This window comes from Burkholderia sp. 567 (assembly GCF_040545115.1).
GTDB classification, from domain to species: Bacteria; Pseudomonadota; Gammaproteobacteria; order Burkholderiales; family Burkholderiaceae; genus Burkholderia; species Burkholderia ambifaria.
In genome coordinates, this window is the sequence record NZ_JBEPLG010000005.1 from 114286 (window position 1) to 228355 (window position 114070).

Here is a 114070-nt window from a genome sequence, read left to right on the forward strand (position 1 = left end):
GCGAACAACGACGGACCGTTCGTCATCGACGACGTCGACGCCACGCGCTTCGCCGTTCTTGCGGGCGCGGGCGTCGCCGCGCTGCCGCTGCACTGCGTGATCGACGACATTCGACAAGGCGCGCTCGTGCGGCTGTTCCCCGAACATCGCCTGGAGCGCACGCCCGTGTTCGTTCTTTACGCGTCGCGGCGTCACGTCGACGCGAAGATCCGAACGTTCGTCGATTTCATGGCGGCGCGCCTGATTGACGTGCTTCAGGCGGCGTCGTGCCCCGCAGCCGCAGATGTGTCGGACCCCGCCGCTTGCCTGGACCATCCCGCGCGCGTGGGCTGACCTGCGCGCGGGGCGGAAAGCGGGAAGACACCTTCGCGACCTCCCGAAGGCGTCCGCCCGATCAGGCAAAACCGCCGTTGGCATAGAGAATCTGACCGTTGATCCACTGGCCGTCCGCGCCGACGAGAAACGCTACCGTTCCCGCGATATCGTCCGGCTGGCCAAGCCGCTCCAGCGGTGCGAGGTGCGCAAGCCGTTCGATCTGCTCGTCCGTCTTTCCTTTCAGGAACAACTCCGTCGCGACCGGCCCGGGTGCGACCGCGTTGACCGTAATCCGCCGCCCCCGCATCTCGTTGGCCAGCACTCTCACCAGCCCGTCGCCGCCGGCCTTCGACGCGATGTAGGCGCCGTAGCCGGGGAACGACTTGGCGACGACACTGCTGGAGCAGACGACGATACGGCCGCCGTCGCGCAGATGCGACGCCGCATGCGCCATGACGAGGTAGCTGCCACGCAGATTGACCTGAATCGTCCTGTCGAATACGTCCAGACCGTCCGGGCCGACAGGTGCGAGCGGCATGATGCCCGCGCAATGGACGACCACATCGAGCCGGCCGAATGCATCCAGCGCACGGTCATAGAGCGCGGCGACATCGTCCGCCGCGCTGATATCGCCCTTGACCGCGATTGCCCGCCCGCCTCGGGCGGTGATGTCCGACACGAGGGCGTCCATCCCGGCGCCGTTTCCGGCGTAGTGGCCCACGATCGCAAATCCGTCCGTCGCGAGTCGCAGCGCGACCGCCTTGCCGATGCCGCCCGACGCGCCGGTGACGAGCGCAACTTTCACCCTATCCGACATATTGGCTCCTTGCAGTTGATGTGACGCACCGGCACAGTCCGATGCTCGCGTCACTATGCAGTGGCCGCCGATGCGGTTTTTTTCGATTCGCACGTTTGTTGAGCCGGAGCAGGCGCCAAGCAGGTGAAATACGAGAAGGTTCGCGACGCGCGGTCAGCCACGTCGTATCGTGCCGACATGCCGAATGCCTTGTTCGCAGGACATTATGGTTTTGTATAATCGCCGCACTTTTCCCGAGACGCCTTCGTCCACGACATACAGCGATGCTCGACCTCACTTCGCACGTATTCGAACTCGCCCCATGAACGGACCCAACGGCAAGTCGCCGAGCTTATCGACACGGAAACCGTCAGGCCCGGCGGGGGAATCCGCGGCGGAAGCGCGCGTCGAAACCGACTCGGTGTTTCGCGACGCGCCCATACCGATTCTCATAGAGGACTGGTCCGGCATCAAGGCGTGGGTCGACTCGCTCAAGGCTTGTGGCGTGACGGATCTGGATGCCTACATCGACGACCATCCGCACGTGATCGACGAGCTGCGCGAGCGCCATGCGTTCATCGACGCAAACGGCGCCGCGCTCGCCCTGTTCGACGCAGAATCGAAGGCGCTGTTTTTCGAACAGTCGCGCAGGTTGCTTCCGGCGAATCGCATCAGCAACTCGCAGGTATTGCGCGCGATGTTCGACGGGCACGCGTTCTGCCAGGGCGAGCGCCTGCTGTCGACCCTCACCGGCAGGAAAGTACCCATCGTGTGGCGGTGCTCGCTGCCGACCGATCCGGCGCAATATCGTCGTCTGCACTTCTATGCGTTCGACGTGACCGAGCACAAGGAAAACAGCGAGCGCCTGGAGGCGTTGCGCGCGCAGATGGCACGAACGGCCCGAGTATCGATGGTCGGGCAACTTGTCGCGTCGATTACTCACGAAATTGGCCAGCCGCTCGGTGCGGTCCGTACCGCGCTCGACGCAGCCGCCCGCTGGATGGACCGCGCCGAGCCGAATATCGGCGAAGCATTGGCCGCGTTCCGGTACGCGGCACGCTGGACCGACGATATTGCGGCCATCTGCCAGCGTTTGCGCGGGTTCCTCGTCGGCGCGCCGGTCGAGGCGGTCGAAGTCGACTGTGCCGAAATCGTGCAATCCGCGATGCTGCTGGTCGCGTCGGAGGCGAATGCGCATGCAATCGCCGTCTCGATGAATATCGAGCCGGGCATACGCGCGCATGCCGACCGCATTCAGCTTCAGCAGGTGTTGACCAACCTGCTGATCAACGGTATTCACGCGATCTCCGCCGTCGAGCTCAAGGATCGCACGCCGCAACTGACCGTGAGCGTGCGCCGCCACGACACCATGCAGGTACTTTTCGAAGTCTGCGATTCGGGATGCGGGATCCTGGCTGCCCAACCGGACTCGGTCTTTCAACCCCTTTCCAGCACGAAGAGCGACGGCATGGGAATGGGTCTGCCGATCTCGAAGTCGATCGTCGAAGCGCACGGCGGTGCGATATGGATCGAGCAAACCGGCCCACGAGGAACGACTTTCTGCTTCACCGTCCCGAGCTTTCCCGATGCATTCGGCACCGGTAAGCCGCAAGCATCCGCACCTCGAGGCGACCAGGCCGCATGAGACGATCCCGGAACGATGCCGACGCAGCGTCTGCACACAGGCTCACGGCGGGCACCCTCGCCACGATTGTGCTTGCCAACGCTGTCGAGTTCTTCGACTACTTCTGCTATACGGTCTTCGCCGCGTTCATCGCCCATGCTTTTTTCCCGCACGCATCGGCCGCATACGGCCGGATGTTGTCGCTTGGCACTTTTGCAGCCGGATTCCTGTCCCGCCCGATCGGCGCGCTTGCGATCGGCCTCCATGCGGACACCGCCGGACGCAAGCCGGCGTTACTGCTCAGCGCGGCGCTCGTCACCGCAGGTTCGGTCGGTGTCGCGGTGACGCCGGACTACGCGACGCTGGGCATCGGCGCACCGATAGCCGTGCTCATCTGCCGGATCCTGCAGGGCTTGGCAGTCGGCGGAGAAATGGGATCGTCGGGCGCGTTGTTGATCGAGCGTTGTCCGCCCGCGCGCAAGAGCTTTTATGCGGGATGGCTGATGGCGGGCCAGGGACTCGCGCTGGTCGCCGCCGGTAGTTGCGGTATTGCAATTTTCAATCTGCTGACGACCACGCAAATTCAGCACTGGGGCTGGCGCATACCGTTCGCGCTAGCGGGCATGCTCATACCCGTGCAGCTCTATTTGCGCCGCAAGATCGATGAGACGTGGCGGGTGCCGCGCGACGGACACGCGGTGCGCAACATGCTCGTCGGGTATCGGTCGCAGTGGCTGCTCGCGATCGCATTGATCTTCGGCGGAACCGTACCGACGTATGTCGCGACCTACGCGACCACGGCCGGCGTCGCCGGTCCGCCACCCACTGCCTACGCGGCCTTTGTGACGACGGTGGCGGTCGGTGCGGTCACGCTGGCGCTGTCGTTGGCAGGCGGCTGGCTCGCGGATCGAATCGGCCGACTGCGGACCATCGGCCTGTCGCGCGCCCTCACCATGCTGGCCGTGCTACCGGCGTTCCATTACGCGGCGACGCATCCGCAACCCGTCGTATTGCTCTGCGTGGTCGCGCTGTTCGCCGGCTTGTCCGCCATCGCCGGCGCACCGAGCATCGTCGTCATTCTCGAGATGTTCCCGATGCGGGGCCGCGCCGTCGCGATGTCGGTCGTGTATGCCACCGGTGTCGCGCTGTTTGGCGGTACCGCCCCGTTCGTGGTGGCGTCGGTCGATGCATGGACGGGCATGCACAGCGCCGCCGGCTGGTATGTCTGCGTGTCCGCCGCGATTACGCTGATCGCGGTTCTCCAGGTTCGTACCGTGCGCAGCGCGAACGCATAACGTCCAGCCGCCGGTCCGCACACCTGTGCAGCCGTCGGCACACGTGCATGATATCGATGCCGTGCAAATCGGAAACGGCGCTGCCTTTCCTGACAGCGCCCGTTCGCCTGGCGCGCCACACTCCTTTCCGTCATCCAGCGCGATGCATCGCGGCCGGTGTCCACGACACCGCGCCGCCGCCATCCTCATTGATCTTACGGAAAGGATCGAACCATGTCGCACCATCTCGACTCCCCGCTCGCCCGGCAGGACATCCGTCTCGACATCACCGACCTGTACTGCTTTCGAGGCGAGACCGGCACCGTATTCGTCATCAACGTTTGCCATTCGATTGCCGGCGACGTGCCGACCCCCGGCTACCACCCCGAGGGGTTCTATGAATTCAAGATCGACCTCGATCAGGACGCAGTCGAGGATGTGACCTATCGCATCACGTTCGACGCGCGGGATGCCGGCGGCAAGCAGCATTTCGTCGTGCGCCGCATCGTCGGCGCCGCGGCTACGGATCCGCATGCAGCCGGCGACGTCGTTGCGCAAGGCGACACCGACGAGACGATTACGACGCCGTCCGGCCTCCGCGTGTGGGCAGGACGCGCAGGAGATCCGTTCTGGATCGAGCCTGACGTCCTTCACGCAGTGGGGCACGCGTTCCAGGACGGACAGCCGCTCGATCTCGGTACGTGGCAGCCCGGCGACGCGCGCAATCTGTTCGCCGGTCACACCGTGTATTCGATCGTTCTGGAAGTGCCTGACGCCGAATTGCTCGCCACGGCGAACGGCAACCGGAGAATCGGCGTGTGGGCGGTCGCGACCCTCGCGACCGACAGCGGCGGCTGGCGATCGATCAATCGTGTCGGACTCCCGATGATTCATCCGCTCTTCACCCAGTACAACGAGGACCTCGGCGACCGGCTGAACGGTGGCCGCCCCGCCGACGACTTCGACACCTACGGCGCAACGCTCATCCAGTCGATCGCCGGCGCGGTGCGAGCCAACGGAACGGCCGACGACCCTGACGGCTATGCAGCAGCTGTCGCACACCGACTGCTTCCAAACGTTCTGCCGTACACGGTCGGGACGCCGGCCGTATTCGGCTTCGCGCAATGGAACGGGCGATCCATGACCGACAACGCACCGGATGTGATGTTCTCGATCGCCGCAAATACGCCGATCAGTCTCGGGATCGGCAAAGAATCGGTCACGTCGAAGCCGACGTCGACGTTCCCGTACGTGCCCAGGGCCTGAAGCGAGTCGGCGGCGCGCGGCGCCGCCGACTTTCCCTGCGGCAGATGACGGCGCTGCGTCGGCCGACCCGTTTCTCCCGATCTTTTTTGGCGAGGCTTCCATGTCTGCAAGCCATGACATTCGTCGTTTTTCCCATCACCGGACGGCAACCGTTTCACTGGCCGCAGTCGCCATGTTCATCGTCGTTCTGCACGTCGTCGGCTGGGGTACGTTGCTTGCGTTCATCGTTCCGCACCATCTCGGTGTCGGCTCCCGCGCCTTCGGCATCGGCGCCGGCGTGACGGCGTACTCGCTGGGCATGCGGCACGCGTTTGACGCCGACCACATCGCGGCGATTGACAACACCACGCGCAAACTGCTCGGCGAAGGCCAGCGGGCGTCGAGCGTGGGATTCTGGTTTTCGTTCGGTCATTCGAGCGTCGTGTTCGGCCTCGCCATGTTCATCGCGCTCGGCATGCATTCCCTGTCGGCGCATGTACTCGACGCCGGATCGCCGCTGCGCATGCTGACAAGCACCGTTGGCGCGATCGTCTCCAGCGTGTTCCTTTATTCGATAGCGATACTGAACATCGCCGCGTTTTACGATCTTTGCACGGCATTTCGGCGCATGCGAAGCGGCCGGCTCGACGAAGCGCAGCTCGAACGATGCCTCCAATCGCGCGGCCTGATCAGCCGTTTTCTCGCGCCGCTGATGCGTATCGTGCGCACGCCCGGCCAGATGTACTTCGTCGGCGTGCTGTTCGGACTCGGCTTCGATACTGCAACGGAAATCGCACTGCTCGTGCTGACCGGCGCAGGAGCCGCGTCGGGCCTGCCGTGGTACGCGATTCTCTGTCTTCCCGTGCTGTTCGCCGCCGGCATGCTGCTGTTCGACACGATCGACGGCTCGTTCATGACGCTTGCGTACGGATGGGCACTCGCACAACCCATCCGCAAGATCTACTACAACCTCGTCGTCACCGGTCTCTCCATCGGCTTCGCGCTCGTCATCGGAACGATCGAGATGCTCGGCCTGCTCGGCAATGCATTCCAAGCGCACCGCGCGTCAGGTACGTGGCTGCCGCCGCTCGCCCTCAACCACATGGGGTTCGCGATCGTCGGCCTGTTCGTCGCGACATGGGCGGTGTCCGCCGCGATATGGAAGTTCGGACGAATCGAACAACGCTGGGCACGCGGCGGAGACGCATGATTCTTCACCGGTTTGACGTTCACTCACCACCAAGGAAACCCATCATGAGCAAGGTCATACTCATCACCGGCGCGTCGAGCGGCTTCGGCAGGCTCACGGCAGAAGCACTCGCACGTGCCGGTCACATCGTCTACGCATCAATGCGCGATACGGCCGGGCGTAACGCAGCGGTAACGGAGCAAATGAGCGCACTCGCGCGCGAGGCAAGCATCGACCTGCGCGCGCTCGAACTCGACGTGCAGTCGGACGCGTCGGTCGCACGCGCGGTCACCACGGTTCTGGAGCAGGCCGGCGGCATCGACGTGCTGATCCACAATGCCGGGCACATGGCATTCGGCCCGGCCGAAGCGTTTACGCCCGAGCAGTATGCGCAGCTGTACGACATCAACGTAGTGAGTACCCAACGGGTGAACCGGGCGGTCCTCCCTCACTTCCGTGAACGGCAGCAAGGATTGCTGGTGTGGGTGTCGAGCAGCAGCGCTGCGGGCGGCACACCGCCGTATCTCGCGCCGTACTTTGGTGCGAAGGCGGCGATGGATGCGATTGCCGTGTTGTACGCGCGCGAGTTGTCGCGCTGGGGAATCGAGACGTCGATCATCGTCCCGGGCGCGTTCACGCAGGGCACCAATCATTTCGCTCATGCAGGGCTCCCGGCTGACACCGCCCGCGCCGCCGAATACGACGCCGGCCCTTACGCGAACTTCGGCCGCGAAGTCCAGGAGGCATTCGCCGCAATCGTCCCGCCCGACGCGCGCGCGGATCTCGTCGCCGACGCGATCGTGGACGTAGTCGCGAAGCCGGCTGGCAAACGCCCGTTCCGCGTGCATGTCGATCCGACCGAAGACGGCGCGAACGTCGGCTTCGCCGTGCTCGACCGGCTGCGCGCCGAGATGCTGCATCGCGTCGGACTGTCCGACCTTCTTGCGCCGCGCCTCCGCCCGTGATCGTGAGCCGGCACACCTGATCGATTTGACGGCGCAGCCGTAACGGCGTACCGACGCGTCGTTTCGATACCGATATCTTTCACCACCGTCCGGGCACGCCGTACGACGAACATTCGTTCGCGGCTGCCCGGCACACCGCAGGAGCATGACATGAATCAAACGTCCGAAAAGGTAGCCCTCGTTACCGGTTCCTCGCGCGGCATCGGCGCCGATATCGCGGTTCGCCTCGCGCGCGATGGCTTCAAGGTCGTCGTGAACTATGCCAGCAACGCGACGCCGGCCGAGGAAGTCGCCGCAACGATTCGCGAGAACGGCGGCGACGCGTTGCTCGTCAAGGCCGACATCGCCGATCCGGCCGCGACCATTGCGATGTTCGACGCGACGGAGAAGGCCTATGGCGGCGTCGACGTCGTCGTCAACAGCGCAGGCGTCATGAACCAGGCAAAGATTGTGGATTTCGACGATGCAACGTTCGATCGCACGGTCGCCATCAACTTCAAGGGCGCGTTCAACGTGTCGCGCGAAGCCGCGCGCCGCGTTCGCGACGGCGGCCGGATCATGAACCTGACGACGAGCGTGACCGGCGTGCGCTTGCCGACGTATGCCGTCTATATCGCGACGAAGTGCGCGGTCGAGGGACTGACGCAGGTGCTCGCCCAGGAGCTGCGCGGACGCGGCATCAGCGTCAACGCCGTGGCGCCGGGCCCGGTTGCCACCGAGCTGTTCCTCGCCGGCAAGAGCGCCGAGCTCATCGACCGGATGGCGAAGATGAATCCGCTCGAACGGTTGGGGCAGCCGTCGGACATTTCAGCCGTCGTCGCGTTTCTCGCCAGCCCCGAAGGCGCGTGGATCAACGGCCAGATCGTACGTGCGAACGGCGGCATGTGCTGAATCGCGCGGCCGGAACCGCATCCGTCGCGGACCCCGTACGGATGCCGTTCCGGGTCGCGCATTGCAACGGGCGCTTTCTTCCGAAAGCGCCCGCACCCGGCCGGCTCGTTCCGATGGACGACCACCGAGGCTCGGGCGGAACGGCCGAGGCGGGTCGGCCATTCCGCTCCGTCATGCACTCAGCGCACCCATCCCTCGGTCTTCATGATTGCAGCTCCGCGATCGCTGTTCAGGAAATTGAGGAACTGCGTTGCCTCCGGATCGGCATCCGGAGCGAGCGCAACATTGACGTCTCTCCAGATCGCTCTGTTCGCGGGCAGGCTGACGTAATCGGCTTTGTCGGCATGCGTGATCGGCCAGTCGGGCCATGTGATCCAGGCATCCGCGTCCTTGTCGACGAACATCCTGAAGCTGGGCCCGCTGCCCTTGCCGAATCCGACGATGTTCTTCCGGAACCGCCTGACGTCGTCAAGACGCCCCATGCGGCCGGCGATGTCTTCCCATGTGCCCGTGCCCGACGTATTCGCCACGCCCGCGCCTTCCGTGACGACGATACGCACGCCATCCGCGAGCAGATCGTCGAAGCCGCGGATGTGTTTCGGATTGCCTTTCTTCACGGCGATGACGGCCGGCCGGATATAAATCGGCGTCACGTCGCTCCATCGAAACACCTGGTAGGTTTCGAGGAGGCCGGCCATATCTTCTTCCGACGTTCCCCACAGAATATCGGCATCGGCTTGCGCCTTTCGGCTCCACGTCGGCTCCGGTCCGCCGGTCACCTCCACCTTGATGCCCGTTTCGTCGGTGAAGACCTTCGCGACTTTCGCGAATGCGGTATCCGGGCCGCCTGCGCCGTACAAACGCACGATGCCGTCTCGCGCATCGCGCCGTATCGTCGGATCGGGCGTTTCATGCGCGAACGCGCCGCACGAAAACGTGAGGATTGCCAATGACAGGACTGTCTTCTTTCTCAAGGTGCTGAACACGATGGGGCCTTTTACGTGAGTTGCTTCGGGAATGGATCGGTTTCGATCCGCTTCGGATCGTCCTACGGCGCAAGAATCGCTCGCACGGCCTGCATTTCGTCCATCAGTTCCGCAACCGATGCATCGATGCGGGCGCGCGCGAACGCGTCGATCTCCAGATCCGGCACGACACGATAGCGGCCTTCGCTGCAGATCGTCGGCATCCCGAACATCAGGCCGCGCGGAATGCCGTACTCGCCGTCCGACACGATGCTCATCGACACCCACCGGCCATCGCTTCCGCGAATCCAGTCGCGCATCTGGTCGATCGCCGCATTGGCCGCCGACGCCGCGGACGATGCGCCGCGCGCTTCGATAATCGCAGTGCCGCGGCGTGCGACTTCCGGAATGAACGTGTCGACATACCAGCGCTCGTCGCCGACCCGCATTGGCGCTGGCTGCTCGTCGATCAGCGCATGACGATAGTCGGGAAACATGGTCGGCGAATGATTACCCCACACCACCATGCGGGTGACGGCATCCACGGCTACGCCGCATCGGGCGGCCAGCTTCGACACGGCGCGATTGTGGTCGAGACGGATCATCGCGGTAATGGCATCCGCCGGCAGGTCGGGCGCGTAGTAGCGTGCCACCCACGCGTTGGTGTTGGCCGGGTTGCCGACGACGAGCACCTTGACCTGCCTGCTCGCCACTTCGTTGAGCGCATAGCCCTGGGAACGAAAGATGGCGGCGTTCGCAGCCAGCAGATCGCGCCGCTCCATGCCTTTGCCGCGCGGGCGGGAGCCGACGAGCATCGCGTAATCGGCGTCGCGAAACGCCACGCGCGGATCGTCGCTGATTTCGATCGACTGCAGCAGCGGGAATGCGCAGTCTTCCAGTTCCATCACCACGCCACGCAGCGCTGGCAACGCGTGCGGCAGTTCCAGGAGCTGAAGGATGACGGGCTGATCGTCGCCGAGCAAATCGCCGCGGGCGATTCGGAACAGCAACGAATAGGCAATTTGACCGGCCGCCCCGGTCACGGCCACACGGCGGGCGGGTTTGGACATGCTGGATCTCCTTCGAAGGTTCGATGACGTACATGGACATCGCTCCACTCCGACCGACCGCGTGGTGCACGTGCGGCCGGCCGGAGCGGGTTCGACGATTCGTTCAGCCGAGTGCGGGTCGTGCCCGGCCGACGAGGCAGGGGGCGTGGAACAGTTCGCCTCGGGCGAGGCCGCGCAGCGTTCGCGACAGCACGACCAACCACAGTCCACCGAGCAGCGCCGCCAGCGCCATTCCCAGTGCGGCAAACGCGATAAAGCCCGTGGTCCGATAGAGACTGAGCGTCACGACGGTGTAGACGCCGAGCGGAAACGTGAATCCCCACCATCCCAGATTGAACGGCAGCCCGTCGCGGGAATACCGCAGCGTGAACAGCATCGCCATGGCCAGCCACCACAAGCCCACACCCCAAAGCAGCAAGCCGCCGATCAAGCCGATGTCGCGCGCGACGATCGCAGTCGCCTCGAACGACGTGCCGGCAAACGCATCCGGTGCAGCGTGGCCGAGCGCAAGCAATCCCAGCGCGCCGGTGCCGATCGGCCCCAGCGTCAACCAGCTGGACGGGCCGAGATCACGATGCGGCAGCTTGTGGATCACCAGCCGGAAGAACACGACCGTGAGCACGGTAAAGGCGAGCGGCACCGACACGGCCCACAGCACGTAACCGGCGGCCACCAGAAAGCGCGCGGTCTGTGCGTCGACATGCGGCGCGAGTACGGCGGCGCTCGACGCGGCCACTTCAGGCGCGACGATGGGCAGCAGCAACACGGCCGAGATGCGCTCGAGCGCGTGGTCCTGCGCGGTGAACATCATGTAGGGCACACCGACGGCGACGGCGAGTGCCAGTACTGCATCGACGCACCACAAGCCGTAAGCCAGCTGGCTCGCTGCCTCGCTCGCATGCGGGCCGGCGAATATCACCAGGCCGTTGATGACGGGTGCGAGCCCCATCGGCACCGCGCCGAGAAACATCGACTGCAGCGGGTGATGCAACATCGGGCGGATCGTTTCCGGATAGAAGATCCAGCGCGCCAGCAACATGCCGGCGAACACGACGTAAAGCACGCTATCGGCCACCCACAGCGTGTGGGCCAGCGTCATCTGCGCTGCAAAGTGCCATGGCAATGCGGCAATGACGAGAAACACGATTCCGTTGCCCATCGTCATCGCGAACCAGTTCGGCGTGAATTGCCGAATCGTCTCGGCGAGCTTTTGTCGGCCATGGGCCACCGTCGTGCCAGGCGTTGTCGTTTTCATCGCTGTTCCCTCGGAACGGGTTGAATATCGACAATGTAGGCAGGTGCGAACCATACGAAAAATACATACTTCGCATACGTCACATACCTTCGACTTATGGCTCGGTCGCTTAGGACGCTTCCGCGCAAGCGCTTGCGCCGGCAAGCACGATCGCCGGCGCGGTGATTCGAAGGCCGGCCCCGCGCACGAACCCGGCTCGGCACTATCGGCCGCCGGCCATGCTCTCGAAGACGCCGTCGCGCCGGATCCATGCGTGCAAGAGCGCGGCAGCGAGATGGCCGACGATCAACAGGAAAAATGCATAAGCGAGCAGCCCGTGCAAGCGGCGCAGCTGACCGTAGACGACGATGTCGTGCGGCAAGATCGGAAACAGCTCGACACCTTTCCACATCGAGATCGGATAGCCGCCGGCGGACTGCATCGCCCAACCGATCAGCGGCATGGCAATCATCAAGCCGTAAAGCAGGTAATGCGATAGCTTCGCCACAGTGACCTGCAACGGCGGAATGCCCGACGGCAAAGGCGGCGGCCGGTGCGTCACACGCACGCCAAGCCGGATCAGCGCCAGCAGCAGGATCGCGATGCCGAGCGGCCGATGCAGCGCCAGCAATTGCGGATATCGCGCGCTGACTGTCGATACCATGCCTGCTCCGACGAACAGCATGGCAATGATCAGCACGGCCATCAGCCAGTGCAGGACACGGGCCGGCACGGAAAAGCTCGGGTTCTGGCTCGTCATTTCGCAGCTCCATGGTCGTGTTCGAGCGTAATGGCATCCGGGCGCGGACCTTCCGCCGCACGTCGATTGAACGATACCGAGTAGGCCGCGGAGCGCGCGGGCAATAGCGGATCGTCGGATGGTGCGATGCCTTTCGGCAATATCAGCGGATCGTAATTGAAGTCCCGGCAATGTCCGTCCGCTTCCGTCGCGATTGCATCGAACACGAGCGTGCCGGCGTCGATACGTCGATGCGGGCCGCTCCACGCAATCGTTGCGTTGTCGGTGCGATCCGAGGGATTGGCCTCCACGAGCACGAGATGCCACTTCACCGGCCCCTCGTGAATGCGCTCGAGCAGATCGTCGAACAGGAAGTTTGTGGGCAGCGTGCCTGCCGTGTGCTTGTCCAGTGCAGCGAACGGCTGCTCCGGCTCGAATTGCCAGCGCACAAACCGTGCGACGCCATGCGCGTCGATGAATCGAAATGCGTTGATGCTGTAATACGTGCCGTTTGCAAAGCCGGAGGGCATCGGCGTCTTCTCCAGATAATCGAAGAAGCGTTGCGTCTCCGGATGCGTGGAAAGAAAAGCCTTCATCCGGCCGGGATCGGGCTGTCCGGTAGCGCGGTCAGGCGTCGACGCGACCTGTAGCGCCACGAAATCGGCCGGATTCGATACGACGAAAATGGGCGTTTGATCGAGCGCCATGCGCCATTCTTCACCGTCGGCCAGCGCGAATCGCATGCCGAGCCCACGAAATATCTGATCGCTGTCCGCGCCGGTTGGCACGCTTCCTCCGGTATTGAAGCGACCGGTTACCGGCACTGAACCGGTGCGGAACAGCGCCGCCGTGGACAGCGCGCTACCCGCGCCGTTCGAATCGAAGTGGCCTGCGACACAAATGCCCTTCGTATGGGCGCGTCGAAACCCGGGGAACACCTTGCCCGTATTGGACTGGAGTGAATCGATCAGCACGGCGCCGCTCAGCCGGGCGGGCACGAGCCAGCCGCCTGTCCATGCGAATGCCGATCCGAACGATAGAACGATGAGCACAATGGCCGCTATCGCGAGAAACGGGCGGCGGGAAGGGCCGGGAGACACCATTGAATATGCTCCTGAGACGATCGATTAGATGGCCGCGACGCGCAACTGCGCCTCGACACCGCTACTGCAAAGGTTGCGCAGCAGGCGGAGCGACTATGTCAGGAAATATCCGAAATCCGTTTGGTGTTCGCACGGCCGATTGCAGATCGACACGCGCAGTTCGCCCATGCGTGCGTGGCGTAGCGGAACGCTTGCATCTGGACCACATGAGCGTGCGTTTCCGAAGCACCGCGCTCCATTGCGCAAAGTCGTGCAGTGAATTCGAGGCAAGCTTCGTCAACCGTGCTCATGCGCCGTACGTAGCGGCTCAACCGAGTTCAATCCAGTTTCGGCGTCTATCTGCGCATACCAAACATGGAGCGAGTCCGATGAAATCGATGAACGCGATCCAGATTCGCGTAGCCTGCGTGGCTGCCCTGCTCGCGTGCGCGACTGGCTTCGGCCATGCGGCACAGTCTCCGCGCTTTTTCGATGCGATGACCGAGGTTGAAACGGATCTGGTCACGCCATTGGAACGGATTTCGACCGATGGTCGACTCGCGTGCACGATCGCAGGCAATGCCGATTCGAAGCACCGGAGGACCGTTATGTCGGGATCGAACCTCTCACACGTTGCTTCGTCACGAAAGCCGGAACGCGTCGTCACTCCCCGACCGGAACCATTCCGCCATTTTCCCGGCTACCGGACGAGCGTTCACGACGCAAAGGACTGGACGTAAGGACTGGCCGGCTCCTGTGTTTAGTACGGTGACGGTGTAGAGTCCGTTGCAGAGAGCAACTTCAGTTCGTCGGCCTTCAAGATGTTCGGCGTGGAAGAGCCGCTTTTCCCCCATCCGGTCCCGACGGATAATGAAGCCATGCACGCGTTGCCGTCGCGGTACAGGCACCCCACGCCACGCCGGCAAGCGACGCAGCATCGACGCAAGGAGGCTTCCCCGCATGACGCATCCATTCAAACTGGGCGACCACGTCCGCTGGAATTCCGAAGCCGGTTACGTGACGGGCACGATCATTGCGATCCACACGCAGGATTTCGACTACAAAGAGCATCGCCATCGCGCGTCGCCCGACGATCCGCAATACGAGATCAAGAGCGACCGGACCGACCACATCGCCGCGCATCGCGGCCGCGTGCTCGAACGCATAGCAGGCAAGGACGACGCATGACGCTCCCGTTCTACACGATCGGACATTCGAACCGCACGCTCGACGAGTTCGTCGAGATGCTCGACGCGGTCGATATCGCGCTGCTTGCCGATATCCGGAAGATGACGCGCTCGCGCACGAATCCGCAGTTCAACGAAGCGACGCTGCCCGACGCGTTGGCCGCCGTCGATATTGCGTACGAGCACATCGCCGAACTCGGCGGCCTGCGCGGCAAGTCGCGCGGTGTGCCCGAGGAGGTCAACGACTTCTGGACCAATCGCAGCTTCCATCGCTATGCCGACTACGCGCTGTCGCCCGAGTTTCGAGCCGGCCTCGACCGCTTGATCGAGCAAGGGCACCGGCAACGCTGCGCGATCATGTGTTCGGAAGCCGTTTGGTGGCGTTGTCATCGGCGCATCGTGTCCGACTATCTGATCGCGCGCGGCGAAACGGTGCTGCACATCATGGGCAAAAACCGCGTCGAGCCCGCGCGTCTCACGGCCGGCGCGGTGATCCGGGACGACGGCACGATCGTCTATCCGGACGTCGACAGCGATGCGGCTGACGACGGCAGCGCCGGGCAGCCGAACGAGTAACGCGGCGCGAGTCGTGCTCGTGCGCATGGCCGCGATGGCCTGACGCGCGGTGCAACGACAACGCTTCCCATCGGCCGGCCGCCGCCCCCTGCGCACCCGCCACACCACTCGCTCGCCGCGGTTTGCGCCGCCGCGATCCTGCATTACCATCGGGCGATCATCGCGCGCGGCTGCTGCCGGACCGCGCACCCCGCCACCTCCGCGCTCCATCACCGATGCTCGCTCTCATCATCATCGCCGGCCTGTGGGCCGGCCTGCAGAATGCCCTCGCGGGCGGCGGCTCGTTCGTCACGCTGCCCGCGCTGATCCTGTCGGGCATGTCGCCGCTCGCGGCGAACATCACGTCGACGGTCGCGCTATTCCCCGGTCAGGTCACGACGGGCTGGGCGAGCCGAAACATGGTGCGCGGCGCCGGCAAGCTGCCGTTTCGCGCGCTGTTCGCGATCAGCGTGGCCGGCGGCGCACTCGGCGGGCTGCTGCTGCTGAAAACTCCGTCATCGATCTTCTCGCACCTCGTGCCGTGGCTCGTGCTATTCGCGACGGTCGTGTTCGCGTGGGGCAGCTTCTTCCGCAAGCCGGGCGTGGACACGCAGCACCTCGGCCCCATCACGGCCGCGATCGCGCAGTTCCTGATCGCGATCTACGGCGGCTACTTCGGCGGCGGCATCGGCTTCCTGATGATGGCCGCGCTGACGATGGCCGGCCTGTCGCCGCGTCACGCGATGTCGACCAAGAACGCGCTCGCGGGCGTGATGAATGCATCGGCGGTCGTGCTGTTCCTGACGTCGCCACACCTGCACTGGCAGGCGGCGATCGCGCTCGGCGGCGGCGCGATCGTCGGCGGCCTGCTCGGCGCGTGGGCGCTGCACCGCGTGAACGAGCGCGTGCTGCGGATCGCGATCGTGTGCATCGGCGTCGCGCTGACCGTCGGGCTGTTCGTCAAGCCGATCTGACGCGCGCGTGCCGATCGCACGCTCGGGCGGGCATCCGTACGTTGAGGGAAGGCGGGTAGCAGGGAATGTGCGCACCGCGATGTCGCGGGCGCCCCGCTCGTCAATCGTTGCAGGCGGGCAGTTTCAACCGAACGGCCGCACGCCGATCAGCGGCCCGTGCAGGAACAGCGCGAACACGGCCCATACGACGAGCCCGGCCGCGATCGTCACGCCATCGCCCGACAGCCTGCCGGCCGGATAGCGGACGCCGTCGCGGCGGTCGCGCGCGCGCCACACGACGAAATCGACCAGCGACCACACGAAAAATGCGCCGAACAGCACGACCGCATGCAGCGTGCCGTTCGCGAGCAGGTGCGCGACCGCCCACACCATCACGCCGGCCACCATCGGATGACCGACGAGGGTCTTGATGCGGTTGCGCGGCACGTAGGCCGCGGCGATCAGCACGAATGCGATCGCGGTCAGCATCCCGGTGAGGTGGCGCACGCCGACGGGTGACACCCACAGCAGCGTCCCGTTCTGGCGTGCGATCCCGTAACCCCAGACGATCAGCACGAAGCCGACGATCGACGCGATCGCATAGGGGCCCTTCCAGCGTTTCTCGCCGATCCGCTCGATGGTTGCGGAGCGCCAGCCGTCCGCGACGATCCGGATCGAATGCACACCGAGGAAGATCACTAAACCGAGAATCAGGACGAGCATCGGCTATCTCCGTCTGGAACGATGAGTGGGGGAAACGTTCGCGCGGCTTTCGATGCGCCGTTCGCGAGGCCGGCGGCGACACCGGCTCGGGTTGCGCCGGGCACGGACGCAATCGCGCCGATCATAAACGCCGGGGCCGCCGTTGTGAAGCCGGCGAACCATGCGGTGCGTCAAGCCCGGCGCTTGCGCGCACCCGCCGTGGTTCGAAAAAAGGAAGGAAAAAGCGCCGTCTTATGGCCGACGCTGCGTGCGCTTGCGCGCCGCCTCCGGCTTCGGTTTCGGCGCCGGCTTCGACTTCGGCCGTGCGTTGCGCTTCGGCGCCCCCGCCAGCAGCGCCGCGCGATATGCGCCGCGACACCAGTCGAACAGCGCGCCCGCGTCCTCGAGCACGTCGGCCGGCGTTTCGTAATAGCCCTCGAGCGCAACGGTGCGTGTGGGCCGCTCGTACGAGAACGGCCCCATCCCCGCCGCCACGAACGCCGGACGGTTCACGTCGTCGACGCGCAGGAACAGCGACCCGCGCGACATGAAGCCGAACATCACGCCGTCGAGCCGCATCGCCGCGCCGCTGAAGAACCGCACGACCTGCACCTTGCCGAGCGGCGCAAGCTGGTAGGCGATCTCCTCGCCGTGCGCCTTCTCCGCCTGCCAGCTCATGCGAGCTCCGTGCAGCGCTGCGTCCACCCGTCGAGTTCCGCGTCGTCGAAGCCGACGGCCGCCGCGCTCTCGCGGATCTGCCGCCACGTCGCACGATCGACCGGAATGCCGTCCGCGCCGCGCGCCACGCGGCTCGCCTCCTCCGGCTCGCCGGGCATCCGCACCGGCGCATCGCCCGCCTGCGGCGACGCCTTCGCCCACGCGACGAACGCATCGGCTTCACGTTCCGCGTCGGCCGCATCGAACGCGTTCGGATCGATCAGCACCGACAGCATCCCGTTGACGATCGCGCTCGTCTTTTGCAGCGTGTCGCCGTAGGTCGTATGCCCGCCGACCAGCGCGCCGCCGAAGATCTCGCACATCGCGGCCAGCGCATAGCCTTTGTGCAGCCCGAACGGCAGCAACGCGCCGAACGGCTGCTCGTGCATGACGGCCGGATCGTCGGTCGGCTGGCCGCGATGATCGATCAGCGACCCGGCCGGCACGCGCTTGCCTTGGTTGTACGCCACCCGCGTCTTGCCGTACGCGATCGCGCTCGTCGCGAAATCGAGCAGCAGCGGCGGGCGGCCCGCGCGCGGATACGCGGCGCAGAATGGATTCGTGCCGAAGCGCGGATCGGTGCCGTTGAGCGGCGCGACGAGCAAGTCGCCCGGCACGTTGACGAAATGGAACGACACGAGGCCCGAGCGCGCGCACTGCTCGGCCCAATGCCCGATGCGGCCGAGGTGATGGACGTCGCGCAGCCCGATCGCGCAGATGCCCATGCGCCGGGTCCGCTCGATCCCTTCGACCATCGCCTCGAACGCGATCACCTGGCCGAAGCCGCGCCCGCCGTCGATCGTCAGCACCGCGCCGCCGTCGCGGACGATCGACGCGTGCCCGTTCAGTTGCAGTTGCCCTTCCCGCCACGATGCGACGTAGTTCGGGATCATCCCGACCCCGTGCGAATCGTGCCCGGCCAGATTCGCGCCGACCAGATGATCGGCGACGAGCCGCGCCTCGCGCTCGCTGCTGCCGGCCCGCTCCCAGAGTGCCGCGACGAATGCGTGCAGCGGTTCGGCGCGCATGCGCAGCGGGTCGGTGGCGGGTGTCGGCAGCGCGGTCATCGGCAAGGCTCCATCAGGTCAGGCGGGATCCGGTCGGGTCGAATCGGGACAGGCAGCGCGAACGCTCAGCGCGCGGTCGCGATCACGTCCGCGACCGCCGCGGTCAGCTTCTTCGCATACGGCACGTGCAGGAACTCGTTCGGCCCGTGCGCGTTCGACTTCGGCCCGAGCACGCCGCACACCATGAACTGCGCGGACGGGAACCCTTCCTGCAGCACGTTCATCAGCGGGATCGTGCCGCCGAGGCCCATGTACGCGCAGTCCGCGCCGAAGTGGCGGCGCGACGCGGCGTCGAGCGACGACGCGAGCCACGGCGCGAGATCCGGCGCGCTCCAGCCGGTCGCGGCGCCTGCGTCGGGCTTGAACGTGACCTTCGCGTTGTACGGCGGATCGAGTTCGAGCAGTTCCTTCAGCTGCTGCACGGCCTGCGCGGCGTCGACGAGCGGCGGCAGGCGCAGCGACAGCTTGAACGCGGTGCGCGGACGCAGCACGTTGCCTGCGTCGGAAAGCGCCGGCAGGCCGGCCGCGCCCGTCACCGACAGCGACGGACGCCACGTCGAATTCAGCAGCGCCTCGCGCGGATCGGTCGTGGTCGGCAGCACCGGTTTGCCGTCCATCCCGCACGCCCACGGCAGCCCCTTCCACACGGTGTCGCCGAGAATCGCGGCGGCCGCGTCGGCTTCGCGCACGCGGCTGTCGGGAATCTCGCAATGGAACACGCCCGGCAGCAGGTTGCCGTTCTTCGCATCTTCGAGGCGTTCGAACAGCTGACGCATCACGCGGAAGCTCGACGGCGCGATGCCGCCGAAGACGCCCGAGTGAACGCCTTCCTCGAGCACCTCGACCTGCAGGTCGCCGGACACCAGCCCGCGCAGCGACGTCGTGAGCCACATCTGGTCGTAGTTGCCGGCGCCCGAATCGAGGCACACGACGAGCGACACCTGGCCGAGCCGGTCGCGCAGCGCGTCGACGTACGGCAGCAGGTCGTAGCTGCCCGACTCCTCGCAGGTTTCGATCAGGCCGACGCAGCGCGGCCGTTCGACGCCCTGCTCGTCGAGCGCGCCGAGCGCCGCGAGGCTCGCGTAGATCGCGTAGCCGTCGTCCGCGCCGCCGCGGCCGTACAGCTTGCCGTTCTCGAACTTCGGCGTCCACGGGCCGAGGTCCGCGCGCCAGCCGTCGAATTCGGGCTGCTTGTCGAGGTGGCCGTACAGCAGGATCGTGTCGGTGCTGCCCGCGCGCGTCGCGGGGGTTTCGAAGAAGATCACTGGCGTGCGGCCGGGCAGGCGCACGATTTCGAGCTTCAGGCCTTTCACCGGCTGGCGTTCGGCCCACTGCGCGGCATCGGTGACGACGCGTTCGAGATACCCGCGCTGCGCCCAGTCGGGGTCGAATGCGGGACTTTTCGCGGGGATCGCGATGTAGTCGGTCAGTGCGTGGAGGATTTCATCGTTCCACTTGCGCTCGACGAAGGTAACGAGCTTGTCATGGTCGAGGACGGGGGTAGTGTCGACGGAGGTCATGATGGGTGCCTGGATCGGGCTGATGAAAAAACGGATGATACGCCGATGGGCCCGCCCCGGGGCCTTTCTGCGGCCGGCTTCCGCGTCCGTTTCGGGCCCGTTTCCGCTGCCGCTCGAACGCGCGCCGCGCCGCGGATTCACCGGCCCTTCCGATACAAGAACAAGAAGTGCATTAGCCGGCGGCACGCCTTTTAATGCGCTCGACAATAATCAATCGACTCGATCAGGATTCGACGACTCATTTACGTCACAAAATGATTTAACCGATTCGTCAAGAATCGATTATTCGCCGGCGGCCGATCCAGCCGACTTGCGACTTCCCGCCTCCACTGCCGCTCCGCCCGTCCTGTCGCATCACCCCAAACGATTCGGCATCGCAATTCCAGCCAACGCATTTCACTGACATCGATCAACATTTAACCCATTAAATGTCGGCGTTTACCATTAAAAAATCGATGAGCGATATACCATGACGTCGTTTAATAAAACGGCGATCCATTCCGGAATCGTCGACTGGCGCCGGGCCGCGCCACCTCAACCGCATCACGTCCATTCAAGGAGCCCCGCATGTCCGATGCCAGCTCGTCCTCCTCCCGCTCCGCCGCCACACCGGCCGCGATATCCGCGCCGAAAATCGGCGTCGTCCCCGCCACGCTGATGGTTGCGGGCAACATGATGGGCTCCGGCGTCTTCATGCTGCCCGCGAACCTCGCCGCCACCGGCGGCATCGCGATCTTCGGCTGGCTGATCACCGTGGTCGGCGCCGTGTCGCTCGCGCTGGTGTTCGCGAAGCTCGCGGCGATCGACCCGGCCGCCGGCGGCCCGTATGCGTATGCGCGCAAATCGTTCGGCCCGTACATCGGCTACCAGACCAACCTGATCTACTGGCTCGCTAACGTGCTCGGCAACGTCGGCCTCGCGGTCGCCGGCCTCGGTTACCTGACGCACTTCTTCCCCGTGCTGCGCGACCCGCTCGTGTTCGCGCTCGCGCAGATCTTCGTGATCTGGCTGTTCACCTACGCGAACATCCTCGGGCCGAACGTCATCGGCCGCGTGCAGTCGGTCACGACGATCTTCGCGCTCGTGCCGATCCTCGGGATGGCCGTGTTCGGCTGGTTCTGGTTCAGCAAGGACGTGTATTTCGCCGGCTGGAACGTGTCGGGCGCGAGCAGCTTCAGCGCGATCGGCGCGACGTTGAACTTCACGCTGTGGGCATTCATCGGCGTCGAGAGCGCGTCGGTGTCGGCCGGCGTCGTCGAGAACCCGTCGCGCAACGTGCCGATCGCGACCGTCGGCGGCGTCGTGCTCGCGGCCGTGTGCTACGTGCTCAGCTCGACCGTGATCATGGGGATGATCCCGAACAAGGCGCTGCTCGCATCGAGCGCGCCGTTCGCCGATGCCGCGCGCCTCGCGCTCGGCGACACCGCCGCGAACGCGGTCGCGATCTGCGCGGCGCTCGGCTGCCTCGGCTCGCTCGCGGGCTGGACGCTGCTGGTCGGCCAGACCGCGAAGGCCGCGGCCGACGACGGCCTGTTCGCCAGCGTGTTCGCCCGCGTCAACTCGAAGAACGTGCCGTCGGCCGGCCTCGCGATCGTCGCGGCGATCATGTCCGTGCAGGTGCTCGCGACGATGTCGCCGAGCGCGAGCGAGCAGTTCGGCAAGATCGCGTCGATCGCCGTGATCATGACGCTGTTGCCGTACATCTACTCGTGTATCGCGATCAAGGTGCTCGGCTACGGCAAGATGCCGTCGCACCAGTTCACCTTCTACACGATCGTCGGCCTGATCGGCGCCGTCTACGCGCTGTGGGCAATGGTCGGCTCCGACGGCCAGCAGACACGCTGGTCGCTGATCTTCGTGATCGCGACGATCGTCTTCTACGAGTTGTCGATCAACCGCCAGCGCGAAATCGAGGAAACCCATGTCCATCCGGGCGGCCGTTCGCCGCGCTGGGTGCGCTACCTCGCGCTCGGCGTGACCATCGTCGCGCTCGTCGCGACCTTCTGGATCTCGGTGGGCCGACACGAGGCCGACATTCTTCACGCCCGCTCGCCGGCCGCGGGCGTCCAGGCAACCCAGCAAACGGGGGAATAACCATGACCGCTACCTTGACCCAACCGGCGTTTCGCCGCCTCGGCATGAAGGCGCTGCTCGTGCAGCACGACATCGACGAACGCACGGCCACCGGCCGCGCAGCCACCGCCCTCGCCGAAGAATTGCGCGCACGGCTGGTCGACGTGGTAATCGCGACGTCCGCCGAAGACGCGCGCGCGGTGGTCGACGCCGATCCCGCGATCCAGTGCCTGCTGCTCAACTGGGAGCTCGGCAACGATTCCGAGCATGCGCCCGCGCGGGCCGTGCTGGACGCGATGCGCGCGCGCAATGCGACGGTGCCGGTGTTCCTGCTCGCGAGCCGCGCGAGCGCGGCCGCGATTCCCGTCGACGCGATGCGCAAGGCCGACGACTTCATCTGGATGCTGGAGGACACCACCGCGTTCATCGGCGGGCGGATCGTCGCCGCGATCGAACGCTATCGCGAGACCGTGCTGCCGCCGATGTTCCGCGCACTCGCGCAGTTCTCGCGCGTGTACGAATACTCGTGGCACACGCCGGGCCACACGGGCGGCACCGCGTTCCTGAAATCGCCGGTCGGCCGCGCGTACTTCGAATTCTTCGGCGAAGCGCTGTTCCGCTCGGACCTGTCGATCTCGGTCGGCGAACTCGGCTCGCTGCTCGACCACTCGGGCCCGATCGGCGAAAGCGAACGCTACGCGGCGCGCGTGTTCGGCGCGCACCGCACGTATCACGTGACGAACGGCTCGTCGATGTCGAACCGCGTGATCCTGATGGCGAGCGTCACGCGCAACCAGGTCGCGCTGTGCGACCGCAACTGCCACAAGTCGGCCGAGCATGCGATGACGATGTCCGGCGCGATTCCGACCTACCTGATCCCGTCGCGCAACCATTACGGGATCATCGGGCCGATCATGCCGGAACGGCTCACGGCCGCCGCCGTGCGGCTCGCGGTCGACGCGAATCCGCTCGTGCGCGGCCGCGACGGCATCGATCCGACGCCCGTGCATGCGCTGATCACGAACTCGACCTACGACGGCCTCTGCTACAACGTCGCGCGCGTCGAGGAACTGCTCGGCCAGAGCGTCGACCGGCTGCATTTCGACGAAGCCTGGTACGGCTATGCACGCTTCAACCCGATCTACCGCGACCGCCACGCGATGCACGGCGATCCGTCGCAGCACGACGCGAGCAAGCCGACCGTGTTCGCGACGCAGTCGACGCACAAGCTGCTCGCCGCGCTGTCGCAGGCATCGTTCATCCATGTCCGCGACGGCCGCAACCCGATCGAGCACGCGCGCTTCAACGAGGCGTACATGATGCACGCGTCGACGTCGCCGAACTACGCGATCATCGCGTCGAACGACGTGAGCGCCGCGATGATGGACGGCCCCGGCGGCGAGGCGCTGACGACCGACGCGATCCGCGAGGCCGTGTCGTTTCGCCGGATGCTCGCGCGGCTGCACGCGGAATGCGAGGAGAACGACGACTGGTTCTTCAACGGCTGGCAGCCGGACACCGTGGTCGATCGCAAGACGGGCCGGCGCGTGCGCTTCCATGAAGCGGACGAAACGCTGCTCGCCACCGATCCGTCATGCTGGGTGCTGCATCCGGGCGACACGTGGCACGGCTTCGGCGAGATCGAGGACGACTACTGCATGCTCGACCCGATCAAGGTATCGATCGTCACGCCGGGCGTCGCGCCGCACGGCGGCCTGATGCCGGTCGGCATTCCGGCGTCGGTCGTCACCGCGTATCTGGACCGGCACGGCATCGTCGTCGAGAAGACGACCGACTTCACGATCCTCTTCCTGTTCTCGCTCGGCGTGACGAAGGGCAAGTGGGGCACGCTCGTCAACACGCTGCTCGACTTCAAGCGCGACTACGACGCGAACGCGCCGCTCGAACAGGCGCTGCCGGACCTCGTCGCGCGTTATCCGGACCGCTACGGCAAGCTCGGCCTGCGCGAGCTGTGCGACCTGATGTTCAGCGCAATGAGCGACCTGAAGACGACCGAGATGATGTCGCGCGGCTTCTCGACGCTGCCGCAGCCCGACTTCAGCCCGGCCGAGGCGTTCGAGCATCTCGTGCACAACGACATCGAGATGCTCGAGCTGTCTGAGATGGCGGGCCGCACCGTCGCGACGGGCGTCGTGCCCTATCCGCCCGGCATTCCGCTGCTGATGCCCGGCGAGAACGCGGGGCCGGCCGACGGGCCGCTGCTCGGCTACCTGAAGGCGCTCGAGCAATTCGACCTGCGCTTCCCCGGCTTCACGCACGATACGCACGGCGTCGAAGTCGAGGACGGCGTGTACCGGATCGCCTGCATCCGGCAAGTCGATCGCAAGACCAACACGCGCTGAGCGCGTGCATCGCGACGCCGCGCCGGCAACCCGCGGCCGGCATCGCGACGCAGGGTGAGCCGCCGGTTATGCCGGCAGCCGCCCGACCCATGCGGCAAGCTGCGCTTCGCCGTCTTCATCGAGCTTGCCCTTCAGTTCGCCGTACCACGGCGCGATCGCGTCGGCCGGCTGCGTGACCTTCAGGATCTCGAAACTGTTCTCGAGGAACGAAGAAAAGAACGGAATGCCGCGCAGGTGGAGGAAGGTCGAGTCGGTGATGTGCACGTGGCCGTACACGTCGCGCACCCAGGCGAGATGCGGCAGCGCCTCGCGCAGGTGGCCGCTTTGCATCAGCGCGGAGATGAAGTTCACGCGCGCGGCGACATCCGACTGCTCGTGCGTGTCGTGATTGACTTCCGCGGCCTTCTGCAGCCACGCTTCGCCGCGCTCCACTTCGTCGCACATCACGGATGTCGTCGCGAGCTGCACCGCGTTGTGCGCGCTCGGCTCGTGGTCGAACAGCGCGAGCCAGTACGGAAATGCTTCCGGGTAACGCTTCATCGCCGAGTACGACAGCGCGCACAGGCGCGCCGCATCGGCGAGCCGCTCCGCATGCGGCGCGGCGGCCGCGATCGCGGCTTCGTGCCGGCCGGCCTGGAATGCCTTCAGCGCGGGCGCGAGCTCCGGTGCGATGTCGGGGGCGGCGTCCTGCCCGGCCGCGTCGGGTGCTTCCGGGGCGTCCGACGCTTGCGCCGAAGGCGCGGGCGATGCCGCTTCGTCACGCGGTTTCTTTCCGAACAGCTTTCCCAGCAGGCCCATGGTGTTGTCCTTGTCGTTGTGAGGGGGCGATGGCGGCTTCCTGCAGCGGCGCGCAATACGCGGCATGCGTGGATCGCCGCACGGCGACCGCCATCTTACGCGCGCCCGGGGTCGGCAAGAAGTGCCTGACGGCCGGGCGCCGCTGCGAGCACGCCGCATACCATCAACTGCGCGGCCACTAAGCCGGCCTGCGGCACGTTCATTCATCACCGGGATCGTGTCACCGTCTCCGCACGACAATATTGAGAATTCTTTGAGATATTGAGACGCGCATTCGGTCACGCCTTATCGTGCTGCGGCGGCCGGGCCCAGCCGCTCACATCCGGGTTTGACTTATTGCGGATCTGATCGACGCATGTCAACCGGCCACGACAAACAACATCATTCGACGCATACCCAACCGTGAAAATTGAAAGCCATTTCAGAAAGATGGCGCCGCTCATGATGGCCCTCGTATTAGCGGGGTGCGGCAACGATACGTCCGTTTCGTCCGCTCGGCCGACGCAGCAACAAACCGCGCTCGCGAACCTGAACGAAGCGACCTCCGGCAAACTGGACGCGCTACTGGCACTCCGCGCCGCGCATCCGGACAGCGGCACCGAACAGCTCATCGAGACGTTGTCACGCGAATTTCTCGGCACCCCTTATCGGGACGGCATGCTCAAGGGGGCCGCGACCACGCCGGAACAACTCGTGATCGACTTCAGCGGACTCGATTGCTTCACTTATCTCGACTATGTCGAAACAGCGAGAAAGGCCGTGACAAAAGCCGACTACGCCGATCGTCTCGTCCGGACGCGCTACGTGAACGGCGACATCGATTTCCAGCACCGCCGCCATTTCTTCACGGACTGGGCCAACCGGCCGGTGCTGCTGGCCGATGACGTGACAACCGCGCTCAGCGCCCGCGCCGTCACGGTCACGAAGCAACTCAACAGGAAAGCCGACGGCGACACGTACGTGCCTGGACTGCCGGTGGTCCGGCGGGACGTCGCGCATATCCCGAGCGAGTTCGTCGACGACTATGTCGTCAGCCGGCTCCGGACCGGCGATTACATCGGCATCTACGCGAAAGCGGACGGCCTCGACGTCACGCACGTCGGCTTCTTCGTCGCGACAAGCGACGGGCCGATGCTGCGCAACTCGTCGTCGAAGCAAGCCAACATGAAGGTCGTCGATTCGCCGTTTCTCGAGTATGTGAAGAACACGCCGGGCATCGTCGTGCTGAGGCCGCGCGCCTGAGCGGCACGGCGCCCCGCGCTCAAGCCCCCGGCGCGCGATCGCCGCGATCCATCCCGCGCCGGTACGCGGCGGGGCTCGTCGCCGCGACGCGCCGGAAATGCCGGCGCAGCGATTCCTCGGAACCGAAGCCCGAGCGCGCGGCAATCTGCGCGAGCGACAGCGCGGGATGCGTTTCGAGCATGTCCTTCGCGAGATTCACGCGCTCGCGGATCAGCCACATGAGCGGCGACATCCCCGTCGCATCCGCGAACTGGCGCTGCAGCGTGCGCGTGCTCATCGCGGCCTGCGCGGCCAGCGACGCGAGCGTGTGCGGTTCGGCCGCGTGCGCGCGCATCCAGTCGATCAGCTTCGCGAGCCGGTCGCTGCCGCCCGGCGCGACCGGGCGCGGCACGAACTGCGCCTGGCCGCCATCGCGATGCGGCGGCAGCACGAGGCGCTGCGCGACGCGGTTCGCGATCGCCCCGCCATGATCGCGGCGCACGAGATGCAGCAGCATGTCGAGCCCCGCGGCCGAGCCGGCCGACGTGACGATCTGCCCTTCGTCGACGTACAGCGCGTCGGGATTCACGCGCAGCGCCGGATAGCGCGCCTGCAGGCGCTCGGCGTAACGCCAGTGCGTCGTCACGGTCAGCCCGTCGAGCACGCCTGCCGCCGCGAGCACGAACACGCCCGAGCAGATCGAACAGAGCCGCGCGCCGCGGCGATGCGCGGCCCGCAGCTTCTTCAGCAACGGTTCCGGCGGCCGTTCGTCCGGATCGCGCCAGCCGGGAATCACAATGGTGTCCGCGCGATCGAGTGTGGCAAGCCGGTACGGCGCGGCGACCGTGATGCCGCCCGCCGCGCGCACGGGCCCCGGCTCGCTCGCGCACACCGCGAAGCGATACCAGTCGACGCCGAGTTCCGGGCGCTCGAGCGCGAACAATTCGACCACGCAGCCGAATTCGAAGGTGCAGAGGCGATCGTAGGCGAGCGCGACGACGAGATGATTTTGCATGGCGCGATGTTACCGGAACTTGTCGATCGCGCCACTGCCGGAAAAGCCGGCGAACCGCGATACTGCCCTTCATTGCGGCGCATTCCGCGCCGTCCTGATGGAGCGCCTTTCATGTCATACGTAACCGATGTACCCGCCGCCGACAGCGCCGCCGCCCTTGCGCACTTCGAAGCGTCGTTGGGCTTCGAGACCGATTGCTGGGACGTGCACGACGCGCTCGCGTCCGGCGCGCCCGATTTCGTGCTGCTCGACGTGCGGAGTCCGGAACTCTTTTCCGCCGGCCACGTGCCGGGCGCACGCAATCTGCCGCACCGCAAGATCGTCGCCGGCAAGCTCGCCGAGCATCGGGCCGACACGCTGTTCGTCGTGTACTGCGCGGGCCCGCACTGCAACGGTGCCGCGCGTGCGGCGATCCGGCTCGCGCGCCTCGGCCGCCCCGTGAAGCTGATGATCGGCGGCATCACCGGCTGGCTCGACGAAGGTTTCGCGCTGAGCAACGATGGGGAACCGAAGGAGCTCCCCGCGCGCTGATCGTCACTAAAAACGCAACAATCAATTGCCAGCACACAACCGGAAAAAGCGCGACAATCAGCCTCATTGCAGTTCGGATGGAGCAGCAACATGCAACACGCAGTCCTGATTCAGGTGGCCGGTTCCGTCGCAGCGATCGCGCTCTATTTTCTCCCGGCCGTCATAGCCGACCGGCGCGGCCGGCACGACAAGCTGATGATCGCGATGTTCAACGCCCTGTTCGCATGGACGGGCATCGGTTGGCTGATGACGCTGTACTGGGCCTGCCAGCCGAACCCGCAGACCGACGTCGCGCAAACCATCCTCGCGAAGCGCCGCGGCGTCAGCATGCGGACTTTCTCGACCGGTCTGGTCGAACGCGTGCAGCGCCGCGTCGCCGCCCAGGAGCAATGGGCCGAAAAGCAAGGTTGCCGTTAAGTCCCGCTATTCCGCTTACCTCGCCGTGCCGAACTTCGGCATCCTGACGTTGGTCGAGCCCCGGTAGTCCCACACCAGCCTGTCGCGCGGCGCCTCCCCGCCCGCGCGCAACCATGCCCCGAATGCCCCGGCCGTGACCGCCCGCGCGATTCGCTCGCCCGGGCAGCCGTGCGGCCCCGTGCCGAACCCGAAGTTCGGCCCCGGCGCGCGGCCCGGCAGCAGCCGATGTGGCTCGCGATGCACGGCCGGATCGCGGTTCGCGGCCGCCAGCACGACGAGGATCGCTGCACCGGCATCGACGGTCACGCCTTCGATCCTCGTGCGCGACGCGACGAAGCGGCGCGTGTTCTGCACCGGCGAATCGAATCGGCCAACCTCGGCGACGAAGGCATCGAGCGCGGCGGTGTCCGGCATCGCGCGTTCGCCCTCGGCCGCATCATCATCCGTCGTACCGTCCCACGCAACCAGCACATTGCCGAGCCATGCGGCCGTGGCCTCGCACGTCTGCGACAGCAGCCCGACGAGATTCGCGACGAGCGCATCGCTCGCGTGCCAGCCCGCGGCAGCGGCCGCCTGCTGAATCGCCGCGACCCAGGAGCCGTCCTGCGCATGGGTGCGCGCGACGCGCTCCGTCATCCGGTCGAGCAGTTGCCGCGCGGCGTCGCTTGCGCGGGCCAGCGCCGCGGCGTCGGACAGCGGCGACAGCGCGGCGACGAAGTCGACCACCAGCGCGGCGATGTCGTCGAGCTGCATCTCGTCGAAACCGAGCTGATCGGCGACCGCGCAAACGGGCACCGACAGACACCACGCGTTCAACGCATCCGCGTCATCCGGCGCGCGCAGCCGGCTGCCGGCCAGCTGGGCGGCACGCTCGCGCAACGCGCCTGCGTCGATCGGCGCGCACGCCGCGCGCAGCGCCTGCTTCGGCACGTCGTGCCGCAGGGCGCCGTCGTTCATGCGCACCAGCTCGCCGAACAGCGCGCCTGCCGTCGTGCCGCGCAACGCGGGCGGCACCGGCGCATCGAGCGGCCTGACGCGGCACGCCGGATGGCCGAGCACAGCCGTCACGCTCGCCGCCCGGCTCGCGACCCACAGGCCGAGCGTGGCGTCGAACGCGAGCGGCGGGCCGTCGACGAGCGTCGCGTAATAGGGATAGGGATCGCGGTGCGTCACCGCGGCAATCGGATCGGTCGGGTTCATGCGTGAAGTATCGGCGCGCGGGGCCGCCGCATGTTTCCGGATGACGTGAAATGTCGAGGTTGCCGCGGGAGGCTGGGAGCGCGGCCGCCGCTGCACGGCGACAGGCGGGCGGCGCCGCGCCATAGCGGATGCGGCGGGATGTGGCGGAATACGGCTGGCTGCTGCGTCAGGCCGCCGACCGGTAGCGGTATGCCTGCATCCGCAGACGGACGCGCCCGGCCGAAATCGCGCGCGGCTCGGCCACCACCGTGTCGTGGTGAAACATTTCCTGCCGGAAGTGGCCGGTCTCGTCGAACCACTGGCAGATCAGCCACTCGGCATCGTCGAACACGACCGGCCCGGCATAGGTGACGGTCATGCGTGGGCCGCCGGTTTTCAGCGTCACGACATCGCCAACGCGAAAGCCGCGGTGATTTTCTCGGATTGTCATCGCTCTCTCGATTTTTTATATATTCATTTTCCAGCGGCCTGCCGGCCGCTGCCTCGGATATGCCGCAGATTACCAATGCTAAAAATAACCGGCAACTCCCCAAACCAAAAAATTATCGGTCGGAAAATCGCAACAATACCGGGCATCGGTACATCTGACAGGCATCTGGCACCCATAACCGGCGCGGCTTGCGCGCCTTCGGTCCACCAGTCGAATGCGGAGAATAAACGATGTATTTCTCGACGTCATCGCGACTTTAAATCAGTCGCGATTTCGGTTGATTACAGTCAATCGATTTTCAGCTGGAAACGTTCCCAGGTTTTATCGGCGTTCATAGTGGAAATTGAACATGTGCATTATCGGGCGCCGAAAACCAGCGATCGAGATCGCGCCCCGACACCGCCGCGCGCGCGAACGTAAATGTGCCGTCGCGCGCCATTTCCGTCGCGGCGCGCAGGAATGCGCCGAGCGCAGCCCGCGCCAGTGCGCCGCCGACGCTGACACGCTTCACGCCGAGCGCCGCGAGCGCATCGACGCTCAGCAACTCGCCCTGCAACCCCATCACGACATTGACCGGTGCACCGACCGCGCGCGTGACCGCCGCGATGTCGTCGGCGTCGTTCAGGCCCGGCGCGTACAGCACGTCGGCGCCCGCGTCGCGGTATGCGACCAGCCGCGCGATCGTATCGGCGAGGTCGCGCCGGCCGTGCAGGTAGTTCTCGCAGCGCGCGGTCAGCGTGAACGGAAACGGCAGCGCGCGCGCCGCGTCGACCGCCGCCGCGATGCGCTCGACCGCCGCGTCGTGCGGGTAGATCGGCGCGTCGGGGCGGCCGGTCGCATCCTCGATCGAGCCGCCCACCGCGCCGGCACCGGCCGCGAGGCGGATCGTCTCGGCGACCGTCTCAGGCGCGTCGCCGAAGCCGTTCTCGAGATCGGCGCTGACCGGCAGGCCGCCCGCGGCGACGATCTCGGCGATATGGCCGAGCATTTCGTCACGACCGATCGCGTTGTCGGGCCGCCCTCTCGAATAGGCAAAACCGGCGCTCGTGGTGGCGAGCGCGTCGAAGCCGGCCATCGCGAGCAGGCGCGCGGAACCGGCATCCCACGGGTTCGGGATGATGAAGGCGCCAGCGCGCGCATGCAGCGCGCGGAAGGCTTCGGCGTGGTGGAACTGCACGTTGGCGTCGGACATCGCTGTCTCCTTGGAACGGGAGATGCCAGCATAGGCGCGCGCGGGACAGCGACGGTTCGGGCCGCAGTGAAATGTCGATGTGGATGTCAGAAGCTCACGTGTGCGGTGCACCGCCGGTCACGCCACGCTCGTTTCTTCGTCAGGAGAATGCGCGACTGCGCGGCCGGACAGTCAGGCAGTTCGGCTATTCGCCGAAGGGGAGAAAACCGCGCGTCTTGTAGAACAAGAACGGCCGCCCCTGAATGCCAAACGTGTCGAGCCGCACGCCGTGACAACCACACGCCCAGCTACACGACATACGCGCCCTTCGCATGCAGTTCCGCTTCGGTGCGCTCGAGCGCCGCGACCGCATCGCTGCCTTCGAGCGCGAGCAACTGCGCGACCAGCGCTTCGGTCATCGCGTGCGCGGCGACCAGCGACGGAAAGAACGACGGGCTGTCGTGCGTGAAGATCAGCTGCGCGTCGGCATGCAGCGCGATCGGCGACACCGCGCTGTCGGTGATCGCGACGACCTTGCTGCCCTGCGCCTTCGCCGCCTGCGCCACGCGCGTCGCTTCCGCCGAATACGGCGCGAAACTGACGATCACGGTCACGCTCTGCTTCGCGATCGTGCGCAACTCCATCTCGAGCGAGCCGGCGACGCCGTTGAGCAGCGACACGGTCGGCCGGAACAGCCGGTAGCCGTACACGAAACCGAACGCGACCGGATAGCACGACCGGAATCCGGCGACGTGCACGTGCGATGCCTTGCGGATCAGCTTCGCCGCGTCGGCGAGCGCGTGCTCGTTCTGCGCGGCGGTGGCGGCGAGATTGTGTTGCTGGGCGGCCAGCAGATCATGCGCGAGCGACGCCTTCGCGTCGGGCCGCACGAGCGAACGCGCACGCTGCGTGAGCGGCTCGGGACGCGTGCGCACGCGCGCGACGCACAGGTCGCGCAGCTCGTTCCAGCCGGGGAAACCGAATTGCTGCGCGAGCCGCACGAGCGACGCGGGTTGAACCTGCGCGCGCTGCGCGACCTTGCGCATCGACGAGGTGGCGACCTCGTCGGGATGATCGAGCAGAAATGCAGCGCCCGCCTGGAATTGCGGGCTCAGTTCGGAAAATTGCGCCCGGATACGGGACGCGAGTTCATCGAAATTGGCAGCCATCTGGGTGAGAACGGGAACCGGATGCCCATGGTATCACCGGCCCCGCGCGCACCGGTCAGCGCAGCACTTCGACGTGGTCGGCATCGACCTTCACACGGCCCGACCATTTGCGCTCGAACTCGCCGGTCACCTTCACTTCGTTCTTGTCGCTGACGGGCTGGCCGGCCGCCCACAGCTTGTGATCGATCTCGACGCGGATCGTGCCGGTCGCGTCGGCGAATTCGTAGTCCTCGCCGCCGACGTGCTTGACGATGCGCCCCTGCAGCTGCACGTGCTGATCGTCCTTGCCGTTCGCGAGGAGTTCCTTCACGGTGGTCGTCGTCAGCGCGGACGGCCCGGTGTATTGCGCATAAACGGCAGCCGGCAGCACCGCGAGCGCGACCGCCAGGATACTGGTCAGATGTTTCATGATTGCGATCCTCTTGCTTGATGGAACGCCGCGCCCCGTTGAACGCGACGGGCCAAGATTACGGACCGTAAGATTAAGCGAGCCTGAAGGCCGTGCCGACGCGACACGGCGCCGCATAGGACGCGTACGAAAGCGCAACCGCCACCGCCGTTTAAGCTCGGCCTAAGACACCTGCGCTTATGATGGACACCCCGGGCGCCCGTGCCCGCCAACAGACACGAATCCATGCGCGTACTGCTCGTCGAGGACGATCCGCTGATCGGCAGCGGTCTCGAACAGGGCCTCAAACAGGAAGGCTTCGCGGTCGACTGGGTCAAGGACGGCGACGCCGCGTCGCTCGCGCTGCGCTCGACCGCGTATGGCCTCCTGCTGCTCGACCTCGGGCTGCCGAACCGCGACGGCCTGTCGGTGCTCGCGTCGCTGCGCCGTCGCGACGAAACCCTGCCCGCGATCATCATCACCGCGCGCGACGGCGTGCCGGACCGCATCGCCGGCCTCGACAGCGGCGCCGACGACTACCTCGTCAAGCCGTTCGTGCTCGAAGAACTGCTCGCCCGCATCCGCGCGGTCAACCGCCGCCATGCGGGGCGCGCGCAAACGACGCTCGCGATCGGCCCGCTGCGGCTCGATCCGGTCAAGCACCTGGTCTGGCTCAACGACGACGAAGTCACGCTGTCGCCGAAGGAATTCGTACTGCTGCACGAGCTGATGCGCGACCCCGGCGCGGTGATCTCGCGCGAACAGTTCGAGGAACGGCTGTACAGCTGGGGCGAGGAAATCGAGAGCAATGCGGTGCAGGTGCACATCCACAACCTGCGCAAGAAACTCGGCCACGACATGATCCGCACGGTGCGCGGCGTCGGCTACCGGATCGGTGACGGCGCATGACGCGCGTGCGACTCGCGATCGAGCGCTGGCGCAGTGCGTCGCTGCGGCGGCGCCTGTTGATGTGGCTGCTGCCCGCCGCCTGCGTGATCGGACTGGTCGCGAGCGCGGGCACCTACTGGGGCGCGCTGCGCGAGCTCGACGATCTCCTCGACGACCAGATGCGCAGCATGTCGAAGCAGATCGTCGTCGGCCCGAATGGCGAGCTGTCGTTTCGCGACCATGGCGACGGCAAGCACGACTTCGAGGCCAGCGATCCCGACGCCGTGCTGCTGCAGGTCTGGCGCAACGGCACACTGGTCTACTCGACCGATCGCGAATCCGCGCTGCCGCCGCCCGCGCAGACGGGCGTCGGCAGCGTCGACGTCGGCGGCCAGCCGTGGCGCACCTATGTGACCCAACGTGGCGGCACGACAATCCGGCTCGCGCAGGCGCGTCATGCGCGCTGGGAAGCGATCGCGGGCATCGCGGTGCATTTGCTGTGGCCGGTGTTCTCGATGCTGCCGGTGCTCGCAATCGGCCTGTGGTTCGGCATCGGCGCGGGGCTGCGGCCGCTGCGCACGATCGCATCGGGCCTGAAGCGCAGGAATGCGAACAATCTGGAACCGGTCGACGTCGCGTCGATGCCGAACGAGGTGCGGCCGCTCGCCGAAGCGATCAACGACCTGCTCGCGCGGCTCGACCGCTCGTTCACGCTGCAGCGCCACTTCATCGCCGATGCCGCGCACGAGCTGCGCACGCCGATCATGGGGCTGTCGATCCAGTCGCAATTGCTGCGGCGCGCGGCGAGCGCCGACGAACGCGAGCAGATCCTCGCGCAGATTCACGCGGGCACGACACGCCTCGGCCACCTCGCCGAGCAGTTGCTGACGCTCGCGCGCCTCGAACCCGATGCGCAGGCGAGCGCGTCGGCGTCCACGCCCGTCGACCTCGCCGCGCTGTGCCGCTCGGTGGTTGCCGACCGAACGCGCGTCGCCGATGCGCACCGGATCGACCTCGGCGCGATCGTGTCGTCGCCGGTGATGGCCGCCGGCAATGTGGACACATTGCGCGTACTGCTGAACAACCTCGTCGACAACGCGATCCGCTACGCGGGCGACGGCGCACGCGTCGACGTATCCGCGCGCGTCGACGGCGCCACCCCCGTGCTCGAAGTCGCCGACGACGGCCCGGGCATCCCGGAAGCCGAGCGCACGGAAGTGTGGGAGCGCTTCTATCGCGGCGAAGGCGCGCAGGCCGTCACGGCGTCGGGCAGCGGCCTCGGGCTGTCGATCGTCAAGCGGATCGCCGAACAGCATCGCGCGACGGTCGCGCTCGGCACGACGCCAGGCGGGCGCGGGCTGACCGTGACGGTGCGCTTTCCCGTGCCGGCCTGACCCACGGCGATCCGCAGCTTGTCCACAGATTGTGTTGGCAAGCTTGTGGACAACCTGCCGCTAACGGCAGCAAGCCATTGATCCGAAAGAACTTGACGCTCGTGCGCAGCGAATGCGCCAGCCCGGGCGAATCTGCGGCCATATTTGACAACCCGTTGTCCATTACGTAAAGTAGTTGTCAATTCATCGCGCATCCCGACCATGACGAAACCCGCCAAGTTGACCGCCGTCGCGCTGTCCGTCTTCCGCCTGAACGGCCTGCTGATCGAATGGGGCAATACCTTTGCCGCGCCGCACGGCCTGACCAGCGCACGCTGGCAAGTGCTGGGCGCCATCTCGATGGCGCCGGACGCCCCGAACATCCCGCAGATCGCCGACGCGATGGGCATCACGCGGCAGGCCGTCCTGAAGCAGGTCAACGTACTGACCGAAGAAGGACTCGTGCAACCGCTGCCGAACCCGACGCACAAGCGCTCGCCGTTGTATGCGCTGACGCCGCGCGGTGCCGCGGCCTATCAGGCGGTGGTCGAGCACTGGCAACAGCATGTCCGCGGCCTCGCCGGCCAGTTCAGTTCGACCGATCTCGATGCGGCGATTCGCGTTCTGTCGACGATGTCCGCCGCTCACGCGCCCGATGGGCATGCGTGATCGCACCGTTGGCCCATTACCTACAGGAAGGCGTGCCCATGTCACATTTCAAACCGATGGATCCGAACTTTCCGATCCAGCAACAGCTCGGCATCGACGCCGAACCCATCGTCCTCCTCAACGTCTTCACGCTGGATCCGGCCGATGAAGCCGACTTCCTGGCCGTGTGGAAGGACGACGCCGCGTTCATGAAACGACAGCCGGGATTCATTTCGACGCAGTTGCATCGCGCGCTCGGCGACAGCCCGACTTACTTCAACCAGGCGGTCTGGGAGTCGACCGCCGCGTTCCGCGCGGCCTTCACGCATCCCGAGTTCGTCGCGAAGCTGTCGGCCTATCCGTCATCCGCCGTCGCGAGCCCGCATTTGTTTCAGAAGGTCGCCGTGGCGGGCATTTGCACAGCGTGAGCCGGCGCGCCGACTACGGTTGGCACGCTGTGCTGTGCGGCCCGATCGCGATCGCGAAGTTCTCCACAGAAAATGTTGGCAAGCTTGTGGATATCCTGCGCACCACAACGCTAAGCCCTTGATCCGACGGACTTTGGCACGCGTGATGCAGACGCGGCGCGCAACCGGCCGTCAGATGCGCCGGTTCGCCGCACATCGCATCACGATGCCACGTTGGCGACTCGGCGATGCACGACGCACGATGCGTGTCGTTCGCGACTTACCCACAGATTTTGTTGGCAAGCATGTGGATAGCCTGCGCATAGCGCGATCAAGCGCTTGATCCGAAACGCTTTGTCCGCGTCGCTTCGAATGCGGCACACGGCGGGCGAAAGGCGACCGTCGACCGGCAAAACCCCGCTCGCGTGTCGTCACGTGATGCGAAGCGCCGCCTGTCGCGCACGCCACGCCACTTACCCACAGATTTTGTTGGCAAGCGTGTGGATAGCCTGCGCATACCATGCTCAAGCGCTTGATCCGAAAGGCTTTGTCCGCGCCGCTTCGAACCGTGCAGGCGGGCCTCGCGCAACGCCTGTCGCATGCGATCACGGCGGTCGCCGCGCGATGAACGCGACCGATGGCGCGCTTGTCCACAATTTTTGTTGGCAAGCATGTGGATATCCTGAGCATGCGTGACCTAAGTCGTTGATCGCGCAACGTTTCGACATGCCGACCACGACTGCGGCACGGCGCGCGCCTCCGCCGCTTCATTCATCCATCCATCGATCACGCACGCCGCGCCGGCGCCAGCTCAAGCGAGCGTCGCGACCGCGATCCGTGCGGCCGCCGCGATCACGTCGTCCTTCGGCTTCGCATCGGCACGCGTCTGCGTGTAGTACACGGCGAGCACGATCGGCGCGCGCGACGGCAGCCAGATCACGCCCGCATCGTTCGTCGTCCCGTAGTCGCCGGTGCCGGTCTTGTCGCCCACCTGCGACCCGGCCGGCACGCCCGCGCGAATCCGCTTGTCGCCGACCTTGTTGCCGCGCAGCCATGCAACGAACTGCGCACGCTGCGCGGGTGGCAGCGCGTCGCCCAACGTGAGCACGCGCATGCTCGCGGCCATCGCGGCCGGCGTCGTCGTGTCGCGCGGGTCGCCCGGCAACGCCGTGTTCAGTTCGGTCTCCCAGCGATCGAGCCGGAACGCGTCGTCGCCGATCGAGCGCGCATACGCGGTCACCGCCGACGGTCCGCCGATCAGCTTCATCGCGAGATTCGCGGCCGAGTTGTCGCTGTACTGGATCGCCGCCTCGCACAACTCGGCGACGGTCATCCCCGTGCCGACATGCTGGCCCGACACCGGCGAGTAGTTCACGAGATCGGCCGGCCCGTAGGTCACGCGCTGCTGCAGCAATCCCGGACGATCGACGCTGTGCGCGAGCACCGCCGCGCCCAGCATCGCCTTGAACGTGCTGCAGAACGGGAAGCGCTCGTCCGCGCGATGCTGCGCGCGCCGGCCGCTCGCGGCGTCGATCGCGCACACGCCGAGACGGCCGCCGGCCGCGTGCTCGAGCGCGGCGAACGACGTCGCGGACGAAACGTCCTGCCCCGCGGCCGGCGACGACGCGCACGCGGTGACGGTCAGGACGAGCGGCGCCGTCGCGGCGGCCAGCAACAGGGTTCGACGTTGCGATGAGTAGGTCATGTGAGGTCTCTCGTGGTGGAATGGGATGCGAAACGGCCGGCCGGCGAGACAGCACTATCGTGACTTTACGGTTGCCTGACAAGCAACGATAATTGAGCGCTGCCACAAGAAATTCTTATGACTAAGCTCCGCCCTCACCTTCCGCTGAATGCATTGCGCGCGTTCGAATCGTCGGCGCGCCACCTGAATTTCACGCGCGCCGGCCTCGAGCTGAGCGTGACGCAGGCGGCCGTGAGCCAGCAGGTGCGCTCGCTGGAGGAACGGCTCGGCTGCGCGCTGTTCACGCGGCTGCCGCGCGGGCTCGGCCTCACCGACGAAGGACGCGCGCTGCTGCCGGTGCTCAGCGACGCCTTCAGCCGGATCGAAACCGTGCTCAAGCAGTTCGACGGCGGGCGCTTCCACGAGGTGCTCACGCTCGGCGCCGTCGGCACCTTTGCCATAGGCTGGCTAATGCCACGGTTGAAGCGCTTCGGCGACACGCACCCGTTCGTCGAGCTGCGGCTGCGGACCAACAACAACGTCGTCGACCTCGCGGCCGAGGGCCTCGATTTCGCGATCCGCTTCGGTGAAGGCAACTGGCCGGCGACGCGCAACGAGCGGCTGCTCGACGCGCCGCTCACCGCGCTGTGCGCGCCGGAGATCGCGCGCCGCCTCGCGGCGCCGGCCGATCTCGCGAACGAAACGCTGCTGCGCTCGTACCGCACCGACGAATGGCTCGGCTGGTTCGACGCCGCGCAGCTCGAACCCTGGTCGGTCAACGGGCCGGTGTTCGATTCGTCGCGGCTGATGGTGGAGGCGGCGATGCAAGGCGCGGGCATCGCGCTCGCGCCGGCCTGTATGTTCGCGCGCGAACTGCAGTTGGGCCTGCTCGCGCGGCCGCTCGACATCGACGTGCGCGCGGGCGGCTACTGGCTCACGTCGCTGAAGTCGAAGCCGCTCACGCCGGCGATGACGCTGTTTCGCGACTGGATCGTCGCGGAAGCGGCCGACGCGGCGCCGGTCGAATGACGGGGCCGGCTTGTCCACAGATTTTGTTGGCAAGGATGTGGATATCCTGGGTACCCGGGGCCTAACTCGTTGATCGCGCACGAATTACGGCGCCAATGCACACATCGGGCAGCCCGTGCGCACGGGGTTCGGCGCACCGGCCACCGCACGCGGGATCCTCAACCATCAGGAAGCAATCAGGTGAGACTTATCCACAGATTTTGTTGGCAAGCCTGTGGATATTCCCCCGATGTGACACGTAACATCCTGATACAAAAGGGGATTCAGTAGATCGAGCCCGGCAGGTCAACGACGCGGCATCGTTTGCGGTCTCGCCGCGTGTGCTGCGCGTCCGGATCGGGGCAGGCGGGGTTCTCCACAGATTGTGTTGGCAAGCTTGTGGATATCCTGCGCACCAGATGGCTAACTCATTGAGCGCACGGGGTTTTGTGCGCGCCGCGCAGGATTGGGCAGCACCGGCGCGGGCCGGGCGGCCGGCGCCGGTGCTGCCGGTTTGTCAGTGCCGGTCGAGCCCGCTGCGCAATTCGCTCGCCTTGTCGCGCAGCGCCTCGTAGCCCGAGCGCGCATGTTCGGGCAGGTCGGGATCGCCGATCAGCGCGCCGAGCGTTTCGATCAGGCTGAACAGGATGCCCTTCGCCGCCCCCGCCGCGATGCTCTGCGACTCGATCGACTTGTGCAGGTGGTCGACCGCCGCTTCCAGATTCTCGAGCTTCTGCTCGCCGTCGTCGGGCCGATTGTCGGTCGTCATCGTCATTGCCTCCGCCATCGTTCAAGGGTCATGTCATGATTCTATGCCGCTGCGCGCGAACGTGGCGCGACATCGCGCAACCTTCGCGCACGCCTGCACTACAGCAGCGCGACCACCTTCACGCGACCCGGCTGTGCCGCCGCCGCGACCACCTGGCCGTCGACACGACGGAACGTCAGCGAGACGGTTTCGTCGCCGACGCGCAGGTCGTCGATGCGCAGCCAGTCGACGCCTTCAGGCAGCGTCGGGCGCTCGACCCGCACCTCGTGGCGCGCCGCGTCGACGCTCACGCCCAGACACGCCTGCAGCATCATGAACGGCGCACCGGCCGCCCACGCCTGCGGCAGGCACGCGACCGGATAGGCCGTCGGCGGTTCGCCGCGCCGGCGCGGGAACCCGCAGAACAGCTCCGGCAGCCGCATCTCGAAGCTGACGGCCGCCTCGAACAACGCGCGCAAAAGGTTCACCGCGGCCGTCTTGTCGCCGTAGCGCGCGAGCCCGCGCGCGATCAGCGCATTGTCGTGCGGCCACACCGACCCGTTGTGATAAGCCATCGGGTTGAAGCGCGGCTGGCCGGCCGCGAGCGTGCGGATGCCCCAGCCCGTCTGGAACAGCGTCGAGCCGAGCACGCTCGCGACCGCCGCGCCGCGCTGCGCGTCGGGCAGCCCGAACGCGAGCAGCTGGCCCGCGTTCGACGCGAGCACGCGGCACAGATCGCCGTGACCGTCGAGCGCGATCCCGTAGAACTGGGCGTCCGGCATCCAAAACAGCGCGTCGACCTGGTCGCGCAGCGCCTTCGCGCGCAGCGCATAGCGCGTCGCATCGGCCGCGTGCCCGCGCCGGCGCGAGCACATCGACATCGCGTCGAGCGCCGCGCACGCATACGCCTGCACTTCGACGAGCGCGATCGGGCCGTCCGGGAAGCGGCCATCCGCGTGGAACACCGAGTCGTGACTGTCCTTCCAGCCCTGGTTCGCGAGGCCGCGCTCCGACGTGCGCTGGTAGTCGAGCAGCCCGTACGGATTGCGGTCGCACTTGTCGATCACCCATTGCGCGGCACGCTCGAGCGCGGGCCACAGCTCGTCGATCAGCGCATCGTCGCCGGTATGCTCGACGTACGCGCCCGCGAGCACGATGAACAGCGGGGTCGTGTCGACGCCGCCGTAATACAGCGCAAACGGCACCTCGCCCGTCGCGGCCATCTCGCTACGGCGGAACTCGTGCATGATCTTGCCGGGCTCGGCATCGCGGAACGCGGAAGTCTCGCGCGCCTGATGCGCCGCGAGAAAGCGCAGCACGCCGCGCGCGAGCGACGGTTGCAGCCACAGCATCTGCAGCGACGTGATCACCGCGTCGCGGCCGAACGGGGTCGAGAACCACGGAATGCCCGCATACGGATACGGCCCGGTGTCGAGCTGCGTCGTGAGCAGCCCGAGATCCGCGAGCGACCGGTCGAGCCACGCGTCGAACAGCGGATTGCCGGTGTGCACGCGCGCCATCGACTCGCGTCGCGAACGCATCTCGCGGTGCACGCCGACGAGCGCGGTGCGCAGCGCGACACGCCCGCATCCCGGGTCCGCGGCGTGGTGCGCCGAATCGAGCGTCGCATCGACGGTCAGGTAGATCGACACGCATGCCTGCGCGGCGATCGTCAGCGTGTAGTCGGCACGATCGACCGACAGCGCGTCTGGCGCCGGCGAGAAATGCACGGTCACGTTGCGCTCGACTTTGTCGAGGCCGTCGTAGCGCAGCCGCACCGCGCCGGCGTCGACGCGCGGCGCGCCCACCGTGCCACGCTTCGGGCGCAGCGTGCCGCGCACTTCGAACATGTCCTTGAAATCCGCCGCGAACGACAGCGACAGCGGCACTTCGGCCTCGCTCGCGCCGTAGTTCGTCAGCGTCAGCGCTTCGTACAGCACGTCGCCCGCGAGCACGCGCGTGCGTTCGATGTGGATCACGCCCTCGGGCGTCTCCTTGCCGCCGAGCGGCGGCAGCGGGCGGTTCGTCAGGTGCGCGGTAAACGACGCGTTGTCCGCGCTCGTCGCGCCCGACAGCAGCGACGGCGCGCGGCCGCCGAAGGTCAGGCGCCAGGTCGACAGCACGCGCATGTCGTCGACGTACAGGCCGTCGTCGCGCCCGCTGATGTCGCCGAGCGCGTCGCCGACCACGAACGCGTCGCCGGATTTCAGCACGTACTGGTTGTTGCGCGCGAGCGCCTGCGGATCGGCTTCGGGCGCGATGAATGCGGGGCCGGACGCTTGGGTCGGAGGAAGCGGCGCGACTTGCGGCGCCTGCGTCGTGGTGGCTTCGGCGTGATTCGGCATCGATGCTCCTGTGTCGAGGCGCAACGCGCGGCGCGCGTCGCGTGTTTCGCACAGGATAGGCCAGAACGGGGAAAGCGCGCAGCGACGAAAAAGACGCGGCGCCATGCGACGTTACCGTCGCCGCATGGCGTCGCGCACAGGCATGTCACACGCCGGTCAGAACTTCCACAGGATGTTGCCGAGCACCGCGTTGTCGCGCACGCCGCTGCCGTACTGGCCGCTGAACGTGAGGCCGAGCGTCAGGCGCTTCGTGATGTTCGCGTCGATGCCGGCCTCGAGTACCGCGCTGTCGCGAGCAATCGGCACGCCCGATACCTGGAACGACGTGCCGCCGTTCGCGAACGTGAACGCCGACGACGGCCGCACGTTGCCGAACGCATGCCGCCAGCCGACCGTGCCGCGCGCGGTGAACGTGCCGCTCGCGATCGAACCGAGCTGCGACGCGGCGCGCAGGCCGAGCGTCGAGAACCCGATGTGGGTCGTCTGGCCGCCTGCCTGCAGCGCCGCAGCACCACCGCTTTCGGTATAGCCGTCGGTATGCAGGTTCACGTAGGCCAGACCCGCGAACGGTTCGAGCGCGACCGGCCCGAGCGGCAGCGCGTAGCCGACTTCGCCGAACACCTGCGCCGAATGCGCGTTGTAGCCGGCCGAATTGTGGTCCGAGAAGCCCGCGAAGCCCGGATAGCGGTCGGTGTTGATCCGGTACCACGTGTACGACGCGCCGCCGCGCACGCCGAGCGCGCCGTACTGCGCACCGCCGTACAGCGACAGGTAGTAGCTGTTGACCGCCGCCGACGAACTCTGGTCGTTGTCGAGCGAGCTGTGCGTGACGCCCGCGGCCAGACCGGCACGCCACTTGTCGTTGAGCGCCATGTCGGCACCGGCGATGAAGCCGGTCATGCTGCGGTTGATCGTCGACGCGTTGCCGTCGCCCGCGAGCCGGCTGCGGCCACCGAACGCCTGTCCCCACACCACCGGCTGGTAAGGCGTGCCGCCGTAGCAGCCCTCGCGCGAGCCGATCCGGCGCTCGGGCGCGAGCGTCGGGTCGGTCACGCCGGCCGTGTTGTCGCCGCACAGCGCGGCCCCGCCCGACGACAGCGCCGCGAGCGGCCCCGATCCGGGCGCGAGGCCCTGGCGCACGCGATCGGTCACGGCATCGCGCACATAGCGGCTGTCGAGCAGCAGCATGCTCTTCAGGCTCGCCTGCAGTTCGCCGTCGAGCACCGAGTACGCCTGGCGCGCGGTGGCCGCATCGGTCGTCAGCACCTTGTCGTACAGCGTGTTGCCCGCGCCGAGCGCACCGATCGCGGTGGCGACCGAGCGCTGGTTCGGCGTCGTCGCGACGTCGGGCAGCGCCGTGCCGTTCGTCACGAGCCGCAGGTACACGTGGTTCGGATCGTAGCTGAGCGTCGGCATCAGGAACGCGTAGTTCGAGTTCACCTGGCTGAACGCGCCCTGCACGCCCGACGATGCGCTGAGGATCGTGTACGTCGTGCTCGGCTGGAAGCTGGCCTGGTTCGCGAGCACCTGCACGGTGCCGCCGTTCAGCGTCGCCGTGCCGCCCGCGGCAATGCTGCCGCTTTGCTGCGGCGTGACCGCGACCTGCAGCGTCGAGCCCGGCTGGAACGTGACGTTGCCGGCGACGTTCAGCGCCGCGCCCGGTTGCGACGCGGCCGCGATCCCGCCGCTCTGGACCACGACGCCGCCGACCGTGCCGGTGCCCGTCAGCGTCGCGCCGTTCTGCACGGTCACGGCCGACTGGGCGAGCGAACCGGCGACGTCGAGCGTGCCCGCGGCGACGGTCGTCGGGCCGCTCAGCGTATTGGTGCCCGTCAGCGTCAGGGCGCCGCTGCCGGCCTGGGTCAGCGAACCGGTGCCGGACAGCACGTTCGCGAGCGTCACGCTGCCGGACTGGTTGACGATCAGTGCGCCGTTGTCGACGACATTGCCGACCACGCTGCCCGACGTGCCGCCGTTGCCGAGCTGCAGCGTGCCGCCCGACGCGATCGTCGTGCCGCCCGTGTACGTGTTGCTGCCGGTCAGCGTCTGAACGCCGGTGCCGGCGACCGTCACGCCGCCGGTGCCGCCGATGACGCCGTCGAACGTGCCGTTGGTGCTGCCGTTCAACGCCAGCGCGTTCGCGCCGAGGTTCACGGTGCTGCCGGCCGCGCCGGACAACGTGCCGATCGTCTGCGTGCCCGCTGCGCCGCTCACGTCGAACGTCGCGCCGGTGCCGGCGAGGTTCACCGCACCCGTCGACGCGAGGCTGCCGCCGGAACCGAGCGCGAGCGTGCTGCCGCCGTTGATCGTCGTGCCGCCCGTGTACGTGTTCGCGCCCGTGAGCGTCTGCGTGCCGGTGCCCGCGACCGTTACGGCGCCGGTGCCGCCGATGACCCCGCCGAACGTGCTGGCGCCGCTGCCGTTCAGCGTCAACGCGTTCGCGCCGAGGTTCACGTTCGTGCCCGCCACGCCCGACAGTGCGCCGATCGTCTCGGTGCCCGCTGCGCCGCTCACGTCGAACGTCGCGCCCGACCCGGCGAGATTCACCGTCCCCGTCGACGCGAGGCTCCCGCCCGAGCCGAGCGCAAGCGTGCTGCCGCCGTTGATCGTCGTGCCGCCCGTGTACGTGTTCGCGCCCGTCAGCGTCTGCGTGCCGGTGCCCGCGAGCGTCAGGCCGCCGGTGCCGCCGATCGCGCCGCCGAACGTGCCGTTGCCGCTGCCGTTCAGCGTCAGCGCGTTCGCGCCGAGGTTCACGTTCGAGCCGGTCGTGCCGGTCAGCGTGCCGAGCGTCTGCGTGCCCGACGCGCCGCTCAGATCGAACGTCGCGCCCGTGCCCGCGAGGTTCACCGTGCTGCCCGAGGCGAGGCTGCCGCCCGAACCGAGCGCGAGCGTGCTGCCGCCGTTGATCGTCGTGCCGCCGGTGTACGTGTTCGCGCCCGTGAGCGTCTGTGTGCCGGTGCCCGCGACCGTCACGGCGCCGGTGCCGCCGATCGTCCCGCCGAACGTACTGGCAACGCTGCCGTTCAGCGTCAACGCATTCGCGCCGAGATTCACGCTCGTGCCCGCCACGCCCGACAGCGCGCCGATCGTCTCGGGGCCCACTGCGCCGCTCACGTCGAATGTCGCGCCCGTGCCGGCCAGGCTCACCGTGCCGGTCGATGCGAGGCTGCCGCCCGAAACGAGCGCAAGCGTGCTGCCGCCGTTGATCGTCGTGCCGCCGGTGTACGTGTTCGCGCCCGTCAGCGTCTGCGTGCCGGCACCGGCCAGCGTCAGACTGCCCGTGCCACCGATCGCGCCGCCGAACGTGTTGTTGCCGCTGCCGCTCAGCGTCAGCGCATTCGCGCCGAGGTTCACGGTCGAGCCGGTCGCGCCGGTCAGCGCGCCGATCGTCTGCGCGCCCGACGCACCGCCCAGGTCGAACGTCGCGCCCGCGCCGGCCAGATTCACCGTGCCCGTCGACGCGAGACTGCCGCCCGCGCCGAGCGCGAGCGTGCTGCCGCCGTTGATCGTCGTGCCGCCGGTGTAGGTGTTCGCGCCGGACAGCGTTTGGGTGCCGGTGCCCGCGAGCGTCAGGCCGCCGGTGCCGCCGATGACGCCGCCGAAGGTGCCGCTCGCGGTGCCGCCCAGCGTCAGCGCATTCGCGCCCAGGCTCACATTGGTGCCGGCCACGCCCGACAGCGCACCGAGCGTCTGCCCGCCCGATGCGCCGCTCAGGTCGAGGGTCGCGCCTGCACCCGCGAGATTCATCGTGCCGGTCGCAGCGAGGCTGCCGCCCGCGCCGACCGCGAGCGTGCCGGCGTTGATCGTGGTGCCGCCGGTATAGGTATTCGTCCCCGTCAGCGTGGTCGTCGCCGCGCCGTCCTTCACGAGCGCGCCTGCGCCGGAAATCGCGCCGCTCAAGCCGAGTGTGTTGCTGCCGCCGAGCGTCAGCGTCGCGCCCGTGCCGAGATCGATCGCGTTGGTGACCGACAGGTTCGTGTTCGTATCGAGCGTCGCCGCGCCGCCGACATTCAATGCGCCGGAGCCCAGCGCCGCGTTGTTGCCGAGCACGAGGCCGCCGCTGATCAGGTTCGTGCCGCCCGAATAGGTGCTCGCGCCGTTCAGCGTCTGCGTGCCGGTGCCGTTCAGCGTGAGGCTGCCGGTGCCGCCGATCGTGCCGCCGAACGTGCCGCTTGCCGTCCCGCCCAGCGTCAGCGCGTTTGCGCCCAGATCGATGCTCGTCCCCGCGACGCCGGACAGCGCGCCGAGCGACTGCGCACCCGACGCACCGCTCAGGTCGAGCGTCGCGCCCGCGCTCGCGAGATTCATCGTGCCGGTCGTTGCGAAGCTGCCGCCCGCGCCGACCGCCAGCGTGCCGGCGTTGATCGTCGTGCCGCCCGTGTAGGTGTTCGTCCCCGTCAGCGTGGTCGTCGCCGCGCCGTCCTTCACGAGCGCGCCGGCACCGGAAATCCCACCGCTCAGCCCGAGTGCGTTGCTGCCGCCGAGCGTCAGCGTCGCGCTCGTGCCGATATCGATCGCGTTGGCGACCGACAGGCTCGCGTTCGTATCGAGCGTCGCCGCGCCGCCGACATTCAGCGCGCCACTGCCGAGCGCCGCGTTGTTGCCGAGCACGAGGCTGCCGCTGTTCAGGTTCGTGCCGCCTGTATAGGTATTCACGCCGTTCAGCGTCTGCGTGCCGGTGCCGTTCAGCGTCAGGCTGCCCGTGCCGCCGATCGTGCCGCCGAACGTGCCGCTCGCGCTCCCGCCCAGCGTCAGCGCGTTTGCGCCCAGGTTCACGCTCGTGCCGGCCGCGCCCGACAGCGCGCCGATCGACTGTGCGCCGCCCGCGGCGATGTCGAATGCGGCGCCCGCATTGGCCAGGTTCACCGTCCCCGTGGACGACAGGCTGCCGCCCGCGCCGATCGCCAGTGTGCCGGCGTTGATCGTCGTGCCGCCCGTGTAGGTATTCGTGCCCGTCAGCGTCGTGGTCGCTGCGCCGTCCTTCACGAGCGCGCCGGCACCGGTGATCGCGCCGCTCAAGCCGAGTGCGTTGCTGCCGCCGAGCGTCAGCGTCGCGCTGGTGCCGATATCGATCGCGTTGGAGACCGACAGGCTCGTGGTCGTATCGAGCGTCGCCGCGCCGCCGACGCTCAGCGCGCCGGAGCCCAGCGCCGCGTCGTTGCCGAGCACGAGGCCGCCGGCGTTCAGCGTCGTGCCGCCCGTGTAACTGTTCGCGCCCGTCAGCGTCAGCGCCGCCGCACCGTTCTTCACCAGCCCGCCCGCGCCGGCGATCGTGCCGCTCAGCCCGAGATCGGTGCTGCCGCCGACCGTAAGCGTCGTGCCGGTGGCGAGGTTGACGCCATTCGCCAGCGACACGTTGGTGCTCGCATCGAGCGTCGACGAGCCGTTGACGTTGATCGCGCCGAAGCCCAGCGCCGTGTTGCTGCCGACGACGACGTTGCCGCCGTTCAGGTTCGTGTCGCCCGTGTAGACGTTCGCGCCGGTCAGCGCCTGCGTGCCGGTGCCCGACAGCGTCAAGCCGCCCGTGCCGGCGATCGTGCCGGCGTAGGTCGTATTCGCGCTGCCGTCGAGCGTCAGCGAATTGCCGCCGAGGTTCACGTTCGTGCCGGCCGCCCCGGCGAGCGAACCGATCGTCTGCGCGCCCGTCGCGCCTGCCAGGTCGAACGTCGCCCCCGCGCCGGTGAGGTTGACCGTGCCCGTGGACGCGAGGCTGCCGCCCGCGCCGAGCGCCAGCGTGCCGCTGTTGATCGTCGTGTCGCCGGTGTACGTGTTCGTACCGGTCAGCGTTGCGATGGCCGTGCCGTTCTTCACGAGGCCGCCGGCGCCGCTGATCGTGCCGGCCAGGCCGAGATCGTTGCTGCCGCCCAGCGCCAGCGTCGCGCCCGTCGCGAGATTGACCGCGTTGCCGAGCGTCACGTTCGTGCTCGTATCGAGCGACGCCGACGCGTTGACGTTCAGCGCACCGGTGCCGAGCGCGTCGTTGTTGCCGACCACGAGGCCGCCGGCGTTCAGGTTCGTGCCGCCCGTGTAGCTGTTCGCGCCCGACAGCGTCAGGATGCCGCCGTCGTTCTTCGTCAGCGCGCCGGCGCCCGACACCGTGCCCGACAGCGAGAGGCCTGTGGCGCCCTGCACCGTCAGCCCGCCCGCGCCGAGATTCACGTTGTTGCTGACGTCGAGCCCGGCGGCGCCGGCCTGCAGCGCACCGCCGGTGGCCGTGATCGTGCCCGTGCCGAGCGACGCGTTGTCGCCGATGATCGCGACGCCGCCCGCCAGCGTCGCGTCCTGCGCGGTCGACGCGCCGTTGATCGTCCAGTTGCCGCTCGTGACGTCGAGATGATTGAAGTTGATGTAGTTGTTGACCGCGATGGTGCCATTGGCCGACACGCCTTGCTGCAGCACCAGCGTGTTGTTGCCGCCGGCGCCGCCGTCGACGGTGCCGGTCGCCGCGACGCCGAGCGTGACCGGGCCGACCGTGATGTTGAACGCGCCGCCCGTGCCGCCCGCCGTGTTGACCGACGAGCCCGTCACGGCATTGAACGTGTTGGTGCTGTTCGCGCCCATCGACACGCTGCCGTTGATCGTGCCCGAGTTGGTAAAGGTATTGCCGAGCCCGGGCGTGCCGTTCGATCCGAGCGACACGCGGCCGGTGATCGTCCCGCTGTTCGTCATGTTGACCGTGCCGCCGCCGTATGCGGCGACCACGGGCGCATCCGCGCCGATGAGCGTCGCGCCGGCCAGCGCGGTCGTGCCCATCGTGCCGGTGTTGGTGATCGTCGACGTGCCGCCCGTGCCGTTCTGCACCGACAGCGCCATGCCCGTCACGCCGCTGACCGCGACACCGGTCGAGCCGTTCATCGTGCCGTTGTTGGTCACGGTCGTGGTGCTCGCCGCCGCATTGCCGACCACCGCGCCGCTCGACAGCACGCCGAGGCCCGAGCCGAGCACGGACGGATCGATCGTGCCGTTGTTGGTCAGCGTGTTGTTGCTGCCGGTCAGCGACATCGCGGTGCCGCCCACGCCGAGCAGCACGCCGACGCTCGCGCCGGGGTTCACCGTGACGTTCAGGTTGTTCGCGCTGTTCGAATAGCTGGGCGCCAGCGGATTCGCGACACCCGAACAGGTCACCGTCGTGCCTGCCGTCGAGCAGGTCGCATAGGCGGAAACGATGCCCGCACCCGACAAGGCGAGGAAAACGCCGGTCGGTAACAGGAATCTCGGAAACGACTCGCCGCTCTTTTTCGAATGCGCAATATTCATGCTTCCCCTCGGCATCAGCTGGACCGCTGAATCGGACCGGCCACGGCGGAATATCCGGGACGAAAGCGTCCCCGCCGGCAGTCGCGGAACGACGTCGGTTTATTCGTGGATGAACTGCTGGTTAATCGATTCTCGTTTGCGAATGCAAAACTAGCCGAATGACATGACCCGTGCCCCCTGTTTTTATGCAGCGACTTTCTGGTTGATTTGATTACCGCCCCGCTTTTGTCAGACAAGGCTATATCAAACAAAAAGGGTTTTCCAGTCGATGTTTTACTATTTGATCAAGATCAATCGAATATGTACTTTTTACTGGCGCTGGGGAGCCGAGAATAGAACTACTGAAGCGTTCCGGTAATTCCGCGCAAGGCGCGTCAAGGCGTTCCGGGCCGCGCACTCAGTGGAAACACCGATACGCGCATCCGGGATTTGGAATGGAATTTGCGCCAGGGATATATCCGCGCTCACCCCGACGGGCCGGAAAAATCGCAGAGCGCGTTGATTCGCCGAACCAAAAGCGAATTTTCAACATCCTGCAAATCGCTTTCGAATCCGGCGTCGGTTGAATTCCGCGACTCGATCGCCATTAATCATCCGGCGACGGCGGTACCGATTCCATCAATGGGATGGCGCACCGGATTCGGCATGAATCGGCGGTGTGATTAGCGTGAAAATCGGAAACGAAAAAGGCGACCGTGCTGAAAATCGAAACGCGGCACACGCGCGGCAGACACCGCGCGGGGCCGTGTTACGAAAACAGGCTCATCAGATAAAGCATCGGCCGGAACGATACGGGCCGTGCATCGGGATTGAGCCACAGACGCAGCACATAGACCGCATACGCCGGCACTTCCCGCCAGCTCGAATAGATATCGCGCAACTGGAAGTGATGCGGATACGCGGCGGAGATGTTCGCGCCGGAGATGCCGACTCGCTCGAACGCGAGGCGCGCCCGCGCGAGGTGGTAGTACTGACTGATGATCAGCACGCGCGACATCCGGTGCGCCTGCAGGTACGCCCGCGTGTGCTGGGCGGTCGCGAGCGTGTTGTCGCCTTGATCGTCGACGGCGATCCGGTCGGCCGGCACGCCGCGCGCGACCAGATAGTCACGCATCGCGGTCGCCTCGTTCAGCCCGGGGCCGTCGATCGCGCCGCTGACGAGGAACGCCGGGCATTGCCCTTCGCGATAGCAGCGCACGCCGACGTCGAGCCGCGCGGCCAGCACGGGTTTCGGCGCGCCGCGGTCATCCAGCGCATTGCCGAAGATCACCGCGACATCGGCCGGCTCGCTCGGCATCCGCATCCCCGCGCCGACGAGCACGACCGCCGCGACGATCCATAGGCATGCGAACGCGGCCAGCACACGGCCGATCCGGGCCATGCAGCCCCACTTGAATCGCTGCTTCAATGGTGTCGAACTCCTGGAGAAGTACGCCGCCGGCTTGTCCGGCACGCGGCCCGGCATACTGCCACGCCGCGCTCGCGCATGTCCAGATCACGCGGCCGGCATGACGTGTCGAACGTGTCCGGAGAAACCGGACGACGTGCGGCATGCTGGCGCTTCGGGGTTCGAAAGACTTTCAGGAAACGTCAACGAGTGTGCGCGGCCGGCGTCAATCCACCGGACACATCGCAAGCCGCCCCATCGCCTCGCCGGCGCCACGCACCGCGCAGGTGGCCGGATCGTCGGCGATCCGGGCGACCAGGCCCGTCTCGTCGCGCAGCAGGCGCTCGAGATCCGCGAGCAGCGCGCCGCCGCCCGTCAGCACCACGCCGCGATGCGCGATGTCGGTCACGAGTTCGGCCGGCGCGTTTTCCAGCACCGATTTCACCGCGCCGATCACCTGCTTGAGCGGCGCGGCCAGCGCGTCCGCCACGTCGTGGTTGGACAGCTCGATCGAGCGCGGCAGGCCGTCCTCGATGCCGCGCCCGATCGCGCGGGTCGACGTGCGCGGCACGGCGCGGGTGGCCGAGCCGATCGCGTTCTTCACGCGCTCGGCCGTCTGCTCGCCGAGCAGCACGCCGTACACGTTGCGCACGTAGTTGATGATCGCCGCGTCGAACTGGTTGCCGCCGACGCGGATCGACTCGCGGTAGACGATGCCGCCGAGCGCGATCACCGCGACTTCGGTCGTCCCGGCGCCGATGTCGATGACCATCGAGCCGACCGGCTCGGTCACCGGCAGCCCCGCGCCGAGCCCGGCCGCGAGCGCTTCCTCGATCAGTTCGACCTCCGACACACCGGCCGCGAACGCGGCCTCGCGGATCGCGCGGCGCTCGACCGCCGTCGCATCCGACGGCACGCACAGCGTGACCTCGACACGGCGGCTGAAGCGCGAACGCGTGCGCGACATGTCGATGAAGCGGCGGATCATCTGCACGGCGGCGTGCGCATCGGCGATCACGCCGTGCCGCATCGGCCGCACGGCCTCCAGGTGCCCTGGCTCGCGGCCGAGCAGCGCCTTCGCGAGCTCGCCGACCGCTTCGAGGGTCGGCCGCGCGTCGGACGCCCCGCCCTTGCGGAAGCAGACGACCGACGGCTGGTTCAGCACCACACCGCGCTCATGCGTATAAATCCGCGTACTCGCCGTTCCAGGGTCGATCGCAACGGGTTGCGCAAACAACTTTCCGAACAGCGGTGTCGACATATCAAGCCTTTATTGAACAAACCAGCCGCATCCGTGCGGCGCGCCATTACCGCCCCATCCCGGACTTAGCGGCAAATCGTTCCGATACTTTAGACACTTCCGATGATTATTTCGCGACGAAATTGCCGAAAACGCGTTCCGGCAGGCCGGCGCCGACGCATCGGCCGCTCGCGTTGCGCTTGTGAAACACGGTAATCTCTCGGTCTTGCCTGCTCCCGGCAGGCGTTTCACGCCCGATCACGCCAGGTATTCCACCATGACAGCGACCGCTACTCTCCGCTGGCTCGGGGTGCGCCGGATCGGCGCAACGCTCGTTGCGCTCTGGTGCTGCACCGTTGCCGCGCAGCCCTTGCCGGCCGCCGACACCGCCACCCGCACCGCGCCGGTGGCCGCTGCCGCCGCACCGAACGCCGCACCCAACGCGACGCCCGCGCCGACCTGCAACGCCGACGGCGGCCCGGCAGGCCGGGCGCCGGTCGGCCTCGTGCTGTCCGGCGGCGGCGCGCGCGGCTACGCGCACCTCGGCGTGCTGAAGGTGCTCGAGGAGAACCGCATCCCGATCGACTGCATCGCCGGCACCAGCATGGGCGCCGTGGTCGGCGGCCTGTATGCGAGCGGCATGGCCGCCGACGAGATGCAACAGCGGCTGTCCGAGGTGAACCTGGCCGACATCGCCTTCGACGTGACCGACCGCGCGGATCTGCCGCAAACCAGCCGCGAGGACGAGCGCCTGTACATCAACAGCCTGACGCTCGGCTTCGGCAAGAAAGGCGTGAAGGCACCGGTGGGCCTCGTCCAGGGCAACCGGCTGCAGGCGCTGCTCGCGAATTGGACGGCCGCCGTGCCGACCAACCAGCCGTTCGACCAGTTGCCGATCCCGTATCGCGCGGTCGCGACCGACCTGCAGACGGGCCAGATGGTGGTGCTGGACCACGGCTCGCTGCCGCTCGCGATCCGCGCGAGCATGGCGATGCCCGGCCTGTTCGCGCCGGCCGAGATCAACGGCCGCGCGCTCGTGGACGGCGGGCTCGTCAGCAACCTGCCGGTCGACACCGCGCGGCGCATGGGGGCGAAGGTCGTGATCGCCGTCGACATCGGCTCGCCGCTGCGTCCGCTCGACGCGCTCGCGTCGCCGGCCGACGTGATGCAGCAGATGGTCGGCATCCTGATCCGCCAGAACGTGACGTCGCAGCGCCAGCAGCTCGCCGCGCAGGACGTGCTGCTCACACCCGACCTCGGCGCGCTCGCGTTCACCGATTTCCAGAACGCCAAGCAGGCGATCGCCGCCGGCGCGGCCGCCGCGACCGCGGCGCTGCCGCGGCTCAAGCGCTTCGCGCTCACGCCGGAACAGTACGCGGCCTACCGGTCCGCCCATGCGCAGCCGCTGCCGCCGCCGATCCGCATCACGCGCATCGAGATCAAGACGAGCGGCGGCATCCCGAAGCGCGTCGTCAGCGACGCGCTGCACGTGAAACCGGGCGACACCTACGATCCGGCGACCGTCAGCCAGGACCTGCTCGGGCTGACGACCGGCGGCAATTTCGAGAGCGTGACGCAGCAGATCGTGAGCCACGGCGACGAGAACGTGCTCGTGGTCGATGCGCGCGAGAAATACTGGGGGCCGAATTTCCTGCTGTTCGGCGTCGGGATGTCGAGCAGTTCGACCGACGAAGGCGGCTTCCGCCTGCACGTCGGCTACCGGCGGCCGTGGCTCACCGAATCGGGGCTCGAGTTCCGCGCGGATACGACGATCGGCAGCGATTTGCTGTCGGCGCGCGTCGAATTGCGCCAGCCGTTGCCGGCCGCGTACGGTTTCTACATTTCGCCCTATGCGGAATATCAGCGTCGCTACGTGAACCTGTACGACGACAGCGGCGAGGTGAAACTGAACCAGTATCTGATGCAGACGGCACGCACCGGGATCGACTTCGGGCTGCCGATCGGCCGGCTCGGCGACCTCCGGATGGGCATCGGCTACGCGACCGGGCACGGCTCGCCGAACTACAACCTGCCGTTCTCGTTCGATGACGGCAGCTCGACGCTGATCTGGCCGAGCTTCACGTCGCAGGCGCTGACCGCGCGCGCGCGGCTCGTCATCGATCAGCTCGACGATCCGATGTTCCCGCGCCGGGGCTACTACAGCGAATTCCGCGTCGAACGCTCGCTGTGGTCGCACAACAGCCAGTCCGCGGCGAACCTCGCCGATACGTCGAACACGCCTTACACCGAGATCTACGGCAAGGCGATGATCGCGCAGCAGTTCGGCCGGCACAGTGTCAGCGCGACGATCGAGGGCGGCAAGAGCATCGGCGGCACCAACCTGATTAACGCGTTCAACTTCACGCTCGGCGGCTTCCAGCATCTGGCCGCGTATGCGGCCGACCAGTTGACCGGCAACGAACTCGCGTACGCGAACGTGACTTACATGAACCAGCTGGCGACGTTCAACGCGTCGCCGATCAAGGCGCTGTCGGTGGGCGCCAGCGCGGAAGTCGGCAACGTGTGGTCGAGCGGCGTGCAGGTGGGCGGTGGCGCGCTCAAGCAGAGCTATACGTTCTTCACGAGCCTGTCGACCGCGTTCGGTCCGCTGTACATGGGCGTCGCGCTCGCGCCGGGCGGGCGGCGCAACATCTACCTGCAGCTCGGCCGCACGTATTGACCGTGGCGGGCGGCGGTCGCCGGACCGGCATTCGCGGCGCGGCGACCCCGTTGCCCGGCCACGCCGGCCGGGCCGTCAGATCGGCCAGCTGATCTCGAAACGCGCGCCGCCGAGTTCGACCGGGTCGACGACCGCGATCCGGCCGTTGTGCGCGTGCAGCACCTGCCGCGTGATCGCGAGGCCGAGCCCGTAGCCGCCGGTACGGCGGTCGAGGCGCACGAACGCGTCGAAGATCCGCTCGCGTTCGTCTTCCGGCACGCCCGGGCCGTCGTCCTCGACGAAGATCGCGATGTTGCCGTGCTCGATCGAGATGCCGACCACGATCCGCGCGTTCGCATACTTGCTCGCATTGCGCAGCAGGTTGCGCATCGCATACGACATCAGCCGCCGGTCCATCTTCACGCGCAGGTCCGACGCGATCGCGATGCGCGACTCGATCGCGCGCTCCGGATACAGCAGCTGCGCATCGCTGACCTGGTGCTCGAACCACGCGACCGGCGCGGTCAGCTCGATATTCGACTGCAGTGAGCTGTATTCGAGCCGCGCATACGTGAGGCTCATGTCGATCAGCTCCTCGAGCTCGGTCACGTCCTGCGCGATGCTCTCCAGCGCACCGTGATATTCGGCGGCGGAGCCCGGTTCGCGCAGCATCTCGAGCGCGAAGCGCACGCGCGCGAGCGGCGTGCGCAGCTCGTGCGAGATCCCGTTCGTCAGGTCGCGCTGCGCGGCGATCAGGCGTTCCATGCGCATCGCAAGCGCATTCAGCGTGCGCGCGAGCGGGCCGATGATCACGCTGTGCGACTCCCGCGCGCGCGTGTTGAAGCGCCCGCCGGTGAAGTCGATCGCACGCTCGCGCACCATCACCAAATCCGACCAGACCGGCCGCATCCACCGGTACGCGGCGAGCGCGGGCGCGGCGAATATGAACGCGAGCACGATCCAGATGTCGCCCGGCAGCGCGTCGAACGCGTGCCACACGACTTCCGGCGACAACACCACGCCCAGCGCGAGCGCCGGCACGAGCGCGGTCAGCAGCACGAGGCCGAGCAGATGCAGGTAGGTGCGCACGTACAGGCGCGACCAGCTCGGAATGCGGTCGGCGCGCGTGTCGGTCCACGCGCGGCGGAAGTGCAGCCAGCGCCATTTGACATAGCGCAGCGTCGAGAGCGGCGGTGCGTCGGGGTGCGAAGGCGTGCGTCGGATCATCGCGGCTTCCGGCTATCGTGCGAGATGGGGATACTGCGGCCGGCGGCGTCGCGTGGGGGCGGCGTCATTCCCACGCATGCTTGCTGAACTGGTAACCCTTGCTGCGGATCGTCTTGATCCGCTGCGGGTTGCCCGCATCGTCGAGCAGCTTGCGGCGCAGCTTCGAGATGCGCCCGTCAATCGTGCGGTCGAGGCCGTCGAACTCGACGCCGCGCAGCTGCAGCATCAGGTCGTCGCGGCTGACGACCTCCCCCGCATGGCACACCAGCACCCACAGCAGGTCGAACTCCGCCGACGTGAGGTCGGGCGAGCCGCCGCCGGGCAGCACGACCGAGCGGTCGGTGCGGTCGATCGAGAACTGGCCGAACGTGTAGCGCTCCGGCTGCGCCGCGGGGCCCTGGGCCGCGCGCGCGGGGACACGGCGCAACTGCGCCTTGATCCGCGCGAGCAGGATGCGCGGCTCGACCGGCTTGTGCACGTAGTCGTCGGCGCCGAATTCGAGGCCGAGCAGTTCGTCGAACGGCTCGTCGCGCGCCGTCACCATGATGATCACGCCGTCGTACGCCTTGCGCGCTTCGCGGCAGATCTCGAAGCCGTCCTTGCCCGGCAGGTTCACGTCGAGAATGACGAGATCCGGGCGCATGGACAGGATCGCCGGCACCGCGGCGTCACCATGCAGCACAGTGTCGACTTCGTAGTCGTTCTTGCGCAGGTAGCCGGCGATCAGCGTGGACAGGCGGGTGTCGTCTTCGACGAGCAGGATGCGAAAAGACATGGGCAACGGTCGGATCATACGGGGGGACCGCGGCGGCGACAGGCTTGCGCCCGCTGCCGGCCAGCGGCCGAAACGTACCGCATGATACTGCGCCCGCCGCTTGCCCGTTTGGAGATCTGACAAATAAGGGCGCGATGGCGGCCGTGCTTGACGAACCGGCGCCGAAACGGTTCCATACGGGCTCCCTGGAAACCGGGCCCCGCGCCCGCCCTGCCTCACGTGATGAACTACCAGCCGATCCTCCAACGCATCCATACCGAACTCGCCCCGTGGATCGGGCAAGGGCGCGTCGCCGACTACATTCCCGAGCTCGCGAAGGTGCCGGCCGACAAGTTCGGGATGGCCGTCGTGACGCTCGACGGAAACGTTTACACCATCGGCGACGCGCACGAGCGTTTCTCGATCCAGAGCATCTCGAAGCTGTTCGCGTGCACGCTCGCGTTCCAGCTGCTCGGCGACGCGCTGTGGGAACGGGTCGGCCGCGAGCCATCCGGCACCGCGTTCAACTCGCTCGTCCAACTCGAGAGTGAACGCGGCAAGCCGCGCAATCCGTTCATCAATGCCGGCGCGCTGGTCGTCACCGACGTGCTGTGCCGCCGCTTCGTGCGCGCCGAGACGGCGCTCGTTGAATTCGTCCGACGGCTGATCGGCCACAACGATGTCGATTACGATTCGCGCGTCGCGCTGTCGGAGTTACAACACGCAGAACGCAACCGCGCGATGGCGCATTTCATGTCGAGCTTCGGGAATATGCAGATGCCGCCGGAAACGGTGGTCGACGCGTACTGCCGCCAGTGCGCGATCACGATGAACTGCGTGGAGCTCGCGCAAGCCGCGCTGTTTCTCGCGAACGGCGGCGTCGCGCCCGTCACCGGCGAGCGCATCCTCGATGCGAGTTCGGCGAAGCGGCTGTCGGCGCTGATGCTGACCTGCGGCACCTACGACGCGGCGGGCGACTTCGTCTATCGCGTGGGGCTGCCCGCGAAAAGCGGCGTCGGCGGCGGGATCGTCGCGGTGCTGCCGGGCGAAATGGCCGTGTGCGTGTGGGCGCCGGGGCTCGACGCGAACGGGAACTCGTTGGCGGGGACGCTGGCGCTGGAGTGGTTGACGACGTATTCGGGGCGGTCGATTTTTTGAGATGGCGGAGTTAGGCGTGCCTCAGGTGGCGCGACGGCGGCGGGTGAATATCGGCACCGACAGCGTTCGCCCCGTGTCGGTCCGTGAAGCCCGCCGCGCGTCGATGGTGGGTCGAATCCCCAAGGTCAAACGGTCGTTCCGCCACGTGCACTCACCGATAGGCTGTCGGCTATCGAGGACAGTCACGCGCGTCCGGTAACAGTCGGATCCTGCGTCCGCATGCCGGTGGGCCGTCGACGACGCCAGTGTGGCAAAGTTGCGTACATGGACCCACGCATCACTCCATCCAACAGCGTTTGAGGATCGGCCTCGCTGATAATGCAGGCCAGACACCGCACTCCAATCAAGCTTGGTAAGGCATAATTGCTTAATTCGTTGTCTACCGGCGACGTACAGTCAGAAAGGGCTCGTAATGACAGTCAGAATCTCGCTTTTCAATCATAAGGGCGGAGTCAGTAAAACCACGACCACCTTCAATCTGGGGTGGAAGCTGGGGCAAATGGGGTATCGTGTGCTTCTGGTGGATGCTGATCCTCAATGCAATCTAAGCGGCCTAATTTTGGGCGACCCCGACGAGAATCAATTGGAGACATTCTATAGGGGGGATTCATCTCTAAGGAATATCAGGGCAGGACTTGCTCCGGCCTTCGAGTCCCAACCGCGACCGATCCAAGCAGTCGAATGTGTAGAAGTGCCCGGGCAACCCAATATGTTTTTGCTTCCCGGGCATATCCGCCTGTCCGAATACGAGGTAACTCTCGGGATTGCACAGGAGTTGTCAGGCTCCATTCAAACGTTACAAAACCTTCCTGGCGCACTCAGTCATCTCATCGACGCTACGGCAGAGCGATACCTTGCAGACTTTGTGCTTGTTGACATGAACCCTGGCCTCGGTTCCATCAACCAGAACCTGCTGATGACCAGTGATTATTTCATTGTGCCAACAACGCCAGACTACTTCTCTGTAATGGCACTTGAGTCGCTGACCTCAGTTCTACCTCGCTGGCATTCATGGTCCGTCCGCGCTCAGCAGAATTCCGTCCTTCAAGCTGCGGCATACCCCTATCCGGCGCGCACACCAAGATTCTTGGGAACTGTGATTCAAAAATATCGCCCACGAGGTGGGTCGCCAACGGCCGGGTTTCAGCGTTGGATCGACGATATTAATGCGATGGTTTCCGGTCCGTTTCAATCGGCACTTTCCGGCGCCGGAATGATGTTACCGCTACCAAAATATCAACAAGTATATGGGATTGATACAAGCCTCTGTCTTTGCCAGATCGCGGACTTCAATACGCTGATTGCAAAATCGCAGGATAAGAGAACCCCCGTGTTTGCACTAACCGACGCCCAATTTGAGACCGAGGGGGTGGTTCTTGATAGCTACAGAAAACAGGCCCGCGATTTCGACGAGGTTTTTGCCCAACTCACAAATCGAGTGATCAGCCTGACTACAGATGAATGACGCTCTCAATAACTTTAGGGAGAACCTCAGGCGCGCACACGACCTGTTGGCATTGGCAGATCGAATTTCCGTCTTGACCACCAGCGCTGTAGATGTAAGTGATTGCCTTCGGGCTGCATTGATGCAAGGGGTAAGCGCACTTGATCACTTCGTGCATGAAATCGTCCGAATTGGCATGCTTGAGGTCCATCACGGAAGGCGAGCTCCCACCACTGCTCATTTGTCTTTCAAAGTTCCTATGTCGGCTACCCGACGGGCTGTAGCCGACGCAGCTGACGCGCAATGGCTCGATGAGGCGGTTCGCGAGGCGCATAGCTGGCTGTCATTTCAGCAACCAGAAAAAATTGCCGATGCGATTCGCTTGATATCATCGATTGCGCTTTGGGATGCGCTAAGTGCCCATCTGAATATACCGAAGCGAGACCTAAAAGCAGAGTTGATCTTGATTGTGGATCGACGCAACAAAATTGCACATGAAGCTGATATAGACCCCACGAACCCACCAGCCCGATGGCCCATAAGTGTCGCGTTGGTCCGTGACGCTCTGGATTATCTCGATCGCCTTGGTACAGCTATGATTGCAGTCATCTAACAGAAGACGCTCATACGAAATCGTTCAATCAACGAGTCTGTAACCTCTAGCTTAATTTTAAAATATTCGCTACCGAGACGCCGACCGGCCGTGTAGATACGAACATGTCCGTCGGCGAGTCGCAAAAAACGGATTCGTGGCCGTCGCATTTGCTTCCCAGCGCACTATGAGACTGTTCGATGACAAAGCTCATGTAATCGGAGGACGAAAGTCCGCTGCCAGGACGATGCCGACGTTTGAGTGTCCGGCTGATCCTGTAGATGAACGACTGAAACTGTCGAGCCGCGACGTCAAAGGCAGCGTGGCACTTACCCGTCCGCTCGGCGCAAACGGAGCCAACGGAGCCAACGGAGCAACATGTGAATTTATATTTCCAGAGTGCGAGCACGCTGGCGCTCGGTGGTTGACGCCCGATCGGGGGCGGCCGATTTTTTGAGGCGGCGAAGTTAAGCGCAATTCGGAAAAGCGTCGTCGCTGCCAAAATAGTGCCCCCCGCAGACCACTGACCCAAGCTGCGGGCGTGCCAAGCGGCCGCGCTCGCGAGCCTGACTTCTTCCAATTTGCGCCCCCCGCCCCTGCGTCGAAAATCAGCGGCCCATCTAAAAGGTAATCGTTTTGAAGTTGTCGTTTGAAGTTCTGGAGGCGCTCGATGCCATAGACCGCGCGGGCACGTTCGCCGAGGCAGCCGTGCTGATTCATCGCGTACCGTCTGCACTGTCCTACCTCGTGCAAAAGGCAGAGAGCGATCTCGGCGTCATCCTGTTCGATCGCAGCGGACGGCGTGCGCAGTTGACCGAGGCGGGACGACTGCTCGTAGAGGATGGTCGTCGTCTGCTCCAGGCGGGGCGGGAGCTGGAGAGCAAGGTCCGGGGTGTCCACGCAGGTTGGGAGGCCGAGCTCAGGCTGTGCCTCGACGAGATTCTGCCGCTCCCATCGTTGTGGCCGCACGTGCGTGCTTTCTATGACATGAAGCTGACCACACGGCTGCGACTATCGACCGAAGTGCTCGGTGGCGTATGGGACGCGCTCGTCACGGGGCGAGCGGATATCGCGATCGGTGCCGCTGGGGAGCCGCCGCACGCGCCGAACATCGCGGCAAGGCCGATCGGCCTGTTGCGCCATGTTTTCGTCGTGGCGCCGCATCACCCGCTCGCCGCGGTCGAACAACCGCTCGACAGCGATACCATTTCAAGCCATCGCGGCGTCATCATCAGCGACACGTCGCGCGCCCTCGAGCCGCGATCGGTGGCGATTCATGACGGGCAACCGGTCATCATCGTGCCGACCCTGGCCGCGAAACTCGACCTCCTTTGCGAAGGCATGGCCGTCGGCATGCTGCCCGCGCCCGTCGTCGAGGAGGCGATCCGTCAGGGAAAGCTCGTCGAGCGGCGCGTAATCGGCGTGCGGGACCATACAACCTGCTACCTCGGCTGGCGTGAGGACAAGACCGGACGCGCATTGAAATGGTGGATCAACCGACTGGATCAGATCGATCTGATCTCCACGCTGTTCAGCACGCGCGGCGTCGCGACCTGACGCACATGTCCGTACCCGGGACGCCACGCGACGAACCGGTTTCTTGCCGGCCCACTAGAATGGTCGACGACATCCACGCAGCGGTCGTTTTTCCGAATCCACCGAAGTGACTTTTGGGAGAGCATCAGTCATGCAACCGGAACACGCTTCAGATCGCGCAGCCACCGACCACGCAGGCAACACCCACACGCACGCACCGATTCCACCGATCGTGCCGGCGCAAACCGCGCTGGTCGTCATGCATTACCAGACCGACATCCTCGGGCTCTTTCCGTCGGTCGCGCCCACCCTGCTCGCCAACACGCGCAAGCTGTGCGATGCGGCGCGGGCCGGCGGCGTCCACGTTTGCTTCGCCAATCTCCGTTTCAGCCCCGGCTATCCGGAAGTCAGTCCGCGCAACAAGAACGGCCAGGGGATCAAGCAACTCGGCCTGTTCGTCGACGACGGCCCGTGCCCGGAGCTTGGCCGGCTGGACAGCGAGCCGCTGATCGCCGCGCATCGCGCAAGCGTGTTCTTCGGCACCGACTTGCAGGCGCGACTCGTCGCGCAGGGTATCGATACGCTGATCCTGGTCGGGATTGCGTCAACCGGCGTCGTGCTGTCGTCGGTTGCGCACGCAAGCGATGCGGATTTCCGGCTGTATACGGTGAAGGACTGCTGCTACGACCCGGATCAGGTCGTGCACGAGCATCTGTTCGCGACGGCGTTTGACACGCGCACGACGGTGCTGTCGCTCGACGATGCGTTGCACTTGCTCGCGTAGACGCGCAACGCATGCGCCGCGCGCGCCGGCCGGAACGCTCCGGGCCGGCGCATCCTGCGTGACTTCGTGCGTAGCTTCGTGCGTTACTTCGCGATATACACGCCCGACGTCGGGCACGTGCCCTGCGTATTGCCGTCCGTCACGAGCGATGCCGCGCTCGGAAACTGCGAGGCCGCCGTCGTCTTCACCGCGATCCACGCTTCCGTGAAATAGCTGACGCCGTTGGTCTTCGTGCACTTCAGCGACACCGCGCTGCGCGTGTTGCTGCCGAACGCGCCCTCGAACGCGGACAGCAACTGATTGCGCGTCACCACCTTGCCCGCGTTCGCCTGCAGGAACGTGTTGAACGACGTGTTGCCGAGCCGGCTGACCATGCCGGTCGCCTCGTTCCAGTAAGTGTCCGGCGTGGCCGAATTCGAGCAGGTGCCGTGCTTGAACCATTCGTGCTTGTCGAGGCACGACGCCACGCCCGGCATGTAGGTCGACAGCGTGTTGCGGGTCGCGGTGCTCACCGGATACGCATCCATGCTGCACCACTGGTGCGCGTTGTCGAGATCGATGTCGCTCTGCGGCACGCCGCAGTAGAACGGCTGGTTGCCGTCATACCGGTTCGGCCACAGGCCATGCAGCGACAGGCTCGTCGCCGCATACGTGCCGGCGAGGTTCGTACACTCCGGCGTATCGTGCGACGCGCAGAAGCCGGGCTCCCACGAAGCCGCGAGCAACAGGTAGTCGTAGCTGGTCTGCGCGGTGGCGTGCAGCGAGGCGGATGCGACGGCGAGTGCGGCCGCGGCGCGGGCGAGCGTCTTGAGCATGGCGTTTCCTCGGAAAAGGCTTGCGGTCGCGGGATGCGCCGCAAGATTGTCGAATGTCTGCCCGCGATTGTTGCCGACGCAACATGGCATCAATATGAAGGTGGACCAAGGAATTCGTGACGTGGCGCAGTGCCGATGTGTTCCGGTTCGCCGATCGATGCCTCAGTGCGGCGGCGCCCCGCGATCATTTCGCCGACGCGGCTTCCGATCCGCCCGGCGACAACGCCGCGCTGTCCTGCTCGCGCCACGCGCGGCGCGACGCGATGATCGCCGTCACGGCCGAGCGCGCGACCTTCCACCACGCGAACGGCCGCGGATCGGCGAGCATGCTGAGCGCCCGCGCATAGTCGAGCGTGAGCCCGGGCGTCCAGGCCATCGTCACCGCGCGCTTGCGGATCTGCGCGGCGACCCATAGCTCGGGCGTGAGCAACAGCCGGACGAACGCGCCCCACCCTGCCCGCTCGCCCTTGAGCCGCCACACCGCGCCGTCGAGTGCCGCTTCGAGCGCGTTCGACACGGTGCTCGAGCAGTTGCGGTGCGTGAGGTTGTACGTCACGGTCTGCCGGTACGACGACCAGAAGGCGTCCAGCTTCGCCGGATCGTAGTTGCGGATCCGCACGCGCACGGTCGACGGACACCACGCCTTCGATTCGGTCGCATAGTCGGGCTGGAACAACCCCGGCACGTCGTTCTCGCGCGTGGCGCGCAGCAGCCGCGTGAATTCGTCCGGAGAACGATCGATCTCGACGGCCGGATACAGGCTGATGTAGATGCCCTCGGGCGACTCCAGCGCCGCATGGCCGGTCGAGATCACGCCGTTGACGTCCACCGCCGCGATGTAGCGGTCGATCACCGGGTAGCGCTGCGCTTCGGCCTTCGACGTGCCGGTGGGCGTCCACACGTGCACGGTGAGCGCGCGCTCGTGATCGGCTGGCGGGCCGTCCCATTCGGATTGCGTGAAGCGCGGAACGTCGGGCGCCGTGTCGATGTCGGGCACGATCGCGGGCGCCGGCGACGTCACGAACGCGGGGTTGCGCGTGAGCCGCCGCACGCGTGCGGCGAGGCTCAGCATGTGCATTCCGCCGAACATCAGCAGCAGGCCGAGGCAGTACGGCACGGTGCCCGCATAGTGGGTCGGGTACGGCTGATAGAAGAAGATCGCGAGCAGGATCTCGACGACGCCCCATGCGAACGCGACGTTCCAGCGCCGGTAACGCACCATCCACGCGGACGTGCACTGCAGCAGCCCGTCGACGAGGAACAGCGTGCCGAAGATCATCGACAGCAGGAAGTGGCCGTGATGATGGCCCGCGAACACGAGCCCGGCGGCCACCACGACCGCGATGCCCTTCACGTAGCGCAGGATGCGCTGCCCGCCGACGCCGCTGCCGGCCACCGCGAGCGTCGCGAGCCCCTCGATCAGGAACAGCCACGCGAACAGTTCGATCGGAAAATGCAGCGCGCCGTCGAGCGCGTCGATGAAGATGCCGACGCCCGCGACGACCCACAGCCAGCCCAGCACGGTCAGCCCGCGCCAGCGCGTTCGCAGATATTCGATGCCCAGCAGCAGCAAGACCAGTCGTACCATTGCGCCCTCGTATCATTTTTTTCGGGATACGCGATGGCCACGCGTCTCCTGTCGTGCCGACCGCGCGTCGTGCGATGCGCAAGCCGGAAGGCGGGGAATGCTGGCCGGCGCGTCATGCGTCGGCATGACCGATGGCGGCCGGCGCGCGCCGCTCCGGCCAAATAATAAGATATGACGGAGCCGGTTGAAAGCCTGCCGAAAACGTGTCCGGCTGCTTCGGACGCCACGGCATGCTGCAAGACACGGCACGATCGGCAGCGTTGCCGCAACAGATTTCCCGTTCGACAACGCGCGCCGGATACGCGAGAATCGCCGCTCCGAGGGCGAAAGCCACCTTAAACCGCAAAGACGGAACTACAAGAAATGCGCATTTCGATCACGCGCCGGCGCCTGCTGGCCGCCGGCATGGCTGCGGCCAGCCTCCCGCTGTCCGGCTGCTTCACGCCGAAGCTGTACAAGGAGAGCGCGTACCACGAACAGGTATCCGCGTTCATGATCACCGAAGACGGCAAGAAACTCGTCGTCCTCGGCCAGGATTACCATTACATCTTCGATCTGCCAGCCTCGCTGCGGCCCGTGCTGCAGTCCGGCTACCGGAAGTCGCTGCACACCCAGTTCACCGACTTTCGCGGGAACGGCAGCGGCGTGACCGGCCACTACCGGATTCTGTTGCCGAAGGACGCATCGGCGAACGATCAACAGGCCGCGACCGCCGACGGCTTCACCGCTGCGCAGGCCGGGCTCGTGCTCGAAGGCGACATCGGCGGCAAGCGCTACTCGACCGAAGGTTTCGCCGACAAGGCCAAGGACAAGGACAACGCGGCACAAGCGTTCAACCACCCGTACAACGTCTACGTCAGGGAATCGCCGTCCGTGGTCGGCATGGGCTTGCGGATCCTCGCGACGCCGGTCACGGTCGCCGCCGACGGCGTGCTCGTGCTGGGCGGCATCGTGCTCTTGCCGATCGCGGTCATCGCGATCGAGGCGAACGGCGGCCTGCGGATCATGTAACGGCCACGGCGACGGTGACGCTCGCCTGCCATGCACGCGCTCGCACCCCGAACGCAAACCGGAGCATCGACATGACGACCTCGCCGCTTCACACCCCGCCGCTCGGCCCGCAACTCAAGCGCTGGCGCACGCTGCGCCGCGTGAAGCAGAGCCATGCGGCCGAGCTGTTCGGCGTCGCGCAATCGACGATCTCGCGCTGGGAAGCCGGCATCCAGCAGATGTCGCCCGACGAGCGCGCGACAGCCGAGCGGCTGCTTGCCGCGCGTCTCGATTCGGCCGGCGACCACGCGCTCGCGCGGCTGATCGCGAGCAGCACGGCCCGCATGCATCTCGTGTGCGACCTCACGCATCGCTTGCTCGCCTGCTCGCCGGCGCGCGCGGCCGAGTTCTCGCGGCCGCTGCCGGCGTTGCTCGGTACCTCGCTGTGGCGCTATGCGTCGCCGGAAATCGTGCGCATGGAAGCCGCGCTCGACCCGCTCGGCTGGCACGATCGCGCGGGGCCGCCGAGCGTCGAATTCGCGACCGGCACCAATGCGTCGCGCGTCGTGCCGATCCGCGGCAGCACCTGCCGGTGGACGCGCATGACGCTGTCGGACGGCTCCGCCGCGCGGCTCGTCGAAACGCTGTAGCACGTCTGCAAGCCGCCGGACCTTGGCGCCCCACGCATATTTCATGCGTGGACGCGGCGCATCCGCACGGCGTACGCTTGACGGCTCCATTCAAGTATTGCGCCGACGATGAACCTCGACACGATCCACGCGCGGCTCGATTTCCTGCGCGAAGCCGAACGCCTGAAAGACGTGCTGCGCAGCGGCCACACGTCGACGGGCCGTCCCGAAAGCACCGCGGAGCACAGCTGGCGACTGTGCCTGATGGCGCTCGTGTTCGCCGATGCGCTGCCCGACGTCGACACGACGAAGCTGCTGAAGCTGTGCGTCGTCCACGATCTCGGCGAAGCGCTGCACGGCGACATCCCTGCTATCGAGCAGGCCGCGCATCCGGACAAGAGCACGCACGAACGCGACGACCTGCTGACGCTGACGGCCGGGCTCGATCGCGCGCTGCGCGACGAGATCGTCGCGCTGTGGGATGAATACGAGGCGGCCGAATCACCTGAAGCGCGCGCCGCGAAGGCGCTCGACAAGCTGGAGACGATCCTGCAGCACAACCAGGGCAGCAATCCGCCCGACTTCGACTACGCGTTCAATCTCGGCTACGGGCGGCGCTACACCGACACGACGCCGCTGTTCGACGCGATCCGCGCGATCGTCGACGCGGACACGCAACGCCGGATCGACGCACGCGGCGACGGCGCGTAAGCTCGCGGAATCGGCCGCATGGCACCGCGCGCCGCATTTGCGCGAGGCTCGCCGCATGACGCAGAACATCTATGACGATCCCGCCTTCTTCGAAGGCTACAGCCGCCTGAACCGCTCGGTGCACGGGCTCGCCGGTGCGCCCGAATGGCCCGCGCTGCGCGCGCTGCTGCCGGCGCTGCGCGGCGCCAACGTGCTCGACCTCGGCTGCGGCTATGGCTGGTTCAGCCGCTGGGCGGCCGAACAGGGCGCGGCGAGCGTGCTGGGTATCGACGTGTCCGAACGCATGCTCGAACGCGCGGCGTCGACGGCCGCGCACCCGGCGATCACGTACCGCCGCGCCGACCTCGAAACGCTCGCGCTGCCGGATGCCGCGTTCGATCTCGCGTACAGCTCGCTTGCGTTCCACTACATCGCACATCTCGACACGCTGCTGCGCACGATCCATCGCGCGCTCGTGCCGGGCGGGCGGCTCGTGTTCTCGATCGAGCATCCGATCTATACGGCGCCCCGGCGGCCCGGCTTCATCGTCGACGCGCAGGGCGAGCGCTCGTGGCCGCTCGACGGTTATCAGCGCGAAGGCGAACGCGTGACCGACTGGCTCGCGCCGGGCGTCGTCAAACAACATCGCACGCTCGGCACGCTCGTGAACCTGCTGATCGGCAGCGGCTTCACGCTCACGCACCTGAACGAATGGGGGCCGACGCCGGAACAGGTCGATGCGATGCCCGCACTCGACGAGGAACGTGATCGGCCGATGATGGTGATCGTGGCTGCGCAGCGGTAGCGGATACCGGACGGTGTTCATATAAACGCCATCACATGTTCGGTACATCTTTAGCCGCTATGCGGCGCTCAAAATCCGGCGCCGAAGATTCTCAATTTAATTTAACAAAAATGACAGTCAGCAACAATTATCCCCTTTCACAAAAATAGATACTTGAAAAATCACCCGTCTAAAATCTACCCTGCTCTTTACACAATACGCATCGAACGGTAGGGCGGCAGGCCGGACAGCCCTACCGGCATGACGCGATGCGGGGATTGCTTGAACTGAAATCGGGGAGCTCGAATGATTCAAAATAAGCATCATCAACATGTCGTTCACGCGACATTCTCGAAGCGCTCCTTCGATGCCGTTTCAACTGCAATTTCAAACAGAAGCTTGACGGGATCGTGTGTTCTTATTGGCGGAGACTGGCATCTCGGCCCGCTCCAGGAGCGCAACACCAAAACGCTGTCGGCATGGTTCTCCGAGAATTTTGGCTACGTTCCCGAAAATTTATCGACAAACATCCCAGCTCTCAGCAAGGGTGCCAAAATTTTTGCATGGGTGAACCCGTTGGCGTCAGATGAATATCTGAACTTCATACATTGGGTGAGTTTCCAACCCGTGCAAGAATTTTCCTTGATCCCGGTTCCCGAAAGCGCGCCCGACTCCGCCGCAGGGAATTTTCACGATATCGCGATTTTTCTCGACGATGCAGTTGAGAAAAAGACGAGCGACATCAGCCATTACATCCGGGAATGGGATGTCCTAACCGACGAAAATGCAGATTTTAGGCTAATCGGCCGCACCGGAAAAATCCAGTCGCTCCCGTCATCGCACTTCGACCAGTACATCGTTGACGCCGTAACTAGGGAATGGGAACCATCTCCAATAGTCGCATTGCGCATAATCGAAAAACTTGCTTCAGAGAAGCAAGCATTCCCGGGAGACATTTTTCTTTATCATCGATTCGAGAAACTTTGCTCGAGCGGCATCATTGAAAAGCAAGCTGACGTCAGCATCGCCCAAACCCTGATACGGGCAACGCCCCTTTAACGCTTGTCATGCGCCAGCCCCATCGGCCCTGCTACGCACGACCTCATTCACACACCGCCCCCCTCCGCCCCACCGGAGCGAACGCCACCGCGCTCGCGGTCGCGAGCACGGCCACGCCGGCCGCGCCATACACCATCACCCAACCGAACCCGTGCACGAGCGCCGCGTGCAGCGCCGTGCCGTTCGGGTCGGCCTGCGCGAGCGCCGGCCCGATCGCATGCAACCCGTCGGTGCGGCCCGACGCGATCTGCTGCGCCAGCGTGCGCAACGCCCCCGCATCGACCGCCCCCGCCACGCCCGCCTTCAGGCTCGCGACGATCCCCGCGACCAGCACGAAGCCCATCGCCGCGATATTCAGCGCGAGCGAGATCATCCGCGCGCTCATGTCGATGCCGGACGCCATCCCGGCCCGCGAACCCGGCACCGCGCCCGTCGTCGTGTTCGTGACCGGCGTGTTGGTGAGCCCGAGCCCGATGCCGGCGATCACGCAGCCGGGCAGCATCGTAAGCCAGCTCGCGTGGTCGACGCCGCTGCCGATCCGCATCAGCACGAAACCGGCCGCGATCGTGAACAGGCCGCCCGGAATGACGACACCGGGCCCGTAGCGCAGCGCGAGCCGCTCGCCGAACGGCGGCGCGACCAGCGTCGGCAGCGTGTACGCGAGCAGCGCGAGGCCGGCCGTCACGCTGTCGTACCCAAGCGCGACCTGGAACCAGATCGGCAGGTAGATCATGAACGGCCAGAAACTGAAGTTCATCCCCATCGAGCCGAAAATCGCGCCGGTGAACGCGCGAATCCGGAACACGGAGAAGTCGAACATCGGCCGCGCGCTCACGCGCTCCGCGACGACGAAGCCCGCCAGCGCAAGCACGGTCGCGCCGAGCACGCCGAGGCCGGCCGCGCTCGTGAGCCCCAGCTCCGCGCTTTGGGTGATATAGAACGCGAGGCCGAGCACGGCGAGCGACAGCGTGACGATGCCCGCGACGTCGAGCGTGCCCGCGTGCGGATCGCGCGACTCCCGCACCGCGCCACCGATCAGCACGAGCGCGACGGCGGCGAGCGGTGCGTGGACGAGAAACACCCAAGGCCAGCTCGCCAGCGCGACGATCGCGCCGCCGACGATCGGCCCGAAGCCGAGCCCGATCCCGAACACGATTCCCCAGATCCCGAACGCGCGCCCGCGCTCGCGCCCTTCGCGGAACTGGTGCGACAGCACCGCGATCTGGCAGATCAGCATCGCGCCGCCGCTCGCGCCCTGCAGCAGCCGGCCCGCGACGAGCACCGGCACGTTCGGCGCGAGCCCGCACAGCAACGACGTCGCGCCGAACAGCACGGTGCCGATCACGTACACGCGCTTGCGGCCGAAGCGGTCGGCGAGCGTGCCGGCCGCCATCAGCACCGTGGTGCACGCGATCGTGTACGCGTTCATGATCCACTGCATGCCATTGAAGTCGCCGTGCAGCACGTGTTCGAGCGTCGGCAGGATCACCGGCACGCTCGAGATCTCGAGGCCGAACATCAACGATGTGAGACAGACGGCCGCGAGCGCGACCGCATTCCTGCGGGAGTCGGATAGCGTCATGCATATTGCGCGACGACCCGCAACAGGCCGCGCGCCTCCAGGTGAGAAGGATTCGCCGCGTGCGGCCGGCAACGCACGCTGGACGGGAATCGGTACTATAGTGAGAATTCCTGTCCCCATTGACGCGTCCTTTTCTCCAGACTGGGGAACTACAGGACTCAATCAGCGCAACCCGCCATGACCGACAGACTCGACGGCGTCACGACCTTCGTCCAGGTAGTGGAATCCGGCAGCTTCGCGCTTGCCGCGGAACGGCTCGACATGACGCGCTCGGCGGTCGGCAAGGCGATCGCGCGGCTCGAGAAACGGCTCGGCGCGCGACTGCTGCAGCGCACGACCCGCAGCCAGAGCCTGACCGACGACGGCCAGGCATACTACGACCGCTGCGTGCGCGCGCTGTCGGAACTCGAAGCGGCGGAAGCCGATCTCGATTGCGGCCGCAACGAAGCGCGCGGCAAGCTGCGGCTGAGCGTGCCGCTCGCGTTCGGGCATCACTGCGTGACGCCGATCGTGCTCGATCTCGCACGCACCTATCCGCACCTGCGGATCGACGTGTCGATCACCGACCGTTTCGTCGATCTGGTCGAGGAAGGGATCGATCTAGCGATACGGATCGGCACGCTGGCGGATAGCACGAGCCTCGCGGTGCGGCGGCTCGGCACGCAATACGGCAGCCTTGGCGCATCGCCGTCGTATCTCGCGCGCTACGGGATGCCGCAATCGCTCGACGACCTGCGGAATCACCGGACGATCGCGTATTCACGCTCGGGCGTCGCGCAACCGTGGGACCTGCGCGCGCCGGAGGGCTCGACCGTGCGCGTCGACATGCAGCATCAGCTCAGCTTCGACGACGTGCAGGCGATCGCGACGGCCGGTGCGGCGGGGTTCGGGATCGCATGGCTGCCGAGCTGGCTGCTCGATCATTACGTGAAGCGCGGCGAGATGGTCGTCGTGCTCGACCGCTGCTTTGTGTGCGAAGGCGACATCCACGCGATCTGGCCGAAAACGCGCTATCTGCCGCGCAAGACGCGCTGCGTGATCGACGCGCTCGTGCAGGCGGTACCGCCGATGATTGAGCGCTGAGCGCAGGCGAGAAGAATGGAAATGCGCTGAAACCGACACGCCACCCGGGCGTGTCGGAACATCACGCCGCGCCGAGATCGGCGAGCGGATGCGCGAACAGCTTCCACGGCGAGGTCAGGAAATGCCGCACGCGCTCGGCGCGCAGCTCGACGAGCGACGCCGGCGCCCAGCGCGGCTTGCGATCCTTGTCGACGAGATGCGCGCGCACGCCTTCGCAGAAGTCGCCCTCCTCGATTGCGCGCGCGACGATGCCGAGCTCCATCCGGAACGACTCGGCCAGCGTCATCTGGCGGCCGCGCAGCAGCGCTTCGCGCGTCACGCACAGCATCGTCGGCGAATGGCCGGCGAGCGCATCGAGCGTCGCCTGCAGCCATTGACGATGCTCGCGCGACAGCTCGTCGCGCGCGAGATCCTGCTTCAGCGTCGCGACGATCCGCTCGACGGTCGAGCGCTTGTCGAAGTGCCGGACGATCCACGCCATCTGCGTGTCGAGCGCCGCATGCGGCACGACATTGCACGGCGGCTCGAACACCTTGCGCAGCGCCGGCAGCACGTCGCCGTCCCACTTGACGCTCTCGATGCGCGTCTCGAACGTATCGAGCCACGACGACGGCACGCACAGGTCCGCGAGCTTCGCGCTCAGCGCGTCGGCACCCGACAGCATCGCGCCGGTCAGCCCCACGTACAGTTCGAGCTCCACCGGCATGCGCGACAGGAAATGCGTCGCGCCGACGTCGGGCACGAGGCCGATGCGCGTCTCCGGCATCGCAATCTTGCTGCGCTCGGTCGCGACACGCAGCGCCGCGCCTTGCGCGAGCCCCATCCCGCCGCCCATCGTCACGCCGTCCATCAGCGCGACCACCGGCTTCGGGAACGTGTGGATCGCATGGTCGAGCCGGTACTCGTCGACGAAGAACGGCAGCCAGGTCTCGCGCTGCGCGACCATCCGGTACAGCGCACGCACGTCGCCGCCCGCGCAGAAGCCCTTCTCGCCCGCCCCGCGCAGCACGACCGCGACGATCTGATCGTCGGTGCGGCAACGCTCGAGCAGCGCGGCCAGCTCGCCGATCATCGGATAGGACAACGCATTGAGCGCGGCCGGCCGGTTCAGCGTGATCAGCGCCACGCGGTTCACCACGCGGAACAGCACCTCCGGCGCGGATTGCGCGACGCGCTCATGAGTCGTGACCGGCGTGCTCATGGTTGCGCCTCCCCATCGGTGTGCCATTGCGGCGCGCGCTTGCCGAGAAACGCGGCCACGCCTTCGCGCGGATCGTTCGTGTCGAACAGGTCGACGAAGCGCTCGCGCTCGACCGCGAGCGCCGCGCTGCGCGGCACGCCGCGGCGTGCGAGGCCGATCAGCTCCTTGCTGTATGCCACCGCATGCGGGCTTTGCCGCGCGACGTTGCGCGCGAGCGCCAGCGCCGCATCGCGTGCCGCGCCGCTCTCCACCACGTCCTCGACGAGGCCGATCCTGAGTGCCGTCGCCGCGTCGACGCGCGTGCCGGCCAGGATGATCTTCTTCGCCCAGCCTTCGCCGACGAGCCAGGGCAGCGTCTGCGTGCCGAGCCCGCACGGCAGCAGGCCGACCGACGGTTCGGGCAGCGCCATCTGCGCGTGCGTCTCGGCGATCCGCAAATCGCACGCGAGCGCGCATTCGAGGCCGCCGCCCATCGCATAGCCGTTGATCGCCGCGATCGTCACGACCCGCGCGTCATGCAGCGCCTCGAACGCCGCACCGAAACGCGCGGCCATCGCGCGCGCGACCGCGCGGTCGCCATCGGCGAACGTGTTCAGGTCGGCGCCCGCGCTGAAGAACTTCGGGCCGTCGCCGGTGATCACCAGCGCGCGCACGCGCGGGTTCGCGTTCAGCTCGGCGACGGTGTCCTGCAGCTGCCGCAGCCCGTCGGCGGTAAAGGCGTTCGCGGGCGGACGCTTGAGCGTCGCGCACGCGATCGCGCCGTCGTCGACGTAGTCCAGTTCGATCATGAGGCGTCCTTCTTCGTGGCCGGTTGGTACAGGCGGATCACCGCCGAGAAATCGAGTTGCCCGTCGCCGCGGCTGCTCATCGCCTGGTACAGCTGCTGCGCGAGCGCGCCGAGATAGACGGGCTGGCGCGCCTGCTTCGCGGCATCGTTCGCGAGGCCGAGATCCTTCAGCATCAAGTCGGTGCCGAAGCCGCCGCTGTAGCCGCGCGACGACGGCGCGGTGGCGATCACGCCCGGATACGGGTTGTAGGTGTCCGAGCTCCAGCAGCGGCCCGTCGACGTGTTGACGATGCCGGCCAGCACCTTCGGGTCGATGCCGAGCGCGACGCCGAGCGACATCGCCTCCGATACGGCCGCCATCGAGATGCCGAGCACGAGGTTGTTGCAGACCTTCGCGACCTGCCCCATCCCCGTCGCGCCGCAGTGGACGATGTTCTTGCCCATGCCGGCGAGCACGGGCTTCACGCGCTCGAAATCGGCGTCGCTGCCGCCAACCATGAAGGTCAGCGTGCCGGCCGCCGCGCCGCCGGTGCCGCCCGACACCGGCGCATCGACGAACGCGCCGCCGTGCTCGCGCACGAGCGCGCCGAACGCCTGCGCGCTCGCCGGGTCGATCGTGCTCGAGTCGATCACGGTCGCGCCGGCGTCGAGGCCGGCCAGCACGCCGTTTTCACCGGCGAGCACCGAGCGCACGTGCGGCGCGGCCGGCAGCATCGTGATCACGAACGTCGCGCCCGAGGCCGCATCGCGCGGCGATGCGGCCGCCTGCGCGCCGGCGTCCTGCAGCGCGCGCAATGCATCGGCGCTCAGGTCGAACGCATGCACTTCATGGCCAGCCTTGAGCAGGTTCAGCGCCATCGGCGCACCCATGTGGCCCAGTCCGATAAAACCGATCTTCATGTTCGTCTCCTGCCCGGCTCAGTGCAGCCGGATCGTCGTGTTCACCGGGCCGGCCGTCGTGTCGTCGTCGAACCAGCGCGCGGTGACCGTCTTCGTCTGCGTGTAGAACTGCACGACCTGCTTGCCGTACGGGCCGAGATCGCCGAGCTTCGAGCCGCGCGAGCCGGTGAAGCTGAAGAACGGTACCGGCACCGGAATCGGGATGTTGATGCCGACCTGGCCGACGTCGATCTCGCTCTGGAACTTGCGCGCGGCCGCGCCGCTCTGCGTGAAGATGCCCACGCCGTTGCCCATCGGGTTCGCGTTGACGAGCGCGATCGCCTCGTCGAGCGTGTCGACTTCCATCACGACCAGCACCGGCCCGAAGATTTCATGGGTGTAGACCGTCATCTCGGGCTTCACGCCCGAGAAGATCGTCGGCCCGATGAAGTTGCCTTCCTCGAAGCCGGCAACCTTCACGTCGCGGCCGTCGAGCTCGAGCTTCGCGCCTTCCTTGATGCCCGCGTCGATCAACGACAGGATGCGCGCCTTTGCGCCGCGCGACACGACCGGCCCGACGTCCGTGCCCGCTTGCGAGCCCGCGTTGACCTTCAGCGTCTGCGCCTTCGCGACGATGTCCGGCAGCCAGTCGCGCGCGCGGCCGACCAGCACCGCGACGGAGGTCGCCATGCAGCGCTGGCCGGCCGCGCCGAAGCCCGCGCCGACCAGCGCATTGATCGCCTGCTCGCGGTTCGCGTCGGGCAGCAGGATCGCGTGGTTCTTCGCGCCCATCATCGCCTGCACGCGCTTGCCGTGCTGGCTGCCGAGGTTGTACACGTGCGTGCCGACGGCCGTCGAGCCGACGAACGAGATCGCCTTCACGAGCGGATGCGTGCAGATCGCATCGACCACTTCCTTGCCGCCATGCACGACGTTCAGCACGCCCTTCGGCACGCCGGCCTCGATCGCGAGCTCGACGAGCTCCATCGTCGACATCGGGTCCTGCTCCGACGGTTTCAGCACGAACGTGTTGCCGCACACGATCGCCATCGGGAACATCCACAGCGGAATCATCGCGGGGAAGTTGAACGGCGTGATGCCCGCGCATACGCCGAGCGGCTGGCGCAGCGTGTAGGTGTCGACGCCGCCCGCGACGTTTTCGGCGAACTCGCCGAGCTGCAGCGTGCCGATCGAGCATGCGTGCTCGACCACCTCGAGGCCGCGGAAGATGTCGCCTTCGGCGTCGGGCAGCGTCTTGCCCTGCTCGGCCGTCAGCGTCTTCGCGATGCGCTGCAGGTTCGCGCGCACGAGATCCTGGAACTTCAGCATGATGCGCATGCGCGCGGCGATCGGCGTGTTCTTCCACGTCGCGTACGCCTCCTGCGCGGCCTGCACGGCCGCGTCGACTTCCGCGACGGTCGCGAACGGCACGCGCGCGAGCACCTGCTGGGTCGCCGGGTTGACGATGTCGCGCCACTCGCTCGTGGTGGACTCGAGGAAAGCGCCGTCGATCAGCAGCTTGACCGTCGGCACGTCTTGCCCCGTGCGGGGCGTCGGATTCGCGTTCATCGATGCAATCTCCTTGCTGTGGACCACGCAGCGCCGATGCCGCGCGGCCGGTTCAATCCAGTTGCGGGCGGCCGCCGCGGGATGCGGCGCGCGCGGCCCGCGGCCGGTCATTTCAGTTCGGCGGCGAAATCTTCTTCCCAGTATTCGCCGGGCATGCGCGTCGTCGCATCGTCGCCGCGCTCGATCTCGCGGCGGCGCAGCTCGACGCGGCGGATCTTCCCCGAGATGGTCTTCGGCAGCTCGGCGAATTGCAGGCGGCGGATGCGCTTGTACGGCGCGAGCTTCTCGCGCGAGAAGCGGAAGATCTCCAGCGCAAGCGCCGGGCTTTCCTCGTAGCCCTGGCGCAGCGTGATAAAGGTTTTCGGCACCGACAGCCGCACCGGGTCCGGGCTCGGCACGACGGCCGCCTCCGCGATCGCAGGATGCTCGATCAGCACGCTTTCCAGCTCGAACGGGCTCAGCCGGTAGTCGGACGACTTGAACACGTCGTCCGCGCGGCCGATGTACACGTAGTAGCCGTCGTCGCCGCGCATCGCGATGTCCGACGTGCGGTAATGGCCGTCGCGCATCGCATGGGCCGTCGCGTCGGGATTGTTCGCATAGCCGTTCATCAGCCCGACCGGGCGCGACGCGCCCGCGCCGATCGGCAGCGCGACCTCGCCTTCGCTGACGGGTGCGCCGTCCGGGTCGAGCAGCGCGATCCGGTATCCCGGCAGCGGCCGCCCCATCGAGCCGGCGACCACCGGCTGGCCCGGCGTGTTGCCGATCAGGCAGGTCGTCTCGGTCTGGCCGTAGCCGTCGCGAATCGTGATGCCCCATGCCTTCTTCACGCGCTCGATGATCTCCGGATTGAGCGGCTCGCCCGCGCCGACGATCTCGCGCAGCTTCACGTCGAACGATGCGAGCGGCTGCTGCATGAGCATCCGCCACACGGTCGGTGGCGCGCACAGCGTGGTCACGCGGTATTTGACGAGCGCATCGAGCACGACCTTCGGCTCGAAGCGCGCGTAGTTGAACGCGAACACGCACGCCTGCGCATTCCACGGCGCGAAGAAGCAGCTCCACGCGTGCTTCGCCCAGCCCGGCGAGCTGATGTTCCAGTGGATGTCGCCCGGCTGCAGGCCGACCCAGTACATCGTCGACAGGTGCCCGACCGGATAGGTGCGGTGCGTATGCTCGACGAGCTTCGGCTTCGACGTCGTGCCCGACGTGAAGTACAGCAGCATCGTTTCGTTCGACTGCGTGACGGCGTCGGGGGTGAACACGTCGCTCGCCGCGTAGCCGTCGTTCATCGCAAGCCAGCCGTCGCGCGGCGCGCCGGCGACGATCTTGCGCCTCAGGCCGAGATCGGCCTGTTCGAACTTCGCGGTTTCATTCTCGTCGACGATCGCGTAGGTGGCGCCGCCGATCTGCACGCGGTCGCGCACGTCGTCGGCCGACAGCTGGGTAGTGGCGGGCAGCACGATCGCGCCGAGCTTCATCGCGGCGAGCATCGCGTCCCACAACTCGACACGGTTCGGCAGCATCAGCAGGATCCGGTCGCCGCGCCCGACGCCGATGCCGCGCAGCCAGTTCGCGATCCGCGACGAGCGCTCGGCCATCTGCGCGAACGAATACGGGTCGCCCGTCCCGGTTGCCGCGTCCACGATCCACAGCGCGGGCTGGTCGTTGCCGCGCGCCATCGGGTCGAAGTAGTCGAGCGCCCAGTTGAACGCATCGAGCACCGGCCATTCGAAATCGCGGTAGGCGGTGTCGTAGTCGGTGCGATGGCGCAGCAGAAAGTCGCGTGCGTCCAGGAATGCCTGTACTGTCATCGTGTCGTCTCCAGTCTCCATGCCCAGCGGTCGACCGGCGCAGGCGCTGCAGCGCCCGTCCGGTTCCCTGTTGCGCCGCGCACGGTCACGTCGTTGCGTGCCGCGTTTGCCGCGCTGCCCTCGTGCCCTGCCTGTTTGCCTGCTTGTCGGTTCGCGTGGTGTTCGACGGAGCGAGCGCCGCGACTCAAAGCTGTCGCGCGATCACCATCCGCTGCACTTCGCTGGTGCCTTCGTAGATCTGCGTGATGCGCGCGTCGCGATAATGACGCTCGACTTCGTAATCGGCGAGGTAACCGTAGCCACCGTGGATCTGGATCGCGTCGGAACACACGCGCTCGGCCATCTCGGATGCGAACAGCTTCGCCTGCGACGCCTCCGACAGGCACGGCAGCCCGGCGGTACGCAGCTTCGCCGCGTGATGCACGAGCAGGCGCGCCGCGTTGATCTGGGTGGCCATGTCGGCGAGCTTCTGCTGGATCGCCTGGTGCTCGGCGATCGGCTTGCCGAACTGCACGCGCTCGCCCGCATAGCGGCGCGCCTTGTCGAACGCGGCGCGCGCGATGCCGAGCGCCTGCGCGGCGATGCCGATCCGGCCGCCTTCGAGGTTCGACAGCGCGATCTTCAGCCCTTCACCGCGATTGCCGAGCAGGTTTTCTTCCGGAATCGCGCAGTTCTCGAACGTGATCGCGCACGTGTCGGACGCGCGGATGCCCATCTTCTTCTCGGGTTTGCCGACGATGAAGCCCGGCGTGTCGGTCGGCACCAGGAACGCGGAAATGCCGCGCTTGCCGGCTTCCGGGTCGGTCATGGCAAAAACGATCGCGACGCCGGCGCGCTGGCCGTTGGTCACGAACTGCTTCGCGCCGTTCAGCACCCACTTGCCGTCGCGCAGTTCCGCCCGCGTGCGCAGGTTGTGCGCCTCGGAGCCGGCCTGCGGCTCGGTCAGGCAGAACGCGCCGATGATGCGGCCCGCCGCCATCTCGGCCAGCCAGCGATCCTTCTGCGCGGGCGTGCCGAAGCCAAGGATCGGCCCGCAGCCGACCGAGTTGTGCACGCTCATCATCGTCGCGCACGCGGCGTCGCCGGCGGCGATCTCCTCCATCGCCAGCGCGTAGGCGACGTAATCCGTATACGCGCCGCCCAGTTCCTGCGGCACGATCATCCCGAGCAGGCCGAGTTCGCCCAGCTGCGCGACGACGGCGTCGGGCAGGTGCGCGTCGTGGTCCCACTGCGCGGCGTTCGGGGCCAGCACCTCCGTGGCAAAAGCGCGCGCGGCGTCGCGGATCATCCGCTGGTCTTCGGTGTAAAGCTCGTCCATGGCGCTGCTGTCTCCTGCGGCCGCGTGCGGCGACCGACCTTCCGTTTCGATGCAACAAGTGTAGGCAAGCACGCGCGACTGTTCGATGCTCGCGCCGCTCATTTACACTGAGCGTTTTTGCCATACCGGCGGCGTCGATGAAGCAGGAAGACAAGGGCACCATCGCGATCAGCCTCGTCGCGTACAGCATCGCGCTCGCCACCCGGCGCGGCGTCGCGGCCGAGCCGCTGCTCGCGCAGGCCGGCATCGCGCCCGCGCTACTCGACCAGCCGCGCGCGCGGGTGTCCGCGCAGCAATACGGCGCGTTGTGGAACGCGATCGCCCGCGCGCTCGACGACGAGTTTTTCGGGCAGGACCGCCACCCGATGCGCAGCGGCAGCTTCATCGCGATGAGCCAGGCCGCGCTGTCCGCGCAAGACGGACTGCACGCGATGGCGCGCGCGGTGAATTTCCTGCACTGCGTGCTCGACGACCTGCACGCGGAGCTCGACGCCAATCCGCAGCGCGTGCGGCTGCGTTTCGTGCACCGCAACAGCGCGGCGGCGCCCGCGATGTTCACGTACGCGACCTATTTCATCATCGTGTACGGGCTCACCTGCTGGCTGATCGGGCGGCGCATCCCGGTGCTGCACGCGAGCTTCCGCTGCGACACGCCGCCGGCCGAACACGAATACCCGTCGATGCTGTGCGACGACATGCGCTTCAACCAGCCCGACTCGTATGTCGATTTCGATCCCGAATTCGCGACGCTGCCGGTCGTGCAGAACGCGAAGACGCTGAAGACGTTCCTGCGTAACGCGCCGGCCAGCTTCATCGTCAAGTACCGCAACCCGAATGCGCTCGCGCAGCGCGTGCGCACGGTGCTGCGCGGGATGCCGCCCGCCGCGTGGCCGGGCGCGGGCGGGATGGCCGCGCGGCTGCATGTGGCCGAGGCGACGCTGCGCCGCAAGCTGCATCAGGAAGGCCACGCGTACCAGTCGATCAAGGACACACTGCGGCGCGACCTCGCGTTCGAGGCGCTGGCCGATCCGTCGCGGACCATCGCCGACGTCGCGGCCGCCACCGGTTTCGCGGAACCGAGCGCGTTCTATCGCGCGTTTCGCAAATGGAGCGGGCGCAGCCCGGCCGAATACCGGGAAGAAGCGCTCGCGCGCGGCAACGGCGCCGGCTGAGTGCGCGGCCGGCGGCCCCGCCTTCGCGCTTTGCCCCGAAACCGCCTAATCTTCAAGCATCGGGCCAACGCCCTTTTCCGCGAGCCGGACGGCGTGCGGCCGCGCGCCGCCCGGACGCCCCGATGCCCATTCATCGTCATGGGCCGCCGTCATCGGCATCGCCCGACGGCCGCCCCCGTCACCCGCTGGTCGCGCGGGTCGCGCGCGCCGCGCTGTTCGCGGCGCTGCTCGTCGTATGCGCGGCGGTTGCCGCCCCGCCCCCCGCCGGCTCGTCCGCCGCACCCGCCGCCGCGCCACCGGTCATCGTGATTCCGGTCAACGGCGCGATCGGGCCGGCCAGCGCCGACTTCATCGTCCGCTCGATCGAGCGCGCGGCGCACGACCACGCGCCGCTCGCGATCCTGCAGCTCGACACGCCCGGCGGGCTCGACACGTCGATGCGGCAGATCATCAAGGCGATCCTCGGCTCGCCGGTGCCGGTGGCCGCGTTCGTCGCGCCCGGCGGCGCACGGGCCGCAAGCGCGGGCACCTATATCGTCTACGCGAGCCACATCGCCGCAATGGCGCCCGGCACCAATCTCGGCGCGGCCTCGCCGGTGCAGTTCGGCATCGGCGGCGGCGCGCCCGGTACGCCGGGTACGCCGGGAACACCGGGCACGCCCCGGCCGTCGCCGGCCGGGACATCGGGCGCTGGCGGCGCCTCCGGCGCCTCGTCCACGCCCGTCGCGCTGCCGAACGACACGCAGTCGACCGAGATCCGCAAGGCGACCCAGGACGCCGCCGCGTACATCCGCGGCCTCGCGCAGCTGCGCGGACGCAATGCCGAATGGGCCGAGCGCGCGGTGCGCGAAGCCGTGAGCCTGTCGGCGAACGAGGCGCGCGCGCAGCATGTCGTCGACCTGATCGCGCAGGATGCGGCCGACCTCGCGCGCCAGCTCGACGGCCGCACCGTGACGACCAGCGCCGGCACGCTGCACCTCGCGACCGCGCATGCGCCGCTCGTCGTGCTCGCGCCCGACTGGCGCAGCCGCTTCCTGTCGATCATCGCCGATCCGAACGTCGCGCTGATCCTGCTCACGATCGGCATCTACGGGCTGTTCTTCGAATTCGCGAATCCCGGCTTCGTGCTGCCGGGCCTCGCCGGCACCATCTGCCTGCTGATCGGGCTGTTCGCGATGCAATTGCTGCCGGTCAGCTATGCGGGCCTGGGGCTCGTGCTGCTCGGTCTCGGCTGCCTCGTCGCCGAGGCGTTCCTGCCGACTTTCGGCGTACTCGGTTTCGGCGGGATCGTGGCGTTTACGATCGGCGCGCTGATGCTGATCGACACCGACGTGCCCGGCTACGGGATTCCGTGGCCCGTGATCGCGAGCCTGGCGCTCGGCGGCGCGCTGTTCGTCGCCGTCGTATCGAGCGTCGCGCTGCGCGCGCGGCGGCGCCCGGTCGTGACGGGCGCCGAGGCGATGCTCGGCAGCATCGGCGAAGTGCTCGACGACGGCCTGCACCCGGATCAACCGATGGCCGCGAGCGGCGTCGCGCCGTCGGCCGCCGGCTGGGCGCGCGTGCACGGCGAGCGCTGGCGGGTCGCGAGCAGCGTGCCGCTCGCCTCCGGCTGCCGCGTGCGCGTGACCGGCCGCCAGGGGCTGACGCTGACCGTCACGCCGCTCTACGACGTGCCCGGGCAGGCACAACCCCAAGGAGAACCTTCATGATCGGTTACACGTTCGGCTTCAGCAGCGTCCTGATCGTCTTCGTCGTGGTGCTCGTCGCGTCGTCGATCCGCATCTTCCGCGAATACGAGCGCGGCGTCGTGTTCATGCTCGGCCGGTTCTGGAAAGTGAAGGGGCCGGGGCTCGTGCTGATCATCCCGATCGTCCAGCAGGTCGTGCGGATCGACCTGCGCACCGTCGTGTTCGACGTGCCGCCGCAGGACGTGATCACGCGCGACAACGTGTCGGTGAAGGTCAATGCGGTCGTGTATTTCCGCGTGGTCGATCCGGAGAAGGCCGTGATCCAGGTCGCGCACTTCTTCGACGCGACCAGCCAGCTGTCGCAGACGACGCTGCGTTCGGTGCTCGGCAAGCACGAGCTCGACGCGCTGCTCGCCGAGCGCGAGCAGCTGAACGCCGACATCCAGAAGACGCTCGACGCGCAGACCGATGCGTGGGGGATCAAGGTATCGACGGTCGAGATCAAGCACGTCGACCTGAACGAGACGATGGTGCGCGCGATCGCGCGGCAGGCCGAGGCCGAGCGCGAGCGGCGCGCGAAGGTGATTCATGCGGAAGGCGAACTGCAGGCGTCGGAGAAGCTGCTGCAGGCCGCGCAGCGGCTCGCGCTGCAGCCGCAGGCGATGCAGCTGCGCTACCTGCAGACGCTGACGACGATCGCGGCCGACAAGAATTCGACGATCGTGTTTCCGCTGCCGATCGATCTGCTCGGGTCGCTGCTGGATCGGTTGGGCGTGAAGCGGGAGCCTTGAGATGCGCGTGTGCCGGCTCGCACGAGGCCGCGGCCGATGCGGATGGACGCCGGGCCGCGGCGGCCCGGCGCCCGGCCCGCGTCAGGCCAGCAGCTTGCGCTCGGTCTTGCCGTACTTGAGCGACTTCTCGTCGGGGATCATCAGGCCCGTGTGCTCGTCGCGGCCCTGCAGCAGGAAGCGCGCGTCCGGCTTGCCGATCTGTTCTGCCGCGAGCGTGCTGTCCGCGCCGATCTCGCCCTTCTTCATCCGGTTGACGATCACGCCGGCCGCGGTGTCCTTGAAATCGCGCAGCATCCACGCGTCGCCGTCACTGTCCCCGAACACCAGCAGCGGGCCGTAACCCTTCTTCGACGCGAGGACGTTGCGGATGCCCACCGTCTTGCCGGGCCCCCAGTTGAAATGCCAGCCGGCCGGATAGGTGCTCGTGTACCTGCCGTCCTGCATGTCGAGACGCAGGCCGATCACGTTCTCGGGCGCCACGCCGTAGCCATAGTTCGGATTGCCGGCGAACACGCGCACGACGTCGTCGAGCGACGCGGTGCTCACGTACACGTCGATGCCGTTCGCACGCAGCGTATGCATCACCGCGCGGATTTCCTCGTGAATGCGGATGCCGTGGAAATGGGTATCGGCCACCACGCCGGCCTTGCCCGGCAGCGCCTTCGGGCTTTCGTAGCGAACCTTGCGCAGCGCGTCGCCGATCCCGTAGTTGTTCGACGCTTCCGCCATCGCCTGCAGCTCGGCGGTCGTCATGTTCTTGTAGAAGTAGATGATCCACTTGTAGCCGACTTCGAGCGGATGCGTGTCGCAGATCGCGTCGTACATGAAGTACAGCTTCGCGCGAAAATCCTTGAACTGGTCGGTCTCGCGAATCTCGTCGAGGCTCTTGTCGCCGCCGAAGCCCTTGTAGTTCGCATGGAGCCAGCGGTAGTCGGACTCGACGTCGGCGGCGAGGTCCTCCATCGTCACCGGCTTGCCGTCGATGGTCGTGTAGTCCTTCATGAACGCGCCCTTCGGCACGTCCTTCCACATCACGGCGACGAACTCGTCCGGCGTCAGCTTGTACTGCAGATGGTTGATCTGGTACATCAGCAACGCCTCTTCGCAGTCGTTCATGATGCACGTGTTGTCCCAGTCGAACACCGCATACGGGCGGCGCTTTCCATCGTAGCGCGCGCTCGCGACGCCATGCTGGTCGAGCACCGCCTGCAGGCGCGCGGCGTTGAACGGCGACCAGCGGCCCGGGTCCAGCGTGTCCGGCGCGATTGCGCTCTTCGCGCCGGCGATGCCGGCCTTGAGCATGAGCGGCGTCGCGGCGGTCGCCGCGGCAAGGGTGTTCATGAACCGGCGGCGTTGCATGGTCTCTCTCTCCGTTGAAATGCCGAATCGGCTTCGGTCGCTGCCCCGCGCGACGCGCGGCACACCGGCCCGGCGAAGCCGCAAAGGCTTCGAATAGGGGCGGATGATGTGACGAAATTATTTCGGCAATTTGACAGCGTCGCGCCGCGACACGACGGAGAGTTGATCCGGCGCGACATGCGGGGCCCCCGCCGGAACCTCGCGTGGTGCCCCCGGCCGGCTCCCCGCTCGGGGGCGCGTGCGCAGCAGCGGGCCGGCCGGCCCGACCGCCGGAAACCTAGAGCTTCTCCTCCATTTCGGCTCTCCATTAGGAGAAGTCCTCATCTCCGCGGGCTCGCATGCGACGTCGAACCGGTTATGATCGTTACATCAATCAATGGCACATTAAATGCTGACTGAATAATTCGCCCAAGATCGCCGGCGGATGCGTTCCGGATCAGCGCACAAGCCTTCCACAGGACTCGCGTCGCGCCGACACGCAAACGCGGGCCGACACATGGAGACGCATCATGACCGCTGACCACCCGCTGCCGGAAGTCCACCTCGACGAGCTGCCGCAATTCCGCGCGGTCCAGCAGCTTGCGTACCGCTGCGTCGAAACCGTCGGCGCGATGCTCTACCCCGGCATCACCGAAAAGGAAGCCGCGCGCCTGCTGACCGAATGGCTGCAGGACCACGGCGTGCACGACTGGCTGCACAAGCCGTTCGCGTGGTTCGGCGAGCGCACCGCGTTCGAGGGCTTCTCCGGCCTCAAGCACATGGGCGGCTTCAACCTCGCGTTCTTCCCGAGCCACCGCCAGCTCGAAACCGACATGCCCGTGATCCTCGACGTCGCGCCCGTGCTCGACGGGGTCGTCGCGGACGTCGGCTACGCGCACTGCCTCGGCCGCAACCCGATCCTCGAACAGCTGCAGGACGACCTGATGGACCATCGCGACATGATCGTGCGGCTCGTGAAGGCGCGCCGCCCGATGGCCGAGGTCGCGCAGGCGGTCGACGCGCTGTGCCGCCGCCAGGGCGTCGAGCCGCGCCACAAGGCCTATCCGTTCAAGGTGCTCGCGCATCGCGTCGCGAAGATCCACAAGCCGTCGAAACCGCGCTTCGTCGCGCGCTTCGGGCTGAACGCGACGCGCAACCTGCTGCTCGACCAGGGCCGCGCGGCGAAGCGGCAGGGCTGGTCGCCGCTGTGGTCGATCGACCGCCGCTCCGAACATGCGCCCGTGCCGGGCCTGTGGGCCGTCGAGCCGCATCTCGGCTTCGCCGGCGTCGGCGCGAAATTCGAGGAACTGCTGGTGATCACCGACGACGACGCGTACTGGCTCGACGACGACCTGCCGCACGTGCGCCGCCGGCAGCGCCGCCAGGCCGAACGCGCGCAGGCGGTCGCGACGGTGCCGGCCGCTGCGTGACGCGTCCGCGTCACCTCTTTCTTCCGAAGCTCCGAATCCCCAAAGCCCCGAATCCCTGAACGACGGACTCACGATGCAGCCTCTTTCCGACGAAGCGCCGCTGGCCCTGTTCGAATTGCTTCACAGCGAGACGGCCGTCGCCTCCGGCGACCTGACGCTCGCGGTCAGGACCTGGGGCGACCCGGCCCGCTCGCCGGTCGTGCTCGTGCACGGCTACCCCGACGACAGCAGCGTCTGGCAGCAGGTCGCGCCGCTGCTCGCGCGCAAGCACTACGTGATCGCCTACGATGTGCGCGGCGCGGGCCTGTCCGGCGTGCCGACGCGCACGGCCGACTACCACCTCGCGAAGCTGACCGACGACTTCATCGCGGTGATCGACACGCTCTGCCCGGGCCGCGCGGTGCACCTGATCGCGCACGACTGGGGCTCGATCCAGGGCTGGGAATTCGTCACGGATCCGCAGCTCGCCGGCCGCATCGCGTCATACACGTCGTGCTCGGGGCCGTGCCTCGACCACGTCGGCTTCTGGCTGCGCGAACGCGTGCTGCGGCCGACGCCCGCGTCGTTGGCCAAGCTCGGCGGCCAGCTCGTGCGCTCGTGGTACGTGGTCTTATTCCACCTGCCGTTCATCCCCGAGCTGAGCTGGCGGCTGTGGCTCGGTCGCGCATGGCCGCGCCTGCTGCACCGGCTCGAGAAAGCGCCGATCGCCCCGCGCGCGACGCAGGCCGACGACGGCGCGCACGGCGTGCGCCTCTATCGCGCGAACTTCATCCGCTGCCTGTTCGCGCCGCGCGAGCGCTACGCGCACGCTCCCGTGCAGACGATCGTGCCGCTCGGCGACAAGTACGTGAGCCCGGCGCTGTCCGAGAACCTGTCGCGCTGGGTGCCGCAGTACTACCGCCGCGAAGTCGCGGCCGGCCCCTGGCTGCCGCTCGCCGATCCCGCGCGCTTCGCGGGCCTCGCCGAGCAGCTGATCGACGCGGTCGAATCGGGCGACGAGCCGCCCGCGCTCGCGAACGCACGCCGGCGCGCGACCAGCGGCCGCTTCAGCGGCAAGGTCGTGGTCGTCACCGGCGCGGGCAGCGGCATCGGCCGCTGCGCGGCGCTCGCGTTCGCCCGCGAAGGCGCGACCGTCGTCGCGTGCGATATCGAACTCGCGAGCGCCGAGCGCACCGCGCTGCTGCTCGGTCTGATCGGCGCGCAGGCACACGCGAAATGCGTGGACGTCGGATCCGCCGACGAGATGGAAGCACTCGCGACGTGGGTCGGCAGCGAACTCGGCGGCGCGGACGTCGTGATCAACAACGCGGGCATCGGCATGGCCGGCGGCATTCTGGACACGACCGCCCACCACTGGGAGCGCATCCTGCACGTGAACCTGTGGGGCGTGATCCACGGCTCGCGACTGTTCGCCCGGCAGATGGCCGCGCGCGGCACCGGCGGCCACATCGTCAACACCGCGTCGGCCGCCGCGTTCGGGCCGTCGCGCGACCTGCCCGCCTACGCGACGACGAAAGCCGCCGTGCTGATGCTCAGCGAATGCATGCGTGCGGAACTCGCGGAGAAAGGCATCGGCGTGACGGCCGTGTGCCCGGGCTTCGCGGAAACCGGAATCATGGCGTCGACGCAATACGCGGGCGCCAACGCTCAGGACGAGGCGCGGCTGCGCAAACGCGCGACGAAGCTGTACCAGATGCGCGGCCTGAAGCCCGAGACCGTCGCGCAGGCGATGGTCGACGGTGTGCTGCGCAACCGGCCGATCGTCGCGGTAGGCGCCGAGGCGCATGCGCTGCGCATCGTGGGCCGCTTCATGCCGTGGCTCGGCCGGATGCTCGCCCGCATCGGCATGGCATCGCATTGACGGCGCAGGCCACCGCAGAGGAACGGAGACACAGATGACCGCTACCGCCGACTATCACCCGATCAAGGCCCGGCACGTGAAGTTCGACTTCAGCGACACGCCGATCACGTGGGTGCCGAGCGACCCGTGCAGCACGCACATCATCAACACGCTGAACCTGCTGTTCCCGGAAGGCGAGCTGTGGTTCTGCCGCGTGTACAACAAGGCGCTGCCGCACATCACCGATGCACGCTTGCGCGACGAAGCCGAAGGCTTCCTGCGTCAGGAAGCCGTGCATTCGCGCTCGCACGGCGGCGTGCTCAAGCATTACTACGACCGGCATGGGATCGACACGAAGCCGTTCACGCAGAAGCTGAACTGGCTGTTCACACGCGTGCTCGGCGAAGCGCCGCTCGGACTGAAGATCGGCCACACGCGCTTCTGGCTGCGGCAACAACTCGCGGTGATCGCGTCGCTCGAACATTTCTTCGGGTATCTCGGCAACTGGGTGCTCAATGCGCACGGGCTCGACGAAGGCCACGCAGATCCGACGATGGTCGACCTGCTGCGCTGGCACGGCGCGGAGGAAGTCGAGCACCGCACCGTCGCGTTCGACATCTACAACCACGTGGGCGGCAACTACCCGGAGCGCTGCCTGCACATGGCGTTCGTGATCGTGCTGCTGCTCTACTTCATCACGAGCGGCGCAAGATTCATGTACCGGCGCGACCCGGCCGCGGGCCGCTATCCGGGTTTCGTGCTGTCGTGGTGGAAGGGTTCGCGGCGCGGCCACCTGCCGTCGTTCTGGAAAGTGATCGGCGCGGCGCTGCGCTATTTCAAGCCGGGCTATACGCCGCACCATGAAGGCTCGACCGAGCAGGCGCTCGCGTATCTGGCCCGCTCGCCCGCCGCGCAGGCGGCCGCGCACGGCGGCAACTGGGGCACGACGAAGGGCGCGTGAACGGCTGCCCGAGCGAGGTCGGCGGCGGCTTTGTCACGGCCTCGGCGGGCGGCGCCCGCCGAAGTGCGTACAATCGCGGCTTCATTTCCCGGAGGTGCCGCGATGGCCATGAAGAAAACCGATCTAGAAAAGAACAAGGCGCTCAAGCTGACGCAAGCGATGAAGCAGTCGAACGCCGCGCGATTCGGCAAGGGCGCCGAGGAAGCGCCGAAGCTCGATCGCCGCGCGCAGCGCAAGCTCGACCAGGAACAGGGCCTCGTGCCGTTCGCGTGCAAGCTCAACGCCGATCTCGTCGAACAGCTGAAGGCGCGCGCCGCCACGCACCCGGAAGGGATGACCGGCCTGCTGTCCGAACTGCTCGTGAACGGCCTCGCCCAGCGCGACGCGTGATCGCCACGTATCTCGAAAATAGTCGTTGACAACGCAGGACGACATCGACAAACTCGTTCGCATGCCTACGTTCAAGCACATCGCCATCGCGAAACATTGCTCGGTGAACATTCGAAAGAATGGATCACGGGAGGCGCTTGTGCGTTAGCATCCGAGCAGTACCGCATGTCACACAAGGCCTCACCGGAAACGGATGAGGCCTTTTTGTTCTGGTGCGCGTCATCCGTCCGGCTCAACGAATGGAGCAGACGATGGACCAGGCAAGCCCGTTGTTCGACCGTCCCGACCGTCCCGATACGCGCCGCGGTGGCGCGATCACGTTACCGACCGTCGTGATCCGTTTCGCGGTCGCGCCGCGCACGACCCTGACCTGGCGCGCGCCGAGCGATGCGGAAATCCGTGCGCACGGCGCGCCGCTGTGGATCACGCGGCCGCCGAGCGTCGACGATTACTGGGTGCAACCCGGCGACGTGCTGCGCATCGCGCGCGGCGATCGCATCTGGCTCGGCACCGATGACGACCGCGCGGCCGAAGCGTCGATCACGACGGCGTACGTGCGGCGCGGCGAACGGCTCAGACGCACGCTCGCGCAAGTGCAACGTTTGCTCGTCGGACGATGGCGAAGAAGAGATTGACGATGCGCGCTGACGCGCGCAACGAGGCACCGGAGCGCGCGAAATTACCGCATCCGGAAACGGACGCACCGGCGGCGCACTGCGTCGCCGGTGCGCATCGAATCACGCGGCACGCCCATGCATGCCGCGCGCGATCGCGCGCCGTGCGCAACAACCGTCACCTGCATTGCATGCATCAGCTTCAGGTGCTGGCGGCGAGACGCGGGCCCGTGCTACGGGGAGTGGAATCAAGATCGGGGCGTTGCGCGGCATGCGAGGTCACCCACGGGTCGATGCCTTGTTTTTGCACCTCCTCGAGGAATGACACGCGTGCACGCCAGTAATCCGCTTGTAATTTCGCATCGATGACGCGCTGTTCGGCTGTGAACAGTTCCATGCGCGCCGTCACGAGCATCGACGCAGCGGTTTTTTCCGGCGTGGGGGCGTGCCGCATCGCCCAACGGCTGATCCAGTTCAACATGCTGACCTCCGTGAATACGGACGAACCCGCATCGGGCAATCGCAATCGGTCGCGCCTGCCCGAATGCGCGGCGACCGTCACCACACTTCACCGCCTGGCCTGCACGGACTGCGACTCCCCCGCGTCGGCAATAACCGGCCAGCGTGTGTGCGCGGTGTATCTATCCTAGAAAGACTTGCCGGTTTACGCGATGACCTCTTGCAATCTTTTACACAGAAACCACAGTCGCGCCGGCATCGAGAAATGACAGTTGCGGACGGGACGGCTTCGGAGCAGGATAGCCCGATATCTGCACGCGCCCGGACCGACGAACGGCCGCCGCACGCCGCTGCGCACCCGCGCCGGCCACGCGCGCCGCGTTCGCGCATGCGTTGCGCCGGCCCCGCGGTCGTCCAGCATGCGGGCGCTCCATGGCAGTCGCATGTCATCGTGCGGCGGCCGCGCGCCGCGCGTCCCTCATGCCGTTGCGCCCGCATCGGCCGACACGGTCCGCCCGCCGTCGAATCGTTTCCATCCTTTCTACCTGCCCGCTCCGTCCAAACCGGTAAAATGCGCGCCTTCCTCGCGCGGCCGGCCTGTCCGACCGTTCGCGCGAACGCAGCCGATCGTGCCCCGCAACTATATCGTCCGAGCTATCCGCGCTATTACAATCCGCCGATAGCGCGGCAATAGTGGCTGGTTACAGTACGCCGGCCGCGCGCTGCCGTTACAACAATTCGGCACAAACAACAAGCAACACGACAACCCGACCGGAGAAACGCCTTCATGGAATCCATCAAGCGGTATTTCGGCTTCGCTGAAGCCGGCACCGACTTCCGCACCGAAATACTCGCGGGCGTCACCACGTTCCTGACGATGGCTTACATCATCTTCGTCAACCCGGCGATCCTCGGCGACGCCGGCATGCCGAAGGAATCCGTGTTCGTCGCGACCTGCCTCGTCGCGGCGCTGGCGTCGCTCATCATGGGGCTGTACGCGAACTACCCGATCGCCTGCGCGCCGGGCATGGGCCTGAACGCGTATTTCGCGTACACGGTCGTCAAGGGGATGGGTTTCACGTGGCAGGCCGCGCTCGGCGCGGTATTCATCTCCGGCTGCCTGTTCCTGCTCGTCACGCTGTTCCGCGTGCGCGAGGCGATCGTCAACGGCATTCCGAAATCGCTGCGCATCTCGATCACCGCCGGCATCGGCCTGTTCCTCGGCATCATCTCGCTGAAGACCTCCGGCGTGATCGTCGGCAGCCCGGCCACGCTCGTCACGCTCGGCGACCTGCACAAGCACGACACGATCCTCGCGATCATCGGCTTCTTCACGATCGTCACGCTCGACCATCTGCGCGTGCGCGGCGCGATCCTGATCGGCATCATCGGCGTGACGATCCTGTCGTTCTTCTTCGGCGGCAACCAGTTCCACGGCGTGTTCTCCGCGCCGCCGTCGATCGACGCGACGCTGTTCAAGCTCGACATCGGCGCCGCCCTGTCGACCGGCATCATCAACGTGATCCTCGTGTTCTTCCTCGTCGAGCTGTTCGACGCGACCGGCACGCTGATGGGCGTCGCGAACCGCGCGGGCCTGCTCGTCGAAGGCAAGATGAACCGCCTGAACAAGGCGCTGCTCGCCGACAGCACCGCGATCGTCGCGGGCTCGGTGCTCGGCACGTCGTCGACCACCGCGTATATCGAAAGCGCATCGGGCGTGCAGGCCGGCGGCCGCACGGGTGTGACGGCGATCACCGTCGCGGTGCTGTTCCTCGCGTGCCTGTTCATCGCGCCGCTCGCCGGCGTCGTGCCGGCCTACGCGACCGCGCCCGCGCTGCTGTACGTGTCGTGCCTGATGCTGCGCGAGATGGTGGACGTGCCGTGGGACGATGCGACCGAAGCCGTGCCGGCCGCGCTGACCGCGCTGCTGATGCCGTTCACGTATTCGATCGCGAACGGCGTCGCGTTCGGCTTCATCTCGTATGGCGGCCTGAAGCTGCTGACGGGCCAGGCCCGCACGGTCAAGCCGGTCGTGTGGATCATCGCGGCCGTGTTCCTGTTCCGCTTCTTCTATCTCGGCAGCGAGTGACGCACGCGCATCGGTGCGATGCGCGATGAAACGACGCCACCTTCGGGTGGCGTTTTTGTTGGGCTACGCGCATCACGCGTCCGCCTGCCGCAGTACCCAGTGCGCAAAGGTCTGCAGCGGACCATCGCCCAGTTCCAGCGCGTCGGGCAACACGAGACAGAAGCGCTTGACCACGCCCCGACCGTCGGGCCAGGGGGCCGCGAGCGATCCTTGCGCGATCTCGGCGTCGACATAGAGCCGCGGCACCAGCGCGACGCCGAGCCCGGCCTGCGCCGCCGCGATCAGCATCGAGTACAGATCGTAGCGCGCGCCGGCGGCCGGATTGTTCACAGCCAACCCCGTCTCCTGCACGTACGCCGACCATGCATCCGGCGTCTGGCGCTTGTGCAGGCGCGGCAGCGTGCCCAGCAACGCGTCCGGATGCCCGCCCGCGAGCAGCGACGGATGGCAGACCGGCACCAGCACCTCCTCGCACAGCCGGTACGTATGCATGCCGGCCCATGCCGGATGCTCGAAATGAATCGCCGCATCGAATCCGCTGCCGGCCAGCACGAACGGCTCGGCGCGATCGGCGAAATGCACGGTGATGTTCGGATGCCGCGTCTGGAAATCCTTGAGCCGTGGAATCAGCCAGCGCGTCGCAAACGTCGGCGTCACGGCGATATCCACGCTGCCGCCGTCGCCGGGCTGCCCCATCATGTACTGGCTGTCGCGCTCGAGCCGATCCAGCACTTCGCGAACCTGCGCCGCGTAGCGCGCGCCGTTCGGCGCAACCCGAACGCGGTTGCCGACCCGCTCGAACAGCGACACGCCCAGAAACATCTCCAGCCGGCCGATCTGCCGGCTGATCGCGCCTTCGGTCAGCGCCAACTCGTCGGCCGCACGCGCGAAGCTCCCATGCCGCGCCGCGGCCTCGAATGCCATCAATGCCGAATTGCTCGGAATCCTGCGTCGCGTCACGATTGCTCCCGGTTCGACCCGCGTCGGTCATAGCTTGATCAAACGTCATTGAACGGTGATGAATCATCGTTTGTCGCCCGCTCGTTGGCTAATTATCATGACAAAAACTCAACCCGTCGAGCGGCAACCCATCCCGAAGGCCGCTTTGCTACCCGTGGAGGTGTGATGATCTATGCCGTTGAATGCAGCATCGCCGAGCCCGCCGTCGAAGCCGAGTGGAACGACTTCTACAGCCGCGTCAAACTGCCGGCGCTGATTTCCGTGTGCGGCTTTCGCACGTCGCAACGCTTTCGTGCCGTCGATGGCGACGGCCCCGTCTACCTTGCGCTGCACACGATCGACAGCGCCGACGTGCTGACGTCGGCCGAGTACCGCGACAAAGGCGGCGGCAATTTCGCGCGCTGGCAGCCGCACATCGTCGAGTGGCGCCGCAACGTGTACGACAGCGCCGCACCGGCGCCGGCCGTCTCCGGCAATCAATGGCTGGCCGTTTGCGACAACGCCGCCCCGTTCGCACAAGCGGGAATCGCCGCCACGGCCCTGCATGCGATCGCGCTGGACCGCCTGCCGGCCGCTCGCTGGCTGGCCGTGCTGGATCAGGATCAGGCGCGGCTCGTGTCCGGCACCGCGATCCGGCTTTATGCACCGACGGGCGACCGGCTCGTCAGCGCGCCGGCGGCGGCAACGGCACACTGACGGGAGGCCCGCCATGCCCAGCGTCACGATTTTCATCCCCGAGGCGAACATGCCGGCGAACGCGGCGCTCGACGGACTGTCGTCGGCCTGCGAGACACTCTGCACCGACGTGCTGAGCGCCGCGCCCGGCACGATTCACGTCGCCTATGTGCCGGTCCGGCACGGCCGCGGACATCCGGTCAGCGCGGAGATCCGCTTTCGCATCGCATCGTTTCGCACCACTGAATTGATGGATCGGTTCATGGCCGAACTGGATCGCGAGATTCTCCGCTACACCGGATGCGTCGCACGCATCCGCTGCTTCGGCTACGACACCGCCCACCTTCACGCGCGACATTGACCCATGAGCACACTCATTCCCCGCCTGTCATTTCCGCGTCGTCAGGTCGGCGATTTCTCGGTGACCGCGATCAGCGACGGCACGCTGACGGCCGGCCTCGACCTGCTGTCGAACATCGACGTGGATGAGGCGGCCGGCATCATGCATCGCGCCGGCATACACGCGCCGTCGGACGTCAACATCAACTGCTACGTGATACGCGGAAACGGCAGCACCGTGCTCGTCGACACCGGTGCCGGCGGTATCCGGAACTGGGGCGGCCTGCTACGTCCGTCACTAGCGCACGCCGGTATCGATGCACGCGACATCGACACGATCCTGCTCACGCACGCGCATCCCGACCACATCGGCGGTCTGCTCGACGCGGACGGACAGCCGGCCTTTGCGCAAGCGGCGGTAATCATTCATGGACGGGAACGCGCGTTCTGGCTGGACGACGACGCGTACGAGCGGGCAAGTGAACGCGCACGCGTCAATTTCCAGATCGCCCGACGGACCTTCGACGCTTACCGCGCGCAGCTTCGTACGATCGAGGCAGGCGACGTACTGCCCGGCATCGTCGCGGTGCCGCTACCGGGGCACACGCCGGGCCACACCGGCTATCGCGTTGAATCGCGCGGCGAGCGCCTGCTGATCTGGGGCGATCTCGTGCATTTCGCGCCGATCCAGGTCGCCCGGCCCGACGTATCGATCGCGTTCGACCAGGATCCGTCGCAGGCATCCGCGACGCGCGCGGCCACGCTCGCCGAAGTCGCTTCGGACAACGTGTTGATCGCGGGCATGCACCTCACCGACTCGGGCTTCGCACGCATCGCGCGCGCGAATGGTGCAACCGACGGCGCGTATGCGCTCATCGGGGCGGATTGACGGAAACGGAACGCAGGCACGCTATCGCGCCGCACGATGTTGGCATCGTGCCATCCGCCCCAAGCGGGACTCCGGACCAGCATGCGCCGATACGACACGGGCGCCGGTATCCGGCGCCCGCTCCGTCGCTGCCCGGTCGTCCGGTTCAGCGCCAGTTCGCCTCGTAGAAGCGCACGTAGCCGCTGCGCAGCGTCAGGCATTGCGCGCGCGTTTCGGACAGCAGCCGCCGCGCGGCCGCCTCGATACGCTCGCGATGCTGATCGTACGCACCGACCATGTCCTCGAAGCGCGGCGACGCCGCACCGAAATGGTCCTCCAGCGCCTCGGCGGTGATCTGACATTGGACGCGCTCGCCATTGACCAACGCCGTGAATCCAAGCATCAGGTCGCGCCCCGAATATTCGGGCTTCTCATTCGTGAAATGAATTTGCATGGGAGCCGCCTATCGGCCGGTAGAAAGCAAATGACCGCGTCCGTCGTCCGCTACCGGCCGGACGAAAAATGTACGCGGGCTCGCCGGCGGAGGCACGATCCACGGAGGGTATGGCGCGGACAATGCATGCCGGTTGCATTCCACTTTAGACGGTTTCGCGCAGGAGGCAATATTTACGACGCGCGTCGTTTCGACGCGCATTTCCTCTGACCAGCGCAACATCCGACACCGTTTTCCGAATGGCGTCAGTGAGGGTCGGTGGGCCAGATATTCAGCGAGATCGCGGCGGTCGTGGCGCCTACCGCAATGGCGGCGGCCCCGTATTGCACCGCATCGGCCAAGTCGAACAGCAGACCGTGGATCGCCACGGCAATGCCGCCCAGCATGATGAAGGTGGCGATGGCCGCCAGCACGACTCTCAGTTCCGTCCGAACCATGATGCGTCTCCCGAACGGATGCATGTCACGTCGCATGCATGTTGCGATGCGGAACACGGCGCGTGCGTGCTCCGCTTTCATCATTGCAGGCGGGTGCTTAAAAGCAAGGGGTTTTTATACTCAGTCGCACAACGCGCGCCGCGCTTGTATGATGAGGCGATATCGATGGCGGCGGCGGGTGACGGATGGTGCGGTGCAAGGCGTCAAGGTGGGTCGATTGCGATGCAGGGGCCCAAACAAGCGCTGAAGTGCCGAGGTGGGTCGACCGCGAAGCATAGGGCCCAAGTGCGCGCTGAAGTGCCAAGCTGGGACGACCGCGAAGCATGGGACCAGAGCAAGTGCTGAGGCGCCAACTTGGGCCGACCGCGAAGCATGGAGCCCGAGCAAGCGCTGAAGCGCCAACTTTGGTCGACCGCGAAGCATGAGACCAGCGTAAGCGCTAAAGCGCTAACTCTGGCCGACAGGAGACAAGACATGCCTCAACCTTTCGTGCTGCCCGCCACCGCGGGCCGCAACGACCTGCTCGCGCAGGCGCATGCCCGTTCGACCGCGGTCGGCCTGCGCGCCAACGAGCGCCCCGATTTCTCGCCGCTGTCGCGCGTCGCACTGCGCGAGCTGCTCGACACGAACCACGCGCTATTCGCGCACGCGCGCCCCGTGATGGAGAACCTCCACGCGCAGATCGCCGACACGCAAAGCCTCGTGCTGCTCACCGATGCCGACGGCGTGATCCTGCACAGCATCGGCGACGCCGACTTCATCGAGAAAGCCAACCGCGTCGCGCTGTGCACCGGCGTGTCGTGGGCCGAAGGCGCACGCGGCACCAACGCGATCGGCACCGCGCTCGCGTCGGGCCAGGCGCTCGCCGTGCATGGGTCCGAACACTTCCTGCGCGCGAACCATATCCTCACCTGCTCGTGCGCGCCGATCATCGACCCGTTCGGTCGCACGCTCGGCACGCTCGACGTGAGCGGCGACCCGCGCGGCTTTAGTCCCCATACGCTCGCGCTCGTGCGGATGTCCGCGCAGCTGATCGAGAACCACCTGTTCGCGAACCAGTGCGCGGAAGCGCTGCGGCTGCGCTTCCATGCACACGAGGATTGCGTCGACTCGCTGTTTGCCGGGCTCGTCGCGTTCGGCCCCGACGGCGGGCTGATCGCCGCGAATCGCAGCGCGCAATTCCAGCTCGGCGCCACGTTCGATGCGTTGCAGCATCACGGCTGCGACGCCCTGTTCGGGATGCACTTTGGCGAACTCGCGCAGCAGGCGGCCCGCGCCGCCGGCGCCCCGTTCCGCCTGACGCTGTCGACCGGCGTGCGCGTGCTCGCGCGCTGCGAATTCGCGGAAGCGCACAAGACGGCCATCGCCGTCTCGCCGCCCGCCCCCGCCGTGCGCCTGCGCGCGCCGGACCCCGACGCCATCACGTTCGCGACGCTCGACACCGGCGATGCGCGGATGGCCGCCGTGCTCGAACGCGTCGCGAAGATCCGCGGACGCGACCTGCCGCTGCTGATCCTCGGCCAGACCGGCACCGGCAAGGAATGGCTCGCGCGTGCGCTGCATCAGGCGTCGCCGCGCGCGGACGGCCCGTTCGTCGCGGTCAACTGCGCGGCGCTGCCGGATTCGCTGATCGAGGCCGAACTGTTCGGCTACGAGGACGGCGCATTCACCGGCGCGCGCAAGCGCGGCAGCCCCGGCAAGATCGCGCAGGCCGACGGCGGCACGCTGTTTCTCGACGAAATCGGCGACATGCCGCTCGCGCAGCAGGTCAGGCTGATGCGCGTGCTGCAGGAGCGCGCGGTGATGCCGCTCGGCGGCGCACGCGCGGTGCCGGTCGACGTGCGCGTCGTCTGCGCGACCCACCGCAACCTGCGCGCGATGATCGCGGAAGGCACCTTCCGCGAAGACCTGTTCTACCGGATCAACGGACTCGCGGTGACGCTGCCGGCGCTTGCCGCACGCACCGACCTGCCCGCGCTGGTCGAGCGGATCCTCGCGCGGCTCGCGCGCAGCGAACCGATGCCGGGCCGCGTCGCGGCCGACGTGCTCGATGCGTTCATGCGGCACCGCTGGCCCGGCAACCTGCGGCAGATGACCAACGTGCTGCGTACGGCCGGCATGCTCGCCGAGGACGAACCCGAAATCACGCTCGCGCACTTGCCCGACGATTTCTGGCTCGACTGCGACGACTCGCCCGCCGCGAAAGCCGCACCGGCCCACACGCGCGAAGCCACGACACTGCAGAGCCACCAAGCCGCGGTGATCGACGCGGTGCTCGCGCGGCATGGCGGCAACGTATCGGCCGCCGCGCGTGAGCTCGGGCTCGCGCGCAACACCGTGTACCGCTACCTGCGGCGACACTGACGTCGGGGCCGGCCGCTGACGGCTTCGGGTATGCTTGGCGCTTGCCTTGCCTTACCTTGTTGCCGCCCGCGCCGCCCGCTTCGACCCATGACCGATCCCGACCACCCGCCTCTCGTGCGCATCGAACCGCTCGGCGCGACGTTCGACGCTCCCGATTCGCTGACGCTGCTCGAGGCGGCCGCGTTCGCGCACGTCAGGCTGCCGCGCTCGTGCCGCAACGGCACGTGTCGAAGCTGCCTGTGCAGGATCGTCAGCGGAAGCGTACGCTACACGATCGAATGGCCGGGGCTCTCCCGCGAGGAAAAGGCCGACGGCTATACGCTGCCGTGCGTGGCCGTCGCGACCTCCGATGTCGTGCTCGACGTGCCCGATGCGCAGATGATCGACTGAATGCGGCGCGCGGCCGCGCGCCGTCCTGCAACGATGATGCCTGCCTGGAGAACGTGATGACCCAGCCAACCGATCGCATCGAGAAACAAACCCTGCTTGCCGCGCCGCTGGCGCGCGTGTGGGAAGCCGTCAGCAATGCCGGGGAATTCGGCACCTGGTTCGGCGTGACGTTCGACGGGCCGTTCGTGGCCGGCCAGTCGATGTTCGGCCGCATCACGCCAACGCTCGTCGACGACGACGTCGCCAAGGCACAGGAGCCGTATGCGGGCACGGTATTCGAAATCGTCGTCGATCGCATCGAGCCGAAGCAACTGTTCTCCTTTCGCTGGCATCCGTTCGCGATCGATCCGAACTTCGACTACGCGTCCGAGCCGATGACGCTCGTCACCTTCACGCTCGCGGAAGCCAACGGCGGCACGCTGCTGACGGTCACCGAAACGGGTTTCGATCAACTGATCGAAGCGCGCCGCGCGAAGGCGCGCGAGATGAACGACCAGGGCTGGGCCGCCCAGATGATGCTGATCACGAAATATCTGGCGAAGCACGCCTAGCGCGCCACCACGCCGCATGCCTCAGCCGACATGCGCATCGACGTGCGTGGCATAATCCGCTCCATCGTCGCCCTTACGCCGCCGCGCACCGCATGCTGAGTCGTCGACTCCGGAAGATCGTCAGTCTGATCGGGATGCTCGCCATCCTGATGACCGCGCTCGCGCCGACGATCTCGCAGGCACTGACCACGCACGACCGCGTCGACGCGCTGCTCGCCGGTTACTGCACCGCCGGCCCGGCTGGCGGCGACCACGCCGGCGATGCGTCGTCGAAGCGCCTGCAGGCCCATCTGCAGGCTTGCGGCTACTGCAACCTGCTGGCCCATACACCTGCCCTGCCCGCGCCCGAACTCACGTTCGCGGCCCACGTTCACCTCCTCCAGCATCGGGCGGCCACGCGCTTCGAAAGCCTGCGCCGCGCACTGCCGCTCACGGCTGCGCAACCGCGCGCCCCGCCGCTCGCGTCCTGATTCGTCGTCACCGCGCGTGATGCCGTAGCGCATCGCGCCGTCCGCACGCGCGCTGCGCGTGCATGCCGTGTCACGTTTCGAAGGACGCTCATGTTCGACCCTGTTGCGCGCGGCGTCGTGCCGTGCATGCGCCCGCCCGCTTCCGGCGTTCGCGCATGCGCGAACGCGAACGCGCGGCCGCACGTCGAATGCATCGTTCTCCTTGTCATTTCCAACCGGATCATCCCATCATGAAAACCACTGCTTTCCTGCGCGGCGCACTCGTCGCACTCGGCTTCGTCATCGCACAGGCTGCGCATGCGCACGCGCACCCGAAAACCCTCGACCCGGCCGCCGACGCCACGTTGTCGAGCGCGCCACCCGCGGTCACGATCGACTTCAGCGAAACGCTCGAGCCCGCATTCAGTTCCATCGCGGTCACCGACAGCCACGGCCAGTCGGTCGCCGACGGGAAATCCGCGGTCGATGCCGGCAACCGGAAGCGGATGCATGTTGCGCTGACCCACCTCGCGGCCGGTACGTATACGGTCGCGTGGATCGCGGTGGCGAGCGACGGCCATCGCACGCAGGGCCGCTATACGTTCACGCTGAAGTAACGCATACGCGACCCGCGCGACACGCTTCCCTACCCGATCAGGAACACACTCGATGAAACGCTCGATTCCGACCAGCCTGCTGTTCGCACTGCTCGCGCTGCAGGCGCCCGTCACGTTCGCCGCGTCGACCGTACAGGCCGATGCGTGCTGGATCCGCACGATGCCGGCGACGGTGCCGTCGTCCGGCTACTTCACGCTGAAGAACGATGGCGACAAGCCCGCCACCCTCACGAGCATCGATACGCCCGCATTCGGGATGGCGATGATCCACGAAACGCAGACGGCCGGCAGTACCGCGAAGATGGTTCACGTCGACGCGGTCGACGTGCCCGCGCACGGCACGGTGACATTCAAGCCGAAGAGCTATCACGTGATGCTGGAGGAACCGCGCCAGCCGGTCGCGCCCGGTGCGAAGGTGCCGTTCCGGCTGCATTTCGCCGACGGCACGACGGTGTCCGTGACCTGCGACGCGAAGGCGCCTTCCTACGCCGGCCAGTAACGCCGCATACGCAACGACCGAGGGGAAACGCACATGAGGAAAGAACGCTTGCCGCTGGCGGGCCTGATCGTCCGCTACCGGACGCCGCTGAATATCGCCGTGTTGATCGTCTGCGGCTTATGGGCGGCGTGGATCGCATGGATCACGCGGCCGGCGGCGATCGATACGCCGTCGTCGATCGCTGCGTACTGCGTGCGCGGCGAGAACTGATCGCCGGCGCCGCCACGCAACACCGTCAGGCCTTCGACGCAGCCAATACGGCCGACACCTCGCCGAACGAAGGCCGCGCGTCGATATCCTCGTTCAGACAGGCGGCCGCGAGCGCGTCGAGTGCATGCGAACCTTCCCATGCACGCGGCTCGCAGCGCGCCAGCAGCTCGCCGAGCAGATAACCGAACGCCCTGACTTCCAGCCGTTCGAGCCGCGCTGCGCGCACGCGGTCGTTCACGTCGTAGACCGACGCCGCGCCGAAATCACCGAGCAGCGCGCCGCCCTTGCCGTCGTGCAGGATGTTGTGCGCGTACAGGTCGCCGTGCATGATGCCGCGCGCGTGCAGATGCGCGGCGACCGACGCGATGCCGAGCGCGATCCGCGCTGCCGCGGCCGGCTCGAATCGTGCGTCGGCCGCATACACGTCGCGCGTACAGGACGCGAAGCTCGGCGGCCCGGCGAGGTTCGTCAGTGCCGGATCGACCAGTTCCATCACGAGCCCGTGCGTGCCGTCCGGATGACCGCGTACCTTGCCGATCACCGGAATCATGTTCGGATGGCGCCCGGCGTGCAGGCAGGCGGCCATTTCGCAGTCGGGCAGCCCGTCGCTCGTCACCGCGCCCTTGAACAGCTTGACAGCGACCGCTCGCGGCGCGTGGCCGTCCGGGCGCCACTGCGCGCGATAGATGACGCCCGATGCGCCTTCGCCGAGCTTCTGGTCACAGGTGAGCGACGCCCAGTCGATGTCCGCGACGCCCGGCTCGGCCGACGCGGCGGCCTCCGGCACGGCACCGAACGGGTTACCCGCGGACGCGAGCCATGCGAGGCGCGGCAGACGCAGCAGCCAGTCCGGCAGCGCGTCGAGCCGGTTCGCCGATAGTCGGATCAGTTCGAGCGAACGGCACGCGGCCATTTCGGCGGGCAATGCACGTAGCCGGTTGCCCGCGAGCATCAGCTTCTGCAAGCGCGAACAATCGCCGATCTCGGCGGGCAGTGCGTCGATTGCGTTGTCGGTCAGGATCAGCCAGCGCAGCGCGCGCGGCAGCGAACCGCGCGGCACCGTGCGGATCCGGTTCGCCTTGAAGCCGATCATGTCGAGCTGCGCACACGTGCCGAGGACTTCGGGGAATTCGGTGAAGTCGTTGCCGGACGCGAACAGGATGCGCAGGCGATGCAGCCGCGACAGGTCGTCCGGCAGCGCGGACAGCGCATTGCCGGACAGGTCGAGCACTTCGAGCGTGTCCGCCAGATCGAAGATCTCGCGCGGAAATTCGGTCAGCCCGCACGCGAGCTTGAGTTGCCGGGCGCCCGCCAGCTGGCCGGTCTGCAGTTGTTCGAGGGTGTGGGTCACGGGAGAAAACGGGTGGCGGTAGTTGCGAGGATTATCGGCGTCGATCGGACGAATTCTACCGGGATCGCTTTCGCCTCCTCGTGATCGTGTCACACCCCCTTCACAAACGCGCAATGTGACGCTAGAATTGCGCCCCTGCAGTGCCGACGTGGTGAAATTGGTAGACACGCTATCTTGAGGGGGTAGTGGCGAAAGCTGTGCGAGTTCGAGTCTCGCCGTCGGCACCAGATGCGTTTCCCTCGCATTCCAGGCATTTTCCGAAACCCGCGACAGCACATGGCTGCGCGGGTTTTTTCGTTTCGATGCGTCGGCGCGGCGCCAGTCGATGCGCAACGAGTGCGGCGTGCATTGCGTGCCGTCCACGCGTCGATCACGACGCCAGCGCATCGTCCCCGTTCACCGCATAGGCGGCCTCCCTCCGCCGCAGCTTCATCGCGATCAGCGCCGCCAGCACCGCAAGCGCGACGCCCGTGAGAAACCCGCCCGTATAACCGACCTTCGCGGTCAGCGACAGGATCGTCGACGACGCAATCAGCTCGCCGAGATCACGCGTGCTCTGCACGGCCGTCACGTCGGTGCCGGCCTGATCGCTGCCGCCCGCGAAACGCATGCCGGCCGTCATGATCGATACGGACGTGATGCCCGTCGCCAGCGAGCCGAGCACCGTGCACAGCCACGCCCATGACGGCGACACCGGCAGCCACCCGCCCGCCTGCGCGAACCACAGCAGCGCTGCCACGCCCGCGCAGCTCACGCCGGCCGTGAACGCGCGCCACAGTCCGAGCGTCCTCACGAGCCACGCGCCGCCGCCGCAACCGAGCACGACCGTCACCACGCCGCCGGCCATCCCGAGTTTCCCGATCGCGTCGAGCGACCAGCCCGCATCGTTGAGGAACAGCTTCGACAGGCCGAAGCCCGATACGGCCGTCATCGCCGACAGCAGCGCGAGCGACAGCAGCGACCACGAACGCGGCCGCTTCGCGAAGCGCACGAGGCTCGCATCGTGTTCGGGCCGCGCGCGGGCGCGATCCGCGTTGCGCGGCAAGACCCACAGCACGCAAACGAGGCTCGCGAGCGGGACGGCGGCCAGCGCGAGAAACGCCGTGTGCTGGCCGAACAGGCCGATCAGCGTCAACGTGCCGGCGCCACCGCCGAAGAAGCCGATCATCACGCCCGCGATCTGGATCGCATTGATCTTCGCGAGCGTGTCTCCGCTGAAATACTCGGCGGCCATCCCGTCGTTCGCGATGTCCTGCGTCGCGCTCGCGAATGACGCGACGGCCAGCAGCCCGACCGCCCAGCCGGCCGTCGCGACCGTCATCCCGATCTGCGCGAGGCTGCCCAGGCACAGCACGACGATGGTCTGCATCGGCAGCATCCAGCTGCGGCGCCGGCCGACACGGGGCGACCAGTGGTTGTCGACGACGGGTGCCCACAGGAATTTCACGACCCACGGCAGCCCGACGAGCGGCAGGAACGCGAGCGCATGAAGCGGCGCGCCGTCGTGGCGCAGCAGCGTCGGCATCGCGTCCATCGCGATGCCGATCGGGATTCCCTGTGACAGGTAAAGCAGCGTGATCGTGATGACCAGGCGGCGATGTTCGAGCAGATCGCGCATCGAAGTCTCCAGTTGCATGAGGTTAAAAAGGTTCGGCGCCGGCCGGCACGCGCGTGGCCCGCATCGCATCGCGACGCGGACGGCGCGCCGCACGCAGCAGCAATGCGCCGAATGCGACGAGCGCCGCGTCAATCGGCCAGTACACCGGTTTGCCCGCGCCGAGCAGCGCGATCGCGCAATGGGTCGCACCGGCCAGCCCGTATGCCGCGCCGGCCGCACGCATCAGCACGCGCAGGCATGCCGCGCGATCGGCGACCCCGGCGGCGAGCGCCATCGCGCCGCCCCACACGGCCCAGAACAGCATCGCGAGCGCATGGTCGACGTGCACGCCGTCGGGCAACGCTCGCCCGGCGAACAGCAGCCCGCCGCCCGCGAGCACGAGCCCGCCGCACACGCCGACAGAGACGGCCGCCAGCACGTCTGCCGAACGATCGCGCTGCGCGCGCCGCCGCTCAATCCACAGATGCAGCCCCGTCGCGCACAACGCGCACGCGGCGAGCCCCATCAGGAAATGCAGCACGCGCAGCGCACCGCTCGCCGCGCCGATCCAGCCGTATTGCGCGAAGTGCAGCGGCTGCACCGCGATGAACGCGCGCAGCCAGAAGCCGCGGCCACGCGACGTGGCATCGGCGAGCCATTGCCCGTCCGTCGCGCGGTACAGGTGACGTTCGAACACGGCCGTGCTCGGCAGGCCCGCGGTCGTGCCGGCAATCTCGACGCGCGCATTCACATCGCCCCAGCGATGCAGCACGACGGCGTCCGGCCGGAAATCCGGCCTGCGCGCCGCATCGCGCCGCAACAGCGCATCGAGATCGGGCGCGTGCCGCCACGGGCCGCCGGCCTCGGCGGGCGGCGGGCCGCCCAGCAATTCGGCGAATGCGCGCTGCGGCTGCCCCGGATACGCGACGCCCGCGAGCGACACCGTGCCGAGCGCACCGAGCCCCGACAGCGCGCCGGTGAACGCGAACAGCACGAGCCACGGCGTTCCCCACAGCCCGATCCACGCATGCAGGTCGAACAGCGCGACGCGCAAGCCCTTGCCGCGCCGGATGCGCGCCGCGTCGGGCCAGCGCTTGCGATGCACGACGACGCCCGCGACGATGAGCACGAGCAGCACGACGCCCCACAGGCTGACGAAGATGCGCCCGGGAAAGCCGGCGAACAGCGTCTTGTGCAGCGTGACGATCAAGGTCGCCCGCCCTGCATCCGGCAGCGGCGCACCGGTCGCCGGATCGAGCGCCGGCGTGCACGTCTGGCGTGCGTCGCAGAAACGGATCGCCGGATCGTCCGGGCGCGGCAGCACGATGCGCGCGTCGCGCAACGCCACACCGAGCGACGCCGCGCGTGCGACGAGCGCATCGAGCGGCAACGTCGGCCGCGCGACGGCAACCGCTGGCGGCCGCCACCAGCCCTGCATCGAATCGAATGCGAGACTCCAGGTGCCGCTGAACAGCACGACGAACAGCACCACGCCGAACAGCGCGCCGGCGCCGCGATGCAGCGCACGCCAGCGCGAACGCGACGAAGCGTCCATGTCAGTGGCCTCCCCAGAACATCGCGCACGGCACGAGCACCGCGAGCCACACACCCGCGCGCCATGCGGCCTGCCGCCAGCCGGGCGCGACGAGCACCCACAGCAGCACGCCGACGCTCGCGGCGAGCGTCAGCAGCACGGCCGCGTAGAGCCGGTTCAAGCCGTCATCGGGGTAATGACGGGCCAGCGTGAGCGCGAGCGCGACGGCCCCCGGCAGCACGCCGCCGATCGCAATCGCCGCCTGCGTGCCCCAGCCGCGCGCCATCAGAATTGCCCGCGCACGGTCAGCATCACGTTGCGCGGTTCCCCGTAACGGTTGTTCCAGCCCGGCTGGCTCAGGCTCAGGTAGTAGTTGCGGTCGAACAGGTTGTTGACGTTGAGCGCGGCACTCCAGTGCTTGTCGTAGCGGTAGCCGAGCCGCACGCTCGCGAGTGCGTAGCCGCCCTGGCTCATCGTCACGCCGTTTGCCTGCGCCGAGTAATTGCTCTGCACCTGCACGCCGCCGCCGATGCTCCAGCGCCGCTCCTGCCAAGGCAGGTCGTAGTTGGTCCACAGCCGGAACAGGTGACGCGGGTTCAGCAGCGGCGAAAACGACGAACCCGCGTTCGCGAGGTTGTCCGCATAACGCATCGTGTCGTACGTATAGCTTGCCCACACGGTCCACCACGGCGTGATGCGGCCGTTCGCCTCGAACTCGAAGCCCTGGCTGCGCACGCTGCCGCCGTTCACGTAGTAGCAGCTCGGCCCCGCGCACGGATGTGCGTTGTCGACCTGCGGATTGTTGTCGAGGTCGATGCGGAACGCCGCGAGCGACACGTTGAGCTTGCCGCCCGCCAGTTCGCCCTTCACGCCCGTCTCGTAGGTGCGCCCTTTCACCGGCGTCAGGATCCCGCCGCCCCACATCGACTTGGTCTGCGGCTGGAACACTTCGGCATAGCTCGCGTACCACGACCAGTCGCGCGCGAAATCCCAGATCAGCCCGCCGTACGGCGTGAACTGGTGGCCGGTGTTGTAGTGCGCGCCGAGGCTGTCCTGATCCCACCAGCTCATCCGGCCGCCGAGCACGAGCGTCACCGGTTCCGCGAGCTTGATGCGGCCGAGCCCGTAGACGCCCTTCTGCGAAATGTCGTTCTGCTGGGATTGTTGATAGGGGCCGATGCCGGGCTCGGGCACGCTGCTCGGGTTCCACCGATACACGTTCACCGGCGTGCCGGCTACGTTGCCGAGCAGCGGCGCCGTCATCTGCCCGCTGCGGCTGTTCGCGTACGTGATGCCGAACAACAGGTCGTGCGTGAGCCCGAACGCATGCACGGGGCCCTGCACGTTCGCATCGAGGCTGCGGCTGTAGGTGCTGAACTGGTACGCGGCGCCGGTGAGCCGGCCGCCCGCGCCCGTCGCCGGATCGATCGTACCGAACGAACCCGCGTATTTCAGGTCCGAGCGCACGCTCTGGTATTCGCCGCTCACCTTCGCCTTCCACCCGGCGCCGAGCTTCTGTTCGACCGACGCGAACGCGCGCGTCGTGTCCCAGTTGAAGCGGCCCCACGCGGTGTCGAGGAACGTCGAGCGCGACAGGCCGAGGCTCGATCCGTCGCGCGCCCTCGGCACGCCCGACATGTCGGGCACCGACGATGTCGTCTGGTACTGCGCACCGAACGTGAGCAGCGTGTCGCGCGTCACGTCGACTTCCGTGACGCTGTAGATCGAACGCGTGTCCTGCTTCGCATGGTCGTAGAAGAAGTGGCGATCCTCGTACGCGGCGACGAGCCGGCTGCGCACGGTGCCGGCCGCGTTGAGCGGGCCGCCGATGTCGGCCTCCGCGCGGTAGCGGTCCCAACTGCCGACGCTCGCGGTCGCATGCGCGGAAAACTGGTATTGCGGGCGCTTGCGTACCAGGTTGACGGTCGCGGCGGGATTGCCCGAGCCGTGCAGCAGCCCGTTCGCGCCGCGCAGGATTTCCACACGCTCGTACACCGAGATGTCCTGCGGCGCGCTCGCCATGTCGCCGATCACCACAGGCACGCCGTCGAACTCGAACGAATCGACCTTGAAGCCGCGCACGAAATACGCGGTGGTGAGCAGCACGTAGGGCTGAATGGTCACGCCGGCCGATTGCTGCATCACCTCGTCGAGCGAGAACAGGTTCTGCTGGTCGATGCGCTCGCGCGTCGTCACGCTGACCGACTGCGGAATCTCGCGCAACGCAAGCGGCATCTTGCCGACCGTCGCCACCGACGGATCGTCGGCCACGCGCCGCGACGCATTCACCGAAATCGCCTTCAACTCGCCACCGGCAGCCGGCGCGGCGGCCGCCTCGTCCTTCCGGACTTCCGCGTCGACCGTCGGCGCCGCATCGGCGAACACCGCCGCCGGATGCGCGGCGATCAGCAGGCCGAGATACAGCGACGGACGCCAGCGCCCGAAACGGGCGACACGCCCGCCCTTCATCATCGATCTCTCAGGTTCCCGTACCTCGTACCGCATCTGCGCCCCCGCATTTGATAATCATTCTCATTATCAATTAGAACCGGCAGGCGATTTTTCGATCCAGGGGCTTTTCCTATCGATTCCGGACATGGTGGCCCGCATTGTTTACGTCAGTGTCCGGATTCGGCCGGACAGATTTGCGCGTCCGTGCCAGCGGGCGGCGCGCCGTCGTGCGGCCGCCCCGCGCGGGCGAACGTCGCGTACCACGCATCGGCTTCGACCAGCTGCGCATGCGTGCCGGTCGCCCGCACGCGGCCGGCGTCGAGCACGACGATCGTGTCGGCCGCCGCCGCGAGCGCCGGCTGGTGCGTGACGACGATGCGCGTTCGCTGCCCGCGCAGCGTGACGAGACTGTCGCGCACGCGCCGCGCGCTCAATTCGTCGAGGCTGGCGGTCGGTTCGTCGAACATCAGCACCGGCGCCCGCGCAAGCAGCGCACGTGCGAGGCATGCACGCTGCCGCTGCCCGCCCGACAGCAACTGGCCGCCCGGCCCGACGTCGGTATCGAGCCCGTCCGGCAGGCGCTCGGCTTCGTGCAGCAGGCCGACCGCGTCCAGCGCGGCGCGCAGCTCGGCATCGGTCGCGTCCGGCCGCCCCATCCGCACGTTCCACGCAAGGCTGCCGCGAAACAGCGCGTTGTCCTGGAACACGAGGTTGCGCGTCGCGGCGAGCGTCGCCTCGCTCAGGTGCCGCACGTCGGAACGGCCGAGCAGCACGCGCCCGGTGCACGGATCGTCGAGCCGCGCGAGCAGGCCGAGCAGCGTGCTCTTGCCCGCGCCGGTGGGGCCGACGATCGCGACGAAACCGCCCGCCGGGCAATGCAGGTCGATCCCGTCGAGCAGCGTCGCGCCGCCCGCCGTCCGATAGCCGACGCGCACCGCATCGACGCTCGCGTCGTGTACCGGCGTGCCGCGCTCCGGGCTGTCGAAGCGCGGCGCGTGCAGCACCGTGAGCACCGTGTCGAGTGCGCGCCAGCCGCCGCGCAGCGCCTGGTCGAGCTGCGTGAGCTGCGCGAGCGGCTCGATGAAGCGCACGAGCAGCACGAGCACCGCCACGGCCGTCGCCGCGTCGAGCCGGCCGGCCGCGACGGCCCACGCACCGCCGACCAGCATCGCGACGAACACGCCCTGCACCGCGCCCGCGAATCCGAGTTCGATGGGCAGCGAACGCCGCATCAGCGCACGCGTGCGGCGATGCTGTTCGTCGAACGCGCGCTGCAGCGCCGCGCGCGCATCGCTGTCCCTGCCCGCAAAGCGCAGCACCCCCTGATGCGCAGCGAAGGTCTGAAGCTGCACGGCCATGTCGCGATCGCCCGCGGCGCGCGCCTGTTCGAACGCGAGCGTGCGGGCGCCGCCGCGCTCCAGTAGCGCAAACAGCAACACGGCCGCGGCCGCGAGGCACAGCGCGATGCGCCAGTCGATCCATGCGAGCCCGGCGACGACCGCGAGCGGCGTGACGACCGCGCCGATCAACGGCCCGAGCAGATGGGCGGGAATTCCCATCGCCTGCATGACCGGCCCGCGCAGCAACCCGGCCGGATGACTGTCGCGCACGGCCTGCCGCGACGCGATGCGCGGCAGGTGTTGCACGAGGCGCTCGACGAGGCCGACAGTCAGCGCGCCTCCCGCCCGATAGCCGCCGAGTTGCGCCACGTACAGCACGAGCGCATGGCCCAGCGTCAGTGCGCCGAGCACGATCATCCAGTGCAGCGCGACCGCATGCGCGCCGTCGAACCATGCACGGATGAGCGGCACGAGCAGCAGCCCGCACGCGCCGTCGAGCAACGCGGCCGCCACCGCCCAACCGACACCGCGCCACAACGCGCGGCGCGTATCGCGCGGCAGGCACTGCAAACGTTTGAGCGAGGTCGTCATCATGCGGCCTCCGCGCTCGCGGCGCCGTGTTCGCGCCACAGCCGTGCATACAGCCCGCGCGCGTCCAGCAGCGCCACATGCGTGCCGCGCTCGACGATGAAGCCGCGTTCCATCACGAGAATCTGGTCCGCGTGCCGGATCGCGTCGAGATCGTGGCTGACGATCACGCGCGTACGCGTGTCGGCCCGCAGCGCGTTGCGCAATGCGCGTCCGGTTTGCGGATCGAGCGCCGACGCCGGTTCGTCGAGCAGCAGCACCGGCGCGCGCGACAGCAGCGCACGCGCGATCGACAGCCGCTGCAATTCGCCACCGGACAGGCGCACGTCGCGCCCGCACACGCAGTCGTAGCCGCCCGGCAATGCGTCAATGCGTTCGTCGAGACAGGCCGCGCGCGCGGCGGCGCGAATCGCGTCGCGATCGGCATCGGGCCGGTAAAGCGCGATGTTCGCCGCGATCGACACGTCGAGCGCGGTGGCCTGCTGGAACACCATCGCAATCTGTTCGCGGCGTGTATCCGACGCAAGCAGCCGCAGCTCGGCACCACCGAGCCGCACCATGCCGCGAGCCGGATCCATGAAGCGGGCGAGCAGCATCAGCAGCGTGCTCTTGCCCGCGCCCGACGGCCCGACGATCGCGGTGGTCGTGCCGGCCGCGATCGTCGCGTCGATATCGTGCAGGATCGGCTGGCCATCGATGTCCACCTGTACGCCGCGCAGTTCGATCGACGCATCGCGCGGCACCTGTGCAGCGCCGTCGGCGGGTTCTGGCAACCCTGGCTGCGCGAGCAACGCATCGAGCCGCGCGGCGGCCGCGCGCGCCTCGCGCAATGCATCGGCACCATGACCGAGCGCACGCACGGGCGCCGCGATCGCCCACATCAGCAGCGCGAACGCACACAGCGCGCCGGCCGGCAACTGCCCGGCCGTCAGCCACGTCGCGCCGAACACGACCCACGCAAGCAAAAACGGCGTGCCGAGCAGCACCTGCGTGCACGCGCCGAGGCCGCCGATGCGGCCGACCCACGCGGCGAACGCGTGCGCGAAACGCCCGGTCGCCTCCAGCGCGGCTGCCTCGATGCCGGCGCCCGGATACTGCCGCACGAGCGCCGGATGCTGCGCGAGTTGCGCGTAATCGCCCATCAGCCGTTCGAGCGCCGTGTTGCGTGCCGCGAAGGCCGGCGCGAATCGTGCCGAACGCATCCAGCGGAACAGCGCAGCGCCGGCGACGAGCGGCACGAGCGCGAACGCCAGCAGCGCGGGATTCAGGTAAAGCAGGCATGCGAGCGCCGCGCACGGGACGACCACGAGCTGCGTGAGATCGGCCGGCGCATGCGCGACGAGCTGGTGCAGCGCACGCACGTCCTGGTCGATATGGCGGGCGACGCGATCGCTGCCCGCGCGCACGAACCAGCCGAGCGGCAAGCACTGCAGATGATCGGCCAGGCGCTTGCGCAAGCGATCGCCGAGGTCGGCGTCGACGCGGTGCGTGAGATGCAGCGCGACCGTCTGGCCGCCCAGCCAGCACGCGCCGGCCGCCACGGCCGCGACGAGCCAGCCGCGCGACGCCGCATCGAGCTGTGCCGACACGCGCCATGCGTCGGTGAGATGCGCAAGCGCGAGCCACGGCACGAGCGACGCGATGCCGGCCAGCGCCTGCAACACCACCGCCGCGACGAGCGGCACCGCGAACGGCCGCAGCATCGAAAACAATGGCCCTTTCATGCGGCACGCTCCAGCAGCATGCCGAGCGTTGCGGCACAGGCATCGCCGGGCGGCTGCTCCGGAAAGCCGAGTTGCGCGGTCAATTGCTGCCACACGCGCGCCACGTCGATGCTACGCTGGTTGCATGCGTGCAGCCCCTCGCCGGACACGAGGCGGTCGACCGCGCGCACGGCCGCCTGCGGCCAGCTCCGCGCATGAATCTCGCCCCACGTGTCCTGTGCGTCGTCGCAGATCTGGATGCTCGGCATGTCGTCGCCGGCCACCTCGCCGAAGATCGGGAACAGCCCATCCTCGTCCATCGCCGGCTCCCGTAGCGCGGGCGCCCACCACAGCGGGCCGTGCGGCGACGCGAGCGTCCACGTGCCGGCGTCCGTCGTCAGCGTGATACCGAACAGCATGCTCATCCTGCCGTCGTCGGCCGCCGCCATCTCGTTGTGCACGCGGAGCGATACTGGCGTTTCGGCCAGCACCATCGCACATTCGCGCATCGACGACAGCGCCGGCCCGAGCGGTTCGACCGACCACGGCCCGACACCCTGCAACGCGGCCGCGAGCACGTCGAGCGTCGCGTAGCTCGCCTGCACCGAACAGACGACGTCCGCATGCACGGGCGCGCTCGTGTCGCGCAACCGTCGCGCGACCGCGATGAAGCGCGCGACGACCGGCAGGTTCGGATAGAAACTGTTGAGCAGGCAGCGGCGGCCATGGCGCGACGCGGTGCGCAGCACGCTGTCCCACTCGTCGGGCAGCAGCGGATGCTCGATCACGACGTCGATCCCGCGCTCGAGCAGCCGGCACGCGAGCGCGGCGCCTTGCGCGCCACGCGCCGCGCCGCCGACGGCGACGCATGCGACGCGCACGTCGTCCGGCAGTGCTTCGACGCGATCGAACACGGGCGCGCCGACGCGCGCGGCCAGTGCAGCCGTGCGCGCGCTGCCCCGACCGAGAATGCCGGCGACGTGATACGAACCGGATGCCGCGAGGCCCGCCGCATAGAACTGACCGAAACGGGAGCCGGCTACGACGACCGGCAGCGGATGGACCTTCATCGTGCCTCCTTCAGGTGGGTGTCGACGAACGCGGCGTTCAGGCAGTCGAAATGGCCGCCGGGGATATCGACGGCCGTGATGCCGCCGAGCGCCTGCGTCGTCCAGTAATCGGTAAGCGCCGCGCGCTGCTGCGGAATCAGCGAATTGCAGCGCTCCGGCACGAACAGCCGCAGCGCGCCCGCATACGGCGCATCGCCGGTCCAGTGGCATGCCTGCACCGAATGCGTGAAGAGCCGGTACAGCCGCTCGCGCTCGTCGAGCAGCGGATGGGCGACCTCGTCCTGCGTCGACAGGCCGGCCGCCGCGCGCAACACGCGGCGGCGCAGCACGTCGAGCGGCTCGCAGCGATCACCGAAGATTTCGAGCTGCGCCTGCAGGCTGCCGGGCGCGAGCCGCGCGGGGTCGGCCTTCAATGCGCCGGCGAGCGCGTCGGCCAGCACGTACGTTTCCGGAAAGCCGAGCGCGTCGACCGGCAGCCCGAGCGTCGCCGCGAAGTTGAACAGCACGAGCCGTTCATCCTCGATCAGGTACGGAATCCGGTAGCTCGACACGATGTCGAGCGTGCGCACCGCGACGCCCAGCTGCACCAGCGACTTCGCCATTTCCAGCGCGACCAGCCCGCCCGAGCAATAGCCGAGCACGTCGACCTCGCGCACGCCGCTGCGCCACAGCGCCTCCGCGTAACGTCGGCCAAGCGTCGCATTCAGGTGACGCACCGGCAGGTCGAGATAATCCTGCGCGTCGCGCACCGCGAAGCCCAGCACCGGGCCGAGCCGCGCGAGCGCGGGAAGCACCGGACGATAGGCGTGCACGGTCCCGAGCCCTTCGTGCACGATCACGCGCGGCACGCCGTCGCCCGGCGCGAGCGGAATCGGCCGCACGCTGGCCTGCACGCGCGGCGCCGGCGCATGAACGACCGCCGATGCCTGCAGCGTGCGCAATGCGGCAGGCACGGTGGTCGGCGTCGCGCCCGCCGGCGGTTCGTCCGCGTCGCGCAGGCATTGTGCGAATGCGGCCGGCGTGGGCTGCGCGAGCACCCAGCGCAGCAGCCGGTCGAACGGATGTCGATGCGCTAGCGGTTCGTCGCCGCGCAGCCGCGACACGAGTTGCGCGATCAGCAGCGAATCGCCACCCGCGGCGAAAAAGTCCTGATCCGGCGTGACGTTGCGCATGTCGAGCACGGTTTCCCACAAGCCGATCAGCCGTGCCAGCAGCGGATCGGCCGCCAGCGTCGAGACCGACCGGGCCGCGACCGGCGACGGTTCCCGAATATCGGCGATGCCGGCGAGCGTACGGCGGTCGATCTTGCCGTTCGCGGTCACGGGCAAACGTTCCAGCACGCGCAGTTGCGACGGCACCATGTAGCGCGGCACGCGCTCGGCCACGAACGACAGCAGCGTATCCGGCGCGATGCGTGCGGCGCCGCGCTTCACGTGTGCGATCAGGAGGTCGTAGCCGAGCGCGGCGAGCGGCGTGTCGGGCGCGACACACCCGAGCGCGCGATCGCCTTCTTGCGCCTGCAGCCATTCGAGCCACTGCGCGTGCGGCACGAACAGGCGCGCCGATGCCGCCCGCGCGTCGGCCGGCGTCTCCATCATCAGCCCCTGGCTGATGCTGATTTCCGGATGCTCGGCCGTCAGCTCCTGGATCACCCACTACGCGTCGGGCGCCGACAGCGCGCGCAATCCAGCGATCAGCGCGACCGTATCGCGCGCATTGTTCAGCGCGCCGGAACTGATCGTCATGTCGACCGAATGCGGGGCAATGCCCTGCGCATCGCACGGCGCGTTCATGTCGAAGCGCACGAAGCGCATCCACGGATACGCGGCGAACCGCTCGCGCGCGGCCGCAAGGAAATAGCTCGACACGTCGCTGAACAGGTAGTCGATGCGCGTGCCGGCCTCGACCAGCGGCGCCAGTACATCGACGATCGCACGCGTCGCGGCCGCCGTGCCCGCGCCGATTTCGAGGATGCGCCACGCGCGCTGCGGCGCGCGCGCGACGACTGCGTGCACGGCCTGCGCCATCCCGCGGTGCAATGCGCGGGCATGTGCGCCG

General features: G+C 67.3%; 101 protein-coding genes, 1 tRNA gene and 1 pseudogene (2 of these 103 running past the window's edge). 54 read left to right on the forward strand and 49 right to left on the reverse strand.

The features are described from left to right. Positions 1-333, forward strand: the 3' end of a protein-coding gene (locus ABIC50_RS16345) for a LysR family transcriptional regulator (RefSeq protein WP_354165455.1). Its footprint begins 636 nt before the window's first position; the window shows 333 of its 969 coding nt (coding positions 637-969); its start codon lies beyond the left edge, outside the window; it ends in the stop codon at positions 331-333. Positions 334-394: 61 nt separating this feature from the next. Here ABIC50_RS16345 and ABIC50_RS16350 read toward each other — a convergent pair whose 3' ends face one another. Beyond that, on the reverse strand, positions 395-1132 hold the full coding sequence (locus tag ABIC50_RS16350) for an SDR family oxidoreductase (protein ID WP_354165458.1): 738 nt from the start codon (positions 1130-1132) through the stop codon (positions 395-397). Positions 1133-1433: 301 nt separating this feature from the next. Between ABIC50_RS16350 and ABIC50_RS16355 the strand changes: the two genes are divergently transcribed. From ABIC50_RS16355 to ABIC50_RS16380, 6 genes are all read left to right on the forward strand, one after another. Continuing rightward, positions 1434-2756: a sensor histidine kinase gene (locus tag ABIC50_RS16355; RefSeq protein ID WP_354165895.1), complete on the forward strand. Its 1323-nt coding sequence runs from the start codon at positions 1434-1436 to the stop codon at positions 2754-2756. After that, positions 2753-4030, forward strand: coding sequence for an MFS transporter (locus ABIC50_RS16360; protein WP_354165460.1), 1278 nt, complete (start codon positions 2753-2755; stop codon positions 4028-4030). The genes ABIC50_RS16355 and ABIC50_RS16360 overlap by 4 nt, the downstream gene beginning before the upstream one ends. Positions 4031-4243: 213 nt before the next feature. After that, a complete protein-coding gene (locus tag ABIC50_RS16365; RefSeq protein WP_354165462.1) occupies positions 4244-5275 on the forward strand; it encodes a DUF4331 family protein in 1032 nt (343 codons plus the stop codon). 100 nt (positions 5276-5375) lie between these two features. Next, entirely contained in the window at positions 5376-6464 is a 1089-nt protein-coding gene (gene nicT, locus ABIC50_RS16370) for a Nickel transporter NicT (protein WP_354165463.1), read from the forward strand. Between the two features lie 44 nt (positions 6465-6508). Continuing rightward, positions 6509-7408 (forward strand): SDR family oxidoreductase, encoded by a 900-nt coding sequence (locus ABIC50_RS16375; protein ID WP_354165897.1) that lies wholly within the window; start codon positions 6509-6511, stop codon positions 7406-7408. Between the two features lie 150 nt (positions 7409-7558). Continuing rightward, entirely contained in the window at positions 7559-8299 is a 741-nt protein-coding gene (locus ABIC50_RS16380; RefSeq protein ID WP_105830348.1) for an SDR family oxidoreductase, read from the forward strand. A gap of 179 nt (positions 8300-8478) precedes the next feature. Here ABIC50_RS16380 and ABIC50_RS16385 read toward each other — a convergent pair whose 3' ends face one another. From ABIC50_RS16385 to ABIC50_RS16405, 5 genes are all read right to left on the reverse strand, one after another. Further along, positions 8479-9285 carry a substrate-binding domain-containing protein gene (locus ABIC50_RS16385; protein ID WP_354165466.1) on the reverse strand — a complete coding sequence of 269 codons (807 nt, stop codon included), beginning with the start codon at positions 9283-9285 and terminating at the stop codon, positions 8479-8481. Positions 9286-9347: 62 nt separating this feature from the next. Next, on the reverse strand, positions 9348-10334 hold the full coding sequence (locus ABIC50_RS16390; protein WP_354165900.1) for a malate dehydrogenase: 987 nt from the start codon (positions 10332-10334) through the stop codon (positions 9348-9350). Between the two features lie 103 nt (positions 10335-10437). Beyond that, positions 10438-11589, reverse strand: coding sequence for a TDT family transporter (locus tag ABIC50_RS16395; protein WP_354165902.1), 1152 nt, complete (start codon positions 11587-11589; stop codon positions 10438-10440). Between the two features lie 202 nt (positions 11590-11791). Further along, on the reverse strand, positions 11792-12328 hold the full coding sequence (locus ABIC50_RS16400) for a cytochrome b (protein ID WP_175726520.1): 537 nt from the start codon (positions 12326-12328) through the stop codon (positions 11792-11794). Beyond that, complete coding sequence (locus ABIC50_RS16405) at positions 12325-13410, reverse strand: catalase family peroxidase (RefSeq protein ID WP_354165468.1); 1086 nt, start codon at positions 13408-13410, stop codon at positions 12325-12327. Before ABIC50_RS16405 ends, ABIC50_RS16400 begins: the two co-directional genes overlap by 4 nt. Positions 13411-13778: 368 nt before the next feature. Here ABIC50_RS16405 and ABIC50_RS16410 point away from each other — a divergent pair, with 368 nt between their 5' ends. The 4 genes from ABIC50_RS16410 to ABIC50_RS16425 all read left to right on the forward strand — a co-directional run bounded on the left by ABIC50_RS16410 (position 13779) and on the right by ABIC50_RS16425 (position 16105). After that, the gene (locus ABIC50_RS16410; RefSeq protein ID WP_354165470.1) at positions 13779-14129 is read left to right on the forward strand and encodes a hypothetical protein; all 351 of its coding nucleotides are present in this window, start codon (positions 13779-13781) and stop codon (positions 14127-14129) included. Positions 14130-14349: 220 nt separating this feature from the next. Then, positions 14350-14577 carry a hypervirulence associated TUDOR domain-containing protein gene (locus tag ABIC50_RS16415; protein ID WP_354165473.1) on the forward strand — a complete coding sequence of 76 codons (228 nt, stop codon included), beginning with the start codon at positions 14350-14352 and terminating at the stop codon, positions 14575-14577. Continuing rightward, positions 14574-15152: a DUF488 domain-containing protein gene (locus tag ABIC50_RS16420; RefSeq protein ID WP_354165475.1), complete on the forward strand. Its 579-nt coding sequence runs from the start codon at positions 14574-14576 to the stop codon at positions 15150-15152. The genes ABIC50_RS16415 and ABIC50_RS16420 overlap by 4 nt, the downstream gene beginning before the upstream one ends. 215 nt (positions 15153-15367) lie before the next feature. Next, positions 15368-16105 (forward strand): sulfite exporter TauE/SafE family protein, encoded by a 738-nt coding sequence (locus ABIC50_RS16425; RefSeq protein WP_354165476.1) that lies wholly within the window; start codon positions 15368-15370, stop codon positions 16103-16105. Between the two features lie 123 nt (positions 16106-16228). Here the strand turns inward: ABIC50_RS16425 and ABIC50_RS16430 are convergent, their stop codons facing one another. From ABIC50_RS16430 to ABIC50_RS16445, 4 genes are all read right to left on the reverse strand, one after another. Continuing rightward, complete coding sequence (locus ABIC50_RS16430; protein ID WP_354165479.1) at positions 16229-16807, reverse strand: NnrU family protein; 579 nt, start codon at positions 16805-16807, stop codon at positions 16229-16231. 231 nt (positions 16808-17038) lie between these two features. Next, entirely contained in the window at positions 17039-17464 is a 426-nt protein-coding gene (locus tag ABIC50_RS16435; protein ID WP_354165481.1) for a TfoX/Sxy family protein, read from the reverse strand. After that, the gene (locus ABIC50_RS16440) at positions 17461-18570 is read right to left on the reverse strand and encodes a malate/lactate/ureidoglycolate dehydrogenase (protein WP_354165483.1); all 1110 of its coding nucleotides are present in this window, start codon (positions 18568-18570) and stop codon (positions 17461-17463) included. The genes ABIC50_RS16435 and ABIC50_RS16440 overlap by 4 nt, the downstream gene beginning before the upstream one ends. Positions 18571-18635: 65 nt before the next feature. Continuing rightward, complete coding sequence (locus ABIC50_RS16445) at positions 18636-20090, reverse strand: M20 family metallopeptidase (protein WP_011659327.1); 1455 nt, start codon at positions 20088-20090, stop codon at positions 18636-18638. Between the two features lies 1 nt (position 20091). Here ABIC50_RS16445 and ABIC50_RS16450 point away from each other — a divergent pair, with 1 nt between their 5' ends. The 3 genes from ABIC50_RS16450 to ABIC50_RS16460 all read left to right on the forward strand — a co-directional run bounded on the left by ABIC50_RS16450 (position 20092) and on the right by ABIC50_RS16460 (position 24526). Beyond that, on the forward strand, positions 20092-20493 hold the full coding sequence (locus ABIC50_RS16450; RefSeq protein ID WP_354165485.1) for a hypothetical protein: 402 nt from the start codon (positions 20092-20094) through the stop codon (positions 20491-20493). Positions 20494-20657: 164 nt separating this feature from the next. Further along, positions 20658-22184 (forward strand): arginine/agmatine antiporter, encoded by a 1527-nt coding sequence (gene adiC, locus ABIC50_RS16455; protein ID WP_175726526.1) that lies wholly within the window; start codon positions 20658-20660, stop codon positions 22182-22184. 2 nt (positions 22185-22186) lie between these two features. After that, positions 22187-24526 carry an Orn/Lys/Arg family decarboxylase gene (locus ABIC50_RS16460; RefSeq protein ID WP_354165487.1) on the forward strand — a complete coding sequence of 780 codons (2340 nt, stop codon included), beginning with the start codon at positions 22187-22189 and terminating at the stop codon, positions 24524-24526. A 66-nt stretch (positions 24527-24592) separates the two neighbouring features. On the opposite strand, the gene ABIC50_RS16465 is transcribed toward ABIC50_RS16460, so the two are convergent. Beyond that, positions 24593-25324 (reverse strand): hypothetical protein, encoded by a 732-nt coding sequence (locus ABIC50_RS16465; RefSeq protein ID WP_175674447.1) that lies wholly within the window; start codon positions 25322-25324, stop codon positions 24593-24595. Between the two features lie 278 nt (positions 25325-25602). Then, positions 25603-25767 (reverse strand): hypothetical protein, encoded by a 165-nt coding sequence (locus ABIC50_RS16470; protein ID WP_354165490.1) that lies wholly within the window; start codon positions 25765-25767, stop codon positions 25603-25605. A gap of 1 nt (position 25768) precedes the next feature. Between ABIC50_RS16470 and ABIC50_RS16475 the strand changes: the two genes are divergently transcribed. After that, positions 25769-26566: a DUF1460 domain-containing protein gene (locus ABIC50_RS16475; protein WP_354165492.1), complete on the forward strand. Its 798-nt coding sequence runs from the start codon at positions 25769-25771 to the stop codon at positions 26564-26566. Between the two features lie 19 nt (positions 26567-26585). Here the strand turns inward: ABIC50_RS16475 and ftrA are convergent, their stop codons facing one another. Further along, complete coding sequence (gene ftrA, locus ABIC50_RS16480) at positions 26586-27560, reverse strand: transcriptional regulator FtrA (protein WP_354165494.1); 975 nt, start codon at positions 27558-27560, stop codon at positions 26586-26588. Between the two features lie 111 nt (positions 27561-27671). On the opposite strand from ftrA, the gene ABIC50_RS16485 reads away from it, so the two are divergent. Both ABIC50_RS16485 and ABIC50_RS16490 read left to right on the forward strand, forming a co-directional pair. Then, a complete protein-coding gene (locus ABIC50_RS16485; RefSeq protein WP_354165497.1) occupies positions 27672-28091 on the forward strand; it encodes a rhodanese-like domain-containing protein in 420 nt (139 codons plus the stop codon). A gap of 90 nt (positions 28092-28181) precedes the next feature. Beyond that, positions 28182-28508, forward strand: a complete 327-nt coding sequence (locus ABIC50_RS16490) for a superinfection immunity protein (RefSeq protein ID WP_011659335.1) — start codon at positions 28182-28184, stop codon at positions 28506-28508. A gap of 15 nt (positions 28509-28523) precedes the next feature. On the opposite strand, the gene ABIC50_RS16495 is transcribed toward ABIC50_RS16490, so the two are convergent. The 5 genes from ABIC50_RS16495 to ABIC50_RS16515 all read right to left on the reverse strand — a co-directional run bounded on the left by ABIC50_RS16495 (position 28524) and on the right by ABIC50_RS16515 (position 32887). After that, a complete protein-coding gene (locus ABIC50_RS16495) occupies positions 28524-29708 on the reverse strand; it encodes a cytochrome P450 (protein WP_354165499.1) in 1185 nt (394 codons plus the stop codon). Positions 29709-29874: 166 nt separating this feature from the next. Then, positions 29875-30138, reverse strand: coding sequence for a YodC family protein (locus ABIC50_RS16500; RefSeq protein WP_011659337.1), 264 nt, complete (start codon positions 30136-30138; stop codon positions 29875-29877). A gap of 331 nt (positions 30139-30469) precedes the next feature. Further along, positions 30470-31330: an isocitrate lyase/PEP mutase family protein gene (locus ABIC50_RS16505; RefSeq protein ID WP_354165501.1), complete on the reverse strand. Its 861-nt coding sequence runs from the start codon at positions 31328-31330 to the stop codon at positions 30470-30472. Positions 31331-31617: 287 nt separating this feature from the next. After that, positions 31618-32478, reverse strand: a complete 861-nt coding sequence (locus tag ABIC50_RS16510) for a MurR/RpiR family transcriptional regulator (RefSeq protein WP_006758170.1) — start codon at positions 32476-32478, stop codon at positions 31618-31620. Between the two features lie 55 nt (positions 32479-32533). Beyond that, positions 32534-32887 carry a YgiW/YdeI family stress tolerance OB fold protein gene (locus ABIC50_RS16515; protein WP_105830333.1) on the reverse strand — a complete coding sequence of 118 codons (354 nt, stop codon included), beginning with the start codon at positions 32885-32887 and terminating at the stop codon, positions 32534-32536. Between the two features lie 225 nt (positions 32888-33112). Here ABIC50_RS16515 and ABIC50_RS16520 point away from each other — a divergent pair, with 225 nt between their 5' ends. The 4 genes from ABIC50_RS16520 (at position 33113) to ABIC50_RS16535 (ending at position 36203) form a co-directional block, all read left to right on the forward strand. Then, complete coding sequence (locus tag ABIC50_RS16520) at positions 33113-33775, forward strand: response regulator (protein ID WP_006753954.1); 663 nt, start codon at positions 33113-33115, stop codon at positions 33773-33775. Next, positions 33772-35148: an ATP-binding protein gene (locus ABIC50_RS16525; protein WP_354165504.1), complete on the forward strand. Its 1377-nt coding sequence runs from the start codon at positions 33772-33774 to the stop codon at positions 35146-35148. The genes ABIC50_RS16520 and ABIC50_RS16525 overlap by 4 nt, the downstream gene beginning before the upstream one ends. A gap of 201 nt (positions 35149-35349) precedes the next feature. After that, a complete protein-coding gene (locus ABIC50_RS16530; protein WP_126225852.1) occupies positions 35350-35796 on the forward strand; it encodes a MarR family winged helix-turn-helix transcriptional regulator in 447 nt (148 codons plus the stop codon). A 38-nt stretch (positions 35797-35834) separates the two neighbouring features. After that, entirely contained in the window at positions 35835-36203 is a 369-nt protein-coding gene (locus tag ABIC50_RS16535) for an antibiotic biosynthesis monooxygenase family protein (protein WP_354165904.1), read from the forward strand. Between the two features lie 790 nt (positions 36204-36993). Here ABIC50_RS16535 and blaPEN-bcc read toward each other — a convergent pair. After that, positions 36994-37887, reverse strand: a complete 894-nt coding sequence (blaPEN-bcc, locus tag ABIC50_RS16540; protein WP_354165506.1) for a PEN family class A beta-lactamase, Bcc-type — start codon at positions 37885-37887, stop codon at positions 36994-36996. A gap of 117 nt (positions 37888-38004) precedes the next feature. On the opposite strand from blaPEN-bcc, the gene penR reads away from it, so the two are divergent. Next, positions 38005-38895: a beta-lactamase transcriptional regulator PenR gene (gene penR, locus ABIC50_RS16545; RefSeq protein ID WP_175699449.1), complete on the forward strand. Its 891-nt coding sequence runs from the start codon at positions 38005-38007 to the stop codon at positions 38893-38895. Positions 38896-39391: 496 nt separating this feature from the next. On the opposite strand, the gene ABIC50_RS16550 is transcribed toward penR, so the two are convergent. From ABIC50_RS16550 to ABIC50_RS16570, 5 genes are all read right to left on the reverse strand, one after another. Then, positions 39392-39643 (reverse strand): hypothetical protein, encoded by a 252-nt coding sequence (locus tag ABIC50_RS16550; protein ID WP_011659343.1) that lies wholly within the window; start codon positions 39641-39643, stop codon positions 39392-39394. A gap of 98 nt (positions 39644-39741) precedes the next feature. Then, the gene (locus ABIC50_RS16555; protein WP_105830326.1) at positions 39742-41967 is read right to left on the reverse strand and encodes an amylo-alpha-1,6-glucosidase; all 2226 of its coding nucleotides are present in this window, start codon (positions 41965-41967) and stop codon (positions 39742-39744) included. Between the two features lie 156 nt (positions 41968-42123). Then, positions 42124-49224 carry an autotransporter-associated beta strand repeat-containing protein gene (locus ABIC50_RS16560; RefSeq protein WP_354165508.1) on the reverse strand — a complete coding sequence of 2367 codons (7101 nt, stop codon included), beginning with the start codon at positions 49222-49224 and terminating at the stop codon, positions 42124-42126. 748 nt (positions 49225-49972) lie between these two features. Beyond that, positions 49973-50632 (reverse strand): YdcF family protein, encoded by a 660-nt coding sequence (locus tag ABIC50_RS16565; RefSeq protein ID WP_165753540.1) that lies wholly within the window; start codon positions 50630-50632, stop codon positions 49973-49975. 205 nt (positions 50633-50837) lie between these two features. Further along, on the reverse strand, positions 50838-51872 hold the full coding sequence (locus ABIC50_RS16570; RefSeq protein WP_354165511.1) for a rod shape-determining protein: 1035 nt from the start codon (positions 51870-51872) through the stop codon (positions 50838-50840). 256 nt (positions 51873-52128) lie between these two features. Here ABIC50_RS16570 and ABIC50_RS16575 point away from each other — a divergent pair, with 256 nt between their 5' ends. After that, a complete protein-coding gene (locus ABIC50_RS16575) occupies positions 52129-54531 on the forward strand; it encodes a patatin-like phospholipase family protein (RefSeq protein WP_175663422.1) in 2403 nt (800 codons plus the stop codon). Between the two features lie 75 nt (positions 54532-54606). Here the strand turns inward: ABIC50_RS16575 and ABIC50_RS16580 are convergent, their stop codons facing one another. Both ABIC50_RS16580 and ABIC50_RS16585 read right to left on the reverse strand, forming a co-directional pair. Next, positions 54607-55737, reverse strand: coding sequence for an ATP-binding protein (locus tag ABIC50_RS16580; RefSeq protein WP_105830322.1), 1131 nt, complete (start codon positions 55735-55737; stop codon positions 54607-54609). 64 nt (positions 55738-55801) lie between these two features. Then, the gene (locus tag ABIC50_RS16585; RefSeq protein WP_354165513.1) at positions 55802-56512 is read right to left on the reverse strand and encodes a response regulator; all 711 of its coding nucleotides are present in this window, start codon (positions 56510-56512) and stop codon (positions 55802-55804) included. 222 nt (positions 56513-56734) lie between these two features. On the opposite strand from ABIC50_RS16585, the gene ABIC50_RS16590 reads away from it, so the two are divergent. The 5 genes from ABIC50_RS16590 to ABIC50_RS16610 all read left to right on the forward strand — a co-directional run bounded on the left by ABIC50_RS16590 (position 56735) and on the right by ABIC50_RS16610 (position 62005). Beyond that, positions 56735-57649 (forward strand): glutaminase, encoded by a 915-nt coding sequence (locus tag ABIC50_RS16590; protein ID WP_175726542.1) that lies wholly within the window; start codon positions 56735-56737, stop codon positions 57647-57649. A gap of 412 nt (positions 57650-58061) precedes the next feature. Further along, on the forward strand, positions 58062-59114 hold the full coding sequence (locus ABIC50_RS16595; protein WP_354165515.1) for a ParA family protein: 1053 nt from the start codon (positions 58062-58064) through the stop codon (positions 59112-59114). After that, complete coding sequence (locus ABIC50_RS16600; RefSeq protein WP_354165518.1) at positions 59107-59706, forward strand: hypothetical protein; 600 nt, start codon at positions 59107-59109, stop codon at positions 59704-59706. Before ABIC50_RS16595 ends, ABIC50_RS16600 begins: the two co-directional genes overlap by 8 nt. Positions 59707-60321: 615 nt before the next feature. Further along, entirely contained in the window at positions 60322-61242 is a 921-nt protein-coding gene (locus ABIC50_RS16605) for a LysR family transcriptional regulator (RefSeq protein WP_229081631.1), read from the forward strand. Between the two features lie 130 nt (positions 61243-61372). Continuing rightward, a complete protein-coding gene (locus ABIC50_RS16610) occupies positions 61373-62005 on the forward strand; it encodes a cysteine hydrolase family protein (RefSeq protein WP_354165520.1) in 633 nt (210 codons plus the stop codon). Positions 62006-62088: 83 nt separating this feature from the next. On the opposite strand, the gene ABIC50_RS16615 is transcribed toward ABIC50_RS16610, so the two are convergent. Then, entirely contained in the window at positions 62089-62820 is a 732-nt protein-coding gene (locus ABIC50_RS16615; protein WP_175742156.1) for a ribonuclease T2, read from the reverse strand. Between the two features lie 184 nt (positions 62821-63004). Continuing rightward, on the reverse strand, positions 63005-64408 hold the full coding sequence (locus ABIC50_RS16620; RefSeq protein WP_011659355.1) for an HdeD family acid-resistance protein: 1404 nt from the start codon (positions 64406-64408) through the stop codon (positions 63005-63007). A gap of 363 nt (positions 64409-64771) precedes the next feature. Here ABIC50_RS16620 and ABIC50_RS16625 point away from each other — a divergent pair, with 363 nt between their 5' ends. The 5 genes from ABIC50_RS16625 (at position 64772) to ABIC50_RS16645 (ending at position 68560) form a co-directional block, all read left to right on the forward strand. Further along, positions 64772-65419 (forward strand): hypothetical protein, encoded by a 648-nt coding sequence (locus ABIC50_RS16625; RefSeq protein ID WP_354165522.1) that lies wholly within the window; start codon positions 64772-64774, stop codon positions 65417-65419. Between the two features lie 71 nt (positions 65420-65490). Beyond that, on the forward strand, positions 65491-66048 hold the full coding sequence (locus ABIC50_RS16630) for a helix-turn-helix domain-containing protein (protein ID WP_175667268.1): 558 nt from the start codon (positions 65491-65493) through the stop codon (positions 66046-66048). 108 nt (positions 66049-66156) lie between these two features. Then, positions 66157-66738, forward strand: a complete 582-nt coding sequence (locus tag ABIC50_RS16635; RefSeq protein WP_354165524.1) for an HD domain-containing protein — start codon at positions 66157-66159, stop codon at positions 66736-66738. A 55-nt stretch (positions 66739-66793) separates the two neighbouring features. After that, positions 66794-67522 (forward strand): class I SAM-dependent methyltransferase, encoded by a 729-nt coding sequence (locus ABIC50_RS16640; RefSeq protein ID WP_354165527.1) that lies wholly within the window; start codon positions 66794-66796, stop codon positions 67520-67522. A gap of 285 nt (positions 67523-67807) precedes the next feature. Beyond that, a complete protein-coding gene (locus ABIC50_RS16645) occupies positions 67808-68560 on the forward strand; it encodes a DUF3658 domain-containing protein (protein WP_354165529.1) in 753 nt (250 codons plus the stop codon). Positions 68561-68603: 43 nt separating this feature from the next. On the opposite strand, the gene ABIC50_RS16650 is transcribed toward ABIC50_RS16645, so the two are convergent. Then, positions 68604-70142 (reverse strand): MFS transporter, encoded by a 1539-nt coding sequence (locus ABIC50_RS16650; RefSeq protein WP_354165531.1) that lies wholly within the window; start codon positions 70140-70142, stop codon positions 68604-68606. Positions 70143-70319: 177 nt separating this feature from the next. Here ABIC50_RS16650 and ABIC50_RS16655 point away from each other — a divergent pair, with 177 nt between their 5' ends. Beyond that, positions 70320-71225: a LysR family transcriptional regulator gene (locus tag ABIC50_RS16655; protein ID WP_354165532.1), complete on the forward strand. Its 906-nt coding sequence runs from the start codon at positions 70320-70322 to the stop codon at positions 71223-71225. Between the two features lie 61 nt (positions 71226-71286). Here ABIC50_RS16655 and ABIC50_RS16660 read toward each other — a convergent pair whose 3' ends face one another. The 6 genes from ABIC50_RS16660 to ABIC50_RS16685 form a co-directional block, all read right to left on the reverse strand. Continuing rightward, positions 71287-72426 carry an enoyl-CoA hydratase/isomerase family protein gene (locus tag ABIC50_RS16660; RefSeq protein WP_354165534.1) on the reverse strand — a complete coding sequence of 380 codons (1140 nt, stop codon included), beginning with the start codon at positions 72424-72426 and terminating at the stop codon, positions 71287-71289. Next, complete coding sequence (locus ABIC50_RS16665) at positions 72423-73214, reverse strand: enoyl-CoA hydratase (RefSeq protein WP_011659362.1); 792 nt, start codon at positions 73212-73214, stop codon at positions 72423-72425. The genes ABIC50_RS16660 and ABIC50_RS16665 overlap by 4 nt, the downstream gene beginning before the upstream one ends. Continuing rightward, entirely contained in the window at positions 73211-74113 is a 903-nt protein-coding gene (gene mmsB / locus ABIC50_RS16670; protein ID WP_006761413.1) for a 3-hydroxyisobutyrate dehydrogenase, read from the reverse strand. The genes ABIC50_RS16665 and mmsB overlap by 4 nt, the downstream gene beginning before the upstream one ends. A gap of 18 nt (positions 74114-74131) precedes the next feature. After that, the gene (locus tag ABIC50_RS16675; RefSeq protein ID WP_011659364.1) at positions 74132-75661 is read right to left on the reverse strand and encodes a CoA-acylating methylmalonate-semialdehyde dehydrogenase; all 1530 of its coding nucleotides are present in this window, start codon (positions 75659-75661) and stop codon (positions 74132-74134) included. Positions 75662-75768: 107 nt separating this feature from the next. Continuing rightward, positions 75769-77475, reverse strand: coding sequence for an AMP-binding protein (locus ABIC50_RS16680; RefSeq protein ID WP_354165536.1), 1707 nt, complete (start codon positions 77473-77475; stop codon positions 75769-75771). A 184-nt stretch (positions 77476-77659) separates the two neighbouring features. Beyond that, complete coding sequence (locus ABIC50_RS16685) at positions 77660-78793, reverse strand: acyl-CoA dehydrogenase family protein (RefSeq protein WP_006753001.1); 1134 nt, start codon at positions 78791-78793, stop codon at positions 77660-77662. Positions 78794-78930: 137 nt separating this feature from the next. Between ABIC50_RS16685 and ABIC50_RS16690 the strand changes: the two genes are divergently transcribed. From ABIC50_RS16690 to ABIC50_RS16700, 3 genes are all read left to right on the forward strand, one after another. Continuing rightward, positions 78931-79965, forward strand: a complete 1035-nt coding sequence (locus ABIC50_RS16690) for an AraC family transcriptional regulator (protein WP_354165538.1) — start codon at positions 78931-78933, stop codon at positions 79963-79965. A gap of 122 nt (positions 79966-80087) precedes the next feature. Then, on the forward strand, positions 80088-81674 hold the full coding sequence (locus ABIC50_RS16695) for an NfeD family protein (protein ID WP_354165540.1): 1587 nt from the start codon (positions 80088-80090) through the stop codon (positions 81672-81674). After that, complete coding sequence (locus tag ABIC50_RS16700; protein WP_175726556.1) at positions 81671-82444, forward strand: slipin family protein; 774 nt, start codon at positions 81671-81673, stop codon at positions 82442-82444. The genes ABIC50_RS16695 and ABIC50_RS16700 overlap by 4 nt, the downstream gene beginning before the upstream one ends. An 81-nt stretch (positions 82445-82525) precedes the next feature. Here the strand turns inward: ABIC50_RS16700 and ABIC50_RS16705 are convergent, their stop codons facing one another. Beyond that, positions 82526-83803, reverse strand: coding sequence for an HAD family hydrolase (locus ABIC50_RS16705; RefSeq protein WP_175734710.1), 1278 nt, complete (start codon positions 83801-83803; stop codon positions 82526-82528). A 509-nt stretch (positions 83804-84312) separates the two neighbouring features. Here ABIC50_RS16705 and ABIC50_RS16710 point away from each other — a divergent pair. The 5 genes from ABIC50_RS16710 (at position 84313) to ABIC50_RS16730 (ending at position 89038) form a co-directional block, all read left to right on the forward strand. Beyond that, the gene (locus ABIC50_RS16710; RefSeq protein ID WP_354165542.1) at positions 84313-85212 is read left to right on the forward strand and encodes a M24 family metallopeptidase; all 900 of its coding nucleotides are present in this window, start codon (positions 84313-84315) and stop codon (positions 85210-85212) included. A 73-nt stretch (positions 85213-85285) separates the two neighbouring features. Further along, entirely contained in the window at positions 85286-87073 is a 1788-nt protein-coding gene (locus tag ABIC50_RS16715) for an SDR family oxidoreductase (protein ID WP_354165544.1), read from the forward strand. A 34-nt stretch (positions 87074-87107) separates the two neighbouring features. Beyond that, positions 87108-88013: a metal-dependent hydrolase gene (locus ABIC50_RS16720; RefSeq protein ID WP_354165546.1), complete on the forward strand. Its 906-nt coding sequence runs from the start codon at positions 87108-87110 to the stop codon at positions 88011-88013. A gap of 102 nt (positions 88014-88115) precedes the next feature. Then, positions 88116-88403, forward strand: a complete 288-nt coding sequence (locus tag ABIC50_RS16725; RefSeq protein WP_006749455.1) for a hypothetical protein — start codon at positions 88116-88118, stop codon at positions 88401-88403. A gap of 251 nt (positions 88404-88654) precedes the next feature. Beyond that, positions 88655-89038, forward strand: a complete 384-nt coding sequence (locus ABIC50_RS16730) for a DUF2917 domain-containing protein (protein ID WP_175699471.1) — start codon at positions 88655-88657, stop codon at positions 89036-89038. A 181-nt stretch (positions 89039-89219) separates the two neighbouring features. Here ABIC50_RS16730 and ABIC50_RS16735 read toward each other — a convergent pair whose 3' ends face one another. Further along, positions 89220-89498 carry a hypothetical protein gene (locus ABIC50_RS16735; RefSeq protein WP_354165549.1) on the reverse strand — a complete coding sequence of 93 codons (279 nt, stop codon included), beginning with the start codon at positions 89496-89498 and terminating at the stop codon, positions 89220-89222. Between the two features lie 765 nt (positions 89499-90263). On the opposite strand from ABIC50_RS16735, the gene ABIC50_RS16740 reads away from it, so the two are divergent. Next, positions 90264-91565, forward strand: a complete 1302-nt coding sequence (locus ABIC50_RS16740) for an NCS2 family permease (protein ID WP_011659376.1) — start codon at positions 90264-90266, stop codon at positions 91563-91565. Between the two features lie 72 nt (positions 91566-91637). Here the strand turns inward: ABIC50_RS16740 and ABIC50_RS16745 are convergent, their stop codons facing one another. Next, positions 91638-92489, reverse strand: a complete 852-nt coding sequence (locus ABIC50_RS16745) for a LysR substrate-binding domain-containing protein (RefSeq protein ID WP_354165551.1) — start codon at positions 92487-92489, stop codon at positions 91638-91640. 201 nt (positions 92490-92690) lie between these two features. Here ABIC50_RS16745 and ABIC50_RS16750 point away from each other — a divergent pair, with 201 nt between their 5' ends. Genes ABIC50_RS16750 through ABIC50_RS16760 form a run of 3 tightly spaced genes read left to right on the forward strand, consistent with a single transcriptional unit; the run spans position 92691 to position 94428 of the window. Then, a complete protein-coding gene (locus ABIC50_RS16750; RefSeq protein ID WP_354165906.1) occupies positions 92691-93221 on the forward strand; it encodes a sugar ABC transporter in 531 nt (176 codons plus the stop codon). 13 nt (positions 93222-93234) lie between these two features. Continuing rightward, positions 93235-93561 carry a hypothetical protein gene (locus tag ABIC50_RS16755; protein ID WP_165753567.1) on the forward strand — a complete coding sequence of 109 codons (327 nt, stop codon included), beginning with the start codon at positions 93235-93237 and terminating at the stop codon, positions 93559-93561. 3 nt (positions 93562-93564) lie between these two features. Next, positions 93565-94428: an MBL fold metallo-hydrolase gene (locus tag ABIC50_RS16760; RefSeq protein WP_354165552.1), complete on the forward strand. Its 864-nt coding sequence runs from the start codon at positions 93565-93567 to the stop codon at positions 94426-94428. A 145-nt stretch (positions 94429-94573) separates the two neighbouring features. On the opposite strand, the gene ABIC50_RS16765 is transcribed toward ABIC50_RS16760, so the two are convergent. Together ABIC50_RS16765 and ABIC50_RS16770 are read right to left on the reverse strand one after the other, a co-directional pair. Beyond that, positions 94574-94861, reverse strand: a complete 288-nt coding sequence (locus ABIC50_RS16765) for a DUF1488 family protein (RefSeq protein ID WP_011659381.1) — start codon at positions 94859-94861, stop codon at positions 94574-94576. A 245-nt stretch (positions 94862-95106) separates the two neighbouring features. Then, positions 95107-95298: a DUF2964 family protein gene (locus tag ABIC50_RS16770; RefSeq protein ID WP_041491684.1), complete on the reverse strand. Its 192-nt coding sequence runs from the start codon at positions 95296-95298 to the stop codon at positions 95107-95109. A gap of 474 nt (positions 95299-95772) precedes the next feature. Between ABIC50_RS16770 and ABIC50_RS16775 the strand changes: the two genes are divergently transcribed. The 7 genes from ABIC50_RS16775 to ABIC50_RS16805 all read left to right on the forward strand — a co-directional run bounded on the left by ABIC50_RS16775 (position 95773) and on the right by ABIC50_RS16805 (position 100378). Continuing rightward, complete coding sequence (locus ABIC50_RS16775; protein WP_354165555.1) at positions 95773-97662, forward strand: sigma-54-dependent Fis family transcriptional regulator; 1890 nt, start codon at positions 95773-95775, stop codon at positions 97660-97662. An 87-nt stretch (positions 97663-97749) separates the two neighbouring features. Further along, complete coding sequence (locus ABIC50_RS16780) at positions 97750-98052, forward strand: 2Fe-2S iron-sulfur cluster-binding protein (RefSeq protein ID WP_175723922.1); 303 nt, start codon at positions 97750-97752, stop codon at positions 98050-98052. A 56-nt stretch (positions 98053-98108) separates the two neighbouring features. Beyond that, the gene (locus ABIC50_RS16785) at positions 98109-98603 is read left to right on the forward strand and encodes an SRPBCC family protein (RefSeq protein WP_175676389.1); all 495 of its coding nucleotides are present in this window, start codon (positions 98109-98111) and stop codon (positions 98601-98603) included. Positions 98604-98695: 92 nt separating this feature from the next. After that, positions 98696-99073 carry a DUF2946 domain-containing protein gene (locus ABIC50_RS16790; RefSeq protein WP_175702829.1) on the forward strand — a complete coding sequence of 126 codons (378 nt, stop codon included), beginning with the start codon at positions 98696-98698 and terminating at the stop codon, positions 99071-99073. 230 nt (positions 99074-99303) lie between these two features. Next, positions 99304-99669, forward strand: coding sequence for a copper homeostasis periplasmic binding protein CopC (copC, locus tag ABIC50_RS16795; protein WP_354165557.1), 366 nt, complete (start codon positions 99304-99306; stop codon positions 99667-99669). Positions 99670-99721: 52 nt separating this feature from the next. Continuing rightward, the gene (locus ABIC50_RS16800) at positions 99722-100168 is read left to right on the forward strand and encodes a copper chaperone PCu(A)C (protein WP_354165559.1); all 447 of its coding nucleotides are present in this window, start codon (positions 99722-99724) and stop codon (positions 100166-100168) included. Positions 100169-100201: 33 nt separating this feature from the next. Beyond that, positions 100202-100378, forward strand: coding sequence for a hypothetical protein (locus tag ABIC50_RS16805; protein WP_212084747.1), 177 nt, complete (start codon positions 100202-100204; stop codon positions 100376-100378). Between the two features lie 25 nt (positions 100379-100403). Here the strand turns inward: ABIC50_RS16805 and ABIC50_RS16810 are convergent, their stop codons facing one another. Then, complete coding sequence (locus ABIC50_RS16810; protein WP_354165561.1) at positions 100404-101729, reverse strand: leucine-rich repeat-containing protein kinase family protein; 1326 nt, start codon at positions 101727-101729, stop codon at positions 100404-100406. A 142-nt stretch (positions 101730-101871) separates the two neighbouring features. Between ABIC50_RS16810 and ABIC50_RS16815 the strand changes: the two genes are divergently transcribed. Next, positions 101872-101956 (forward strand) — tRNA-Leu (locus ABIC50_RS16815). A gap of 143 nt (positions 101957-102099) precedes the next feature. On the opposite strand, the gene ABIC50_RS16820 is transcribed toward ABIC50_RS16815, so the two are convergent. The 8 genes and pseudogenes from ABIC50_RS16820 to ABIC50_RS16855 form a co-directional block, all read right to left on the reverse strand. Next, complete coding sequence (locus ABIC50_RS16820) at positions 102100-103347, reverse strand: RhtX/FptX family siderophore transporter (protein ID WP_175734699.1); 1248 nt, start codon at positions 103345-103347, stop codon at positions 102100-102102. A gap of 22 nt (positions 103348-103369) precedes the next feature. Next, positions 103370-104881 (reverse strand): PepSY-associated TM helix domain-containing protein, encoded by a 1512-nt coding sequence (locus tag ABIC50_RS16825; protein WP_354165563.1) that lies wholly within the window; start codon positions 104879-104881, stop codon positions 103370-103372. A gap of 1 nt (position 104882) precedes the next feature. Continuing rightward, on the reverse strand, positions 104883-105146 hold the full coding sequence (locus ABIC50_RS16830; RefSeq protein WP_354165565.1) for a hypothetical protein: 264 nt from the start codon (positions 105144-105146) through the stop codon (positions 104883-104885). Continuing rightward, the gene (locus tag ABIC50_RS16835) at positions 105146-107365 is read right to left on the reverse strand and encodes a TonB-dependent siderophore receptor (RefSeq protein ID WP_354165568.1); all 2220 of its coding nucleotides are present in this window, start codon (positions 107363-107365) and stop codon (positions 105146-105148) included. The genes ABIC50_RS16830 and ABIC50_RS16835 overlap by 1 nt, the downstream gene beginning before the upstream one ends. 113 nt (positions 107366-107478) lie before the next feature. Beyond that, complete coding sequence (locus ABIC50_RS16840) at positions 107479-109242, reverse strand: ABC transporter ATP-binding protein (protein WP_354165907.1); 1764 nt, start codon at positions 109240-109242, stop codon at positions 107479-107481. Beyond that, positions 109242-110963, reverse strand: coding sequence for an ABC transporter ATP-binding protein (locus tag ABIC50_RS16845; protein WP_354165571.1), 1722 nt, complete (start codon positions 110961-110963; stop codon positions 109242-109244). The genes ABIC50_RS16840 and ABIC50_RS16845 overlap by 1 nt, the downstream gene beginning before the upstream one ends. Then, positions 110960-112012 carry a Gfo/Idh/MocA family oxidoreductase gene (locus tag ABIC50_RS16850; RefSeq protein ID WP_354165573.1) on the reverse strand — a complete coding sequence of 351 codons (1053 nt, stop codon included), beginning with the start codon at positions 112010-112012 and terminating at the stop codon, positions 110960-110962. Before ABIC50_RS16850 ends, ABIC50_RS16845 begins: the two co-directional genes overlap by 4 nt. Next, a pseudogene (locus ABIC50_RS16855) lies at positions 112009-114070 on the reverse strand (non-ribosomal peptide synthetase); it runs 3440 nt beyond the window's last position. The gene ABIC50_RS16850 and the pseudogene ABIC50_RS16855 overlap by 4 nt, the downstream one beginning before the upstream one ends.

Excerpts from the sequence above, each read along its gene's own strand:
- ABIC50_RS16350 (WP_354165458.1), bottom strand. The coding sequence starts at position 1,132 with ATGTCGGATAGGGTGAAAGTTGCGCTCGTCACCGGCGCGTCGGGCGGC.
- ABIC50_RS16355 (WP_354165895.1), top strand. The coding sequence starts at position 1,434 with ATGAACGGACCCAACGGCAAGTCGCCGAGCTTATCGACACGGAAACCG.
- ABIC50_RS16360 (WP_354165460.1), top strand. The coding sequence starts at position 2,753 with ATGAGACGATCCCGGAACGATGCCGACGCAGCGTCTGCACACAGGCTC.
- ABIC50_RS16365 (WP_354165462.1), top strand. The coding sequence starts at position 4,244 with ATGTCGCACCATCTCGACTCCCCGCTCGCCCGGCAGGACATCCGTCTC.
- nicT (WP_354165463.1), top strand. The coding sequence starts at position 5,376 with ATGTCTGCAAGCCATGACATTCGTCGTTTTTCCCATCACCGGACGGCA.
- ABIC50_RS16375 (WP_354165897.1), top strand. The coding sequence starts at position 6,509 with ATGAGCAAGGTCATACTCATCACCGGCGCGTCGAGCGGCTTCGGCAGG.
- ABIC50_RS16380 (WP_105830348.1), top strand. The coding sequence starts at position 7,559 with ATGAATCAAACGTCCGAAAAGGTAGCCCTCGTTACCGGTTCCTCGCGC.
- ABIC50_RS16390 (WP_354165900.1), bottom strand. The coding sequence starts at position 10,334 with ATGTCCAAACCCGCCCGCCGTGTGGCCGTGACCGGGGCGGCCGGTCAA.
- ABIC50_RS16395 (WP_354165902.1), bottom strand. The coding sequence starts at position 11,589 with ATGAAAACGACAACGCCTGGCACGACGGTGGCCCATGGCCGACAAAAG.
- ABIC50_RS16400 (WP_175726520.1), bottom strand. The coding sequence starts at position 12,328 with ATGACGAGCCAGAACCCGAGCTTTTCCGTGCCGGCCCGTGTCCTGCAC.
- ABIC50_RS16405 (WP_354165468.1), bottom strand. The coding sequence starts at position 13,410 with ATGGTGTCTCCCGGCCCTTCCCGCCGCCCGTTTCTCGCGATAGCGGCC.
- ABIC50_RS16410 (WP_354165470.1), top strand. The coding sequence starts at position 13,779 with ATGAAATCGATGAACGCGATCCAGATTCGCGTAGCCTGCGTGGCTGCC.
- ABIC50_RS16415 (WP_354165473.1), top strand. The coding sequence starts at position 14,350 with ATGACGCATCCATTCAAACTGGGCGACCACGTCCGCTGGAATTCCGAA.
- ABIC50_RS16420 (WP_354165475.1), top strand. The coding sequence starts at position 14,574 with ATGACGCTCCCGTTCTACACGATCGGACATTCGAACCGCACGCTCGAC.
- ABIC50_RS16425 (WP_354165476.1), top strand. The coding sequence starts at position 15,368 with ATGCTCGCTCTCATCATCATCGCCGGCCTGTGGGCCGGCCTGCAGAAT.
- ABIC50_RS16430 (WP_354165479.1), bottom strand. The coding sequence starts at position 16,807 with ATGCTCGTCCTGATTCTCGGTTTAGTGATCTTCCTCGGTGTGCATTCG.
- ABIC50_RS16435 (WP_354165481.1), bottom strand. The coding sequence starts at position 17,464 with ATGAGCTGGCAGGCGGAGAAGGCGCACGGCGAGGAGATCGCCTACCAG.
- ABIC50_RS16440 (WP_354165483.1), bottom strand. The coding sequence starts at position 18,570 with ATGACCGCGCTGCCGACACCCGCCACCGACCCGCTGCGCATGCGCGCC.
- ABIC50_RS16445 (WP_011659327.1), bottom strand. The coding sequence starts at position 20,090 with ATGACCTCCGTCGACACTACCCCCGTCCTCGACCATGACAAGCTCGTT.
- ABIC50_RS16450 (WP_354165485.1), top strand. The coding sequence starts at position 20,092 with ATGGGTGCCTGGATCGGGCTGATGAAAAAACGGATGATACGCCGATGG.
- adiC (WP_175726526.1), top strand. The coding sequence starts at position 20,658 with ATGTCCGATGCCAGCTCGTCCTCCTCCCGCTCCGCCGCCACACCGGCC.
- ABIC50_RS16460 (WP_354165487.1), top strand. The coding sequence starts at position 22,187 with ATGACCGCTACCTTGACCCAACCGGCGTTTCGCCGCCTCGGCATGAAG.
- ABIC50_RS16465 (WP_175674447.1), bottom strand. The coding sequence starts at position 25,324 with ATGGGCCTGCTGGGAAAGCTGTTCGGAAAGAAACCGCGTGACGAAGCG.
- ABIC50_RS16470 (WP_354165490.1), bottom strand. The coding sequence starts at position 25,767 with ATGAGCGGCGCCATCTTTCTGAAATGGCTTTCAATTTTCACGGTTGGG.
- ABIC50_RS16475 (WP_354165492.1), top strand. The coding sequence starts at position 25,769 with ATGGCCCTCGTATTAGCGGGGTGCGGCAACGATACGTCCGTTTCGTCC.
- ftrA (WP_354165494.1), bottom strand. The coding sequence starts at position 27,560 with ATGCAAAATCATCTCGTCGTCGCGCTCGCCTACGATCGCCTCTGCACC.
- ABIC50_RS16485 (WP_354165497.1), top strand. The coding sequence starts at position 27,672 with ATGTCATACGTAACCGATGTACCCGCCGCCGACAGCGCCGCCGCCCTT.
- ABIC50_RS16490 (WP_011659335.1), top strand. The coding sequence starts at position 28,182 with ATGCAACACGCAGTCCTGATTCAGGTGGCCGGTTCCGTCGCAGCGATC.
- ABIC50_RS16495 (WP_354165499.1), bottom strand. The coding sequence starts at position 29,708 with ATGAACCCGACCGATCCGATTGCCGCGGTGACGCACCGCGATCCCTAT.
- ABIC50_RS16500 (WP_011659337.1), bottom strand. The coding sequence starts at position 30,138 with ATGACAATCCGAGAAAATCACCGCGGCTTTCGCGTTGGCGATGTCGTG.
- ABIC50_RS16505 (WP_354165501.1), bottom strand. The coding sequence starts at position 31,330 with ATGTCCGACGCCAACGTGCAGTTCCACCACGCCGAAGCCTTCCGCGCG.
- ABIC50_RS16510 (WP_006758170.1), bottom strand. The coding sequence starts at position 32,478 with ATGGCTGCCAATTTCGATGAACTCGCGTCCCGTATCCGGGCGCAATTT.
- ABIC50_RS16515 (WP_105830333.1), bottom strand. The coding sequence starts at position 32,887 with ATGAAACATCTGACCAGTATCCTGGCGGTCGCGCTCGCGGTGCTGCCG.
- ABIC50_RS16520 (WP_006753954.1), top strand. The coding sequence starts at position 33,113 with ATGCGCGTACTGCTCGTCGAGGACGATCCGCTGATCGGCAGCGGTCTC.
- ABIC50_RS16525 (WP_354165504.1), top strand. The coding sequence starts at position 33,772 with ATGACGCGCGTGCGACTCGCGATCGAGCGCTGGCGCAGTGCGTCGCTG.
- ABIC50_RS16530 (WP_126225852.1), top strand. The coding sequence starts at position 35,350 with ATGACGAAACCCGCCAAGTTGACCGCCGTCGCGCTGTCCGTCTTCCGC.
- ABIC50_RS16535 (WP_354165904.1), top strand. The coding sequence starts at position 35,835 with ATGTCACATTTCAAACCGATGGATCCGAACTTTCCGATCCAGCAACAG.
- blaPEN-bcc (WP_354165506.1), bottom strand. The coding sequence starts at position 37,887 with ATGACCTACTCATCGCAACGTCGAACCCTGTTGCTGGCCGCCGCGACG.
- penR (WP_175699449.1), top strand. The coding sequence starts at position 38,005 with ATGACTAAGCTCCGCCCTCACCTTCCGCTGAATGCATTGCGCGCGTTC.
- ABIC50_RS16550 (WP_011659343.1), bottom strand. The coding sequence starts at position 39,643 with ATGACGACCGACAATCGGCCCGACGACGGCGAGCAGAAGCTCGAGAAT.
- ABIC50_RS16555 (WP_105830326.1), bottom strand. The coding sequence starts at position 41,967 with ATGCCGAATCACGCCGAAGCCACCACGACGCAGGCGCCGCAAGTCGCG.
- ABIC50_RS16560 (WP_354165508.1), bottom strand. The coding sequence starts at position 49,224 with ATGAATATTGCGCATTCGAAAAAGAGCGGCGAGTCGTTTCCGAGATTC.
- ABIC50_RS16570 (WP_354165511.1), bottom strand. The coding sequence starts at position 51,872 with ATGTCGACACCGCTGTTCGGAAAGTTGTTTGCGCAACCCGTTGCGATC.
- ABIC50_RS16575 (WP_175663422.1), top strand. The coding sequence starts at position 52,129 with ATGACAGCGACCGCTACTCTCCGCTGGCTCGGGGTGCGCCGGATCGGC.
- ABIC50_RS16580 (WP_105830322.1), bottom strand. The coding sequence starts at position 55,737 with ATGATCCGACGCACGCCTTCGCACCCCGACGCACCGCCGCTCTCGACG.
- ABIC50_RS16585 (WP_354165513.1), bottom strand. The coding sequence starts at position 56,512 with ATGTCTTTTCGCATCCTGCTCGTCGAAGACGACACCCGCCTGTCCACG.
- ABIC50_RS16590 (WP_175726542.1), top strand. The coding sequence starts at position 56,735 with ATGAACTACCAGCCGATCCTCCAACGCATCCATACCGAACTCGCCCCG.
- ABIC50_RS16595 (WP_354165515.1), top strand. The coding sequence starts at position 58,062 with ATGACAGTCAGAATCTCGCTTTTCAATCATAAGGGCGGAGTCAGTAAA.
- ABIC50_RS16600 (WP_354165518.1), top strand. The coding sequence starts at position 59,107 with ATGAATGACGCTCTCAATAACTTTAGGGAGAACCTCAGGCGCGCACAC.
- ABIC50_RS16610 (WP_354165520.1), top strand. The coding sequence starts at position 61,373 with ATGCAACCGGAACACGCTTCAGATCGCGCAGCCACCGACCACGCAGGC.
- ABIC50_RS16615 (WP_175742156.1), bottom strand. The coding sequence starts at position 62,820 with ATGCTCAAGACGCTCGCCCGCGCCGCGGCCGCACTCGCCGTCGCATCC.
- ABIC50_RS16620 (WP_011659355.1), bottom strand. The coding sequence starts at position 64,408 with ATGGTACGACTGGTCTTGCTGCTGCTGGGCATCGAATATCTGCGAACG.
- ABIC50_RS16625 (WP_354165522.1), top strand. The coding sequence starts at position 64,772 with ATGCGCATTTCGATCACGCGCCGGCGCCTGCTGGCCGCCGGCATGGCT.
- ABIC50_RS16630 (WP_175667268.1), top strand. The coding sequence starts at position 65,491 with ATGACGACCTCGCCGCTTCACACCCCGCCGCTCGGCCCGCAACTCAAG.
- ABIC50_RS16635 (WP_354165524.1), top strand. The coding sequence starts at position 66,157 with ATGAACCTCGACACGATCCACGCGCGGCTCGATTTCCTGCGCGAAGCC.
- ABIC50_RS16640 (WP_354165527.1), top strand. The coding sequence starts at position 66,794 with ATGACGCAGAACATCTATGACGATCCCGCCTTCTTCGAAGGCTACAGC.
- ABIC50_RS16645 (WP_354165529.1), top strand. The coding sequence starts at position 67,808 with ATGATTCAAAATAAGCATCATCAACATGTCGTTCACGCGACATTCTCG.
- ABIC50_RS16650 (WP_354165531.1), bottom strand. The coding sequence starts at position 70,142 with ATGACGCTATCCGACTCCCGCAGGAATGCGGTCGCGCTCGCGGCCGTC.
- ABIC50_RS16655 (WP_354165532.1), top strand. The coding sequence starts at position 70,320 with ATGACCGACAGACTCGACGGCGTCACGACCTTCGTCCAGGTAGTGGAA.
- ABIC50_RS16660 (WP_354165534.1), bottom strand. The coding sequence starts at position 72,426 with ATGAGCACGCCGGTCACGACTCATGAGCGCGTCGCGCAATCCGCGCCG.
- ABIC50_RS16665 (WP_011659362.1), bottom strand. The coding sequence starts at position 73,214 with ATGATCGAACTGGACTACGTCGACGACGGCGCGATCGCGTGCGCGACG.
- mmsB (WP_006761413.1), bottom strand. The coding sequence starts at position 74,113 with ATGAAGATCGGTTTTATCGGACTGGGCCACATGGGTGCGCCGATGGCG.
- ABIC50_RS16675 (WP_011659364.1), bottom strand. The coding sequence starts at position 75,661 with ATGAACGCGAATCCGACGCCCCGCACGGGGCAAGACGTGCCGACGGTC.
- ABIC50_RS16680 (WP_354165536.1), bottom strand. The coding sequence starts at position 77,475 with ATGACAGTACAGGCATTCCTGGACGCACGCGACTTTCTGCTGCGCCAT.
- ABIC50_RS16685 (WP_006753001.1), bottom strand. The coding sequence starts at position 78,793 with ATGGACGAGCTTTACACCGAAGACCAGCGGATGATCCGCGACGCCGCG.
- ABIC50_RS16690 (WP_354165538.1), top strand. The coding sequence starts at position 78,931 with ATGAAGCAGGAAGACAAGGGCACCATCGCGATCAGCCTCGTCGCGTAC.
- ABIC50_RS16695 (WP_354165540.1), top strand. The coding sequence starts at position 80,088 with ATGCCCATTCATCGTCATGGGCCGCCGTCATCGGCATCGCCCGACGGC.
- ABIC50_RS16700 (WP_175726556.1), top strand. The coding sequence starts at position 81,671 with ATGATCGGTTACACGTTCGGCTTCAGCAGCGTCCTGATCGTCTTCGTC.
- ABIC50_RS16705 (WP_175734710.1), bottom strand. The coding sequence starts at position 83,803 with ATGCAACGCCGCCGGTTCATGAACACCCTTGCCGCGGCGACCGCCGCG.
- ABIC50_RS16710 (WP_354165542.1), top strand. The coding sequence starts at position 84,313 with ATGACCGCTGACCACCCGCTGCCGGAAGTCCACCTCGACGAGCTGCCG.
- ABIC50_RS16715 (WP_354165544.1), top strand. The coding sequence starts at position 85,286 with ATGCAGCCTCTTTCCGACGAAGCGCCGCTGGCCCTGTTCGAATTGCTT.
- ABIC50_RS16720 (WP_354165546.1), top strand. The coding sequence starts at position 87,108 with ATGACCGCTACCGCCGACTATCACCCGATCAAGGCCCGGCACGTGAAG.
- ABIC50_RS16725 (WP_006749455.1), top strand. The coding sequence starts at position 88,116 with ATGGCCATGAAGAAAACCGATCTAGAAAAGAACAAGGCGCTCAAGCTG.
- ABIC50_RS16730 (WP_175699471.1), top strand. The coding sequence starts at position 88,655 with ATGGACCAGGCAAGCCCGTTGTTCGACCGTCCCGACCGTCCCGATACG.
- ABIC50_RS16735 (WP_354165549.1), bottom strand. The coding sequence starts at position 89,498 with ATGTTGAACTGGATCAGCCGTTGGGCGATGCGGCACGCCCCCACGCCG.
- ABIC50_RS16740 (WP_011659376.1), top strand. The coding sequence starts at position 90,264 with ATGGAATCCATCAAGCGGTATTTCGGCTTCGCTGAAGCCGGCACCGAC.
- ABIC50_RS16745 (WP_354165551.1), bottom strand. The coding sequence starts at position 92,489 with ATGGCATTCGAGGCCGCGGCGCGGCATGGGAGCTTCGCGCGTGCGGCC.
- ABIC50_RS16750 (WP_354165906.1), top strand. The coding sequence starts at position 92,691 with ATGATCTATGCCGTTGAATGCAGCATCGCCGAGCCCGCCGTCGAAGCC.
- ABIC50_RS16755 (WP_165753567.1), top strand. The coding sequence starts at position 93,235 with ATGCCCAGCGTCACGATTTTCATCCCCGAGGCGAACATGCCGGCGAAC.
- ABIC50_RS16760 (WP_354165552.1), top strand. The coding sequence starts at position 93,565 with ATGAGCACACTCATTCCCCGCCTGTCATTTCCGCGTCGTCAGGTCGGC.
- ABIC50_RS16765 (WP_011659381.1), bottom strand. The coding sequence starts at position 94,861 with ATGCAAATTCATTTCACGAATGAGAAGCCCGAATATTCGGGGCGCGAC.
- ABIC50_RS16770 (WP_041491684.1), bottom strand. The coding sequence starts at position 95,298 with ATGGTTCGGACGGAACTGAGAGTCGTGCTGGCGGCCATCGCCACCTTC.
- ABIC50_RS16775 (WP_354165555.1), top strand. The coding sequence starts at position 95,773 with ATGCCTCAACCTTTCGTGCTGCCCGCCACCGCGGGCCGCAACGACCTG.
- ABIC50_RS16780 (WP_175723922.1), top strand. The coding sequence starts at position 97,750 with ATGACCGATCCCGACCACCCGCCTCTCGTGCGCATCGAACCGCTCGGC.
- ABIC50_RS16785 (WP_175676389.1), top strand. The coding sequence starts at position 98,109 with ATGACCCAGCCAACCGATCGCATCGAGAAACAAACCCTGCTTGCCGCG.
- ABIC50_RS16790 (WP_175702829.1), top strand. The coding sequence starts at position 98,696 with ATGCTGAGTCGTCGACTCCGGAAGATCGTCAGTCTGATCGGGATGCTC.
- copC (WP_354165557.1), top strand. The coding sequence starts at position 99,304 with ATGAAAACCACTGCTTTCCTGCGCGGCGCACTCGTCGCACTCGGCTTC.
- ABIC50_RS16800 (WP_354165559.1), top strand. The coding sequence starts at position 99,722 with ATGAAACGCTCGATTCCGACCAGCCTGCTGTTCGCACTGCTCGCGCTG.
- ABIC50_RS16805 (WP_212084747.1), top strand. The coding sequence starts at position 100,202 with ATGAGGAAAGAACGCTTGCCGCTGGCGGGCCTGATCGTCCGCTACCGG.
- ABIC50_RS16820 (WP_175734699.1), bottom strand. The coding sequence starts at position 103,347 with ATGCGCGATCTGCTCGAACATCGCCGCCTGGTCATCACGATCACGCTG.
- ABIC50_RS16825 (WP_354165563.1), bottom strand. The coding sequence starts at position 104,881 with ATGGACGCTTCGTCGCGTTCGCGCTGGCGTGCGCTGCATCGCGGCGCC.
- ABIC50_RS16830 (WP_354165565.1), bottom strand. The coding sequence starts at position 105,146 with ATGGCGCGCGGCTGGGGCACGCAGGCGGCGATTGCGATCGGCGGCGTG.
- ABIC50_RS16835 (WP_354165568.1), bottom strand. The coding sequence starts at position 107,365 with ATGCGGTACGAGGTACGGGAACCTGAGAGATCGATGATGAAGGGCGGG.
- ABIC50_RS16840 (WP_354165907.1), bottom strand. The coding sequence starts at position 109,242 with ATGACGACCTCGCTCAAACGTTTGCAGTGCCTGCCGCGCGATACGCGC.
- ABIC50_RS16845 (WP_354165571.1), bottom strand. The coding sequence starts at position 110,963 with ATGAAAGGGCCATTGTTTTCGATGCTGCGGCCGTTCGCGGTGCCGCTC.
- ABIC50_RS16850 (WP_354165573.1), bottom strand. The coding sequence starts at position 112,012 with ATGAAGGTCCATCCGCTGCCGGTCGTCGTAGCCGGCTCCCGTTTCGGT.